The organism is Dehalococcoidales bacterium (assembly GCA_041656115.1).
In the GTDB taxonomy this organism is placed as follows: Bacteria; Chloroflexota; Dehalococcoidia; order Dehalococcoidales; family UBA5627; genus UBA5627.
In genome coordinates this window covers 1-89,637 of record JBBAED010000005.1, presented here as the reverse complement: position 1 = coordinate 89,637, position 89,637 = coordinate 1, and the positions used below count along the sequence as shown (strand labels likewise).

Annotated in this window: 88 protein-coding genes, 3 tRNA genes, 1 rRNA gene, 1 pseudogene and 1 riboswitch; of the genes and pseudogenes, 51 read left to right on the top strand and 42 right to left on the bottom strand. The window is 45.2% G+C overall.

Annotated features, from left to right (window positions below; translation table 11 throughout):
* The first annotated feature begins 108 nt into the window (after positions 1-108).
* The 6 genes from rrf to WC958_04500 all read left to right on the top strand — a co-directional run bounded on the left by rrf (position 109) and on the right by WC958_04500 (position 7,512).
* Positions 109-226, top strand: a 5S ribosomal RNA gene (rrf, locus tag WC958_04525).
* A gap of 173 nt (positions 227-399) precedes the next feature.
* Entirely contained in the window at positions 400-2,922 is a 2,523-nt protein-coding gene (locus WC958_04520) for an ATP-dependent Clp protease ATP-binding subunit (GenBank protein ID MFA5629494.1), read from the top strand.
* Positions 2,923-3,020: 98 nt separating this feature from the next.
* Entirely contained in the window at positions 3,021-3,284 is a 264-nt protein-coding gene (locus WC958_04515; protein ID MFA5629493.1) for an OadG family protein, read from the top strand.
* A 15-nt stretch (positions 3,285-3,299) separates the two neighbouring features.
* Entirely contained in the window at positions 3,300-4,454 is a 1,155-nt protein-coding gene (locus WC958_04510; GenBank protein MFA5629492.1) for a sodium ion-translocating decarboxylase subunit beta, read from the top strand.
* Positions 4,455-4,588: 134 nt separating this feature from the next.
* A complete protein-coding gene (locus WC958_04505) occupies positions 4,589-5,977 on the top strand; it encodes a hypothetical protein (GenBank protein MFA5629491.1) in 1,389 nt (462 codons plus the stop codon).
* 17 nt (positions 5,978-5,994) lie between these two features.
* Positions 5,995-7,512 carry an acyl-CoA reductase gene (locus WC958_04500; protein MFA5629490.1) on the top strand — a complete coding sequence of 506 codons (1,518 nt, stop codon included), beginning with the start codon at positions 5,995-5,997 and terminating at the stop codon, positions 7,510-7,512.
* Positions 7,513-7,556: 44 nt separating this feature from the next.
* Here WC958_04500 and WC958_04495 read toward each other — a convergent pair whose 3' ends face one another.
* Positions 7,557-8,534: a diaminopimelate dehydrogenase gene (locus WC958_04495; protein MFA5629489.1), complete on the bottom strand. Its 978-nt coding sequence runs from the start codon at positions 8,532-8,534 to the stop codon at positions 7,557-7,559.
* 205 nt (positions 8,535-8,739) lie between these two features.
* On the opposite strand from WC958_04495, the gene radA reads away from it, so the two are divergent.
* The 9 genes from radA (at position 8,740) to WC958_04450 (ending at position 21,028) form a co-directional block, all read left to right on the top strand.
* Complete coding sequence (gene radA / locus WC958_04490) at positions 8,740-10,131, top strand: DNA repair protein RadA (protein MFA5629488.1); 1,392 nt, start codon at positions 8,740-8,742, stop codon at positions 10,129-10,131.
* 20 nt (positions 10,132-10,151) lie between these two features.
* A complete protein-coding gene (gene ispD / locus WC958_04485) occupies positions 10,152-10,829 on the top strand; it encodes a 2-C-methyl-D-erythritol 4-phosphate cytidylyltransferase (GenBank protein ID MFA5629487.1) in 678 nt (225 codons plus the stop codon).
* Between the two features lies 1 nt (position 10,830).
* Positions 10,831-11,310: a 2-C-methyl-D-erythritol 2,4-cyclodiphosphate synthase gene (gene ispF, locus WC958_04480; GenBank protein ID MFA5629486.1), complete on the top strand. Its 480-nt coding sequence runs from the start codon at positions 10,831-10,833 to the stop codon at positions 11,308-11,310.
* Positions 11,307-12,674: a cysteine--tRNA ligase gene (gene cysS / locus WC958_04475; GenBank protein ID MFA5629485.1), complete on the top strand. Its 1,368-nt coding sequence runs from the start codon at positions 11,307-11,309 to the stop codon at positions 12,672-12,674. The genes ispF and cysS overlap by 4 nt, the downstream gene beginning before the upstream one ends.
* 126 nt (positions 12,675-12,800) lie before the next feature.
* A tRNA-Ala gene (locus WC958_04470) sits at positions 12,801-12,876 on the top strand.
* A 144-nt stretch (positions 12,877-13,020) separates the two neighbouring features.
* The gene (locus WC958_04465; protein ID MFA5629484.1) at positions 13,021-13,251 is read left to right on the top strand and encodes a hypothetical protein; all 231 of its coding nucleotides are present in this window, start codon (positions 13,021-13,023) and stop codon (positions 13,249-13,251) included.
* A gap of 198 nt (positions 13,252-13,449) precedes the next feature.
* Positions 13,450-14,415 carry a transcriptional regulator gene (locus WC958_04460; protein MFA5629483.1) on the top strand — a complete coding sequence of 322 codons (966 nt, stop codon included), beginning with the start codon at positions 13,450-13,452 and terminating at the stop codon, positions 14,413-14,415.
* 125 nt (positions 14,416-14,540) lie between these two features.
* On the top strand, positions 14,541-17,915 hold the full coding sequence (locus WC958_04455) for a helicase-related protein (GenBank protein ID MFA5629482.1): 3,375 nt from the start codon (positions 14,541-14,543) through the stop codon (positions 17,913-17,915).
* A complete protein-coding gene (locus WC958_04450) occupies positions 17,912-21,028 on the top strand; it encodes an N-6 DNA methylase (GenBank protein ID MFA5629481.1) in 3,117 nt (1,038 codons plus the stop codon). Before WC958_04455 ends, WC958_04450 begins: the two co-directional genes overlap by 4 nt.
* Positions 21,029-21,066: 38 nt before the next feature.
* Here WC958_04450 and zupT read toward each other — a convergent pair whose 3' ends face one another.
* The 7 genes from zupT to WC958_04415 form a co-directional block, all read right to left on the bottom strand.
* Positions 21,067-21,864: a zinc transporter ZupT gene (gene zupT / locus WC958_04445; GenBank protein MFA5629480.1), complete on the bottom strand. Its 798-nt coding sequence runs from the start codon at positions 21,862-21,864 to the stop codon at positions 21,067-21,069.
* Positions 21,865-21,915: 51 nt separating this feature from the next.
* Positions 21,916-22,164: a FeoC-like transcriptional regulator gene (locus tag WC958_04440; protein ID MFA5629479.1), complete on the bottom strand. Its 249-nt coding sequence runs from the start codon at positions 22,162-22,164 to the stop codon at positions 21,916-21,918.
* 53 nt (positions 22,165-22,217) lie between these two features.
* Positions 22,218-23,555 (bottom strand): ferrous iron transport protein B, encoded by a 1,338-nt coding sequence (feoB, locus tag WC958_04435; GenBank protein ID MFA5629478.1) that lies wholly within the window; start codon positions 23,553-23,555, stop codon positions 22,218-22,220.
* Positions 23,545-24,234, bottom strand: coding sequence for a FeoB small GTPase domain-containing protein (locus tag WC958_04430; GenBank protein MFA5629477.1), 690 nt, complete (start codon positions 24,232-24,234; stop codon positions 23,545-23,547). Before WC958_04430 ends, feoB begins: the two co-directional genes overlap by 11 nt.
* 63 nt (positions 24,235-24,297) lie before the next feature.
* The gene (locus WC958_04425) at positions 24,298-24,597 is read right to left on the bottom strand and encodes a FeoA family protein (GenBank protein MFA5629476.1); all 300 of its coding nucleotides are present in this window, start codon (positions 24,595-24,597) and stop codon (positions 24,298-24,300) included.
* Positions 24,587-24,832 (bottom strand): ferrous iron transport protein A, encoded by a 246-nt coding sequence (locus WC958_04420; GenBank protein ID MFA5629475.1) that lies wholly within the window; start codon positions 24,830-24,832, stop codon positions 24,587-24,589. Before WC958_04420 ends, WC958_04425 begins: the two co-directional genes overlap by 11 nt.
* Positions 24,833-25,000: 168 nt before the next feature.
* Positions 25,001-25,489, bottom strand: coding sequence for a metal-dependent transcriptional regulator (locus tag WC958_04415; GenBank protein ID MFA5629474.1), 489 nt, complete (start codon positions 25,487-25,489; stop codon positions 25,001-25,003).
* Positions 25,490-25,692: 203 nt separating this feature from the next.
* Between WC958_04415 and WC958_04410 the strand changes: the two genes are divergently transcribed.
* Complete coding sequence (locus WC958_04410) at positions 25,693-26,571, top strand: SPFH domain-containing protein (protein MFA5629473.1); 879 nt, start codon at positions 25,693-25,695, stop codon at positions 26,569-26,571.
* Between the two features lie 18 nt (positions 26,572-26,589).
* The gene (locus WC958_04405; GenBank protein ID MFA5629472.1) at positions 26,590-26,769 is read left to right on the top strand and encodes a DNA-binding protein; all 180 of its coding nucleotides are present in this window, start codon (positions 26,590-26,592) and stop codon (positions 26,767-26,769) included.
* Between the two features lie 153 nt (positions 26,770-26,922).
* On the opposite strand, the gene WC958_04400 is transcribed toward WC958_04405, so the two are convergent.
* From WC958_04400 to WC958_04390, 3 genes are all read right to left on the bottom strand, one after another.
* Positions 26,923-27,693: an ABC transporter permease gene (locus WC958_04400; protein MFA5629471.1), complete on the bottom strand. Its 771-nt coding sequence runs from the start codon at positions 27,691-27,693 to the stop codon at positions 26,923-26,925.
* Positions 27,690-28,694: an ATP-binding cassette domain-containing protein gene (locus WC958_04395; protein MFA5629470.1), complete on the bottom strand. Its 1,005-nt coding sequence runs from the start codon at positions 28,692-28,694 to the stop codon at positions 27,690-27,692. Before WC958_04395 ends, WC958_04400 begins: the two co-directional genes overlap by 4 nt.
* A 146-nt stretch (positions 28,695-28,840) precedes the next feature.
* Positions 28,841-30,163: a LemA family protein gene (locus WC958_04390; protein MFA5629469.1), complete on the bottom strand. Its 1,323-nt coding sequence runs from the start codon at positions 30,161-30,163 to the stop codon at positions 28,841-28,843.
* Between the two features lie 107 nt (positions 30,164-30,270).
* On the opposite strand from WC958_04390, the gene WC958_04385 reads away from it, so the two are divergent.
* Complete coding sequence (locus WC958_04385; GenBank protein ID MFA5629468.1) at positions 30,271-30,699, top strand: small multi-drug export protein; 429 nt, start codon at positions 30,271-30,273, stop codon at positions 30,697-30,699.
* A gap of 25 nt (positions 30,700-30,724) precedes the next feature.
* On the opposite strand, the gene WC958_04380 is transcribed toward WC958_04385, so the two are convergent.
* A complete protein-coding gene (locus WC958_04380) occupies positions 30,725-31,486 on the bottom strand; it encodes an RNA methyltransferase (protein ID MFA5629467.1) in 762 nt (253 codons plus the stop codon).
* 90 nt (positions 31,487-31,576) lie between these two features.
* Entirely contained in the window at positions 31,577-32,221 is a 645-nt protein-coding gene (locus WC958_04375; GenBank protein MFA5629466.1) for a hemolysin III family protein, read from the bottom strand.
* 378 nt (positions 32,222-32,599) lie between these two features.
* Here WC958_04375 and WC958_04370 point away from each other — a divergent pair, with 378 nt between their 5' ends.
* Together WC958_04370 and WC958_04365 are read left to right on the top strand one after the other, a co-directional pair.
* A complete protein-coding gene (locus WC958_04370) occupies positions 32,600-32,872 on the top strand; it encodes a hypothetical protein (protein ID MFA5629465.1) in 273 nt (90 codons plus the stop codon).
* A gap of 29 nt (positions 32,873-32,901) precedes the next feature.
* Complete coding sequence (locus tag WC958_04365) at positions 32,902-33,747, top strand: hypothetical protein (protein ID MFA5629464.1); 846 nt, start codon at positions 32,902-32,904, stop codon at positions 33,745-33,747.
* On the opposite strand, the gene WC958_04360 is transcribed toward WC958_04365, so the two are convergent.
* The gene (locus WC958_04360; protein MFA5629463.1) at positions 33,744-35,099 is read right to left on the bottom strand and encodes a folylpolyglutamate synthase/dihydrofolate synthase family protein; all 1,356 of its coding nucleotides are present in this window, start codon (positions 35,097-35,099) and stop codon (positions 33,744-33,746) included. The two genes, WC958_04365 and WC958_04360, sit on opposite strands and share 4 nt — an antisense overlap.
* Positions 35,100-35,263: 164 nt before the next feature.
* On the opposite strand from WC958_04360, the gene pyrF reads away from it, so the two are divergent.
* Genes pyrF through WC958_04345 form a run of 3 tightly spaced genes read left to right on the top strand, consistent with a single transcriptional unit; the run spans position 35,264 to position 37,478 of the window.
* A complete protein-coding gene (gene pyrF / locus WC958_04355) occupies positions 35,264-36,067 on the top strand; it encodes an orotidine-5'-phosphate decarboxylase (protein MFA5629462.1) in 804 nt (267 codons plus the stop codon).
* An 11-nt stretch (positions 36,068-36,078) separates the two neighbouring features.
* Positions 36,079-36,273 carry a DUF951 domain-containing protein gene (locus tag WC958_04350; GenBank protein MFA5629461.1) on the top strand — a complete coding sequence of 65 codons (195 nt, stop codon included), beginning with the start codon at positions 36,079-36,081 and terminating at the stop codon, positions 36,271-36,273.
* Between the two features lie 26 nt (positions 36,274-36,299).
* The gene (locus WC958_04345; GenBank protein ID MFA5629460.1) at positions 36,300-37,478 is read left to right on the top strand and encodes a mechanosensitive ion channel domain-containing protein; all 1,179 of its coding nucleotides are present in this window, start codon (positions 36,300-36,302) and stop codon (positions 37,476-37,478) included.
* A 52-nt stretch (positions 37,479-37,530) separates the two neighbouring features.
* Here WC958_04345 and WC958_04340 read toward each other — a convergent pair whose 3' ends face one another.
* Entirely contained in the window at positions 37,531-38,367 is an 837-nt protein-coding gene (locus WC958_04340) for an MBL fold metallo-hydrolase (GenBank protein ID MFA5629459.1), read from the bottom strand.
* A gap of 218 nt (positions 38,368-38,585) precedes the next feature.
* Positions 38,586-38,716, top strand: a riboswitch (molybdenum cofactor riboswitch).
* Here WC958_04340 and modA point away from each other — a divergent pair.
* From modA to WC958_04320, 4 genes are all read left to right on the top strand, one after another.
* Positions 38,706-39,542, top strand: coding sequence for a molybdate ABC transporter substrate-binding protein (modA, locus tag WC958_04335; GenBank protein ID MFA5629458.1), 837 nt, complete (start codon positions 38,706-38,708; stop codon positions 39,540-39,542). It overlaps the preceding riboswitch by 11 nt.
* Before the next feature lie 5 nt (positions 39,543-39,547).
* Positions 39,548-40,405, top strand: coding sequence for an ABC transporter permease subunit (locus WC958_04330; protein MFA5629457.1), 858 nt, complete (start codon positions 39,548-39,550; stop codon positions 40,403-40,405).
* Entirely contained in the window at positions 40,402-41,514 is a 1,113-nt protein-coding gene (locus WC958_04325; protein ID MFA5629456.1) for an ABC transporter ATP-binding protein, read from the top strand. The genes WC958_04330 and WC958_04325 overlap by 4 nt, the downstream gene beginning before the upstream one ends.
* A gap of 51 nt (positions 41,515-41,565) precedes the next feature.
* On the top strand, positions 41,566-42,324 hold the full coding sequence (locus tag WC958_04320; protein ID MFA5629455.1) for a DUF364 domain-containing protein: 759 nt from the start codon (positions 41,566-41,568) through the stop codon (positions 42,322-42,324).
* A 5-nt stretch (positions 42,325-42,329) separates the two neighbouring features.
* On the opposite strand, the gene WC958_04315 is transcribed toward WC958_04320, so the two are convergent.
* The 11 genes and pseudogenes from WC958_04315 to WC958_04265 form a co-directional block, all read right to left on the bottom strand.
* Entirely contained in the window at positions 42,330-42,776 is a 447-nt protein-coding gene (locus WC958_04315; GenBank protein ID MFA5629454.1) for an iron-sulfur cluster assembly scaffold protein, read from the bottom strand.
* 12 nt (positions 42,777-42,788) lie between these two features.
* Positions 42,789-43,574, bottom strand: a complete 786-nt coding sequence (locus tag WC958_04310; GenBank protein MFA5629453.1) for a sulfite exporter TauE/SafE family protein — start codon at positions 43,572-43,574, stop codon at positions 42,789-42,791.
* Between the two features lie 25 nt (positions 43,575-43,599).
* Positions 43,600-43,986 carry a NifB/NifX family molybdenum-iron cluster-binding protein gene (locus WC958_04305; GenBank protein MFA5629452.1) on the bottom strand — a complete coding sequence of 129 codons (387 nt, stop codon included), beginning with the start codon at positions 43,984-43,986 and terminating at the stop codon, positions 43,600-43,602.
* 37 nt (positions 43,987-44,023) lie between these two features.
* A complete protein-coding gene (locus WC958_04300; protein MFA5629451.1) occupies positions 44,024-44,401 on the bottom strand; it encodes a CoA-binding protein in 378 nt (125 codons plus the stop codon).
* A 116-nt stretch (positions 44,402-44,517) separates the two neighbouring features.
* Positions 44,518-45,381, bottom strand: coding sequence for a 4Fe-4S binding protein (locus WC958_04295; protein MFA5629450.1), 864 nt, complete (start codon positions 45,379-45,381; stop codon positions 44,518-44,520).
* Positions 45,378-46,220, bottom strand: coding sequence for an ATP-binding protein (locus WC958_04290; protein MFA5629449.1), 843 nt, complete (start codon positions 46,218-46,220; stop codon positions 45,378-45,380). The genes WC958_04295 and WC958_04290 overlap by 4 nt, the downstream gene beginning before the upstream one ends.
* Position 46,221: 1 nt before the next feature.
* Positions 46,222-46,416, bottom strand: a complete 195-nt coding sequence (locus WC958_04285; protein MFA5629448.1) for a hypothetical protein — start codon at positions 46,414-46,416, stop codon at positions 46,222-46,224.
* Positions 46,417-46,733: 317 nt separating this feature from the next.
* The gene (locus WC958_04280; protein ID MFA5629447.1) at positions 46,734-47,099 is read right to left on the bottom strand and encodes a NifB/NifX family molybdenum-iron cluster-binding protein; all 366 of its coding nucleotides are present in this window, start codon (positions 47,097-47,099) and stop codon (positions 46,734-46,736) included.
* A gap of 26 nt (positions 47,100-47,125) precedes the next feature.
* Positions 47,126-47,380 carry a DUF5320 domain-containing protein gene (locus WC958_04275; protein ID MFA5629446.1) on the bottom strand — a complete coding sequence of 85 codons (255 nt, stop codon included), beginning with the start codon at positions 47,378-47,380 and terminating at the stop codon, positions 47,126-47,128.
* A 40-nt stretch (positions 47,381-47,420) separates the two neighbouring features.
* Positions 47,421-47,693, bottom strand: coding sequence for a DUF5320 domain-containing protein (locus WC958_04270; GenBank protein MFA5629445.1), 273 nt, complete (start codon positions 47,691-47,693; stop codon positions 47,421-47,423).
* A 184-nt stretch (positions 47,694-47,877) separates the two neighbouring features.
* A pseudogene (locus tag WC958_04265) lies at positions 47,878-48,195 on the bottom strand (DUF134 domain-containing protein).
* Positions 48,196-48,323: 128 nt separating this feature from the next.
* Between WC958_04265 and WC958_04260 the strand changes: the two are divergent.
* From WC958_04260 to WC958_04240, 5 genes are all read left to right on the top strand, one after another.
* On the top strand, positions 48,324-49,013 hold the full coding sequence (locus WC958_04260) for a class I SAM-dependent methyltransferase (protein ID MFA5629444.1): 690 nt from the start codon (positions 48,324-48,326) through the stop codon (positions 49,011-49,013).
* Positions 49,014-49,034: 21 nt separating this feature from the next.
* Positions 49,035-49,325 carry a J domain-containing protein gene (locus WC958_04255; GenBank protein ID MFA5629443.1) on the top strand — a complete coding sequence of 97 codons (291 nt, stop codon included), beginning with the start codon at positions 49,035-49,037 and terminating at the stop codon, positions 49,323-49,325.
* Between the two features lie 43 nt (positions 49,326-49,368).
* Positions 49,369-49,722 (top strand): DsrE family protein, encoded by a 354-nt coding sequence (locus tag WC958_04250; GenBank protein ID MFA5629442.1) that lies wholly within the window; start codon positions 49,369-49,371, stop codon positions 49,720-49,722.
* Between the two features lie 112 nt (positions 49,723-49,834).
* Positions 49,835-50,746, top strand: a complete 912-nt coding sequence (locus tag WC958_04245; GenBank protein MFA5629441.1) for a branched-chain amino acid transaminase — start codon at positions 49,835-49,837, stop codon at positions 50,744-50,746.
* A 34-nt stretch (positions 50,747-50,780) separates the two neighbouring features.
* Positions 50,781-51,428, top strand: a complete 648-nt coding sequence (locus tag WC958_04240) for a glycerol-3-phosphate acyltransferase (protein ID MFA5629440.1) — start codon at positions 50,781-50,783, stop codon at positions 51,426-51,428.
* 247 nt (positions 51,429-51,675) lie between these two features.
* On the opposite strand, the gene lexA is transcribed toward WC958_04240, so the two are convergent.
* The 3 genes from lexA to WC958_04225 form a co-directional block, all read right to left on the bottom strand.
* Positions 51,676-52,323 carry a transcriptional repressor LexA gene (gene lexA / locus WC958_04235; protein MFA5629439.1) on the bottom strand — a complete coding sequence of 216 codons (648 nt, stop codon included), beginning with the start codon at positions 52,321-52,323 and terminating at the stop codon, positions 51,676-51,678.
* Between the two features lie 138 nt (positions 52,324-52,461).
* Positions 52,462-52,740 (bottom strand): 30S ribosomal protein S20, encoded by a 279-nt coding sequence (gene rpsT / locus WC958_04230; protein MFA5629438.1) that lies wholly within the window; start codon positions 52,738-52,740, stop codon positions 52,462-52,464.
* A 103-nt stretch (positions 52,741-52,843) separates the two neighbouring features.
* Positions 52,844-55,015 carry a bifunctional (p)ppGpp synthetase/guanosine-3',5'-bis(diphosphate) 3'-pyrophosphohydrolase gene (locus tag WC958_04225; GenBank protein ID MFA5629437.1) on the bottom strand — a complete coding sequence of 724 codons (2,172 nt, stop codon included), beginning with the start codon at positions 55,013-55,015 and terminating at the stop codon, positions 52,844-52,846.
* A 117-nt stretch (positions 55,016-55,132) separates the two neighbouring features.
* On the opposite strand from WC958_04225, the gene hisS reads away from it, so the two are divergent.
* The 3 genes from hisS to WC958_04210 all read left to right on the top strand — a co-directional run bounded on the left by hisS (position 55,133) and on the right by WC958_04210 (position 58,431).
* Positions 55,133-56,401 carry a histidine--tRNA ligase gene (gene hisS, locus WC958_04220; protein ID MFA5629436.1) on the top strand — a complete coding sequence of 423 codons (1,269 nt, stop codon included), beginning with the start codon at positions 55,133-55,135 and terminating at the stop codon, positions 56,399-56,401.
* 402 nt (positions 56,402-56,803) lie between these two features.
* The gene (locus WC958_04215; protein MFA5629435.1) at positions 56,804-57,298 is read left to right on the top strand and encodes an AmiS/UreI family transporter; all 495 of its coding nucleotides are present in this window, start codon (positions 56,804-56,806) and stop codon (positions 57,296-57,298) included.
* Between the two features lie 101 nt (positions 57,299-57,399).
* Positions 57,400-58,431 carry an aliphatic amidase gene (locus WC958_04210; protein MFA5629434.1) on the top strand — a complete coding sequence of 344 codons (1,032 nt, stop codon included), beginning with the start codon at positions 57,400-57,402 and terminating at the stop codon, positions 58,429-58,431.
* A gap of 107 nt (positions 58,432-58,538) precedes the next feature.
* Here WC958_04210 and WC958_04205 read toward each other — a convergent pair whose 3' ends face one another.
* On the bottom strand, positions 58,539-59,012 hold the full coding sequence (locus WC958_04205) for an HIT domain-containing protein (GenBank protein ID MFA5629433.1): 474 nt from the start codon (positions 59,010-59,012) through the stop codon (positions 58,539-58,541).
* Positions 59,013-59,244: 232 nt separating this feature from the next.
* Between WC958_04205 and WC958_04200 the strand changes: the two genes are divergently transcribed.
* The 3 genes from WC958_04200 (at position 59,245) to WC958_04190 (ending at position 63,220) form a co-directional block, all read left to right on the top strand.
* On the top strand, positions 59,245-61,089 hold the full coding sequence (locus WC958_04200) for a TIGR03960 family B12-binding radical SAM protein (GenBank protein MFA5629432.1): 1,845 nt from the start codon (positions 59,245-59,247) through the stop codon (positions 61,087-61,089).
* Positions 61,090-61,210: 121 nt separating this feature from the next.
* Positions 61,211-61,783, top strand: a complete 573-nt coding sequence (locus tag WC958_04195) for an RNA polymerase sigma factor (protein ID MFA5629431.1) — start codon at positions 61,211-61,213, stop codon at positions 61,781-61,783.
* Between the two features lie 33 nt (positions 61,784-61,816).
* Complete coding sequence (locus tag WC958_04190) at positions 61,817-63,220, top strand: hypothetical protein (GenBank protein ID MFA5629430.1); 1,404 nt, start codon at positions 61,817-61,819, stop codon at positions 63,218-63,220.
* Between the two features lie 91 nt (positions 63,221-63,311).
* Here the strand turns inward: WC958_04190 and gyrA are convergent, their stop codons facing one another.
* The 5 genes from gyrA to folP form a co-directional block, all read right to left on the bottom strand.
* Positions 63,312-65,762 (bottom strand): DNA gyrase subunit A, encoded by a 2,451-nt coding sequence (gene gyrA / locus WC958_04185; GenBank protein ID MFA5629429.1) that lies wholly within the window; start codon positions 65,760-65,762, stop codon positions 63,312-63,314.
* A 15-nt stretch (positions 65,763-65,777) separates the two neighbouring features.
* Positions 65,778-66,605: a tetratricopeptide repeat protein gene (locus tag WC958_04180; GenBank protein ID MFA5629428.1), complete on the bottom strand. Its 828-nt coding sequence runs from the start codon at positions 66,603-66,605 to the stop codon at positions 65,778-65,780.
* A gap of 743 nt (positions 66,606-67,348) precedes the next feature.
* Entirely contained in the window at positions 67,349-67,720 is a 372-nt protein-coding gene (queD, locus tag WC958_04175; GenBank protein MFA5629427.1) for a 6-carboxytetrahydropterin synthase QueD, read from the bottom strand.
* A gap of 11 nt (positions 67,721-67,731) precedes the next feature.
* Entirely contained in the window at positions 67,732-68,229 is a 498-nt protein-coding gene (folK, locus tag WC958_04170; protein ID MFA5629426.1) for a 2-amino-4-hydroxy-6-hydroxymethyldihydropteridine diphosphokinase, read from the bottom strand.
* Between the two features lie 8 nt (positions 68,230-68,237).
* Entirely contained in the window at positions 68,238-69,077 is an 840-nt protein-coding gene (gene folP / locus WC958_04165; protein ID MFA5629425.1) for a dihydropteroate synthase, read from the bottom strand.
* Between the two features lie 185 nt (positions 69,078-69,262).
* On the opposite strand from folP, the gene WC958_04160 reads away from it, so the two are divergent.
* A tRNA-Glu gene (locus tag WC958_04160) sits at positions 69,263-69,338 on the top strand.
* Positions 69,339-69,589: 251 nt separating this feature from the next.
* Entirely contained in the window at positions 69,590-71,518 is a 1,929-nt protein-coding gene (gene gyrB, locus WC958_04155) for a DNA topoisomerase (ATP-hydrolyzing) subunit B (protein ID MFA5629424.1), read from the top strand.
* Between the two features lie 1,052 nt (positions 71,519-72,570).
* Here gyrB and nadD read toward each other — a convergent pair.
* Positions 72,571-73,170, bottom strand: a complete 600-nt coding sequence (nadD, locus tag WC958_04150) for a nicotinate-nucleotide adenylyltransferase (protein ID MFA5629423.1) — start codon at positions 73,168-73,170, stop codon at positions 72,571-72,573.
* 4 nt (positions 73,171-73,174) lie between these two features.
* Positions 73,175-74,446: a GTPase ObgE gene (obgE, locus tag WC958_04145; protein ID MFA5629422.1), complete on the bottom strand. Its 1,272-nt coding sequence runs from the start codon at positions 74,444-74,446 to the stop codon at positions 73,175-73,177.
* A 262-nt stretch (positions 74,447-74,708) separates the two neighbouring features.
* Here obgE and WC958_04140 point away from each other — a divergent pair, with 262 nt between their 5' ends.
* Positions 74,709-75,005: a hypothetical protein gene (locus WC958_04140; GenBank protein MFA5629421.1), complete on the top strand. Its 297-nt coding sequence runs from the start codon at positions 74,709-74,711 to the stop codon at positions 75,003-75,005.
* A 454-nt stretch (positions 75,006-75,459) separates the two neighbouring features.
* Here the strand turns inward: WC958_04140 and dnaA are convergent, their stop codons facing one another.
* Positions 75,460-76,797 (bottom strand): chromosomal replication initiator protein DnaA, encoded by a 1,338-nt coding sequence (gene dnaA, locus WC958_04135; protein MFA5629420.1) that lies wholly within the window; start codon positions 76,795-76,797, stop codon positions 75,460-75,462.
* A 418-nt stretch (positions 76,798-77,215) separates the two neighbouring features.
* Here dnaA and fmt point away from each other — a divergent pair, with 418 nt between their 5' ends.
* Positions 77,216-78,148: a methionyl-tRNA formyltransferase gene (fmt, locus tag WC958_04130; protein ID MFA5629419.1), complete on the top strand. Its 933-nt coding sequence runs from the start codon at positions 77,216-77,218 to the stop codon at positions 78,146-78,148.
* Between the two features lie 97 nt (positions 78,149-78,245).
* Positions 78,246-79,028 (top strand): nucleoside triphosphate pyrophosphohydrolase, encoded by a 783-nt coding sequence (mazG, locus tag WC958_04125; protein MFA5629418.1) that lies wholly within the window; start codon positions 78,246-78,248, stop codon positions 79,026-79,028.
* 27 nt (positions 79,029-79,055) lie between these two features.
* Here mazG and WC958_04120 read toward each other — a convergent pair whose 3' ends face one another.
* Together WC958_04120 and WC958_04115 are read right to left on the bottom strand one after the other, a co-directional pair.
* Positions 79,056-79,838, bottom strand: a complete 783-nt coding sequence (locus tag WC958_04120) for an alpha/beta hydrolase (protein MFA5629417.1) — start codon at positions 79,836-79,838, stop codon at positions 79,056-79,058.
* 62 nt (positions 79,839-79,900) lie between these two features.
* A tRNA-Pro gene (locus tag WC958_04115) sits at positions 79,901-79,976 on the bottom strand.
* Between the two features lie 192 nt (positions 79,977-80,168).
* Here WC958_04115 and WC958_04110 point away from each other — a divergent pair.
* The 3 genes from WC958_04110 to WC958_04100 all read left to right on the top strand — a co-directional run bounded on the left by WC958_04110 (position 80,169) and on the right by WC958_04100 (position 83,480).
* Positions 80,169-81,353, top strand: coding sequence for a cofactor-independent phosphoglycerate mutase (locus WC958_04110; GenBank protein MFA5629416.1), 1,185 nt, complete (start codon positions 80,169-80,171; stop codon positions 81,351-81,353).
* A 13-nt stretch (positions 81,354-81,366) separates the two neighbouring features.
* Positions 81,367-82,167: a hypothetical protein gene (locus WC958_04105; GenBank protein ID MFA5629415.1), complete on the top strand. Its 801-nt coding sequence runs from the start codon at positions 81,367-81,369 to the stop codon at positions 82,165-82,167.
* A gap of 86 nt (positions 82,168-82,253) precedes the next feature.
* Positions 82,254-83,480: an aspartate kinase gene (locus tag WC958_04100; GenBank protein MFA5629414.1), complete on the top strand. Its 1,227-nt coding sequence runs from the start codon at positions 82,254-82,256 to the stop codon at positions 83,478-83,480.
* A gap of 67 nt (positions 83,481-83,547) precedes the next feature.
* On the opposite strand, the gene WC958_04095 is transcribed toward WC958_04100, so the two are convergent.
* Both WC958_04095 and WC958_04090 read right to left on the bottom strand, forming a co-directional pair.
* On the bottom strand, positions 83,548-83,772 hold the full coding sequence (locus tag WC958_04095; GenBank protein ID MFA5629413.1) for a NifU family protein: 225 nt from the start codon (positions 83,770-83,772) through the stop codon (positions 83,548-83,550).
* Positions 83,773-83,806: 34 nt separating this feature from the next.
* Positions 83,807-83,962 (bottom strand): hypothetical protein, encoded by a 156-nt coding sequence (locus tag WC958_04090; GenBank protein ID MFA5629412.1) that lies wholly within the window; start codon positions 83,960-83,962, stop codon positions 83,807-83,809.
* A gap of 391 nt (positions 83,963-84,353) precedes the next feature.
* Here WC958_04090 and recA point away from each other — a divergent pair, with 391 nt between their 5' ends.
* The 5 genes from recA (at position 84,354) to WC958_04065 (ending at position 89,489) form a co-directional block, all read left to right on the top strand.
* Positions 84,354-85,367, top strand: coding sequence for a recombinase RecA (gene recA, locus WC958_04085; GenBank protein ID MFA5629411.1), 1,014 nt, complete (start codon positions 84,354-84,356; stop codon positions 85,365-85,367).
* A 102-nt stretch (positions 85,368-85,469) separates the two neighbouring features.
* Positions 85,470-86,129: a RecX family transcriptional regulator gene (locus WC958_04080; protein MFA5629410.1), complete on the top strand. Its 660-nt coding sequence runs from the start codon at positions 85,470-85,472 to the stop codon at positions 86,127-86,129.
* Positions 86,130-86,192: 63 nt separating this feature from the next.
* Positions 86,193-87,731, top strand: a complete 1,539-nt coding sequence (gene rny / locus WC958_04075; protein MFA5629409.1) for a ribonuclease Y — start codon at positions 86,193-86,195, stop codon at positions 87,729-87,731.
* Positions 87,732-87,876: 145 nt separating this feature from the next.
* Positions 87,877-88,647, top strand: coding sequence for a TIGR00282 family metallophosphoesterase (locus WC958_04070; protein ID MFA5629408.1), 771 nt, complete (start codon positions 87,877-87,879; stop codon positions 88,645-88,647).
* On the top strand, positions 88,647-89,489 hold the full coding sequence (locus WC958_04065) for a PHP domain-containing protein (GenBank protein MFA5629407.1): 843 nt from the start codon (positions 88,647-88,649) through the stop codon (positions 89,487-89,489). Before WC958_04070 ends, WC958_04065 begins: the two co-directional genes overlap by 1 nt.
* Positions 89,490-89,637 lie beyond the last annotated feature (148 nt).

Below are 89,637 nucleotides of genomic sequence, written 5' to 3'. Positions count from 1 at the left end.
CGATTTGACAGCCAAAAGCCTTCCTGATATACTATCTCGGTAATTGCTCGTAATGAGCAGCATTTTAAAAATCTAAATAACTAAAACTAGGCTTGGATTATGTTCCTTCCTGGTGGTTTAAGCGAAGTGGTACCACCCGTTCCCATCCCGAACACGGTCGTGAAACGCTTCAGCACAGACGATACTGAGGGGGTGACTCCTTGTGGAAAATATGCCACTGCCAGGGGGACTATACAAGCCTTTTTCTTTTTTTACAAAAATCCGCATAATCGTTGAAATAACGAAACCTCACATAGTATTATAGAAAGAACACATACCGTTTTTTGACCTGAGCTATTTGTTGCACTATAATTATATAGACTTAAATATTCGTAAAAAAGGCTTTGTTAGGAGATTGAAATGGCCAGCCGATTCGACAAATTTTCTGAAAGAGCTCGCAGGGTTCTCACCCTTGCACAGGATGAGGCGCAGCGTCTGAATCATAACTATATCGGCACCGAGCATATTCTTCTCGGACTGGTAAAGGAAGAGGACGGCGTAGCGGCACGCGTTCTGGTGGGGATGGGCCTTAATCTGGGGAAAATATCCCAGGCAGTCGAGTATATTATAGGACCGGGCGATAAAGCTAACGTCAACACGACCGGTCTTACCACCAAAGCAAAGAGAGTGCTGGAACTGGCAATAGATGAAGCGCGCCAGTTGGGGCACACCTATATAGGAACAGAGCACCTGCTGCTCGGTTTACTGCGTGAAGGCGAAGGGGTTGCTTCCAAGGTTTTGGACAGCTTCGGCGTAACGCTTGAAAAAGCACGCGGCGAAGTTACCAGGCTGGCTGCCCAGAGCTCGGCAAAAAGCCGCATGGTACGCCGGACAAACACCAGCCGAACCCCTACCCTTGACCAAGTCAGCCATGATTTAACGGCAGCCGCCCGTGCCGGCAAACTTGACCCCGTTATCGGGCGCGAAAAAGAAATTGAACGTTTAATCCAGATATTAAGCCGCCGCACCAAAAATAACCCGGCTTTAATCGGGGAACCCGGCGTCGGCAAAACCGCCATTGTTGAAGGGCTTGCCCACCGTATTGTAGAGGGCGATGTTCCCGAAACGCTGGAAAAAAAGAGGGTGGTGGCACTGGATATTGCTTCAGTGGTTGCCGGAACCAAATATCGCGGCGAATTCGAAGAACGTTTAAAGAAGGTTATCGAGGAAGTTAAAAACGCCGGTAACTGTGTTCTTTTTATTGATGAATTTCATACCATGATGGGCGCAGGGGCCGCCGAAGGCGCCGTAGATGCCGCCAATATCTTAAAGCCCTCGCTGGCAAGAGGCGAACTGCAATGCATCGGCGCCACAACTTTGGACGATTACCGCAAACATATTGAGCGTGATTCGGCGCTGGAACGCCGATTCCAGCCGATTCTGGTTGAAGAACCCTCCGAAGAGGAAACGATCGAAATACTGCGCGGAATTAAAACACGCTACGAAGAGCACCATCAGCTTATTATCAGCGATGATGCCATAAAATCAGCGGTAAAATTTGCCACCAGATATATCCCGGACCGCTTCCTGCCGGATAAGGCTATTGATTTAATTGACGAAGCTTCTTCGCGCGTCAGAATAAAATACTATGCCAAGCCGGCCGAGCTAAAAAAACTCAGGCAGGAAGAGGAACAATTTAATAAAAGCAAAGAAGAGGCTTTAGAGGCCCAAGAATACGATACCGCCGCCGAGATGCGACAACAAGCAATTGAAATCGGCGACAAAATCAAAGAACTGGAAGAGCTTACGGCAGAAAAGCAACAGCTTGAAAAACCGACAGTCAATTCCGAAAATATCGCCGAAGTGGTTGCTATGTGGACAGGCATTCCGGTAATGCAAATTGCCGAAGATGAAACCGAACGGCTCCTCAACATGGAAGAGGAATTGCACAAGCGCATCATCGGACAGGATGAGGCGATTACCACCATTTCCAAGGCCGTCAGACGTGCCAGAGCCGGCCTCAAGAACCCGCGCCGTCCAATCGGTAACTTTATCTTCTTAGGACCGACCGGCGTCGGCAAAACCGAACTGGCAAAGGCATTGGCTGAGTTTATGTTCGGTAAAGAAGATACCTTAATACGGATTGATATGTCCGAATTTATGGAAAAATTCTCCGTATCGAGATTGGTCGGGGCACCCCCCGGATATGTCGGTTACGAAGAAGGCGGACAGCTTACCGAAGCGGTAAGAAGAAAGTCTTACTGTTGCATACTGTTAGATGAAATTGAAAAAGCACACGAAGATGTCTTTAATATACTGCTGCAAATCTTTGATGACGGACACTTAACCGATGCCAAAGGCAGAAAGGTAGATTTCCGCAACTGTATTATAATTATGACCAGTAATATCGGCGCGGAGCTGATACGCAAGGGACCCGCAATAGGGTTTGCCTCAAGGAGCGACAAGGCTAAAGAACAGCAGCAATCCTATACCGATATGAAAGATAAACTGATGGATGAGGTAAAAAAGAAATTCAAACCGGAATTCTTAAACCGTATCGATTCGGTAATCGTCTTCCATCCGTTAGATAAAGAACAGATCAGGGAAATAGTTGATTTGATGCTGGGCAACGTTACCAAACAGCTGGCAGAAAAAGAAATCAAACTTAAAGTATCTGAAGAAGCCAAGGACTTCCTCGGCATGAAAGGCTACGATGAGGTATACGGTGCTCGCCCGCTACGCCGTGTGATTCAGGATATGTTGGAGGACAGAATATCCGAAGATATCCTGCGCGGTAATTTTAAGGCCGGCGATACTATTCGTGTCGAAATGGAAGAGGGATCTATTGCAATTTATGCTTCTCCACCCGAGGAGGAATTACCGGAACTACCGACACCGGTTGGCGCTTTACCCGGCGACAGCAGTTCGGATATAGTCAATTAGTAGTTCTGTTATGTTAGTTTAGAAAAATAAAAGGGGCGTTGGAATCATACAAGATAATCAACTGCCCCTTTTTTATATCGGAAATACCTGGAAGGGATTTGGACACTATGGATGTTGATTGGAATCAGGCGCTGCAAGTCGGCATGATAGGATTTGCGCTTGTCTTTTTAGTATTAGTAATACTTGCCCTTGTGATGCAGTTTACCGGATGGTTTTTTAATAAATCAGTCGGTTTTAGTTTTAAGAACTTTTTCAAAAAAGGCGAGGGAGACGAGGCTGTCACCGATTTGAAAATCGAGTCGGAAGAAGAACCCGAATACGACCCCGACTTGCAAATCAGTAACGGCAATAATCAAAATTAGAAAGAAAAGTGAAATATGTTATTTGATGTATTAGAAACAGGTCTGCCGGGTATAACTTGGGGTGCGATTGCCATGCTTATCGGCGGTGCCTTACTCCTTTATCTCGGCATTGTTAAAAAAATGGAACCGTTGCTGCTGGTGCCGATTGGGTTCGGTGTTATCCTGGTCAATATGCCTTTCGGCGGGTTAATGGATACGGTAGTTGACGGCGTACTCTATCACTACTACGTTGTCGGAGGGGAACCGGTCGGCTTACTTTCAAGGTTATTCTATTACGGCCTTGATTGGGAAATTATCCCGCTCTTTATTTTCTTGGGGCTCGGTGCAATGACCGATTTTGGCCCCATTATCGCCAACCCGAAAACATTACTGTTAGGCGCCGGCGCCCAATTCGGAGTCTATTTTGCCTTTTTTGCGGCGCTGCTGCTCGGTTTCAGTATTCATGAAGCCGCTTCAATCGGTATTATCGGCGGGGCAGACGGCCCTACCACTATCTATCTTACCAACCGACTGGCACCGACCTTTATCGGCTCAACCGCTGTAGCCGCTTATACCTATATGGCGCTTGTTCCGATTATCCAGCCCCCAATTATTAAACTGCTTACCTCTAAAAAAGAACGTCAAATCTATATGAAACCGCAACTGAGGGAAGTTTCACGCAAAGAAAAAGTTATTTTCCCCGTTATTGCGGCGATAATTATCATCCTTTTGGTACCGGCAGCCGCACCTTTAATCGGTATGTTTATGCTCGGTAACTTACTGCGTGAAAGCGGCGTTACCGAAAGATTAGCCGATACGGCATCGAACGCAATGATGAATATCCTAACGGTTTGTCTTGGCCTGTGTGTCGGTGCCTTTATGACAGCGGAAAACTTCTTAAGATTTGAAAGCCTCTTGGTTTTCTGCTTAGGAATTGTTGCTTTTGCCGCCGCCACTGCCGGCGGGATTCTCCTTGCCAAACTGATGAACTTATTTATAAAAGAGAAAATCAATCCGATGATTGGTGCCGCAGGTGTTTCGGCGGTTCCGATGGCGGCTCGCGTAGTCCAGAAAATCGGGCAAGAGGAAAACCCTCAAAACTTCCTTTTAATGCAGGCAATGGGGCCTAATATTGCCGGCGTTATCGGCACAGCTACCGCTGCCGGTTTGTTTATCGGCATGTTGCAGTAAAACTGTTTATTATCAATGGTTTGACATCAACCCCTTCTTCCCCAGCGGAGGAAGGGGTTTCTTTTTAGGGCAAATGATTGCTAAGGTCGAATGATGCGTGTATCATAATGCTAAGTAGCTTGCACGAGAATAATATGGACAATATCGCAAAAATTCAAGACCGCCTGATTAAAGCCTCAGAGCGTTGGGCCTTAGGCAAAGGCTTTGACCTCCAAGATGCCGCAAAACTGCGTCTTAAAGCTATTTTATTAAATCATCGCCACTATTACGATAACATCCCTTTGTATCGTCAAATAGCCGCAGAAGAAGGCTGCGGTAAAAATTGTGATTTTAAAGATATTAAAGAAAAAATGATGCTTTCAACCGATATCTTCAAAAGCTACCGTCAAAGCTGGATAGATAATAACGATTACAAGCAAATGAATAACTGGGTCAGCTCAGTCTTTCATCGAAAAATAGATATTGATACAAAAGGTATTCAAACAATCGATGAGTGGATTAACGCGCTCGACCAAGCCGGAATTTATATTACTTACAGCTCCGGAACTTCGGGCGCTTTTTCGTTTGTCCCCAGAGAAAAAGCGGATTGGGAATTATCAAGGAGGGCTAATATCACCTACCTAACTCCCCTGCTGACAAAATTAATTACAGATAATGGCCTTTCAAATCCCCTTATTAAAGCCGCCTCGGTTTTAAGGCTGTCGGAGGCCGCAAAAAGAAAATTTTTACTTAATTACGATGCCGCCTTCCTTGCTTTCGAAAGCGGCCGGATGGGAAATCAAGCTTTGATAGAAGAACTGGCCCCGCTGTTTAAAAAATCCTACTTCCTCTACACCGGTAAAATCAGCGGAAGCGCCCTGCGTCAATTGCAACGCGAACCTAACACCGAAAAAGAACGCGAAGCTCTGGAATCGTTAAAGGATAAAGTAACCGGTAAGAGCAAAGAAAATTATTTAAAACTTGCGGGAAATATCGAAAAATCAACCCAAAACGGGCAAAAACTATTCCTTTTCGGTGCCCCTTATCAGTTTAAGGAGTTATGTGAAGTTTTAGCGGATAACAACCGGCAGTTAAGCTTACATCCGCAAAGTGTGGCGATGCTTGGCGGCGGTTGGAAAGCGTTTACGGGGAATGTTATTGATCGCAATACCCTAATCGGGATAATTAAAAAAGCATTGGGGATTGATTCTGCAATGATATCGGAAGGCTATTCAATGACGGAAAGCAGCATTCTTACGATTCGTTGCAGAGAAGGAAGCTTTCATATCCCGCCAACGATTGAGCCGCTTGTTTTTGATGCCGCCTTAAAACCGTTGGAAGGTAATGACGTGAGAGGGGCATTCGGATTCATGGACACGCTGGCAACATCTCATCCGGGTTTTTTAATCAGTAACGATTACGTGCATATGGTTAATTCAGAATGTCCGTGCGGATTAAACGGCCCGGCAATCCTTGAAATAGGACGTTTAGCAGGCAGCGAAGTAAAGGGGTGCGGGGGCATTATGGGCTCATTTTCCGCATAAAAGAGGAGGGGGAAACTATGGATAAGAGCAATCTTTTCGTTTTAGAGGAAAACGTTATAGGAATCCCCTTTTTAGTAAAAGGAAAACTTATTCAGCCTCCGTCTATCAAATACCAAGATCTAAAAGAGGCATTCGAAGGGACGGATATCGGCGCCGATTATTTAAAAATTAATGAAGCTCAAGTTATCAGAGAGCCGATTACTGGTAACCAAACAACAGAATGCACCGACGGATATATCTACCAAGTGATGCCGATTATTAAGGCGGAAGACTTGATTGAAAATGACATCGATAACCTTGTAAAAACCCTTTATTCCCTTTCCGTAGCTGAAATTTTGGATTATTTGGATAACATCGGCAATTATTTATGTAAAAATAAAAATCTACTGTCGCAAGCAGCCAAAATCTACGGCCTGACTGCTAAATACCCGGATAATATTATAAATGCACAACTTTCCGCGATTTCAAAAACCTTAAACGGTAAAACGGCAAAAGATATCATTGATGCGGAACTGTCTTATAACGGAAAACCCGGCAGCGCTTTCTTAAACGGCTGGGTAAAGGTCAACAATAAAGGTGTTGCCGTTCGTGCGATGCCAACCCGCCAGCTTCATATTACCGCCGGAAACGCTTTTGAGGTTCCGATTATTTCCGCACTGCGCGCGGTGCTTACAAAATCGGCGGCGGTTATAAAAATGCCTCGCGAAGCGCTTATTTCCGGGGCGCTGCTTGCCGTTGCCGCATACAACACAGCGCCAAATCATCCGATTACACAAAACATGTCGCTTGTGTATTGGCGGGGAGGCGATTATGAAATTGAAAAGGATTTATTTAAACCGAAGGCTTTTGACAGGATTATAGTTTGGGGTGGTGCAAATGCCGTAACGGCAATCCAAAATCAAAACCCTTTTGTAAGGGTAATCTCGTTTAATCCCAAATACGGTATCAGTTTAATTGGCAAAAAATGCTTTAGCGCTAACCTCAAAGAAACAGTTGCTAAAGCGCTTAAAGATGTTCTGATAAATAATCAAAATTCCTGTAACGCTTCGCTTGTGCACTACGTTGAAGGAACAAAGGAACAAGTAAACGAATATGCGCTGCTTATACAGCAAGGATTAAAAAACTACGATAGAATCGCCCCTAATTTCGTAATACCGGATGCCGCCGGACAAATTAAACGAATGAAACGCGGTAAATATGCCGGAGAAAAATGGTATCTCAACTATACAAACGAAAATTACGTTTCGGGGGCGACGGTAATTAACGGGGAGTTTGATATTCTTGATCACCCGTTATCACGATTAGTGGTTATCAGGCCGGTAGACAAAGCGGAAGATGCCCTCAAATACATCCATCAAAGCGTTTCAACCGTAGGAATATTCCCCGAGAAACTTCGACTGGAATTAAAAGAGCAAATACTTGGCCGCGGCGCATCAACTGTTTTGCCGCTGGGACAATGCGATACCGTTTTTGGCGGAATGCCCCATGACGGAATGATAGTTTTAAGCCAACTTGTCGATTGGAAAACGGGATAAGACCGTAACCCTATCCCGTTAAGCAAGACTTTTTAAGTAGCTATCTAAACAAATCTTTGTCTTAACTCGCCGCCCGACAGCGGGCTGTAAAACGCCGGAGGTATATCAAGCATCGTAAAAGCACCGGCGTGCCCTTTTTGCTTCATTCGATAAGCCGCTCTGGCACAGGCAACCAAAATACTGCCCGTAAACTCGGGGTTGTTATCGAGTTGCAAGCGGTACTCTATGATTTGTTTATGGTTATCACCGGTAACGGCCGAAGTCAGGACAAAGCCCCCGTGGGGTAAATTCGAATGCTTGCACTTCATTTCTTCTTCGGTAATAAAAATTACTTCGGTTTCGTAATCGGCATAATAATCGGGCATTTCGGTTATTTCTTTTCTGATTCTGTCGTGTTCATGTAAGTTTTCGGCGACCACGTAAACCAAACGCTTGTGCATTTCCCTTTTTAAAAGCTCGGGAACATTTCCGTTTCTGATTTCTTCAATCGCGCTTTCTATCGGAACGGTATATTGACGCGCATCAATAACGCCTGCTACTTTACGAGCGGCATCGGAATGTCCTTGGCTAACGCCCCTACCCCAAAAAGTATATGCGGTACTTTGCGGGAAAAAGGAGTGCCCTAACATTCTTTCAATCGAAAAAATGCCGGGGTCCCAGCCGGTGGAAATAATCGATACGTTCCCCATCTGACGGGCAATCATATTCATTTTTTGGTAGTACTCCGGCACATTGGCATGCGCATCATAGCTGTCAACGGTGCTGAAATTCTTGGCAAACAAAGGGCCCTGCACGGGGGTATCCTCTTTTGAGCCGCCGCAAAGAATCATCACATCTATTTTCAGCCCCTTGGGAAGGGTGAACCCTTCACTGTTAAATACCGGAATATCTCCCAGCTCTTTTTGGATAATTTCGGGGCGCCTTGATAAAACAGCACAAAGTTCCATATCGGGGCTTCTTTCAATCGCTGCCTGAACCCCCCTGCCTAAATTACCATATCCGACAATACCGAGATTTAACATCCGCAGATCCTCCTCGGGCAATGTAATTTATATTACATTAGCATAAAAAAATCCCGCCCGCAAAAAAATTATTTTAAATCGATACACCGTGGCAATATGTTAAAATAAGCGCATACTTCTGTTATCAAAACAATCCATACTGTATAATGGGGATAAGACTTATTGGACACGATTACAGTTTCAAATTGGATTAGAGGAATAACTGATGGCTGCAAATAAAACACGCACTATGTTTGTTTGCCGTGAATGCGGCAGGGAAAATTATCGCTGGGAAGGGAAATGCCCGGGATGCGGGGAATGGAACACGCTGGTTGAAAAAGTTGTGTCTGCATCCGCTTCAAAGAAAAGGCCTATTGACCGCGAGAACCGTCCGCAAAAGCTCTCACAAGTTGATACACCGCCCGAAGCGCGCACCCCGCTGGCGCTGGGCGAGTTTAACCGTGTATTGGGGGGAGGATTGGTATCGGGCTCGTTAATTCTTTTGGGCGGAGAACCGGGTATCGGAAAATCCACGCTTTTGTTGCAAGCCTGTGCCTGTTTAGCCAAAGAAAACAGCGAGGTTGTTTACGTTTCGGGTGAAGAAACGCCGCGCCAAACTAAATTAAGAGCGGCAAGGCTCGGAATTAACAGCGACCATCTTTATGTTCTTTCGGAAAATGACCTCGAAGCTGTTTTGGAACATTTGGATCAAATCAAACCAAGCCTGGCGGTAATTGATTCGATACAAGCGGTATCTCTTACCGGAATTGAATCAACCACCGGCAGTATCGTACAAGTGCGCGAGTGCACTACACATTTAATGCACTGGGCCAAAACAAACCAAATCCCCGTTATTATTACGGGGCATGTCACCAAAGAAGGCACTATTGCCGGCCCCAAGGTGTTGGAACATATCGTAGACTGTGTTTTGTATCTTGAAGGGGAACAGTTCAGCTCCTACAGGCTGCTGCGCTCGATAAAAAACAGGTTCGGGTCAACCAATGAAGTCGGCATTTTTGAAATGAAAAACGAAGGGATGACGGAAGTAACCAACCCTTCGCAAGTATTTCTTTCACAGAGATTGGAACAAGCAGTCGGCTCGGCGGTTGTACCGACACTTGAAGGCAGCCGCCCGCTATTGGTTGAGATTCAGGCCTTAACCAATACCACGTCGTTCGGATTACCGCGCCGAACGGCTAACGGCGTAGATTTCGGCAGGTTATTAATGATTACGGCGGTGCTTAGCCGTCGTGCCTATTTAAAGCTCGGTAATCAGGATATTATCGTTAATGCAACCGGAGGAATCCAGATTAAAGAACCGGCAGCCGATTTGGCGATTGCGCTGGCAATTGCATCAAGCTTTAAGGATAAGGGCATTAACCCCGAAATGGCAGCCCTCGGTGAAATCGGCCTCAGCGGCGAACTCAGAGGGATTTCGCAGCCGGAAAGACGGGTTACCGAAGCGGCCAGATTGGGCTTTAAAAAATGTATCATCCCGCAGGCCAGTATGAAGCATATCAAAACAAAGGATATTCAGCTTTTACCCGCATCAACGCTCAGGGAAGCAATCAGAATCGGGCTTACCGAAGAGCAAAGCGGGGATAGAGCCGAAGAATAAAAGATGGGTGACTAATTAAAATGTGCGCTAAGGTAGGAGCCATAATCGTAGCCGCCGGCAAAGGCGAACGGATGAAGGGGATTGATAAAATCTTTGTACCCCTTAACGGAAAACCTTTACTGGCATGGACGGTCGAAGTATTCGAGAAATGCTCCGCAATCGACCAAATTGTAATTGTCCTCGGGGAGCATAATATCGAAACAGGCAAAAAATTGGCAGCCGATTACGGTTGGCAAAAGGTAACCGCTATTTGCACCGGCGGCAAAGAGCGCCAGCAATCGGTTTCTAACGGGCTTCAACTGCTGGAAGATTGTGAGTGGATTGTAATTCACGACGGGGCACGCCCCTTTGTTAAGGAATCGCTGATTAAAATCGGGATTAGCGAGGCGAAGGAAACGGGAGCGGCTGTAGCTGCCGTACCGGTAACCGATACAATTAAAATGGCCTCCGACGACAATTTCATTATCGGAACCCCGCCGCGTGAAAAATTGTGGGCGGTACAAACACCGCAAGTTTTTAAATCTGATATAATAAGAGAGGCGCACGCTAAGGCTTGCAAAAACGCAACCGACGATGCGGCGCTAGCAGAGAGCTTGGGGTATACCGTAAAACTATATCCCGGTTCGTATAACAATATTAAAGTTACCACACCCCTGGATTTGTCACTGGCAGAAATTCTGGTAAAAGGAGGCACATAAAATGCGTGTCGGAATTGGCTATGATGTACACCGCTTGGCACCGGATTTAAAGCTGGTTTTAGGAGGGGTTGAGATACCCTCCCGGCAAGGTCTTATCGGCTGGAGCGATGCCGATGTACTGACCCATGCCGTAATGGATGCCCTGTTGGGAGCGGCCGCCTTAGGGGATATCGGGCAGCACTTTCCGCCCGGAGACCCGAGTTTAAAAGGGATTTCAAGCCTTATCTTACTGGAAAGGGTCTTGGAACTTCTTAAAACAAACAGGTACCGCGTCGGAAACATTGATGCGGTTATCGTCGCCGAGCAGCCTAAACTAATGGAACATATTCAAAATATCAGAAAGAAACTTGCAGATACCATGAAAGTGGATATCGGCGCCGTCAGCGTCAAAGCGAACACCTCGGAACAACTCGGGTTTGCCGGCAGAGAAGAAGGCATGGTCGCTTGGGCGGTAGCCACAATTGAAGAGGAGAACGGATGAAGATTTTCAGCACCCTGTCTGCTAAAAAAGAGGAATTTGTACCGCACGGCGATGAGGTAACAATGTATGTCTGCGGAGTTACCCCCTACTCCGATGCCCATATCGGGCATGCGATGAGCTATATTATTTTTGATGTTATCAGGCGTTACATCAAATTCAGCGGGTATAAACTCAAGTTTGTGCAAAACTTTACCGATATCGATGATAAAATTATTAATCGCGCAAATGAAAGAGGAATTTCCGCTTCTGCGCTTGCGGAGCAATATTCCGATAGTTTTTTGGAAGATATGGATGCTCTAAATGTTGTCAGAGCCGATTTTTACCCCCGAGCTACCGGTGAAATTGATAAAATCATCGAAGTTGTTGAGGGGCTAATCGATAACGGATTTGCCTACGAAGCCGACGGCAGTGTCTATTTTAGGGTCACTAAGATTAAAGATTACGGCAAACTGGCACACCGTACATTGGATTCAATGATGGCCGGTGCAAGAATTGAAATTGAACAGGATAAAGAGAACCCGATGGATTTTACCCTCTGGAAGGCTTCAAAGCCGGGAGAACCGTCCTGGACAAGCCCTTGGGGAGAAGGAAGACCCGGCTGGCATATCGAATGCAGTGCGATGTCTTTAAAGTATCTCGGGGATAAAATCGATATTCACGGCGGCGGGAGCGACCTTATATTCCCGCATCACGAAAACGAAATCGTGCAGTCGGAAAGTTTTACCGGGCAGAAGCCGTTTGCCAAATATTGGCTGCATAACGGGTTGTTGCAGTTCGGCGAAGATAAAATGAGTAAATCTTTAGGGAACCTAATTACGATTAAAGATGCCTTAAAAGATTACGGCGCCGATACGATTCGCATCTTTGTTTTGAACTCGCATTACCGCAGCCCTTTAAAGTTTTCAACGGAAGCTTTTCAGGCGGCGGATAGCGGTGCCGACCGTTTAAGACGCACCGTTGAGAGAGAAGATACCGCTAACGCTAACGGTAACGCGGTTGATCCGGAACCATATCGCAAGATGTTTATCGAAGCAATGGATGACGATTTTAATACACCGCAGGCACTGGCGGCTTTATTTGATCTTGCCCGAGCAATCAACCAAGGGGCGGATTCCGGGGCAAATATTTCCGAAGCCAAAAAGACCCTGCTGGATTTAGGGCAGAATGTCCTCGGGCTGAGATTAAACCCCGTAAGTTTTGAAGATAACCCTGAAATCCAAGACTTAATAGAACAGCGTCGGATTTTCAGAGAGGGAAAAAACTGGAAAGAAGCCGACGCCGTACGTGAAAAGCTGGCGGCTTTGGGGGTTGCGGTTGAGGATACACCGAACGGCGTAAAAATCACCCCGCTAAAGAAAAAGTAGCTCTCATTAAAACTTGCAAGGCGGGATAAAACACTTTGGTAAACGGGATTGAAACCTTGTTGTAACGGATACCAACGTCCGCCCTTGATAAGAGACCCTCATTTATGCTAAATTAAGTAATCATTTGGGCCCATAGTTCAGTTGGGAGAACGTTTGACTGGCAGTCAAAAGGTCGAGAGTTCGAGCCTCTCTGGGTCCACCAAAATATCATCCTCGCCGCGTTATTTTGCTCCCTTTATTCGTTATGAATAGCTTGCTTTATTCAAAGATTATTCTCCTCTAAAAACTCGTCTGAAACTGTTTAAAGTAGTGTCGGACGGAGGAGGTCGGCAAGCAGACGCATAGCTTGGCCGCAAAAACGCAAACAGTTAAGCCCTTGCGTTTTAACAAGGGCTTCTTAAATTCAGGCTATCCCCGTCTTCAATTTTTGTTTGCGGTTGTAACCGCCGTAATCGGTTCTTATTTTATGACCAATGAATTCTTCCGCCGCCCCGCCCGTAATGGAACCGGCGTACCGCAAGCTTTAGAAATATCGACCTGTCCTGCGGTAAGGACGGCTTCATTAAGCAGTCCATAGCGGTCAGCAAGTCGGACAACAAAAAAGCGGTTATTGTCATTTTTTATATCCCTCCTTATTATTAACATCCCAATATACATCATTTTATTGACAGCATTTTGTCAAAATATTAGAAGAAATGGGCAAATTTTTAGTTTTTTTTGACTTTTTATTGGAGTAATTGCATAATGCGGGAAAATAAGCTAAAGGGGGAAGGGGATGGAGAGAATTAAAAAAACAGAGCGAATGATAAAAATCTGGTTTCTAATCTACCAAAACCCTCTGCGCTTTTCGACTAAAGACCTCGCCAAAAGGTTTGGCGTCAATGTCCGCACAATCTACCGTGATATCGACAGCCTCGGAACCGATTTAATGGTTCCGATATATGAAGAAAAGGCCAAATGGGCAATCGATGAGAGTTATTTCCTGCCTCCCGTCCGTTTTTCGTTAAAAGAGGCCCTTAATATCTTTTTGGCGGCACGCCTTATGTTAAATTACAGCAACCGCTACGATCCTAACATTGCCACCACCTTCAATTTTTTGGCATCGGTAATGCCGCCGCCGCTGGCAAAACAAGTCTTAAATACAATTGATTGGATGGAAAAACTGCCCCGCAACGAACGTTTTATATTTACGCTTCCCAAACTCGCCGAAGCTTGGACTTCTCAACGCAAAGTCAAAATAACTTACCGCTCCCTGCCGGCCGAAAAAGCCACCGAGCGCATTATTGAACCCTATTTTATTGAACCGGCGGCGCCGGGGCATTCCAGCTATGTTCTCGCCCATTGCTGCCGTGCAGGTGAAATGCGAGTCTTCAAAACCGAGCGAATTGAGTCAATCGAGCTGACCGATGAAAAATACACCATCCCCCAAGATTTTGATGCCAATAAATACTTCTCAAGCGCCTGGGGAATCATTGTTGACGGAGAAGAACAAACCGTAAAGCTCAAATTCATCCCGCAAATTGCCCGCTTTGCCGAGGAAACCGTCTGGCACCCGTCGCAGAAATTGGAAAAGCAGCCCGACGGATCGGTAATTATGACGATAAAAGTCTTTTACACCAGTGAACTGCTGAATTGGATAACGGGCTGGGGTGAAAAAGTGGAGGTTTTGGAACCGCCCCAACTGCGCCAAGAGGTGTTGCAAATAGCGAAGGATATGGTTAAAGTTTATCGTAAGAAGTAGGATTTTGACATAGCGCTGTCAAAGAGATGCGCAAGAATAGAGAACCGACGAATATTTTGACACAAATAATTGAATCTTGTGATAACATAGAGTACCATGTTGGTAAAATTTGATTGAGATGCCGTATGAGTACAAACACCACATTTATAACTAACGAAGGCGAGAAAAACCTCAAAAACAGAATCTCTGAGCTAATCGAACACAGCAAGGAACTGAAATTCTTGGTTGGTTTTTTCTATTTCTCCGGAATAAAGGAACTCTACGAATCACTAAAAAAGAACCCCGAAATACAGCTTGATATTCTTGTCGGCTTAGAATCAGATAATACCATATACGGCCTAATCGAATACGACAATCAACAAAAGGGGCTGACAGACAGAGAAAAGTTTGAAAATTTCCTAAGTTCGATTACAAAGTCAATTAACTCCGATGATTTTGATAATCAGGAATTTTACACACAAGCGCACTTCTTTATAGAAGCGATTCAAAACGACAAAATCAGAATCCGTAAAACTTATGAGCCCAATCACGCCAAATTATATGTATTTAAAATGAAGGAATCGCTGGAAAGCCTCCAAAGTTCGCTTTTTATTACCGGCAGCAGCAATCTCACCAAAGCCGGGCTTTCACGTCAAAACGAACTGAACGTTGAAATTAAGGATTACGGTGTCAATGAAGCCGAGGAATATTTTGACAGGCTCTGGGCGGAAGCCGTCAAAATAACCGAAAATCCCGAATATAAAACCAAACTGATTAAAACCATCAAGGACGGAACCTTAATTACCAACGTTACCCCCTACGAGGCATTCGCCCTGATACTAAAAACTTATATTGAACTCCAAGAAAGTAAACAAATCCGGCCAAGTCTGCTGGACTTGTTAAAGAAAAAAGGCTACATAGCATACAAATATCAAACCGATGCCGTCGCCCACGCCCTGTCAATTATTGAGCAGCATCGCGGCGTAATTATTGCCGATGTCGTCGGTTTAGGAAAAAGTATTATTGCGGGTATGATCGCCCACAGTTTAAGGAAGCGCGGCATTATTCTTTGTCCGCCGGGATTGGTCGGCGACGATAATGCTACCACTGGTTGGAAAAAGTATCGCGAAGATTTTGGGTTGTACGATTGGGAAGTCCGTTCTTCGGGGCTGGAAAACCTAAAACGGGTCCATGATTTAGTTCAATCCAACCCCGATTTTGAAGTGGTAATAATTGATGAGGCGCACCGTTTTCGTAACCAGAGCACCGAGGCCTATCATTTACTAAGCAATATCTGCCGCGACAGAATTGTGATACTGCTTACTGCCACCCCCTTCAACAACACCCCCGCCGATTTGCTTTCGATGATTAAATTATTTATTGTTCCCGGGAAACCATCCATAACGCTATCCGGCGACCTTAGCGCCAAATTCAGGTCTTATTCGCATGCTTTCCGGCGCCTTTCCTATATCCGAAAGAATTTCAACTCCAATAACCAGCAAAAGAAAAGCCAGGCGATTACCTATTATGAAACGATGTTCGGTTCAAAAACAATCGATTTGAGTAAAGTCAAAGAGCGAACAAGGCAACTTTCCAAGAATATTCGTAATACTATCTCGCAGGTTACAATCAGACGTAATCGGATAGACCTTAAAAAAGACCCCGAATATTCTAAGGAAATCTATGAGCTTTCCGATGTTAAAGACCCTTGTGAAATATTTTTTGAGCTCACCCCCAAGCAATCCGCATTCTACGATAAAGTCATTAAGGATTATTTTGGGGAATCGGGGCGTTTTACCGGCGCCATCTATCAGCCGTTCCTTTACGATTCCGGCCAGCTTGAAATAGATGAAGAGGATTTAGATAAAGAAGAAAACCGCGAATCCTTAATACAAAGGAACTTGTACGACTTTATGAGAAGGTTGCTGATTAAGCGCTTCGAAAGCTCGTTCGGCTCGTTCCGCCAGAGTATTATCAACTTTAAATCCATCACCGAAAAAATACAGCAGTTTATCGACAACTCCGGCGGAAAGTATATCCTCGACCGTAAACTAATCGACCAAATTTGCGAAGCGGATATTGATGAAATCGAAGAGGAACTGGCTGCCTTTGAAGAACGGCTCAGCCGCGGCAATTTCCCCAAAACCGATAAAGTTTACAAAATTAACGAATTTAAATTAAAAGACCGCTTTTTAAACGATATTAAATCCGATATTAAGCTGTTTAACGATATTTTAGAGGAAATCGAATCCCTTGAGCTGGTTAAAAACGATCCGAAACTGGAAAAACTGGCGCTGGAGATAAAAGCAATCGGCAAAAAGAAAGACGACTCCGGCGACCCCGAACGAAAAATCGTTATTTTTACCGAATATACCGATACCGCCAAATATCTGGAAACCTATTTAAATCAGGAGTTCCCCGACAGTTGTATTACCGTCAAGGGTGATTTAAGCAAAAGCAAAATAGAAGAAATTCTAAAAAACTTCGATGCCACCCACAAAAAACCGAAAAACGATTACAGAATTCTAATTACCACCGACAAAATGTCGGAAGGTTTCAACCTTAACCGTGCGGGGGCGGTAATAAACTATGATATCCCTTGGAATCCGACCCGGGTTATCCAGCGGGTGGGGCGCATTAACCGCATCAGCAAACGTGTTTTTAAAAACCTCTATATTTACAACTTTTTCCCCACTTTACAGGGTTCCACATACGTTAAAAGCCGTGAAATCGCCACCGAAAAGATGTTTTTAATCCATAATGCCCTCGGTGAAGATGCCAAGATATTTGAGCCCGAAGAAGAGCCGAGCGCCTCAAACCTTTTTACGCGCATAATGCGAAACCCCGACGACTTGGAACAGGAAAGCTTCCAAACCAAAGTCAGGCAGCTTTATGCCGAAATTGCCGCTTCATCACCGGAAGTGATTGAAAAAATATCCGCATTGCCCTCGCGAATCAAGGTTGCCAAAGGCTATACCGATAATAATCTAATCGTTTATATCCGAAAAGGTTTGGGGCTTTTTACACGTGCAATTTTAGATAATGCAGATAAGCCCGAAGAGCTTGATTTTGAAGATACCCTTGATTACATCATGTGTGCCAAAGAAGAAAAGGCCTTGGATTTCAGCAAATCGTTTTGGGGTAATTACATGGCCGCCAAAGAGTACAAAGAAACCTCAAGAACGCCTGCCAGCGAGTTAAGCATCGAAAAGAAAGCCTTAAACAACGTCAAGACCCTCTTAAACGGCGGTAATCCGGCATTTGACAGCCTCCTGCCTTTCTTAAGAAACCTGTACGATGATATCTTGGAATACAAAACCCTTTCCGATTACACACTGCGTAAAATCGCCAACCTGCATTCGCAATCCAAAGACGAAGCGAAAACAGAAAAAACAGTCGCCGAAATCAAAATTCTGCAAAAAGAACTCGGCGCCGATTATCTGGATAAAATAAAACTAAGAATAGGGCAAACACAGAAAGAGGTTATTATCGCAATCGAAAACATTAAGGAGCAGGCATGAATACGGAACCTTTAACGCGGATGATTCAAAGCTTCAACTCAAAAAACCTCACCCTCTTTTTACGCAGTAAAACCGATAAATTTGCCGAACTTGCGGAAAATTTAGCAGAGTACAACGATGAGCGGTTTAGCAATTTTGAACGGTTGGGGGAAATCCGCTTTGATAACGGCAACCGGCTGGCAGTCATCACCGCCAAAGTAACAGGCGATCTCAGCGAACGTTCGGGGAAAAAGGCGCAGTACGAAAAGGCCAAGAAAATCCTCAAAGAATTCGAGGTTTATAATGCCGGCTTCTTTGTTTTTTACGATAATCGCGGTAATTTCCGCTTTAGCTTGGTTTACGAACAGGCGGAAGGCATCCGCAAGAAATGGAGCAATTTCCGCCGCTTTACCTATTTCGTTACCAAAGAACAAACCAACAAAACCTTCCGCATCAGAATCGGTGAAAGCAGTTTTGCCGATTTAAACGTTATTAAAGAGGCTTTCTCGGTTGAAAAGGTCAACAAAGAATTTTACCAAGAAATCGCCAAATATTATTATCGGTTAACCGGCAGAAGCAACTGCCAAAAAGAACTGGCATTGCCGTTTGTTTCCGATGATGACAGCCGTAAATACGAGGAATTTGCGGTTCGGCTGATTGGGCGCATTATATTTTGCTGGTTTTTAAAACACAAAAAATCCGCCGCCGGAAAATCGTTAGTCCCCAACGGAATACTATCGACTGACGCCGTTAATTCCAACAGCGATTATTATCATTCAATCCTTGAAAAACTGTTCTTTGAAGCGCTAAATACACCCACGAAGGAAAGAAAAAAGGACATTTTACCGAATGAAGAGGATATCCCTTTCCTAAACGGCGGCTTATTCGAACCGCACGCGAACGATTATTATGCCAATAATCCCAACTACGGGCTCAAAATACCCAATAGCTGGTTTCTTGATTTTTTCTCGACTCTTGAGCAATACAACTTCACCATTGATGAAAACAGCACCGTCGATGCCGAGGTTTCGGTTGACCCCGAAATGCTGGGCAGGGTTTTTGAAAACCTTTTGGCGGAGGTAGTACCCGAAACCGGCGAAACCGCCCGCAAAGCCACCGGCAGTTATTACACACCGCGTGCGATTGTCGATTATATGGTTGAGCAATCGCTAAAACAGTATTTAATCACCAAAACAGAGATTGCCGACGAAAAGCTGGCGGATTTACTTTCGTATGAAGATATTACAACCGATTTTACGGATGCCGAAAAAAACAGCATTGTTACGGCTTTGGACGAAATCAAGATTATCGACCCTGCTTGCGGTTCCGGCGCATTTCCGATGGGGATATTGCACCGCATGTTGCTTACATTGGAAAAGATAGACCCCCAACTTGAGATATGGCAACGGCTTTATATCGGCAATTTAGACCCCGTAGTGCGTAAGACCGTTGAAAAGAATATCAAAAAAGAAAACTGGGCATATATCCGTAAGTTAATGATAATACGGGATTGTATTTACGGTGTTGATATCCAACCGATAGCGGTAGAGATTGCCAAATTACGTTGCTTCCTCTCGCTTGTGGTAGATGAAATTGTAATTGATAACGAGGAAAACCGTGGGATTGAACCTTTGCCCAACTTAGAGTTTAAATTTGTGTCGGCGAATGCCCTTATCGGTCTGCCGGAAGTTGCACAGCAAAGTGCATTCGGGGTTACATCAGCAATCGAAAAGTTAAAAAAATTACGCGCAAATTATTTACGCAGTTACGGTGCCGAAAAATTACAAATCGAAAAAGAATTTCGTGCTACTCAACAAAAGCTTTTTGAAGAAAACGTGCAATGGGCGGTGGCAGATACGCTGGTTAAACAGCTAACCGAATGGAACCCGTTCTCTTATGAAGCCAACTCTTGGTTTGACCCGATATGGATGTTTGGTGTTGAAGATGGATTTGATGTGGTGATAGCCAATCCACCGTATATTGATTCAGAGGGCATGATAAATAGTGGACAAGGCGTATTTCGTGAAATGATTCAACGTTCTTATGAAATGACTAAAGGAAATTGGGACATTTATGTAGCTTTTTTTGAGTTTAGTTTTAAAATGATGTGTACTAACGGAATGCTTGCTTTTATAACGCCAGATAAATGGATATCTAAGCCATTTGGAGATACTCTCAGGATTAGGACTTTTAATAATATCTTTACTGTTTTGAAAGCCGGCCGAGAAGTATTTGAAAATTCAAATGTAGATTCGATAGTATCCTTTTTTTCACAAAAATCAAAAAATACATTAAAAATATATGAGTTTAAAAACAAAGAAATCATTTTCAGCAAAGAAGTTAGTAAAGAACTAGTTGAATCACCTTTTGCATTTGATTTTCTTTTTTCCAATCACATTGATATTCTAACTAAAATCGCATCTTTCCCACAAAAAATATCTGATTGGGGCAATTGTGAAAATGCTTGCGGCACTTCTGATGCATATAAACTAGTTCCTTTAATAAACGATTCCTTAACTGATTATAATCCAAACACGCATCTAAAAATAGTAAATACAGGAACAATAGGGAAATATTTCCCTAAGTGGGGGATACGTGAAATGACCTACTTGGGATGTAAATACCTCCATCCAATTGTCAATAGAGATTTGTTCTTAGATACTTTTAATAACTCTTATGGGAAGAAGTCTGTTAAACCAAAAATAATAATTAAAGGCCTTAATTTACTTGATGCTTGTTTAGATAAAGACGGTTACATTATACCTGGCAAGACAACCTTGATAGTAACCAATTGTAGTGTTTTGGTATTAAAATTGATCTTAGCCTTGATTAATAGTAAATTAGCTTTCTTTTATATTAAAGAGAAATATCCATCCGCTAGTTATAACCAAGGTACTTCATTTACTACTACAATGATTAATAACTTTCCCGTGTGCAAAATATCAGATAAAGTGCGAATCATATTAATTAACCTTGTCGACCAAATTCTTACCATCACCAAAGATACTGATTATTCATCTAATCCTACCAAGCAAGCTAAAGTAAAGGAATTAGAAAGGGAAATCGATGAGTTGGTTTACCAGCTTTATGAACTGACACCGGAAGAAATCGCAATTATTGAAGGCGAAAAGTGAGGGAATTCTCGTAAATTTCTAAACCGCCTAAAACCCAATCACCCCAAAATAAATAAGCTAAGCGCCATAACCGCCATTCCCGCCACAACCCCAATTATTACCAAATGCTCCCGTCCGTAATGATGCGCCATCGGCAATATCTCATCTAAGCTGATATAAATCATAATCCCTGCCACAAATGCCAGCGTCATCGAAAGCACTTCGGGGGTTAGGAAAGGCATAAGCACCAAAAAAGCGATTACAGCCCCTACCGGCTCGGCAAGCCCCGACAAAAAAGAGTAGCCAAAGGCCTTTTTACGGCTGCCGGTAGCAACGAGAATGGGAACCGATACGGCAATGCCTTCGGGAATATTATGCAACGCCACCGCCGCGGCAATAATAACGCCAAGGGTTACATCGCCGGTGGCTGCCGCCGAAAAGGTAACAATGCCCTCGGGGAAGTTATGGATTGCAATCCCTGCGGCAATAAATATCCCGCTTCTTTTTAACGCCGCCATTGAGTTTGATTTCTCTTTGGTTGAATTTTCAATCCCCAAACAGTGATCCGAGGCACATTCCTCTTTGTAGGAGTGCGGAACCAGAATATCAATCAGCGCAAAAAAGATAATGCCGACAAAAAAGGCGAGGTTGGCTTTGGCAAAGCCGATATCGGCAATCGCCGTGCCTAAAAGCTCGGTAAAGGAGATATAAATCATTACGCCGGCGGAAAGACCCAAAAGAACGGCAAGTGTTGAGGGATTAGGTTTACGAATAAAGAAGGCAATCAGGCTGCCGATGCCGGTGGATAGACCGGCAAGCGTGGTAAGAAGTAATGCAAACCCGACATTGATATCCATTTTCTGAGTGCTTTAAATATAGCAGATTCTGCGGCTGTAAGTACACCCCTGTTAGAGAACCAGTTCGTAAGACTTGCCGATATTGGCTGACATATTCGAAGCGCAGCCACCGCAAGAACTGCCGTGACAGCCTCCGCAGCCGGAGGGGGCAGCGGAAATTTCTTTTAACTTACCCTGCCGCACCAGCGTTTCCAGCATCCCTTCAAGAGCGCTTCTTTCAACACCGAGCTTGCGGCTTAAAGCATCAAGGCTAACAGCCCCGCCCGATTTTCTAAATTCATTTAAAACTTGATAAAGCATTAGTAAACTCCTTAAGGGGGAGCCATTTAAGGCCCCCCCAATTGAGATTTTAATCAAACAAACAGACTGCCGATTTGGAAAACAAGCACAGCCATAATCCAGGCGATGGCAGTGGTATACACCGCGGTAAAGATGGTCCACTTCCACGATTTTGTTTCACTGCGGATGGCGCCCAGCGCCGCAACACAGGGAACATACAACAGACTAAATACCATGAAAGACAGCGCGATAAGCGGGGTCCAGCCGAGCTGTGTCATCAGTACATCGCCCAGAAGCCCCTCTTCGACGGCAAACATGGTACCCAGAGCCCCGATAACCACTTCTTTGGCCAGGAAACCGAATATCAGGCTCGCTGATGCCTGCCACTGATCAAATCCGGCCCAGGCAAATACAGGCGCGAAGAAGCTGCCGATTTGACCTACCCAGCTATCGGCGCTGGCATATTCAACACCCCAAGGCATGCTTGAGAGGAACCAGACGACAATCACAGCTATCATAATCAGCGTTCCGGCCTTGCGCAGGAACATCTTGCCCCTCTCCCACATATGGGTAATAACACCGACAAAGGTCGGAACACGATAGGGAGGCAGCTCCATCACGAAATGACCGCTCTCGCCCTTTAATATTGTCTTACGGAATATCCATGCCATTAAAATAGCGATTAAGATACCCAGAAAATACATTGAAAACATTACTACGCCTTGGTTAGACGGGAAGAAGGCGCCAATCAGCAGAACAAATATGGGAAGACGAGCGCCGCAGAGCATAAAAGGATTGATAAGTATGGTGGTTAGCCTGTCTTTCGGGTTTTCGATGGTTCGGCAGGCCATAATGCCGGGGATATTGCAGCCGAAACCGAGCAGCATCGGGATAAACGAACGCCCGTGCAAACCGATTTTATGCATCAAGCGGTCCATCACAAAGGCAGCGCGCGCCATATACCCGGAGTCTTCCAATATCGAGATGGCGATAAAGAGAAGGAATATATTCGGCAGGAAAACGAGTACCGAACCGACGCCTCCGATGATGCCGTCGGCGATTAGCGAACCCAGCCAATCGGGGCTGATATTTGCGGCATAACCTGCCAGCCAGCCGAAGAAAGATTCTATCCAGCCCATAAAAGGCTCGGCTACGGTAAAAACGAACTGGAAAACGAGAAACATTAATGCCATAAAAACAGGGATACCCAACCAGCGGTTGATAATTATTTTATCAATTCTGTCGGAGATACTGAGAGGCTCGACCGAGGGTTTCTCCAGCACATCTTTGAGCAGCCCGCTGATAAACCCGTAGCGCGCATCGGCAATAACCATATCGGCATCGCTGCCGTAAACATTTTGCAATTTAGCCGCTGCTTCACGGCGCAGCTTCAAAATTTCTTCATTTGACATTGGGCACCCCTTCGAATTTCTTGATTATCTCCTCATCACCCTCAAGCAGCTTAATTGCCAGCCAGTGCGGTGAATATTTACCGGCATGAGGGCTTTCGGACAATGCCTTCTCAAGCACCCCTATCTGCTTTTCGACATCCCGACCGTATTCGATTTTAACGCCGGTGCGCGGGTTTTTATCTTCAACGATTTTTACAACCGCCGCCAGCAAATCGGCAACCCCTTTACTTTTATTGGCGACCATCGGTACAACGGGAAGCCCCATTCCTTCAGATAATTTTTTGATATCGATTTTGTGGTTTCGATTTTCCGCTTCATCCATCATATTCAAGGCCAGCAGTACGGGAACATCAAGTTCCATTAACTGCACCGAAAGATAGAGATTTCTTTCCAAATTGGAAGCATCTACAATGTCTACGACTACATCCGGTTTTTCCTCGATAATAAATTTTCTGGCAATCACTTCATCCGGCGAATAAGCTGTCAGGCTGTAAACACCGGGCAAATCAACCACCTTGATTTCATATTCGCCCGAAGAGCAGGTGCCCTCTTTTTTCTCAACCGTTACGCCCGGCCAGTTCCCGACATGCTGCGTTGAACCGGTCAGGCTGTTAAACAGAGTCGTCTTTCCCGAGTTGGGATTACCGACCAAAGCGACGGTGATTCGCTTTTTATTCATGTTGTGATGTCTCCTGATTCATAAATTTTATTTACATTTATCCGATTTTCAGTACCGATTAAATCAATCGATAACGGCAGGCTCTTTGGAAGTCTGCTCGTTACCGCAGCCTGTATCTTGTTCATCGGCAATATTACGCACCAATATTTTGTGTGCAACACCGCAGCCCAACCCCAGCCGCGAACCCCTAACATCAAGTACAAGCGGCCCGCGGCAGCTCCCCCCGATTATCGAAACTGGGGAACCGACGGTCAATCCCATATCCGCAAGCCTCTGAGTCATACCGAAACCGCCGACAAATCCGGTAATCATTAATTTTTTCCCGGCGTCCGCAAAAATCAGCGGGAATTCCTTATTCGTCATTTTGTTGAACCTCCACCGTAATCCAATTAGCCTCAGACTTGCGCAAGCTGAGATTGTAACCTTTAATTTTAATTTCAATCGGGTCTCCGAGCGGAGCCACGCCCATCATTTCCACCTCTGCCCCTTTGACAACACCAAGGTCCAATAACCTTCGAAAAAAGCTGCCGTTACCGGTAATTTTGGTTATTTTTCCCTTTTCACCATTCTTTAATTCGTCCAACTTCTTTTCAGTCATCCGATTTTCTCCTGTAACTTTCCTTCTATTTTGCGCAGGCTCCGTTTGAACCTCGATAATATTGATAATTATGTTATTTATCCGTGTTTTGATTGTTCCAAGCCTCAAAAATATCTCTGTTGAGGCAGATTGTTAGATTAGGCTAACAATTAGGCGTAAAAAAATACACTAGCAGTAATCTGCAAACCTATCTTTGATATGCCGATCATCTTTGCCATGTTTAATATAGCGATTAAAAACATCCCCCCAGTCCGATTGACCCGGATGGCAGGCAAGAACGAAATCCATGAATTTCTCAAGGTGTTTGATGGTTTCTCGGCTCATTACATGTTCCATCTTGCAGGCATCCTCGGCAGCCGTTTCCGGATTAACCCTAAGGATATCAACCAGAAAGCTGATTAGCGTTTTGTGACGGCGATATATCTCATCGGCAACTCTGGCGCCTTCGGGTGTCAAATCGATATCCCCGTAAGGCTCATGGATAACATATCCGGCATCGGAGAGCTTCTTTAGTGCCCAGTTTACGCTCGGCTTCTTTACCCCTATTATTTCGCTGATGGCTGTCACGGTAGAATCCCGGCCCTCCTCTTTCAGCATCGCAATAGCTTCGAGGTAATCCTCCATACTGGCAGTCGTTTTTCTCTTCGTGTTTTCCATTTTATATCATTGCTTCCATTTGTTAGTCTTGTCTAACTTAATACAGAAGTATACAGCAACAAAATATACTCTGTCAAGCGCCCGGAAAATATTTTTTAAAAACTTTGGGAAAATTCAATATGCTACCGGCTCCAACCTATTGATTTCTCTCCCTGATAGTGATATTATTATGATATCACAATGATATGAAAAAGGAGGTTATAATGAAAGAAAAAGTTACCAAAACGTACAACGGCTTTTTAATGCTGGCGGTTGCCATTATTTTGGCAGTGGCGGCAATCGTGCTGTTTGTTTTAAGCGCCGACGGGTCGCCGGTGTGGATGATTGTTCTGGCAAGTATCATAACAGCCGTCGATGTGATTTTGGTTCTTCCTGGGCTCTTTATTGTTAACCCCAACGAAACCAAGGTTACCATTCTTTTCGGTAAATATGCCGGAACGGTCAGAGAAAACGGATTCTTCTGGGCTAACCCGTTTTTTGCCAAGAAGAAGATGAGTTTGCGCGCGCGCAATTTAAGCGGTCAGAAACTAAAGGTTAACGATAAAGTCGGTAACCCGATTGAGATTGCCGCCGTTATTGTCTGGAAGGTTGAAGACACCTTTAAAGCCAGTTTTGATGTCGATAACTACGAGCAGTATGTAATTATCCAAAGTGAGGCCTCTGTGCGTCACCTGGCGCAATCCTACCCCTATGATTCATTTGAGGATACCAACGAGGAGCAATTGACTCTGCGTGCCAGCACCGAAAAAATCAACCAAATGCTGGAAGCCGAATTACAGGAAAGGCTGGGCAGGGCCGGTGTTACGGTCATTGAAGCAAGGCTGAGCCATTTAGCTTATGCGCCGGAAATCGCCGAAGCGATGCTGCGCCGTCAACAGGCATCGGCAGTGGTTGCCGCCCGAAGCCAAATTGTAAACGGTGCCGTCAGTATGGTGGAAATGGCGCTTTCACAGCTTGCCGAAAAGCACTTAGTCGATTTGGACGAAGAGAAAAAGGCGGCTATGGTCAGTAATCTTTTGGTCGTTCTGTGCAGCGAATCATCAACTTCACCGGTAATTAACACCGGCACGCTTTACCAGTAAAAACGAGAAAGGTTTTAAATGAAAAAGGGAGAACGGAAAAGCTACCTCCTCCGCATTAACGGAGAACTATGGGATAGCCTCAACGAGTGGGCGGCTCAGGAGTTCCGCAGTGTTAACGGACAAATCGAGCTGATTCTGCAAAATGCCGTAAACGACCGCAAAAAGAAGGCCAAAAAAGAAGCCAAAGAAAACGATTAAAAAGATTACAAACTAAGCAAAGAAGGCCCCCGCTAAAAATCAGCGAGGGCTTTTTGGTTTTTGTTCTTAAACGGATAAATTAAATGTTTCGGGGATGATACGTTTGTGTGAAAAGATTTTTATAATAATTCGGATAGAACCGGCTTAAAGGCGTTAGACCAAAAGCCTTTTAAAACCGATACTGGCAAGCACCAACAGCACCGCTGCCGAAATAACGATAATAAGAATATCCGTTCCCAGTCCGGAAAGGTCGCCGGTAACCAGAAGCGATCTTAAAGCATCGACAATATAGCTTAAGGGGTTAACAATGGCAATCGCCTGAAGCCAGCCGGGCATAATCGATATCGGATAGATAGCGCTGGAAGCAAAAAAGAGCGGCATTGTAAGCGCCTGCCCAACCCCCATCATCCGCTCCCGCGTACGAAAAACCGATGCCAAAGCCATACTCATTGCCGAAAAACATATTCCGCACAAAATTATGATTAAAAGCATTCCCAGGATGCTCAGCGGGGTAAGGATTAAATCGATACCGATTACAAGCGCAATTACCAGTATGCCGAGCGCCTGAAACGAACCGCGCAAACCGCCCGCAAGTGATTTACCGATTACAATTGATGAACGCGGCGCCGGTGTCGATAACAGCTTATTTAAGATGCCTAAGTCGCGCTCCCAGACAACATTAATGCCAAAGAAGATGGCGGCAAAAATAACCGACTGCGCCAATATGCCCGGGGTTAAGAATTGCAAGTAGGTGTAATCACCGGTGGGAATAACACGAATATTGCTAAATGTTACCCCAAAAATAGTCAGCCACAATATCGGCTGGATTAAGCGCATCAAAATCTGGGTTTGATCGTGCCTGATTTTACGCATTTCCAATTCGGTAATCGCCAGCATCGTAGTGGCATAACGCGCAAACTTCATTTTGCCATCCTTCCGTAGGCCGCCCGAATCTTTTTGGTCTGCGCCCAGCCGGCACCGTCATCGATACGCGAACCGGTGTACTTTAAAAAGACATCGTCCAAAGACGGTTTTTTAAGATAGATTGATTCAAGATCAATGCCCTGCTCTTTAAACCCGCTAACAATACGCGGAATAGCGTTTTCACCGTTTTCAACCAGTAAATCGGCATTGCCGTTAGTCGCTTCGCCGATTGTTTTATAGCCCAGCTTTTGAATCGCTTCGCCAAGCGCAGCGTTTTTTGCACTCACCGTCACCACATCACCGCCGACAGTCGCTTTTAAGTAAGCGGGTGTTCCGATTACTACCAGTTTACCCTTATCCATAATGCCGATTCTGTCACAGAGGGCATCCGCTTCAACCATATCATGCGTGGTCAGGAAAACGGTGGTGCCGAGTTCTTGCCTGAGGCTGCGCACCATTTCCCACATTGCGTTGCGGGAGTTGGGGTCAAGGCCGATACTCGGTTCGTCAAGAAAGAGGATTTGAGGTCTGTTAATTAAGGATTGAGCAAGTTCCAAGCGGCGCATCATCCCGCCCGAATAGGTTTTAACCATATCGTTTGCGCGATCCGCCAAACCGATATACTCCAGCACTTCGCTGATGCGCTTTTTTCTTTGTGAGGACGGAACACCGTAAAGTTTGGAATAAATTAAAAGGTTTTCGTAGGCCGTAATCTCACCGTCAACCGAAATCCCTTGCGGCACATAACCGGCAAGCTGGCGGATTTTATCGGCCTCTTTTTTTACATCCAAGCCCAAAACACTTACTTTGCCCGCCGTCGGCTGTATTAACGTTAAAAGAATACGAATGGTAGTAGTTTTACCGGCGCCGTTCGGCCCTAAAAACCCGAAGACTTCCCCGCGCTCAACGCGAAAGAAAATACCGTCAACCGCTTTTATTTTACGATAACTTTTCTCCAGATTTTCAACAATAACCGCTGCTTCTCGGTTCATTTCAGCCATAACTTTCTTAACGCCTTATCGCGGGGTTTTTAAGCCCTCTTTTTGGTAAATTATCTTCCCGATATTTTAGGCATGCTGAAATTTTTTGTCAAAAACGAAACGTGTTTTTCGGATTATTGCTTAAAATTTTATAAGTAAAAAACATCTCACTCCGCCAGCTTAACCTGCACCGGTGCACGTTCAAAATCAGCAGCGTCCGTCAGAGTGCGCGGACGCAATCCCGCTATAAAAGCCACAAATCTGTCGGGGATAACTTCCAAGCGCGTATTGTAATACGTGGCAATTTCATTGTAGTAGTCGCGTGCCAAAGCAATTCGCTGTTCGGTTGAGGAGAGCTCTTTTTGTAAGTGCAAGAAGTTTTGAGAGGCTTTAAGCTCCGGATAACACTCGATAATTATGTTAAACAGCGGGGCAACGCCTTTAAAATCCGCGCTATCTTCTTCGGAGGCGGGCGCTCGCCCTTGAGTGCGTAACTCGCCAAGCAAGCACTGGATATCGGCTTCATAGCCGCGGTAGCCTTCCACGGCACTCACTAAGTTGGGGATTAAATCATGGCGGCGTTTTAACTGAATATCAACCTGCGACCAGCCCTGTTTAACGCGGTTATGCAAGTTAATCAGGCTGTTGTAAACATTAAAAACCCAACTAAGAACAAATACCAAAAAATAGATTGCGGCGGTAATTGCAAACGGTTCCCAAAGGAACGTTGAATTCTCTGTGCCGATATATGTCAAGGCAGCGGCAACACCGAGAGCCGTTAACAACCCTCCGATAAACCACAGCCAAAACCCCCACAAATAGGAAGTGCTTAGCTGCTTTTCGGTGCGTGTCGATATTAAAAACATTGGGGCATTTTTATTATAGGCGATTTCGGCGGCAACAATGTCTTCCCTTTCGCGCGCTTGCCCGATAATATAAAGCTGGCTGTGCAGCGGAATCGCCGATTCGTAAAACCTCCGGCGGTGGGTTGTATCGGCAATTTCGCCGACCGGACATTTACCGAAATACAAAATGTCTTTGGGTGTGCAAGTTTCTTCAAATACCTTAATATTTTCGATTTTAGCTTTCTCCGGAACAATGCGAATTAAGCCGGTTTCATCTTTTAAATAAAAAGGGGCGCTTACTTCTTTGCCGGCAATCTTTTTCCAACCGCTCTCGGTACGTGTTCTGGATTGCGTGCGCCCTTCTGAATCAATATAGGTTTCATGAACTATCCGCGACCAATGTTCATCAACCTGCCATTCATACTGCACGCATGCCTTGCCGGAAAGATAAGCGGTAAAAGGGGTCTCGCTTTCGGCAGTGCCCTTCAGTTCCGTAAGCCCGATAAAAACGCCTCGCGTTTTGGATGTCGGGCAATCGTCAATTGTACGTTTGCACTTAAACGCACGAAAGGCCGCAAAAATGCAACCGATGGCCAAAAGCCCGATCACAGCGGCGATAATAATTGATAGGGTTTGGGGCGACATGCATCAATTTTAGAACAGCCTGAGGGGAAGGTCAATTGCGGCCAAAACCGTTTTTGTCGGAAACGATCTCCGTGCTATAATTAATCTTACTTTAAACGAAAAACCATATGATAGCGATTAATTTTTTACTTGTTGCGGCGCTGGCCGTTTTAGAGCTGTGGGCGGCTGTTCCGCTCGGCTTTGTGATGGGTTTACACCCCCTGGCAATTTCTGTTGCCACCGCAACCGGGGCAATAATCTGTGTCTTTATTGTAATCTTTGCCGGGAAGCATTTACGCAGTTTCCTGTTAAAATTCTATGAACAACAAGACAGCGACAAGAAACCGGGTTTAGTGCAAAGGATTTGGCAAAAATACGGCGTTATCGGGCTGGGATTGCTTTCACCCTTTCTTACCGGCGTCCTTTTCGGGGCGGCAATCGGCGTTGCATCGGGCATCCCCGGTAAAAAGCTTGTTTTTTGGATGACAATCGGAATAATCCTTTGGACGGCAATATTGGTGCTGTTGGGGGTGGCGGGAATCAAGATTTTCTCGTAGGATAACCGTAAAAACAGAGAAACTCCTAGCGGCAAAGGTACATACAAATCGCCCCGCAAGCAGCCACGTTCAAAGATTCGGCCTTATCTTCAATCGGAATTTTTATTCTGAAATCAGCCGCCTTTAAAACTTCTTCGGATAAGCCGGAGGCTTCGTTACCCAGCGCCAGTATTAATTTCTCCGTCTTTTGCAAAGGAGATGTGTCATCTTCCCCGTCCAAAGCGGTCGCAATAACGGAGTAGCCTTCTGTTTTTAACGCGTTGATGACATTAAGATAGTTATTTGTTCTTCTTATCCACAAAGAAAGCAGTGTGCCGGCCGTTGACTGCACCGCTTTCGGCGCAAGCGGGTCGGCGCATTTTTCGCTCATAACAATCCCTGTAAAACCAAAAGCAACCGCCGTGCGAATAAGCGTGCCCAGGTTTCCGGGGTCTTGGATATCTTCCAAAAGAAGGATTTTTGCACCGGGGTTAGCCGGGATTTTATTGCTGTAAATATCGGCGGGAATCTTAACAACGGCAACAATTCCTTGGGGGGTGGTTGCGGAGGTTATCAAGCGCAGCTGCCCCGCTGTGATACGCCTGTAAGGGTATGTATCGCCAAAAGAGGGCGCTTCATCCGTTAACAATAGCTCTCTAATGGCTTCGGGGTTATTAAGGGCAATTTGCGCTACCGCCCGCTCCCCTTCCGCCAAAAAGAAACCGGCTTCAATCCTCTTTTTCTTATCGCCCAGCTCTTTATACCACTTAAGCGGTTTAAGAGGCTCTCTTTCAGGTTCGTATGTCATAGTAAACCTTCAAAAATTACTTGCGCCTATAATATAGCACGTTAGGCAGAGAATTAGAACGGTTATCAAAATTACGGATTAGGTTTGCAATCAGAGCGTAACGGCAATATAAACCATAAAATAATGGAATATTGCTCCCAATAAAATAAAGACATGGAATATTTCGTGAAAACCGAACACCCCTCGAACCGGATTTGGTTTTTTAAGGGCATAGATTATCGCGCCGATACTGTAAGCAACCCCTCCGCCAATCAGCAGCAAAAAGGATAAACCGGACATATTATGCCAGAGGATATTCATCGGGATTACCGCCATCCAGCCCATTAAAAGATAAAGAATCGGCGAAATTACACGCGGAGCGCGCATATAAAAGAATTTAAAGAATATCCCCGCCAAAACACAGCCCCATTGCACGCCGATAATACTCCAAAACCATGCCCCGCCGAGATAGGCATAGCACATCGGGGTATAGGTACCGGCAATCATAATAAAGATGGCAATATGATCCAGTTTCCGCCAAATATTTACCGCATTTTCTTCTTGTTTTTGCGCATGGTAAATTCCGCTGGCCAGAAATAGGCAAAGCGCTCCCAGCCCGTAAACAAGCGATAAAATAAAGTAATCCCACCTGCCCCAAGTTACCGCAAGTAAAATCACAAGCCCCGCCAGCGCAAGAACCGCCCCCGCCAGATGGGTATATGCCGATACTTTTTCCGAATGTCTGATATTAATCACACTGCCTCCGAATATTCGCTAATTATACACCAATTAAGTTTTTGTGTTTTCGGATTGTCTTAATCGGTACGATGTGAAATGAACTTAAGACAGCTTGGCAATCGTCCGAAACTCTGTATTTTATGAAAAGACAGGAGGAATAAAACCCATCCCTGTATTTATTTTAATATTCCGCAATTAAAGAAAAAGAGCCCCCAAAGATATTGCATTGCGCCGGTTTATGGGGTAGAATGAGGGTACGGTTACGGGAGAAATAGATGAGATGATACTTCTGATTTTCTATGGAGAGGCCCTTGGGGGTGAACAAAAATAAAAGCGCTGACTGGTTGCAGTTCAGTGCTTTTTTAATTAAAAATATTCAGTTTAAGGGAGGGCAAAATGCAATCGAGTTTGATAGGAAAGATAGAAAAAGCCAATAGGTACGCTCAAGAGAAAGATCGAGTAACTTTTACTGAATTTTCAGTCGATTTCCGTGGGGAAAACCACACCCACGTTACCAAATACGGAAGTGAAGGTTGGAGTTGCACCTGCGACTTCTTCTCACACTGGGGGCTGTGCTGCCATACGATGGCAATGGGCAAGATTTTAGAAGAAATGCTGCCCAAGGAAGCCGTATCAACACAGGTTGACAACCCCACCGCAATGCAATAGTATTGTAAACAGAATAGCGAAAATAAAATATGAAGATTTCAAGAAAAATTTTCAAGCCGGTTTGTTTATCCCTTTTGGCAGGGCTGTTTTTAATAGCCTCGCTTGCGGTTGGCTGTGACGGGACTCCGGGTACAAAGACCACCGATAAAACCAAGATAATCCCTTTTACTTTAAATGTCTGGCCGCTGCATATGAGCGATGCCATTGAGGGTTACAGCTGCGTTTTTCTGGTAACCGTTGATTACGGAACGATAGAACCGACAACAACCCAGACCTCAAAAATAACTTCCACCGACGAGGAATCCAAAACAACGCAAGTAATTGATCCGAGCTTAGCCAAAATTTCGGCTACGGCTGAAAATGCCTATGTCTCCGTCGGACCCAAAGGCATCGGTGAGGGATATGTTGCCGAGATTGTTGTTGTTCCTAACGAAGGAACCGCCGGCAATATTCTTAAAGTAAGGGTCAAAGCCGAATGGCAAGGTTTTTCGGACACCGAAACAGTGACTCTGAAGGTGCGCGAGAAGCCCGAAACAATGGATGATTTGGCTGCCGAAGCGCGAACAATCAGAAATATGTTTATCTCTTGGGTTTCCACCAATAACCCCGATTTGGGCATTTCTTTGGATGAAGATTGGTACGGAACAATGGTTTACCCCGATACCGGCGCCGTAAAGTATTTCCTGTTCTTCTCCGAAAATTGGGAGGCGGGAATCCGTTGGAATACATCAACCAATTCGGTTGATTGGGGGCAAATGTATCTGAGGTTACGAACCGTTCAGTTTGAGCCTTTCCGATCGTTTGAAATTGATTCTTTGACCGCCACCAACAAGAACATCTACGAAATAAGCCCGCACAGCATGGTCTGGCGTTAGCAGACCTTTAAATGTAACAAGGCATCACCGGCAACAAAAAGCGAGCCGGTGATACACAACAGCGAATCGTTTAGAGCTTGCTTTTTAGCAAGCTCTATTGCTTCGGCAACATTTTCGGTTGATATAACCCTTATCCCCGGTTTGTTAAACTTTTTTGCCAGTTCCGCCGTTTCCATTGAACGCGGATGCGACGAGCGGGTAACAATTACCTCGTTAAAAAGCGGCAGCAGTTCGGCAATTATCCCGTCCACATCTTTATCGGCGGAAGCCCCAAAAACAAGAATCCCGGAAGACTTTTCATTTGTTTTATCAGCCGAAAAATAATCTTTGCCGTAATGGAGAAGCGATTTTTTAAGTTCGCGTGCGGAAAGAACGTTATGCGCCCCGTCTATAATAATTAAAGGATTTCCGGGTACTACCTGAAAACGCCCCGGCCATTTTACGCTGCTAAAGCCTTCTTGGATTGCCGTAAGCGGAATATTAAACCCCTTTTCTTTTAAAGCTTCCAAGGCACCCACCGCTGTTAGCGCATTCTCCGCCTGACAAAAACCAAGCAGCGGAAGCGATACCTCGTAATCACCCAAACGCCCTTTAATTGAAATATGCGAGCCCTTATCGCTAAGGTCAACATTTTGCGCCAAAATATCAGCCCCCGCTTTTATAAGGCGGCAATTCTTCTCGAAACACTTTTGTTCGATAACGCGCATGGCTTCATCCGTCTGCGGGGCGGTAACAACAACCGCTCCTTCTTTAATAATTCCAGCCTTTTCCAAAGCAATTTTAGGGATTGTATCGCCTAAAACATCGGTATGGTCCAAATTAATGGGGGTAATTATGCAAACCTCGGGTCTTATTATATTGGTGGCATCCAACCTGCCCCCCAACCCAACCTCAACCACCCCGAAATCTACTTTGCGGCGCGCAAAAAAGATAAAACAAACGGCAGTCATTATTTCAAAGGTGGTGAGTGTTCCGTAAACTTTTTGAGCGTTTACCGTTTCTACCGCCGGTTTTAGCATGCTGATAATATCGGCAAACTCCGTTTCGGAAATCATTTCTCCGTCAATCCGAAAGCGCTCTCTGATATCGATTAAATGGGGCGAAGTATACAAACCCGTTTTGTATCCGGAAGAGCTTAGGACGGAACTAACCATCGCCGCCACGCTGCCCTTGCCTTTTGTGCCGGCAATATGAATAGTTTTTATTTTAAGATGCGGGTTATCAAAGAGCGCCGCCAGCTCAAAAACCCGCCGCAAGTCGTAGCTTGTCGAATCATGCAGTTTATGTGTGGTTTCATAATCCGAAAAGCTGTAAATGTATTCCAAAGACTGCCGGTAATCCAAGTTTTGCATCGTAACTCCGTATTAAATCCTGTTTTTGTTATAAATTCCGATTATATGCTTAAATATTATGGCATATTTTAAGATAAATCGATATTTAATAAATATTTGAGGGATTTTTACTTGACGCCCTCGCATAACGACTGTTAATATCAAGAAACCTTAGGGGGTACAAATTGAATTTTAGCGAAAAATTAAATAACGCCGTTTCGAAAAATAACAGTTTGCTCTGCATTGGGCTGGACCCCGCCCCGGACTTTTTCCCCGATGCCGAAAGCATAGTTGAGTTTAATAAGGCCATTATTGAAGCCACCGCCGACCTTGTTTGCGCTTACAAACCCAACTTCGCCTTTTACGAAGCCTTCGGAGCGCAGGGTTTTAATGCCTTAAAAGAAACCGCCGCTTTTATTCCCAAAGATATCCCCGTGATTGCCGATGCCAAGCGCGGGGATATCGGAAATACAGCTAAAGCCTATGCCCGCTCGGTCTTTGATACATTAAATTTTGACGCCATAACGGTAAACCCCTATATGGGCTCCGATTCGGTTTTACCTTTTATCGATTACCGCAGCAAGGGTGTTTTTATCCTTTGCCGCACCTCCAACAGCGGCTCGGGGAATTTTCAATCGTTAAATTGTGGAACAGACGATAATAAAATTCCGCTTTTTCAAGCGGTAGCCGCTAAAGCCGGCGAGTGGAACGAGTTCGGCAACGTCGGGCTGGTGGTGGGAGCCACCTATCCGGATGAGTTGCAAACTTTACGTAAACTCCACCCCGAAATGCTTTTTTTAATCCCCGGTATCGGCGCGCAGGGTGGAGACTTGGAAACAACTGTCCGTAACGGCATTGATACCAACGGCAGGGGAGCCATTATAAATTCGGCCAGGCAAATTATTTACGCATCTCGCGGCAATGATTTTGCGACCGCCGCCCGCAAAGCGGCAATGGAACTGCGCGATAAAATCAACCTTTATCGCTAGGAATTTGCGATATGACGGCAGAAATAAAAGTAGGCGCTATTGTACAGCTCAGAAAAAAGCACCCCTGCGGCAATGACCGCTGGCAGGTGGTTAGAATCGGCGCCGATATCGGTATTATCTGTTTAGGGTGTAAGCACAAGGTGATGTTGGAGCGCGGCACTTTTGAAAAGAGGGTTAAAGCCGTTATTGCAAAAGACACCCCGTAGCTTATCAAAATAGAGAGGCTTAAATTATGTGGGATTGGTTTACAATAAACAGCATCTGGTTTCTGACCGGTACCTCCGTTCTGTTTATTTTTGTTGTTATTTACCGCAACAGGCTCAGAGATCGGCTGCTTAAGCTCAAATCCGACCAAAAAGAATTCAAAGGCAACAAAGCCTTCTTGCGAATACTGCTGTTTTTAATCTATATTTTTGCCGCCGTGATTTTGCTTTCTACCGTTGCTATCATCCTTTCCGAAGATGAGATTTTTGCATCCGTAAATTTCGCGAGCATTCAGGAATGGTTATTATCGCACGGCATTATTATATTGGTTTATATTATCGTGGCCTATTTTTTGTATCGGGCAACCAAAGCCCTTGTTCCCAAGATGGTTACCGGCTATGTCAAGAATGCCGGCAGAGGCAAGCACTCCAAATCGTGGTTTGAAAGAAGAGCAAAAACCCTGACTGTCCTTGTAAAGTGGATAGTCGTAATTGTTATCGGAACGGCAACCTTTTTCCTAATTCTTGAAGAAATCGGAATGGATATCACCCCCTTACTTGCCAGCGCCGGTATTGTAGGAGTGGCTCTGGCATTGGGGGCGCAAACTATTATCAAAGATTTTTTGGCCGGATTATTTATTCTCTTGGAAGACCAATACAATAAAGGCGATGTGATTAAAATTGCCGAAATCTCCGGCGAGGTTGTCGAAGTGAATCTGCGCCGCACCGTTTTACGGGATCTCGACGGCATTGTTCACACCATCCCCAACAGTGCCATTACCACAGCTTCAAATTATACCAGAGATTTATCTCGTGTTAATGTCGATATCCCCGTAACGTACGGGGAAGACCTGGATAAAGTTTTTACCGTAATCAATAGAATCGGCAAAGAAATGGCGGTAGACCCGCGCCTTGCTAAGCTTATTAAAACCCCGCCGCAGGTATTAAGGGTAAGTAATTTTGCCGATTCGGCAATTCAAATCAGGATTTTGGGAGATGTGCAGCCCGGTATGCAATGGGAAGTTACCGGTGAATTGCGAAAAAGAATTAAGAACGCTTTTGATAAAGAAGGGATTGAAATGCCCTGGCCGCATATTAAGGTGTTTCAGGGTAAAGAGAAAAAGCAAAACGTTATTTTATGCAAAAACTGCTCCTTTGCTAACCTCGAAACCGCAAAATATTGCGGAGAATGCGGGGAAAATCTGTAAGCGGATAGTAAATATTACCGCGGATTAGAATGCAGACTTAAAACTAATGCCATCAGGGTAAACTGAATTTGTTTCCGGCGTTATTTAGGAAAAACTCTTGCGGAAAGGCCTCGGCAATTTTGGCCGCAGCCTGAAAACCGGTGCAATGGCAAAGCCCCAGCTTCTTAACCCCAACCGCCTTAAGTTCGGCAATTGTCTTTCGGATGCGTTCCTCGGAGGCTCTGTATAAATGAATCCCGCCGACAACGGCATAAACGGAAGTGATACCGGTAATTTTTTGCGCATGTTTGATAATGTTAATAATCCCGCGGTGGGCACACCCTGCAATTATAATCAGCCCGAATTCGCTGTTAATAATTAAAGAAAGGTCGTCGGCAATTTCATCTTGGATAGCTATCTCCCCGTTTTTAACCGATAAATTGCTCTCGACACCCTCGTATTCGCTTAGCATCGGAATTTGACCGGTAGTTAAAATGTTTGGGGTAATAAAGACCGATTCTTCGGAAAGCGTAAAGATTGCGCCGCAGTTTTCAAGTTCTTCTTTGGAGTAAGGCATCCCGATTGATTTTTCCTCTGTTTGACCGTCGCGCAAGGTATATCTGGGGCTAAAAACGGCGGGATGAGCAATAACCTCAACTTTTTTATTGATTTTAGACAGGATTTCTTTTAACCCTCCAGTATGGTCGAGATGGCCGTGGCTAAGAACAATGTAATCGATTTTAGTTAAATCCACCCCCATAATTTGGGCGTTATGATAAGCGGAAAAACTTAAACCCGTATCAAACAGAATCTGTTTCCCGTCAGCTTGAATAAAAAGGCTAAGCCCGTATTCCCCGATATAACCGTGAAGGGCAGTGTTTTCACTAAGCGTACTAATTTTTATTTTCATTGCCGTTTTATAAGATATTTAAGGTTACAGATAGTTTATACCTTTTATTCGAGTTTTGCTAGTATCAATATATCCAAACTATTATAGATAATATTTTGAGTATTTAGGCATCGCTAAAATCACAAAGTATAAATTAAGGTAAATAACAATATTTTTTAAAAAATACTTGTTAATAATGAGTTCGCTATATTGACATTGTTATATTGCATATGTTATAAATGGGTTGATTTCTCCGGAGCTGTATTGCCTAAAGAGCTATCCATGGCAAACAGCCGTTGGACAAAATCCAGACAGCACCACCGGAAACGGTCTTGCTTCCCAAAGGAAAAGGAGGATATATGAAAAAGTTTATCTCGGTCGTTATTGTCATTATCGGTTTAGCAGTTCTTTGCGGATGTGACGTCTCAGATCCCAAAACCAAATCCACAACCCAAGCCGACACCTACGCAAGCGAACTGCTTGTTTTCGCCGCTACCGGCACTAAAGCGCCGATGGATGCCGCGGCTGCCGCATTCGAAGAAAAATATGGAACCAAAATTGTCCTAAATTACGGCGGCGGCGGGGAAGTTCTTTCGAATATGATTCTTAGCAAACAAGGAGACGTTTATGTCTCTCCCGAACAGCGTTTTATGAACAGCGCCAAACAACAAGGAGCTGTTGGCATTGATACCGCACCCTCTTCTTTAGCGTATATGATACCGGTTCTCGCGGTGCAAAAGGGTAACCCGCTAAATATACAAAACTTAGCGGATTTATCCGCCTCCGGCGTAAAAATAGCAATCGGTAACCCCGATACAACACTGCTTGGAGAAGCCGCTCCGGAAATCCTGCAAAAAGCCGGGCTTTATGAATCGGTAAAAGGAAATATCGTCGCCAATGTCCCTCAGGTCAACGCCATTGTAACCTATTTAAAAACCAAACAAATTGATGCCGGATTTGCCTGGCATTATTTCGGAGTTACAAATCCCGATGATATCGATATTATTTGGATTCCGGCGGAATATGTCACCGCTATCGGTGAATTACAGGCTGCGGTTGCAACTTACAGCAAAGAGGCATGGACCGCCCAACAGTTTATCAAGTTCCTGTCTTCATCGGACGGACAAGCTATATTTAAGCAATACGGTTACATTGTCGACCAAACAGAGGCCAATCAATACAGGAAAGGTAACTAACAAAATTGCCGGAAGCAACGGGAAATTACGACAGTGCGAATAAAACGGGAATCCTAACCGGTTGGCGGAAGTTTTTTTCCGCTAACAGGCTATTTAATACCACTACCGTAGGCGTCCTGGTTGTATTACTGTTGTTTTTAGCGGCTATATTTATCTCACTGTTAACATATACGAAATGGGATACCCTTCTCGCGGCTGTCGGATCTTCGGAAATACTTTTCGCCATCGGGCTTAGCTTAGTTACGGCAACCGTTTCTACCGTACTTGCAATAATAATAGCCGTCCCGATAGCTTATACGATATCTAAAAATGAGTTTTTCGGTAAAAGCCTGATTGATACACTGCTTGATTTGCCGATTGTAATTTCTCCGGTAGCAATCGGCGCGGCCTTACTGGTTTTTTTTAGCACCCCTCTCGGCTCAGCCATTAACAATAATTTAATAAATTTTGTTTTTAGCGTGCCGGGTATTATTTTGGCACAGTTTACGGTGGTAAGCGCTTTGGCTATCCGCCTTTTAAAATCCACCTTTGACAGTATCGATTTACGCTACGAGCAAGTCGGCAGAACATTGGGCTGCAGCAAGCCCCAGGCGTTTATCCGTATAATACTGCCGCTGGCAAGAAACGGACTGATTGCCGCCGCCATCCTAACTTGGGCCAGAGCCATCGGTGAATACGGGGCTTCGGTCACATTGGCCGGTGCAATCGGTATGAAAACCGAAACCCTGCCGATCGCAATATCTCTTAACTTACTGAACGCAGACATTGAAAAAGCCATCGCCATTATCTTTATACTGGTAATTATCGCCGTTTTTAACTTATTTATTCTAAGAATTGTTGCCAAACAGAGCTATAGACTATGATAGAGATAAAGGATTTATCAATCACGCTGGGGAAGTTTTTCCTAAAAGATATCAACCTGTCCATTAGCGACAGGGAATATTTTGTTGTGTTGGGGCCGACCGGAGCCGGTAAAACCATCCTGCTGGAGTGTATTGCCGGACTAAGGCGCACAAAACACGGCGAAATATGGCTTGGCGGCAATAACGTCAACAAATTGCCGCCGGAACAAAGAAACATCGGCTATGTGCCTCAAGACTACGTTTTATTCCCTTTTTTAAATGTCTTAAATAACATTACGTTTGGCTTAAAACAAACCACCGACAACAAAAACAAAATCAAAGAAAAAGCGCACGAAATTGCCGATTTAATCGGTATTTCCCATTTACTTGAAAGAGATACCGTTTCTTTAAGCGGCGGAGAGAAACAACGTGTGGCACTGGCACGCGCATTGGCCTCTTCACCCAAAATATTGCTGCTCGACGAACCTCTAAGCGCCCTGGATTTACAAACAGCGCGCTATTTAAGGTTTGAACTCAAAAAAATCCACCGCGATCTCGGGATTACCACCGTTCATATAACCCATAACCAAATGGAAGCGGAAGAAATGGCCGACCGGGTGGCTATTTTGAATAAAGGCGAAATAAACCAAGTCGGAACTGCCGAGGAAATCTTTTTCCACCCCACCAATGCCGCCGTTATGAATTACCTCGGAAGACCCAATATTTTAGATTGTGAAGATTGCCGCATTATCGGACAAGGGATAATGGAAGCCGACTGCCGCGGGTTAAAAATAATTGTTCCTCATGACGGAAAGCCTTTTAAGCGCATTATAATTTATCCGCGCGACGTTTATGTTGATAAATTAAACCCGGGATGTAACAAAGTAAACTGTTTTAAAGGGATTATCACCGATATTAAAACCTCGGCGAATACTGTTCGTTTAAGATTTAAAGTCGGCGAAAATATGATTCGCTCCGAACTACCCTATCACGTATTTGATGAAATGGGGTTATCGGAGGGAATGGAAGCCTTTGTTCAGCTTAGTCTCAGGCGAATAAAAATTTTTGAGCGTTCCAATCGCAATGAGCCTTCGGCGGGAAATAATCAAAGCAGTAAAGACCGCATTTAAAATATTAATTAATGATACTATATTAAGGCAAGTAAAAAGAGGAGAGAAATTATGTCGGCGCTAACGTCAATTGAAATTGTCAGAAACAAACTGGTGGAACTGGTCAAAGAAAGAAAAGCGGAGGGAGAAGCTGTAATTGTTACCGTCGGCGCTCTATCGCCTTTAGAGGCCATCGGAAATACCGAAAGGAAGGATTATGCCATCCTGGAAGGTAAAGAAGTAATGATTCAGGCACAATTTGGCGGCGGCTACGGACAGGCTTTTACCGATAGCCCCAGAGAGTTTAAAGGCACGATAGAAGACGTGCTTTCTTTTGATTTGAGTACCAACGGTAACCGGGCGATTATGGTTGCAACCCTCAACGCCATTGCTTCTCACCTCGGGATTGCCTCAGGCGTAATCCATTGCCGCAATGAAGAACCGGCCAAATGCGGGGGAATTATTGCTGAGGAAATTAAGAAAAAGTACGGCAATATCAAAATAGGAATGATCGGATTACAACCGGCCATTCTGGAAAGCCTTGTAAACAGATTCGGCGCCGATAATGTAAATTGCACCGATATGAATCCCAATAATATCGGACAAAACAAAGCCGGAATAATCATCCGGGACGGAAAAACCGAAACAGGGGAAATGATTAAATGGGCTGACCTTATTCTTGCCACTGGCAGCACCGTTGCCAACGGTTCGTTTGATGAAATCAATAAACTGGTTCAAAAAGCCGGTAAAAAGTTGGTGCTTTTTGGTATTACGGGGGCATCGGTGTGCGCCATAACGGGGATAGAACGTATCTGCCCGTACGGCCACTAAACCGATTATTTACGATAGGCTTTTTTCCAAGGCTCCTTGCGGATATCGATATATTCACGGATTGCCGCTTTTAAGGTGTTTGACGACAGCAACGCGCAGTGTTTGCTTTCTTCCGGCATCCCGTCCAGCGCGTCAAGAACGTTCTGCTGGCTGATTATCATCGCCTCGGTTATTTTTTTACCGGTTGCCAGCTCCGTTGTCATACTGCCCGCGGCAATACTTGTTCCGCACCCGTCAGTCATAAATGTAGCCTTAGAGATAGTATCGTTATCAACTTTAAGCCATATTTCCATCGTATCCCCGCAGGGGCCGGTAATTGTGGCGTACGCATCCGCATTTTCCATCGGGCCGACATTACGCGGATTTGTTGCGTGGTTAATCGCCTTTTCCGAATAATTTTTACGTTCTTCCGTTTCAATCATTTTTTTAAAATCATCTAAATTATCAGCCATTTAGCACACCTCTCAGATAGTTATCCCGAAGTAATTAAGGATATATTTTAGCGCCGTATACAGAAAAATAAACCCAAAGATTGTTTTTAGCGTAGCGGGTTTGAAATAGATTATTAAGCGCGCCCCAAGCAGAGCCCCGACAACCGCCCCCGCCCCCATCGCAAGCGCCGCCGGAATATCACACAAACCTTGCGATATTTTAATGATACCCCCCACAAAAGCAAAGCCGGCAAAAGAGGCCATTGAAGCCCCAATTGCCATTTTAACCGGTGAGCGTAAAACGTAAACAAACGTCGGCACCATTATAAAACCGCCCCCAAGGCCGGATATACCGGTAAAAATACCGACACCCCCGCCAATTCCGAGTTTCAGCGGAATATTCTCCCTGGGCGGGCCTCCGAAAATATCGGGCCTCTTTCTTAAAAAGAACCCTTCGTATATCATGCTTATCGCAATCGGGGTAAAAACAATTCCCAAAATTAAATCGAGGATTTCATGGTAATCTTTAACCAGATAAAACAAAAAAGACCCAATAGCAACCCCCACCACCCCGGCCGAAGCGACATATTTAACGATATTCCAGTCCACATGCCCCATCTTCCAATGCTGAAAAGCACCGGCGACCGCCGTAAAAATAACGGCTGTAAGCGTCGTTCCGACGGCAATAGACGGCGGGAAATCAAACCCAAAACGAATAATGGGTAACATGATAGCCCCGCCGCCGATTCCCAGCAAACCGCCGAACCCGCCTGCTAAAATCCCCACGAGAATAAGCAGTAATACGGTTAAAAAGCTCAAAATTTAATCCTTTTTTGGTTACAAGTTAATTGGAATCGTGGTGATGGTGATGACCGTGCCCGCCGCATTCGGTGTCACCATGTCCGCAAACGTTATCACCCCTCTCCAAGCGGTGATAAAGATATTTTACAACGGCAGTTTCGGGATCTGTTTCGGTAACCCCCATTACAACTTCCACGCCGTTATTTTCAAAAACCGAACGCGGGCCCATTCCCATACCGCCGGCAAGCACTACATTTACCCCTTTTTGGGCAATCGCCATCGGTGTTCCTTGGCAATCGTGCTCAGTTACGGTCATAGTTTCTTTACCGATAATTTGTTTGTTGTCGCCAACTTCGATAATCAAAAAATCGGATGCTTGCCCCCAGTGCGATGAGAGTAAGCCGTTTACTACCGGAATTGCAAACTTCATGTTTATTTTTTCTCCTCTGTGAAAATTTTATTTTCAGTTAATTTATTAAAACACATGCATTATGAACAATTTTTAAGCCCTTTTGATAGCAGTAATTGATTGCAACGGTGCTTTCCGAACCGGGTTGCAGCCAAATACGCTGAATGCCAAGCTCAAAACATTCCTTTAAGACCTCTTCGGTTACGGCGGGCGGAACAACAAAATCAACCACATCTATTGCAACGGGAATATCGGCAAGGCGCTTGTAACAAACCAACCCCTCAACCTCTTTAAGGCGCGGATTTACCGGAAAAACGGCGTAACCGCGAGCCTTTAAATTTTTAACGATCCTGTTCCCGAATTTTAGCGGGTTATCGGACGCACCGACTATCGCAAATTTCTTTTGCTGCATGAACTCTTTAATTAATTCTTGCATTTTTTAATCCCGCATACGTTACCAAAAGATATCGCATATTATAATACTCATACACAAGATAGGCAAAGTTAAAATGTGTCTGTTAAAGTTTTCTGTCGATTACAGCTGTTTTTAGGTTAGTTTTCGTTTAACGATTTTAAAACATTTTGCCAAAGATTTTTGATTTCTTGCGAAACCTTGTTATCGGAAAACTCAACCACCGGAACCCCTTGAATCATTGCTTCCGTAACTACGTTATCAAAGGGGATTTTACCCATAATTTTAACATTTTGTTCATTGCAGTAATTTTCGATTTTGGCTGTGTTCTCTTCGTTAATATCAAATTTATTGATGCAAACAAGCGCCGGAACCTTAAAATGGCGGCAAACATCGAGCACCCTTCCCATATCATGTATCCCTGAAAGGGTCGGCTCGACTACCAGCAAAGCCATATTGGCGCCCGAAAGCGAAGATACTACCGGACACCCCATTCCCGGGGGGCCGTCGCAAATAATATATTCGGCGTCCGTTGCGGTTGCTATTTTTTTGGCTTCTTGACGCACTCTGGCAACCAGTTTGCCCGAGTTCTCCTGCGCTATTCCCAGCTTGGCATGTGCCAACGTCCCGTATTTTGTATCCGAAACAAATAAATAACCGGCCATATTATCTTGCATCGTAATCGCTTCGGTCGGGCAAACATGGGAACAGAAACCGCAACCTTCACAAGCAATCGGATCGACTTCAAAATTATGAATTGCATCAAAACGGCATAAATCTACACATACGCCGCAATGATTACACTTTTTAGCATCGATAAAAGCCGTCTGTCCGCTCCAAAATTCTTCTTTTTGCCTAACCTGAGGGCTCAAAAGCAAATGCAAATCAGCGGCATCAACATCACAATCGGCCATGACCTTATTTTCGGCAAGCACCGCAAGCGAGCCGACGATACTTGTTTTACCTGTTCCGCCTTTACCGCTTAAGATAATCAGTTCTTTCATCGCGCTAACTCCTTTATGGCTTGATAAAGTTGAACAAAGCGGTTTTTCCACTGCGGCATCGCATCAACCAAGGCAACTCCTTTTGAATATGTTTTGGCAATTTCGGTATCGAGCGGAATCCTCATTAGGACGGGTATCTTTTCTTTTTGGCAATAATCTTCAACCCCCGCATCACCGGCCCCCACCCTGTTAATAACCACCCCAAACGGGATATTTAATTCCCTTACCGTTTCCACCGCTAAAATCAGATCGTTTAGGCCGAACGGTGTCGGCTCAGTCAGTAATAGGCAAAAATCACTGTCTTTAACGGTTTCAACCACCGGGCAGGAAGTCCCCGGAGGGGCATCCCTGATAATAATTTCGCCTTCACGGGAACGCTCTTTAACCTGGCGGATAACAGGCGGTGACATAGCTTCGCCTACAGTAAGCGTTCCGCTAACAAACTTAATTTTATCGGCATCGCCCCATTCAACTTCTCCGATCTGCCGGGGCTGCTCCGTAATAGCGTCCTCGGGACAAAGATAACTGCATGCCCCGCACCCGTGGCACATTTGCGGAAAGGTCATCACACGGCTGCCAAAAACAGCAATCGCATTAAAGGCGCATACATCGGCGCATATCCCGCAAAAAGTGCATTTTTCCGTTTCCACAACCGGCACCGGGTTATTAACACTTTCCTTGCCTTGAATTAAGGGCTTTAAGAAAATATGGGCATTCGGCCCCTCCACATCGCAATCGGCGACTGTAACGTCGTAATCATCTTTTAAAGAAAGAGCGAGACCGGTAGACACAAGCGTCTTGCCGGTTCCGCCCTTTCCGCTGGCTACGGCTATTATCATCTTATTCCCTTACCATCCCGTTACCGCACTTGGGGCATTTTACATTGTAACAGGGGACCCCTCTCTCGTGGCTGACTTTGGTTCCGCAGCCCGGGCAAACACAATTGCCGCCGGCTCCTGCGCCGGCTCGCGAACCGCCCATCCTTCCGCTCCCTGATGATGCACCCCTGGGCCCCGTACCATCTCCTCTCGGCATAATTCTACCTCCTGATTATCCTACTGATAACTAAAAATTTTTTAACCCAAACACATCCAATGTTTGGAAACCAACAGTTAAGATTTAATTTTGATTAACGGCACAATCGGAATAAATCTTTTTCCTATTTTGCAAAGCCTCTCCGGTATCGGATTTTTCCGTAATAAACGGCAGATTGGATTCAAAAACGGTGTCGAGTTCCAAATGCCTGCGATTAATACCGCTCCGATACCTGAAAACGACTCTCGTATTCTCATACCGCTTCGGTGATGATGATTATCCCTCGTTTTTGCCGACTTGTGACCGCCGGTAACTGTCTAACTTTTACCGTGGTGAGCGGAAACATCAGCCTGAGCGCTTTCTTTGTAGCGCCCTTCTTTATAATCTTCGATTACATCCGCAATTCTGCCGGCAACACCGCTGTATATCTTCACTCCGGCCGGGGCTAAAACGTTATAGGCATTGGGTCCGCAGCTTCCGGTAAGAACGGCGCTAACCCCCTTTTCAAGCATCAAACGAGCGGCGGCGATACCTGCGCCACCCCCCGACTGTGCGGCGGTATTTTCGAGAAATTCGTACTCCATCGTATCGGGATCAATAATAATAAAATAAGAACAACGCCCAAACCTTGCGTCAACATTGTTCTCAAGGGTGGTTCCCGATGCGGTAATTGCTATTTTCATAACTATTTTTTTATAATCCTTTCCGATTATTTTTCAACCAGTTTTTCAATTTGAGATCCGATTTTAGCCAAAGTATCCTTAAGCTCTTTCACCTCGTTTTTGAGGGCGTCTATTTCCGCTCTTTGTTCATATGTTGACGATAACTCGTCGGCATAGTCCACGCCGCGTTCTTTGTTAGGCGGGCTGTCTGTTGTCTCCGATTCCGTCATTACACAAAAACCCCGGCCGCCGCCTGTCATCGGCCCCGTTCCACGGGGTCCTGTCCCGTCAAATCCCGGCATATTACACCTCCTTTATCGGTAACAATCGTTTCCGATAAAACTATTTAATTTCGTTAAGTTGGGATTCAATCCTGTTTAACGTGTCTTTAAGCGATTGCATTTCACTTTTTAGACTATCCAGCTCTTGGTGATAACCGGAAAAAGCGGGAGTTGCGTAACCGAAGCCGGCTCCTCGTCCGCGTCCTCGTCCGTATCCGTAACCATACCCGTAAGGGCGTTCCATTGCCATTGCCGCGGGTGCATTACAAAATCCTCTTCTTCCGCCTGTCATCGGCCCCATTCCGCGGGGTCCTGTTCCGTCAAATCTTGGCATAACTTTTGCCTCCTTATATTATTTAAATTTCTTATTTTCTAAATTATTCGCCTTGGCGGTGCCTGCCATGGCCTCTTCCGGCTCCGCCGTGATGCCTGCCGGGCACCACATGCCTGATATCGGTATCGTTGCAGCGCGGGCAAGCCATTGGGGGTCCGGATATATTTTCCGCATCCCATTCATGCCTGCGACGGCATCTGTAACGATTCCTTGCCAGTTCATAATTACCGCCGTCAATACGAATTGCCTTGCCGTTTAACAGCGCATCGGCAACTTTAAATCTGGCCGACGCCAGCACTCGTTGAAAAGTCGGGCGTGAAATATTCATTTTTTGAGCCCCCCGTTCCTGTTCCAACCCCTCCAGCTCTTTAAGGCGCAAAGCCTCCGCTTCTTCAAGCGACAGCACTATTTCATCTAAATCGTCAAGCGGAATTCCGGCCGGCTTAAAATGGGTTACCTCGGGAACATTGGCTATTCTTCGGCATTTAAACGGTCTTGACAAATCTTATTCTCCGGTTTATTATGAGCATATGCTCATAACTATATTAACAAAGAGCTAAAAGCTTGTCAAATTCGGCCATATCGGGTTAATATATCCCCGCCTTATAAATATCTTTTACGGATAATAAGATGCTATTTGAAGAGATTTCCGGACAGGATTCGGATGCTACCGATATTGATTGCTGCGCCGCCTTTAACAAATACGCCGCAGAATACGACAATTGGTTTAACCAAAAAGGGCGCGTCGCATTTGCCACAGAGGTTAACGCCTTTAAAGCAATCCTGCCAGAACTATCGAAACCGTGGCTGGAAATAGGAGCCGGCAGCGGCCGTTTTAGCCTGGCGCTGGGGATTGAAACCGGTATTGAACCTTCTGCCAAAATGGCTGAGATTGCCAGAAGCAGAGGGGTTCAGGTTTTTGTTACCCAAGGAGAACACACACCTTTTGAAGCTAACTCTTTCGGGGCGGTTTTTTTAATTGTTACGCTCTGTTTTTTGGATTCACCCTTAATTGTTCTCAAAGAAATTAACCGCATTTTAGTCCCCGACGGCAAATTGGTGCTTGGGCTTGTTTTAAAAGAAAGCCCGTGGGGTAAGTTTTACATACAAAAGAAAAAAGAGGGGCATCGCTTTTACAAATATGCCACTTTCTACAGTTTTGACGAGATAAAAGAGTTGCTTCTAAAAAGCGGATTTGTAACTGATTCCGTCGTTTCGACGCTTTTTCAGGCGCCCGAAAATTTAAATACCATCGAAGAGCCTCAAACAGGTTATCACCCCGCAGCCGGTTTTACGATAATTACCGCTAAGAAGATCTGAAAAACGCAAAAGGAGCGCGTTATGAATTTCATTGATATCGATAAAGCAAGAAAGACCTTAAATCTGGGAGAACTGGCAACCATTAAAGAAATTAAAGCCAACTATCGCAAGCTTGCCGTTCGCCACCATCCCGATAAAAAAGGGGCTGAAGAAAGCGACGAGATGATGAAAGAGCTTAACCAAGCCTATAAGGTTCTGCTTGATTATTGTGCCGCCTACAAATACAGTTTCAAGGAAGATGCGGTTGCCAATGTTTATCCTTACGAAGAACAAATGCGAAAATGGAAAGATAACTGGTTCGACAGTATTTAAAAGCAAATCGATTTAAATCAACCGGTTTGAGCAGGAGTTTAAAATGAAAATATTGCTTATTTTGAATAAAACCCCTTATGACGGAACCGATGTTACCTGGAATGCGCTTAGGCTCGCCGAAAAGTTAGCCGAAAAAGGTACGGATTTAAGAATATTCTTGATGAACGATTCAATTGATTTAGCTAAAGAAGGGCTGCCGGTTCCCGAAGGTTATTTTAATTTAACGGAAATGCTTGCCGCCCTGATTGCTAAAGGAATAGCAGTAAAAGTTTGCGGTTCCTGCATCGCCCGTTGCGGGATATACAAAGATAAACCGCTCATAAACGGAGCAATCCAATCAACAATGCCCGAACTTGCCGAATGGGTAATTGAATCCGATCGGGTTATTTCGTTTTAAGCGCAAAAATTTGTTATTTAAAACAAACGCAATCAAATCAAACTGATTTGCCTATTCATACCCATAGCGTTATAATTTTGGCTGTAAACCAATAATAATTAAGGAGAGTATTATGCCGTCAATCGCTTTTTTAAACAATGAATTTATCCCGCTGGAAGATGCCAAAGTCGGCATTATGACCCATGCTCTCCATTACGGAACCGCGGTGTTCGAGGGCATCCGCGGTAACTGGAACGAAGACAAAAAGCAGGTTTTTATTTTCCGCCTCAAAGAACATTACGAACGCTTAGCCGAGGGCAGCGCCTTTCTAAAAATGAAAATACCCTACTCCACCGAAGAATTATGCCAAATAACCGTCGATATCGTCCAAAAAAGCGGCTTTAAAGAAGATATTTATATTCGCCCCCTCTCCTACAAAAGCACACAGGCGATGGGCGTGCGTTTGCATGACTTGGAAAACGACTTTTTTGTTTTTGCAATTCCGTGGGGCAGATATCTTGAAACAGATGCTTGCCGCTGCTGCATTTCATCTTGGAGAAGACCTGCCGATAACGTTATCCCGCCCAGTGCCAAAATAACCGGTTTATACGTAAATAATGCCCTTACAAAATCGGAGGCTGTATCGAGGGGGTTTGATGAGGGGATTATGCTCACTCATGACGGATTTGTATCCGAAGGCAGCGGTGAAAATATCTTTGTTATCAAAGACGGTAAAATCTTTACACCGACTACCAAAGACAGCATCTTAAAGGGGATTACCCGCGATACCGTTATGATTTTAGCCAAAAACGAGCTTGGAATCGACACGATTGAAAAGAAAATCAGCCTCGATGAGCTGTATAACGCCGATGAGTGCTTCTTAACCGGCACCGCCGCCCATCTGACCCCGGTAACCGAAATAGAGGATAAAAAAATGGGTAACGGGCATGCGGGAGAAATTACCCTAAAGCTGCAAAAGCTTTATTTTGACGTTATCAAAGGCAAAAATGAAAAGTACATCGAATGGTGTACTCCCGTTTATTAAACTAAAATTTTAACAAATAACCGGGGTGATTCCGATGTCTGAAGCTCTGGCTGTTATTATTGGCTACCTGTTGGGGACAATTCCCACTGCCTATATCGTTACCCGTCTTTGGGTCGGCAAGGATATCCGCACGCTCGGCGGCGGAAATGTCGGCTTTATGAATGTCTTTCGCGAGGTTGGGATTGCACCTGCGCTGATTGTCGTCACCACCGATATCGCTAAGGGCGTTATTGCCGTTGTTATCGCCAAATACGGGCTTAATGCCGCAGATTCCTTTGTTTTAATTAGCGGATTGGCATCTGTTATCGGCCATAATTGGATGCCTTGGCTGCGATTTACCGGCGGCAAAGGAATGGCAACCGCTATCGGTATTATTATCGCCTCACTGATAGCGTACGGCTATCCGCTTCAACTGGGAATCTTTTTTGTTATCATCATTATTCCCTTGGCAATCACCAAAAATGTACCGCTTGCAATGGCTTTGGCTCTTATTGCCCTTCCGTTTATGGTATGGATCAGTACACAATCGGCCCTTGCGACAACTATGGCCGCCCTTTTATTTTTAATCAGTTTTATTAAGTTTTTACCGACCGCTGTCTTGGCAATCAAAAATACTAAGCGCAAAAGGGATTTGATTTTCGACACAATTAAAGCTAAATCCAAAGAAGAAAAACCGAAGTAGGATTGGAATTTTAATTATCTTTCCACGCCGAACACCTGGAGTATGTTCCAATAGATATTGGGACTCCCCTTACCTTTTTAAAAGCATATTAATATCGGCCAACAAAATAATAAAGAATTGACACCGTAATAAGCTTGTAGGCGATTAAAGAGAAGATAATCCAAGATGCACAGCGGATTGGTGTTTCGGTTTCACAGTCCGCAGATTCTTAAACCGCACAGGCTTAAATTGCGATAAACAAGTAAAGCTAATCCATACGCCGGATAACGGCAATCACTTTACCTTGAATCTCAACGTTTGCGGAGTCGGTATAAATCGGGCTCATTTGGCTGTTTGCCGGTTGGAGGCGAATTCTGCCCGAGGGTTCCCGGTAAAAATGTTTAAGGGTTGCTTCTTTTTCGGATTTTAACCAGATAGCGGCGGTTTCTCCGTTTTCAACGACGTTAACCGATTGTAAAAGAACAAGATCGCCATCGTTAATCAGGTCTTCAATCATTGAATTACCCTTTACCTTTAGAGCATAAACCCCCTCTTTGCCGCGGATAATATCACGGGTAACTTCTATCGTATCCGCATTTGAGGTAATATCCCACGCATCGTTATCGGGGACCGGTATCGGCTCGCCGGCAGCAATATGCCCGATAATGGGAACATTCAGGCTTTCGCTTAAACTAGGCAGGGAAAGTAACTCTATCCCGCGCGAAACTTCTTTACGGCAGCGGATTAGGTTCTTTTTTTCAAGAATTTTGAGGTTGTAGTCAGCAACCGAGGTGGAGCTTAAACCGCACCCGGCAACAATATCACGCACGCTGGGAGGGTAACTGTAATCTTTCCGGAATTTATAGATAAATTCAAGAATACGTTGCTGCCTGCCCGACAAGCCTTCGGTTTTCAATGTTGCAACCTCATAAGAACAATTGTTCTGTAATTCTAAGGGAACAACAAGGCATTGTCAACAAACAAATGCAAAAGGGGATAAACAAGCAGCTGCCGTTTTGCGGCAGCTTACTGATACTACTGAACTTGATGCTAACTATTCGGCAGAAGCGGCTTTAGCTTTGTTAAGCCCTTTTTCCAACCTGGACTTATGACGAGAAGCATTGTTGGAGTGGACAACACCCTTACCTACTGCTCTATCCAAAGCGCTTGCGGCAGCTTTAACATCCTGTTCGGCTTTTTGCAAATCGCCGGAGGCAATTGATGCTTCCGCTATTTTCAAAGCGGTTCTGGTTTTACTAACGTTAGTTTTGTTGACAGTCTTTCTTTTCAGCGATTTTCTCTGCTGTTTTTTAGCTGATTCAATATTAGGCAAATTATTCCTCCTGAAACTGTTTCACATTATACAATAAAAATTATTTTAAGACAAAGGGGGGAATGCGGATATTTCCAAAACCGCAACTTTAACCGGTTTGCGGTTAAACGCGGTTAATACTTAGTACACCCTTGACCCCGCCGATTCTGCCAAGAACACGGCTCAGATGCACCAACCCCTTAGTTTCGAGCGTAAGCGTAATTGTTGTAATCCGATCTTCGTTTTCGGTGACTGTCATATTGAAGATATTCACTTTTTCTTCGGCAATTACGGTAGAGACATCCCGTACCAAACCGACCCTATCCCAAGCGTTAACCTGAACACTAACCGGATATTGCGCCTCGGTTTGTCCCCACTCTACCTCAATCAGTCTTTCTTTTTCATCCTCGTTGATTACGTTATAACAATCACGGCGATGAATCGTTATGCCGCGGCTGCGCGTTACATACCCGACAATATCATCGCCGGGAACCGGGTTGCAGCATTGGGCAATATTCGTTAGAAGCTCGCCGACACCCAGTACCTGCACTTCGGACTTAATTTTTTTAGGCTGGACCGTTTCCGGAATCAGGCGCGGCTGTTCCTGATGTGAAGCCAATTTTAAAGCAATGCTCTCAATATTGACACCGCCGTACCCTATAGCAGCCAGGAATTCGTCCACGCTTGAGTATTTAAACGATTTGGCAATTGATTCGCGGTCGGTGTCTCTCATTCCCAACTGTTTAAGTTCTTTATCCAAAAGAATGCGACCCTGCTCAATGTTTTCTTCGCGCTCTTGTCGCTTAAACCATTGGCGGATTTTTTCGCGGGCATGCGAAGTATGAACATAGCCTAAGTGCGGATTCATCCAGTCCCTGCTGGGGCCCTTATCACGTTTTGTGGTTATAATTTCCACCACATCCCCGTTACTAAGGCGTGAGCTTAACGACACTAATCGTCCGTTTACTTTTGCGCCGACACATCGATGCCCAAGTTCGGTATGAATCCGATAAGCAAAATCTAAGGGTGTCGCCCCTTTCGGAAGGTCTTTAACCTCGCCTTTAGGGGTAAAAACGAAGACCTGATCAATGAAAATATCGGTTTTAACCGATTCAAGGAATTCTTCGGTACCGCTTAATTCCCGGTGCCAATCAATAAGCTGTCTTAACCATCCGATTCTTTCCTCATAGGGCGAGGATTCCTTTTTGCCCTCTTTATAGCGCCAATGGGCAGCAATTCCGTATTCATCAGTATAGTGCATATCGTGTGTGCGTATCTGAATTTCAATCGGGGTGGTACCAAACGACAGAACCACGGTATGCAGCGATTGATAACCGTTCGGTTTAGGATTGGCGATATAGTCGTCAAAGGCCCCCGGAACGGGATGCCACATACTGTGCACTATGCCGACCGCGTTGTAGCAATCTTGCACCGTATCAACCAAGACCCTTAACGCAAAGAGGTCATAAATATCGTTAAACTGTTTATTCTGTGCCTCATACTTCTGGATTTTCTGATTAATGCTGTATAAATGCTTCGGGCGGCCGGTTATTTCGGCCTTAAATCCGACCCGCGCAAATTCTTCTTTAACGATTTCGATGACCTTTTTAATAAACGCTTCGCGTTCGTCACGTTTACCGGCAACCATTTTTGATAATTGTTCGTATCTTTTGGGTTCAAGATAGCGGAATGAAAGGTCTTCCAATTCCCATTTTAATTCCCATATCCCCAAACGATGTGCTAATGGGGCATAGATATCCATTGTTTCACGGGCAACACGGCGTTGTTTTTCCGGCGGCAAAGCATCAAGGGTGCGCATATTATGTAAGCGGTCTGCGAGCTTAATAAAAACAACCCGCAAATCCTCCGCCATCGCAACCAGCATTTTACGGAGGCTTTCGGCTTGCTGTTGACCGTCAGCCGTACTGCTTTTAAGCACCACTTCCTCGGGTAAATGCAACGAAAGCTGCGATAACTTGGTCACCCCGTCAACTAACTTGGCAACCTCAGTCCCAAACTCTCCTTCAATCTCAGAAAGAGGCACACCGCAATCTTCGCAAACATCATGCATCAGGGACGCTGCCAAAGTACCGGCATCCAGTTGCAAATCGGCCAACATAATTGCCACTTGCAGCGGATGTTCGAGGTAAGGTTCCCCCGATTCACGGAACTGCCCTTCGTGCGCCTTTTCGGCAAACTTATAGGCGCGCTCCACCAAAGCCACCTTTTCAGGCGGCAAATAAGCAGCGGCTTTTTCCAATAATTTATTGACCGTTACGTTTTTTTGTTTTAACATAAGAACTGTACTTTGCCGGGATATTAATTATAAGTATAGAGGAACATTAGCAGGTTGGCAAAGTGCTAAGTTGTTTTTAGTTTACTCGGTATCCGAGCCAAACGAACAGGAGATAAAGTGTATCAGGCACCTCGAGGCACAGCGGATATTTTACCCGCAGAACAGGCTTATCGCCGATATATCGAGCAGAAAGCCTCTTTGATCTGCGGTTTGTACGGTTATGAGCGAATAGATACCCCTACGTTTGAAAACACAAAGCTTTTTACCCGCAGTATCGGGGACGGAACGGATATCGTCGAAAAAGAAATGTATTCTTTTCAGGATAAAGGCGGTAACGATATTACGTTAAGACCTGAAGGAACCGCCTCGGTTTGCCGCGCTTATATCGAACACGGGATGGCAAACTTGCCGCAACCGGTAAAGCTGTTTTATTTAACTTCAATCTACCGCTACGAAAGGCCGCAAGCCGGTCGTTTAAGGGAGTTCCATCAATTCGGCTACGAGGCAATCGGAGATGCCGACCCCGTAATTGATGCCGAAGTAATTGAAATGGCATGGCGATTCTATGAATCACTCGGCCTTAAAAAATTGTCGCTAATCGTTAACAGTATCGGCTGTTCCGAATGCCGCCCGAATTATCTGCAAAAATTACGCGATTATTATGACAACTGCGGCGAGCAGCTTTGTAAAGACTGCCAAACCAGAAGGGAACGCAACACTTTAAGGCTTTTGGATTGCAAACAACCCGGCTGTCAAAAACTGATTGATAACGCTCCCAAAAGCGCCGATTATTTATGTGATAGCTGTGCCGAACATTTTAATTTATTAAAAAAATACCTTGATGATATCGGCTTGCCGTATTCAATAAGCCATCGGCTGGTTCGAGGGCTGGATTACTATACGAGAACAGTTTTTGAAATCCAGCCGGAAACAGAAGGCGCACAAAACACCCTCGGCGGCGGAGGACGCTACGATAACCTAATAGCGGAACTGGGCGGTAAACCCACTGCGGCAATCGGATTTGCCGCCGGAATTGAAAGGATTATTCTCAACCTTAAAAGGGAGGATGTTCAGATTCCGGTAATCAGTAAACCGGCGGTCTTTTTGGCAAACATGGGCGAAAATGCCAAGCTGGCAGCGGTAAAATTGGCATCCGATTTAAGGCATGCCGGCATCGGCATAATTCAATCAACGGGAACAAAGAGTTTAAAGGCACAATTAAGGCAAGCCAATAATCTTAATATGCGCTTTGCAATTATTATCGGCGACGAGGAAGTGGCCTCGCAAACCGTTGTTTTAAAAGATATGGCCGCCGCCGGACAAGAAAATTTATCCTGGGACTGTTTAATCCCCAAACTAAAAGAAATTTTAACCGCAAGCACTTAAATTTTATCCTTGGAAATCTTAAAAATCAGCCTCCAAAACCGATACTTTTTTGAGTATATTCCTTATCAAGATATTCTTACAGCTATCGTATAGCTAATCCTACCCATCGTGTCGCAAATACGTTTAAATTCAGCCGTTTACAACTTTTAGAATTTTACAAAAATTTACCCCAAAACCCCTTGTTTTTAAGAAAGCGGTATGGTAGTCTTCTTACGCTGGGGAGTGTTTTTTCCAAAATACTCTTTTTACCCCTCCAAGGACAATGCCCCTTACAAACCCCCTGTTAAGACCAATATCGGGAGGTAGTGTGTATGGCAGAATTGCTGTGTTACCAGTTCAAAAAACATTTGTAACATTCATATTCTCCGAGCTTAACAAAAACGCTTAAAGGGGGGCAAGTCGTTGTTAGGACTAGGTCTATGGTATGTCGGTTTTGTCCTGTTTATTAACGCGCTTTGGATGATGGGAAAAATGTCTAACAAAGCGGTTATCCCCATGAATATCTTCGTTGCCGTCGTTCAAATTACAGGCGTAATCGTTGTAATCGCCACCGCCAAAGAAACCGCCGATTTCTACGGCGCCGCTTTGACCTTATTGTTTGCATTCACATATCTCTACGTAGCCGCAACCCAAATATGGAATCTGGACGGCAAAGGGCTGGGTTGGTATTGTCTGCCCGTTGCACTGATTGCCGTTCCGACCGGATTTTTAAACCTCGCCACTCCGGGGCTGGCTTTACTCTGGTTTATGTGGGCAACTTTATGGTTCATGTTCTTCCTGTTGCTCGGTTTGGGCAAAAACATCAACAAAGCAACAGCCTATTGGACGATGGTAAACGCAATTGTGACCTTCATCGGGGCTTACTTTACGCTGACCGGAATATGGCCCTGGTGGTAATTCCGTAATTCCGATTTAAGGAGGTGGGCTTATAGAACAATGAAACATCAAATACCTGCATCGGATTTTAGCGAAGAATAAAATTATACGGAGGATTATAAATGAGACACGGTGATATTTCTTCAAGCGCCGACAATGTCGGTGTTGCGGTTGTAAACTACCCGATTCCCAGCCTGCATTCAAAAAAAGATATCCTTGATAACTGCCATAAAATTGCCAAATATGCCGAAGGAATCAAAACGGGATTTCCGGGCATGGACCTGATAATTTTCCCCGAATACAGCACGGAAGGCATCCTTTATGACCCTCAAGAATTCATGGATCTTTCCACTACCGTCCCCGGCGAGGAAACAGAAATCTTTTCCGAGTGCTGCCGCAAAAACAATATTTGGATGGTAAACTCGATTACCGGTGAATTCCACGAGGACCACCCCAACAAAGTCCCCTACAATACATTGATACTAATCAATAATAAGGGTGAGATTGTTCAAAAATACCGCAAGATTATGCCTTGGTGTCCTATTGAAGGCTGGTATCCCGCAAGCGGCACCTTTGTTTCCGAAGGCCCCAAGGGCTTGAAAGTCAGCCTGATTATTTGCGATGACGGTAACTACCCCGAAATCTGGCGTGATTGCGCTATGAAAGGCGCCGAATTAATTGTCCGCTGCCAAGGTTACATGTACCCTTCCAGAGAACAGCAGAGAAATATGGCAACAACAATGGCATGGGCAAATACCAGCTATGTTGCGGTAGCTAACGGCACCGGTTTTGACGGCGTTTATTCGTTCTTTGGGCATTCGGCTATTGTCGGCTTTGACGGCAGGATTTTGGGTGAATGCGGTACGGAACAAATGGGGGTTCAATATGCCGAACTTTCGGTTAGTGCCATCAGGGATGCCAGAGCGAATTGGCAATCACAGAACCACCTCTTCAAATTGCTCCACAGAGGCTACACCGCCAAACTCAATTCGGAAGAAGAAGAGCTCGGCGATGCTACCTGCCCGTACGATTTCTATCGCACTTGGGTTCTTGACCCTAAAAAGGCACAGGCTCAAGTTGAATCGTTTACCAGAAAGACGGTTAGCACAAAAGACTGTCCGGTGGCTTTCCAGCCCAAAATTGAGGGGCATTAATTTCAATTCGGGAAATACCGATCATTATCTAAACTAAAAAAAGGAGTTGGGTGATTTGCCCAACTCCTTTAATAAAATAATCGGTTTGAAACTTTAAAGGTAACGGGTTAAAAACAATCCTTTAGTTTTTGATAGGAAGCCCCCAACGACTCGTTAACCACACGGATATCGGCCACCACCGGCATAAAATTGTTATCTCCGCTCCAACGGGGGACAATATGAGTGTGGATGTGCTTGTCGATACCGGCTCCGGCAACCCTCCCCAAGTTCATGCCGACATTGAAACCATCGGGATTGGAAGCCTTTTTTAAAGCGGTAATGCACCTGCTCACCAACTCGTAATGTTCTGTCATTTCTTCGGTTGTGAGGTCTTCAAGCGCACATAAGTGACGGAATGGAACCACCATCAGGTGCCCGGGGTTATAGGGGTAACAATTTAGGATTACAAAGTTGTGTTTTCCGCGATGCAATATGTAATTTTTAACATCGCAATCTTCCGGGGGCATTGTACAAAAAACGCAGTCTTGCGTATCTACTTTTTTAATATATTCCATGCGCCACGGCGCCCATAAGTTTTCCATATTGTCCTCCTTAAAGGTGCTATTGTTATTGTAAATCTGTTTTTAATAAAGGTCAAAATAAAAAGGGGCTGTTGGCAGCGACGCCCTTTAGCAGGTATACGGATGAAGGAAATCACGATGAAAAGAGGTAACCTAGAGTTCTGTCACTATTTGGAGTATTATCGACTATCCCTACTGCAAGATTGCACCTTACCTCGGATTCCACGTATAATAAGTGCTTTGGAGGATTGTTTTGGCTTATCCCGACAATATTTTATACAACGTTTCCAAACCTGCCCGCTATACCGGCGGCGAATGGAACAGTATCGTTAAAGATTGGCTTAATACGGATATTAAGATCGTTTTAAGTTATCCCGATATCTACGAAATCGGAATGTCGAACATGGCCGTACCGATTCTCTACGATATTTTAAACGCCTATCCGGATGTGCTTGCCGAAAGGGTCTTTACTCCGTGGGTTGATATGGCAAACGCCCTCAAAACAGCCGACATCCCCTTACAAAGCCTCGAAAGCGGCCGTGCTTTAAACGAATTTGATTTAATCGGCTTTTCGCTTGGTTATGAGCTATCGTACACCAATATTCTGGATATGCTTAGCCTTGCCGATATTCCTGTAATGACTTGTGACAGAAAAGATGAACATCCGCTGGTGGTTGGCGGCGGGAACTGTGCACTAAACCCCGAACCGCTGGCTGATTTTTTTGATTTTTTTGTTATCGGCGACGCCGAAGATGTTCTTCCGACATTGGTGGATTGTTTAAGGGAGTTTAAATCTCTCAAAAATAATCTGTCGCGAACCGATAAATTAAAGCGGTTGGCAACCATCCCCGGCGTATACGTTCCGAGTTTGTATGTTATCGAGTATGACGACAGCGGGATGTTTAAATCTATCACCCCCACAACACCCGAAGCCGCACCGATAATAAAAAGACAAATCGTCTCAAAATTACCGCCGACGGGAACGCGCCCGATAGTTCCTTTTATTGCCGCCACCCACGACCGCTGTGCGATAGAAATCAGCCGCGGCTGCACCCGCGGTTGTCGTTTTTGTCATGCCGGAATGACCTATCGGCCGGTACGCCAGCGCTCGCATGACGAAGTTATAGCCGCTGCCGGAGAAATTATCGATAACACAGGCTATGATGAAATCTCTCTTGTGTCTTTAAGCACCAGCGATTATCACGGCATTGATGAACTGGTAAGTAAAATTGTTGCCGAGTACGGACAAAAAAATATCTCCTTATCGCTTCCCAGCCTCAGAATGATGGTTGATTCGGTAAAGTTAATTGATTCGCTACCCACCGAAAGGAAATCGGGGCTCACCTTTGCCCCCGAAGCCGGCAGCCAGAGATTGCAACGCGTAATTAATAAATGCATCCCCGAACAACAAATTTTTGATACGGTTACCGCCGCTTTCGAAAAGGGTTGGAAAAGCCTAAAGCTCTACTTTATGCTGGGGTTACCGACTGAAACAGACGAGGATATTAACGGCATTATTGAAATGGTCGAAAAAATCCGCGCAATCGGCAAAAACATTCCCGGCAGAAAACCGCACGTTCGGCTCAGTTTATCGACTTTTGTGCCCAAACCGCACACCCCTTTTCAGTGGATTGCCATGGACAGTGAAGAAAACATCAGGCACAAGCAAAACATTTTAAGAAACAATTTACAAAGAAAAGACGTAACCCCCTCTTGGCAGGATTACTCTCGCAGCTTTCTTGAAGCGATTATCTCGCGCGGGGACCGCAGGCTGGGGAAAGTAATTTATAGCGCTTGGCAAATGGGGGCTTGTTTTGATGGGTGGGGGGAACACTTTAAATTTGATGTTTGGATGGACGCCTTCCGTAAAGAGGGAATCGATCCGTATTTTTATACGCACAGGGAACGTTTGCCGGACGAACCTTTACCCTGGGGACATATCGATACCGGCGTTTCGCTTAATTTCTTGAAACGCGAATATAAACGAGCAATTGAAGAAAAAGAAACGGCGGATTGCCGTGACCATGCTTGTAATATCTGCGGGATAGAAAAAGCGACTGTCTTATGCGACCATAAATTCAACCGCAAGAACAATTAACCACGTTTATGGATTCCTCAAACCACAAAACCGGTTAATATCTTTTTTTAAAAATTCCCCGATTTTTCGTCAAATTCATGCAACCTTTTACCAAAAAATGGGTTATCCTATGTAGAGGCATATGGATTTAGAGCGGGAAAAAGAACTGGTAAACAGGGCAAAAACCGATGTTAATGCATTTGGCTTGCTTTATGACGAGTATTATCCCAAAATCCTCGGTTATGTGATTCTACGAACAGCTAATATCGAAATAGCCAAGGATATAACCTCCGAGGTATTCCTCAAAGCCCTTCATACCATTAAACGCTTCCAATGGCGTAATATCCCCTTCTCCGCATATCTGTACCGCATTGCCGAAAATAAAATCATTAACGGCTATAACCATAACAAGCAACTTAATTTGCTTAAAAAAGAAATGGAGGTTTTGGCAATTGCAACAGGGGCAAACGATAACGATGAGATAACACGCATTGAAGCCGATATGCAAAAACATGAGGACTATCTTTTATTGCATCGCTGTATAGTCAAACTGCCCCATATTTACCAAGAAGTTATTGTTCTAAGGTATTTTGAGAAAAAGTCTGTTGCTGAAATTTGCTTGATACTGGGAAAACGCGAGGGAACGGTAAAGTCGCTCTTACACAGGGGTTTGGACAAACTTAAAAAATTATTGGAGGACAATGCAACCTTTTAGGGAAATAACGGTTATCCTTTACAGAGGTGGATGATGAAAAATGAGGATTTAATAAAAAAGTTAGAGAGCGCCCGGCTTCCGGAGGCCGAACTGCATACTCACCAAAGGCTCTTGAAAGCAGCTTTATTGGAAAAATTCGAATCCCCCTCGAATAAAACGGCGAAGGCCGTAAAAAGGAGAAGGATACCGATAATGGATAACATTAAGGGGATTAACGGGAATAAATGGCTGCGTCCTGTCGTATTATCGCTTTCGGTTGTGGCTATAGTAGCCATGTTGTTTGTATTGCAGCCGTGGACGGGAAACAACGGCTACACCACTGTTCTTGCCAAGGCAAAGGAAGCCGCGGAGAATGTGCAGACTTACCGTGTCAGTAGTTCTGCCACAACAATAGATATCGACAATCCCAACATTGAACAGGCTGTTACAGAGAATATATTTGAGTTTGTCTTGCCAGACCTTGCGCATCTGACTTACAGCCATTCTTACAATTCCACTAATAATGGTGTCGTAACTCGTGTTGAAAGGAACTTTGAAATCTATTACGACGGGGAATACAGGTATTATCAATCTGAAGACAAAAATTTGCTATTGCAGAGTAGCGGAGACATGGACTATTTGTATTACAGAAATAGTGGAACCATGAGTCAGCGACATGCCGTGGCAATGCTGGAGTTTATAGATAAACCGGAACAACTGGGTGATGAAGTTATAGACGGGGTAATCTGCTTGCATTACAAAGGAACCGCCAAACTTCTAGATACTGAAATCGAAATATGGATAGGTAAAGACGATTATTTCATACATCAGACAAAGCAGATTCTTCAGAGTAATAAATATATTTCGACATATGTAACTCATTTCTATAATTTCAATGAGGATATTACAATAGACACTCCACTTGATAAATCAGGCAACCTGCTGGCGGGATGGGAAAAGGAAATCTATGAATTAGGCTTCAATATTATCCCCGTGGAAGACGCCATTGCTTCCATTACCGGTGACAAGAACTGGAGCGACCCTGCTGTAATTAGAGAGCTTTTGGATTTATTCAGCTATTCATCCGACCCGATAATTTTCTTTAACGCTTTACCGAAAGAGGGTCAGCAGGCTATTAAAAACTATTTAGAGAATTTTAATTCCAACATTACTGTCGTAACATCGATTAATGTTATCAGTTATAGCTTTGACGATGGAGTGTTATATTACACCAATACCGGTAAAGGCCTTGATGTTTGTGTCGATACCAGAGGGATAAGCGGGGAAGGAATTGTGGTGGAAGATGTTGACGGAGCTTTATTCAGATGGCTCTATACCATCGAAGCTGCCGAACCACAGGCATATTTTGATGATTTCGCCGAAGAAATCAAACAAGAAATGGTAAGCGCTTTGTCTATAGAGGGATTTTCTTCTACATTGATGTCTATGCTGAGGTAGATGTTGGGATTCCTTTGTTTTATATGTTAAATCACAAAGGGGTCGGCGATTTGCCGACCCCTTTTCGTATCCTTATTTAGCGGACTGAAGCTTATTCTCTGCCTTCTCCGTCAAAGGCGGCAATCGCAACCACGCTATCACCCGCTTCCAATTTCATCAGCCGTACGCCTTGTGTGCTGCGTCCTTGGATGGTAATCCCCAAACGCGGATCTTTTTCCCTAACGGGCGTTAGCGTAATAATACCTTTAGCGGAAATTATCATCACCTGCTGATCCGGTTTTACCGCTTTGGCTGCCGCAACATCTCCGGTTTTATCCACTATCCTAAAGGTAATCACCCCGCTTCCGGCGCGGCGCTGTAACGGATAATCGTCAATCGGGGTTAGTTTTCCGTGTCCGCCGGAAGTAACGGTAAGTACGAAAGAACCCTCTTCGGCCACATCCATACTAACCACTTGATCGTCTTTTCCTAATTTAATTCCGTAAACCCCGCCGCTGGCTCTTAGGCTGGTTCTTAATTCCGAAATATGGAATCTGATTGATTGTCCCTTCCGGGTTATCATCAATACGTCGTCTGTTTCAGCGCCCTGACAAACAGCGATAAGATTATCGTCCGAATCCACATCCATTGCAATCAGCCCGCTTGAACGTACCGAAGCGAAACTGCTCATTGCAATCTTTTTAACTTCACCCTTAGATGTGGCAAGTAAAATAAAGTTATCTTCTTTAAATTCGCTAACCTCAACTACCGCAGTGACCCTTTCGCCTTGCGGAATCGGGAACAGGTTAATTACGGCCGTCCCCTTTGAGATGCGCGATACATCCAACGGAACCTCGTAGCACTTAGTGGAAAAGACCTTGCCCCTATCCGTAAAGAAGAGCAGCGTGTCGTGAGTATCGCCAACCACCAGGAATCTGACAGCATCACGTTCGCGGGTTACCATTCCGATAATGCCCTTGCCGCCGCGGTGCTGCAGGGTAAAGGATTTGGAAGGAACCCTTTTTACAAAACCGCGCTCGCTTAAAGTAACCACCATTCTCTGATGCGGAATTAAGTCTTCTTCGCTAAAATCCAAAGCCTCCTGAACGCTAATAGCAGTTTTACGAGGATTGGCTGATTTGGTTTTCAACTCGCCAAGCTCGTCTTTTACAAGAAGCAGAATCTTACGCGGATTCTCAAGCAAGTCCTGAAGATAGGCAATTGTCTTTAAGAGCCCTTCATATTCATCTATTATTTTTTGTCTTTCAAGGCTTGCCAAGCGTCTGAGTTGCATATCGAGGATCGCTTGCGCCTGAATTTGTGTCAGTTCAAAATTAAGCATTAAATCTTTACGGGCATCTTCCGCCGACTTGGATTCGCGGATGGTTTTAATAACCGCATCAATAAAATCGAGGGCTTTCTTTAAACCTTCAAGGATATGCGCCCTGTCTTGAGCCCCTTTTAATTCGAATTGGGTACGCCGGGTAATAACTTCCTGACGGAAATCCAGGAAATATTGTAAAGCCTCTTTAAGACCGATTACTCTCGGCTGTCCGTTAACAAGCGCCAGCATATTGGCAAAGAAAGAAGATTGCATCGCCGTAAACTTATAAAGGGCATTTAATACCTGGCGGGATTGCGCTTCTTTTTTGAGTTCGATAACGATACGCATCCCGTCACGATCCGATTCATCGCGCAGGTCGCTGATACCGGTAATCTTTTTATCCTTAACCAGCTCGGCAATTTTTTCAACCAAAGCCGCCTTGTTTGTTTGGTACGGTAATTCCGTTACAATTATTTGCTGGCGCCCCGAAGTTGATTCTTCATAATAAGCCTTTGCCCTAACCAAAATTTTACCGTGGCCGGTAGCATAAGCACTAACGATTCCGTCTCTGCCTAAAATAATACCCCCGGTGGGGAAATCGGGGCCTTTAACAAATTTCATTAACTCTTCAACCCCGGCTTCGGGGTTTTCAATCAGATAAGCTAACGCATCGCATACCTCGCCCAGATTGTGCGGCGGGATATTGGTTGCCATACCGACGGCAATACCGGAACTTCCGTTAACCAAAAGGTTGGGGATACGGCTGGGAAGAACCACCGGTTCTTGAAGACTGTCGTCAAAGTTAGGCATAAAATCAACGGTGTCTTTGTCCAAATCAGACAACATGTTTTCGGCAATGGCTTCCAAGCGAACCTCGGTGTACCTCATTGCCGCCGGCGGATCGTTATCAACACTGCCGAAGTTACCTTGCCCATCAACTAAGGGGTGTCTCATTGAGAAAGGCTGCGCCATACGTACCATAGCGTCGTAAACGGAAGTATCGCCGTGGGGATGGTATTTACCGAGCACCTCACCGACAACACGAGCACTTTTTCGATGCGGACCGGAGCGGTAAAGCCCCAACCCTTGCATTGCAAAAAGAATACGACGATGCACCGGCTTTAGCCCGTCCCTGACATCCGGTAAAGCCCTCGAAACGATTACGCTCATAGCATAATCGAGGTAAGAGCTTTTAACCTCCTCGTCGATTTTTATATCTTTAATGTTACCCGCACTCATATCTAATTAAACCTCCTATTCGTCTTCCTCAACAAGATCATCACTTTCCACGCTGTCTTCTGTAATTTCTTCGGATAACAGATCTGCGTCTTCACCGGAATCATCAATATATTCCAAATCTATTAATGAATCACCGTAATCTAACTTGCGCTTTAATATTTTATCACTTACATACGGTTTGATACTACTGCCGCTGCTTTTTGACGGGAACGAGAGCTGCCCAAACTGAGAGGGATGCTGGTAAGTTTCTCTGATTATTACCGCCAAATTATCATCGGAAACGCTGATTACCGTTGCCGAATAGCGATTGCCGCCGTCAATCAGCCTGATTAAGCGCTGGCTGTAACGCGGTTCAACCAATCCAAGGTACTCGTTGGCGCTGTTTTCCACTACCAAGTTGGATTCAACTGTTTTCAACTGAACCTTATCACCGGCATCAACTTTAGCCAAAACCTTTTCCGGCGCCAGTTGAATCAGTTTTACAATTCCTGCTTTACCGATTTCCTCAATAAATACGTTCGGTTCTACCTTCGAAGTGTTTTCTTCCGGCTTGGCACCGATTTCGATTAAGTGAGCAATCCTGTGCAGATTCTTCTCGGCAATAAGATTGTGAGGGTCCAATTGCTTGGCACGGCTATAGGCTTCACTGGCGGCATTATATTCCCCCAGCTCAACATAGGCCCGCCCCAGACGGTTAAAGGAATCAACGTCTTCGGGGAACGTTTCGATAATCGCTTTGTTGGCATCTACAGCCTCACGCCAACGCCCCTCCATCGCCAAAGCTATCGCCTTTTTGCTTTGCTGCCTCATCAATCTTGCTTTTTCTTCGTTTTCGTATGACATGTTTGCTCTTATTTAAAACCTCAAAAATTATCTTTTATAAACAGGTTCCGTAACTTAACCTGCTAACAACCGGAAATTGAATTCTAACAATAATAATCCTATTTAACAACAAATTACAAGTAATATTTAAAAAATTTTAGATATTATGCTGAATTAACTCTTTTTTTACAAGTTAGCCGCTCTCAACTTTATTTAAACGAATAAAAAGCTCTAAAAGTTAGTTCGGGGGAAATGGCTTGAATTCAAAGAGAAGAGGACATTTACCCAATCCGCATGGGGTTGCCGCGTCACTTGTCGCATAAAGGCATTTTAAATCCCGTTCGCCCTGAGCCTGTCGAAGGACAGGAACGGCTGGGATAAACAACCTGTCTTTGCGAGACCATTCCCGTAAGGGAAGGCGAAGCAATCTCTAATAAATCGAAAGGCATACGTACTATTCGCAAAAGATTGCCACGTCACCCGCCTAACGGCTCGTTCCTCGCAAAGGCGTTTCTACTATTGTCATTCTGAGCACAGCGAAGAATCTAGGAGTTAGCGGATAGTCTGTCGTCCGATAACGGATTTTAGAGGGGGACGATTCCTCTTTTTTGATTCTGAGGATACCTCATAGCCTATATCTCCCGTCCTCTTAGATCCTTCGTTTCACTCAGGATGACAAGAGCGGGATTGCCGTGTCACTTACCGGAGGCTCGCTCTCAGCAAAGACAGTAATATTAACGACTCAAAGTGAGAATTTCCGACGGTTAACCTTCCGAGTATTCGACAGCGCTTTCCGGAGATTCCCAGACCTTAACCGCCGCCAATTTAACCGGCGCATCTTGCAATTCAACCTTCATTTGCTCAAATACCGTGCGCGCAATATTTTCTGATGAGGGGTTAATAGTATCAAACGGCGGCGTTTCATTAAGGTTGGCATGATCAATCCGCGAAAGGACTTCCTTTAATATCCTTTTTAATTCGGTAAAATCAAACGCCAAGCCAATACCATCCAGCTCGTTGGCAATAACCGATACTTGCACTTGAAAGCGATGCCCATGCAAATTTTCGCACTTCCCTTTGTAGCCCCTGAGGGCATGGGCGGCATCAAAATGTTGTTCCACCGATATTTTATACATCTTTTTGTCCTTTAAGTCGGGCAATTTATTTTCATGACGCCTTGCACCCCGTCTTTGAGCTGTTCCAGCATAGTGCTCATTGTTTGCTTGGTTACCGGATGCACTAAATTGGGCGCAATCTCAGCCATCGGTACCAGTACAAAAGCACGATTATCCAAAGAGGCATGCGGAACAGTCAGTTCGGGCGTTTCAATTACCTCATCATCATAAAAAAGGATATCGATATCAATCGGGCGCGGGGCGTTATGCGAATTCGGCATCCGTCCCATTTTGCGTTCAATTGATTTTGCAAGTACCAGAAGGTCTTGGGGCTTAAAAATTGTTTGAACCTGGCAAACCATATTTAAAAAGTGCGGCTGTTCACGATTTTCCATCGCCTCGGTATCATATACGGAAGATTTAGCCGTTATGCGTATTCTTTGGGACAAATAATCAATTGCTTTATCCAAATTGTCCTTGCGTTCTCCCAAATTAGAACCAAGCCCCAAATATACTGTTTTATATTCCATTGTCAATATTATCCCTTTCTTCTTATTATAGCATCAGTCATACGGCATAGCCGCACCATCTGCTCAACATCATGCACCCTAACGATATCCGCACCGTTAGCAATGCCGATTGCCACTGTCGCCGCCGTCCCTTCAAACCTCTGATTTTCCGGTAAATCCAATACCTTGCCGATAAACGATTTCCTGGAACTCCCCAACAGAAGCGCTTTTTTTAAAGATTTGAGCTCGGTAAGTCTTCTGATAATCTCAAGATTTTGCTCCGGTGTTTTCCCGAAACCAATCCCCGGGTCAACAATTATGTTCTCCGGAGAAATACCGCCGGATTCGGCCATCTTAATTTTAGCTTTTAAATCGAGAATCACCGCCGCCATAATATCCTCAGCCTGATTATCACGCTGATTACTGGTTATAATGAGGGGCACACCGGCCTCCGCCGCGATTTTTACCAGCTCCGGCGATTTACGCAGCCCCCAAACGTCGTTTATCATGCTTGCACCGGCTTGAACGGCACAGCGGGCAACCTCCGCTTTAGAGGTATCAATACTGATCGGTATCTCTATATTACCTACTAATGCCTCAATTAGCGGAACGACCCTCGCGATTTCCTCTTCTATTGATACCGGCAGATAATCGGGTTTAGTGGACTCACCGCCGATATCAATAATATCGGCGCCTTGTTTGGCAAAGAGTTTCGCCTGATAAATTGCGGACTCAAAATCGGAGACCCCGTCTCCCGAAAATGAATCGGGGCTGACATTAACAATCCCCATTACATATGTGCGCTCTCCCCAGTAAAACACCCTATTTCCGCAGCGCATAGGAGCAGGCACGCAATCTTTTATATCCACACTAATAACCCTTAAAATCTCAACAAAAACTCGTTTTTATATTATCATCGATTTATCCCCTCGAATCAAATAAGTAAAAAATATTACCAATTAAAATATAGCGAAAAAGAGCAATAAAGCCGCGTTTTAAAGCTGTTTAGGCCGATGTTGAAAACAAAACCAACCTTTGGTATACTTATTCGAGTGCCCCCATCGTCTAGAGGCCTAGGACACTGGCCTTTCACGCCGGCAACAGCGGTTCGAATCCGCTTGGGGGTACCAAATTCCTCTTTTTTAATTCTCGGCGCTTATCGTTTTAGGTTCCGCTTTTACTTTCCGCCGCTATTGATTGCGTCTAACTTTTTCGATAGTATCAATTTAAGCAAAATAAACGCATTTTAGCTTTAAAAGTTTTACCGACGCTCTATAATTATGATATAATAAAATATGTGATTCGAAAGAGGCAGCAAAATCAGACTGCCTCTTTTCATACACACGCCGTAACTATTTCAATTTATTAATAAAGAGTTTAAATGATACACAAGAATCAAGATCCGAACAGAAGCAAAGATTATTCAGCCACAGATATCCAGGTGCTGGGTGGACGCGAAGCTGTCCGCCGCCGCCCCGGTATGTATATCGGTTCCACCGACCAGCGCGGTATGCATCATTTAGTCTATGAAATAGTCCACAACAGCGTTGATGAAGCCATGGCCGGCTTCTGTACACAAATTAAAATTAATATCAGCAAAGAAAATGTTGTAACGGTTATCGATAACGGCCGCGGTATTCCGGTCGATATCCATGCTACCACCAAGATATCCGCATTGGAAACGGTTATGACCGTTCTGCATGCCGGAGCCAAATTCGGCGGTAAAACCTACCAGGTTTCGGGCGGTTTGCACGGCGTCGGTTCCTCGGTGGTTAATGCCCTTTCGGAGCGCATGGAAGTTTTTGTCAGCCGCGACGGCAAAAAATACTACCAAGAGTATAAAAAAGGCCTCCCTCAAAAAAGGGTGGAGGCAATCGGCGAGACCGATGAAACGGGAACTACAATCTCGTTTGTCGCCGACAGAGAAATTTTTACCGATGACAAGTACGATTTTGATACGCTAAACAACCGTTTCCGTGAAATTGCCTACCTTAACAAGGGGTTGGAAATCTCTTTTTACGACGAAAACTCAAACAGAGAGCAAACCTTTTATTTTGAGGGCGGTATCATCGGCTTTGTCCGGCACTTAAATCGCAACCGCACGGTTCTGCATAAGCCGCCGATTCATATCACCAAACAAGAAGGCAGTACCATTATCGAGACGGCCATCCAGTACAACGATGGTTATACCGATAACACTATCAGCTTTGCCAACTGTGTCAATACGGTAGACGGCGGAACACACCTGACCGGATTCCGTTCGGCGCTGACTCGTGTACTAAACGATTATGCCCATAAAAACAAGATTTTAAAAGACAGTGATCCCAACCTTGTCGGTGATGATTCCCGAGAGGGGCTTACCGCCGTTATCAGCGTTAAATTAGCGGAACCCCAGTTTGAAGGTCAAACCAAAGGTAAATTGGGAAATATCGAAATTAAAGGCATAACGGAAAGCGCCGTTGCCGAAGGTTTGGCGCTCTATCTGGAAGAAAATCCGGATGTTGCCAAAAGAATAATTGAAAAATGTATTACCTCTGCCAGAGCCAGAGAAGCCGCCCGCAAGGCGCGCGACCTGGTTATCCGCAAAAACAGCCTTGAATCCGGCACCCTGCCCGGGAAACTTGCCGATTGTTCCGAGAAAGACCCTTCCCTTTGCGAGCTGTTTTTAGTGGAAGGCCAATCCGCCGGAGGTTCCGCCAAAGAGGGGCGCAATCGGCGTTTCCAAGCCATCCTGCCCTTAAGAGGTAAAATTCTTAACGTTGAAAAGGCCACCATGGAGCGTATCCTTTCCAGCGAAGAGATTCGCAATATGATTACCGTTCTCGGCAGCGGAATCGACGATTCAATGGACCTTTCGAAACTGCGCTACCATCGCGTTGTGCTGATGGCTGACGCCGACGTTGACGGTGCTCATATTCGAACGTTACTTTTGACCTTTTTCTTTAGGCATATGCCTGAATTAATCCATAACGGACATTTGTATATTGCGCAGCCGCCGCTTTACAAAATAAAGTCCGGCAAGACTTCACAGTGGGTTTATAACGACCAAGATAAAGACCTTATTCTGCAAAGATTCAAGAAAGAATCCAAAAAAGCAGAGGTTCAGAGGTATAAAGGTCTTGGTGAAATGAGCGCCGAGCAGTTATGGGAAACCACAATGAATCCGGAAACTCGTACGATGTTACGTGTTAATATCGAAGATGCTTCTAAATCGGATGAGGTTTTCAATATGCTGATGGGCGGCGAAGTTCCACCGCGTAAAGCCTTTATTCAAGCACATGCTAAAAGCGTTAAAAACCTGGATATCTAGGTTCGAGGTTGCCCTACTGCCTTACCCTTTGCCGTTCAAGATGACAATATAATGCTCGTTCGCCCTGAGCCTGTCGAAGGGTCTTACGAACGAGTAAGCCAGAGAAATTACAACCCGACTGCCGTTATGGTTCGACAGGCTCACCATGAACGGCTGAGGAAGGTCTTGTCTTTGCGAGCGCAGCGAAGCAATCTCGTATAGATTAAATTCCTTAGAGATTGCCACGTCGCTCGCCTAAAGGCTCACTCCTCGCAAAGGCGTTTCTATTATTGTCATTCTGAGCCTGCCGAAGAATCTGGGAGTTAACGGATAGTCTCCCGTCCGGTAACGGATTTTATAGTAGGACGATACCTCTTTTTTGTTTCCGAGGTCACCTCATAGCCTGTATTTAAATCCCCTTAGATCCTTCATTTCATTCAGGATGACAAACCTATCGTTCGCCCTGAGCTTGTCGAAGGGTCTTACGAACGAGGGGGCAAAGGACTCACTATTCGTCCGCCGTTATGGTTCGACAGGCTCACCATGAACGGCTGGGGAAGACCTTGTCTTTGCGAGCGCAGCGAAGCAATCTCTAACAAATCGTGAGACATACGTACTTATTCGTAAAAGATTGCCACGTCGTTCGCCTAAAGGCTCGCTCCTCGCAAAGACGTTTCTACTATTGTCATTCTGAGCATAGCGAAGAATCTAGGAGTTAGTGGATAGTGCACCGTCCGGCTACGGATTTTTTAGCAGGACGATGCCTCTTTTTTGATGCCGAAGCAACCTCATAACCTATACTTCCCGTCCTCTTAGATCCTTCGTTTCACTCAGGATGACAAGAGTGGGGAACAAGATGACAATATAATACTCGTTCGCCCTGAGCTTGTCGAAGGGTATTACGAACGAGGAAGCCGGAAATTACAATCCGACCGCCGTTATGGTTCGACAGGCTCACCATGAACGGCTGGGGGCTGCCTCTACGTCTTTGCGAGCACAGCGAAGAATCTAAGAGTTAGCGGACAGTCCACCATCCGGTAACGGATTTTATGGCAAAGTGCTGGCAATAAGAGTTATTGGTACAATCTATTTTCGGCAATATACGCAGCAACAGAATCGGGTACCAGCCCTTGAATATCCGCACCGTTTTTAATCCTACCCCTGATATCCGATGAAGAAAGCTCGACAAGAGGTTCATCAAGCATAATAGTTTGTTTAGCAAGCCCGGGTATTTTTCGGTCCAACTCCGCTAAATCAGGCTTGGGTAACCCCTGCCGCGGTACAACAACCAATTTAGAAAGCGAAATTATTTCGGAAGGTTTATGCCATAACGGAAACTCCGCCAGGCTGCCCCACCCCATTACAAAGAAAAGCTCGCTCTGCGCCCCCAGTTTGTCTTTTAACTCCCTCAAGGTATCAACGGTATAGGTTATCCCTCTCCGCTCTACTTCCATTGCAGAAACTCGAAACAGGGGCTTGCCAGCGGCTGCCAGCTCAACCATCTTGAGGCGATGACAAGCATCGGTAACCGCCCCGCCATTTTTAAAACGCGGATTACCGGCGGGTATTAAAAGCACTTCCGCAAGGTCTAAACGGGAAAGAACCGTTTCCGCTATTAAGATATGCCCGTTATGGATCGGATCGAAGGTTCCCCCCAAGATACCCAGTTTCATTTTATCACCAACGCCACTCAAAACTGCCGCAGCGTATTCTGTCACCCGGCTGCACGCCGGCTCTTTCCAATATTCTTTTCATATGAGGGCGAGTCAAAAGGCCGATTAACTGACGCTTGGCTTCTGTTTTTGAGACATCCGTTCCCTCTATGATACGCTCAAGGCTGTTATTTTCGATAACAAATACATCCCCGTCTCGGATAACTTTTGTATCGCTCCCCCTCGGCTGCGGGCGGAAGACGGCAAACGATTCTTCATCTTCATCCGAGGTTACCTCCGGCGGCGTAATGTTATCAACTTCCTTTAAAACCTCAGCCATCAGCGCACTGACACCTTCTCCCGTGGCCGCCGAAATAAAGTGTACTTTGATTCCGATTTCATTAAAAACAGATTGAATCTCGGAGATTCTTTCTCTTACTTCGGGGATATCGATTTTATTAACAACCACAATTTGCGGTTTCTTGCCCAGAGCGGCGTCAAAAACGCTAAGCTCGTTGTTAACCTGAATCATATCATCAACCGGCGACGGCGAATCACCGTTTAAAAGGTGCACCAGTAACTTCGTTCTGACGACGTGCTTTAAAAAATCGTGACCTAAACCCCTGCCCAAACCGGCTCCTTCAATTAAACCCGGTATCTCGGCTAAAACAAAGGCATGATGACCGACGACAACTGTTCCGAGAACCGGTTCCAGCGTCGTAAAAGGATAGTCGGCAATTTTCGGGGTGGCCGCCGAAGCTACCGCCACTAGCGAAGATTTTCCGACATTGGGATAACCGACGATTCCGGCATCGGCAATCAACTTTAATTCGAGGATAACTGTTTTTTGTTCCCCCTCTTCCCCTTTTTGGGCAAGCACCGGCGCCTGGTTAATTGAAGATGAAAAATGGCTGTTTCCCAATCCGCCGTTACCGCCGGCAGCCGCTACCACCTCCTGACCCTTTTCCTTTAAATCGGCAAGGATTACCCCCTCGCCGTCTTCTGTTTTTTCGGTAACTATTGTGCCCGACGGAACTTTCAGAATAAGATCAGCGCCGCTACGACCCGATTTACGCTGGCTTGAACCGTTTTTACCGGTATTGGCGCCATAGACCCGATTTTGACGAAAATATCTAAGGTCGCTGACATCGTCATCGGCGCGGATAATAACACTGCCTCCCCGCCCGCCGTCACCGCCATCGGGGCCGCCAAAAGGAACAAACTTTTCACGGCGGAAACTGGCAGCACCGTCGCCGCCGTTACCCGCTTTTACAATTATCTCTACTTTATCAAACATCACTTATTCCCTATAAAACCTTAAAAAACAGTACCAATCTGCCAAAATTAAGTTGCGGCCGAAAATACTTATGAAACAGCCGCTTGTTATTATTATATCATAAGTAAATACACTACCTATTGTCTTATTTTAGATAAGAATATCAGTAATATGTGCGTTACGTTTAAACGGTGCTGTTTTTGAGAAAGCGTGTGAAATTTAGCTTTGGGTTATTTTGAGTTATCGAAAAGTCAGTCAAGTTATCGAAAAAAAGAGGGGAGTTATGAAAAAAGAGGGGCGATATTTTGGCTTGGTTATGCTAAAAATAGAAAAGTTATCAAATGGCGGCATTCCCTTATTATTTACCCCGTCCTCTCTCTTTAAACTATCCGCTACCTATAATAATGTCTTTGCAAGAGGGGGTCCTTTGGTGAGCGACGTGGCAATCTCCAAGGAATTTGATTTATATGAGATTGCTTCGCTGCGCTCGCAAAGACAAGGTGTTTTCCAGCCGTTCGTGGTGAGCCTGTCGAACCATAACGGCAGACGAATAGTGAGTCCTTTGCTCTCTCGTTCGTAAGACCCTTCGACAAGCTCAGGGCGAACGAGTATTATATTGCCATCCTGTTCCCCTATTGTGTCATCCTGAATGAAATGAAGGATCTAAGAGGACGGGAAATGTAGGCTATGAGGTTGCTTCGGAGGCAAAAAAGAGGTCTCCGTTCTACCGTAAATCCGTTACCGAACGGTGCTCTATCCATTAACTCCCAGATTCTTCGCTGTGCTCAGAATGACAAAAAGAGTCCTCGGAATGACACAAAAGGGGGCGCTCAGAATTACTCCACCGTCTTTGCGAGGAGGGAGCCGTTAGGCGAGTGACGTGGCAATCTTTTACGAATAGTATGTATGTCTTACGATTTATATGAGATTGCTTCGCTTACGCTCGCAAAGACAGAGGAGGATTGCTCCGCCTCCATATCGGGAATGACCTCACCCTTCCTATCGTGCAATGGTCTCGCAAAGACAATGAGAGGTTATTCGGAATCGGTTTTCAGAGAAGATTCGATTTCCAAAACACGCCGCTTTAAAATCGGGTTGTTTGTGATATCTTGTTCCATCTTTTTACAAGCGTAGCTAACCGTTGAAGGGGTTCTGCCGCCGATTAATTCACCGATTTCGTTTAAGGAGAATTTATCCTGCTGTTTTAAAAGATACATCAATAACTGTCTGGCAAGGGCTACATCTTTATCTCTGCACGGACCAAGTATATCTTCCGGGGTCAGACTGAAGTTTTCGGCAACGGTGGTAAGCAGTTTGGTATGCGAAACTTGACCGTTGGTTTCCCGGTTTCCGTTGATATTGGCCAAGGCCTTGGTGGCAACCTCTTTGGTAATCTGTGAACGCAGTAGCTTGGCATAGGCTATAATGCGGTTGAGGCTGCCTTCGAGCTCCCTGATATTCCGTCGCGCCTGTTGGGCAACCATTTCCAAAACATCAATCGCAATTTCGGTATCGGCCTGTTCGGCTTTTGTTTGCAGTATGGCCAAACGCGTTTCCAAATCGGGCGGCTGAATATCAACCGTTAGCCCCCACACAAAGCGGGAACGTAAACGTTCTTCCATCCCCGGCATCGATTGGGGAAGCTTATCGCTGGTTACGATAATTTGGCGGTTAGAGTTATGAAGTTCGTTAAAGGTATGAAAGAAGCTTTCTTCCGTTTGTTCCTTGCCGCTAATAAACTGGATATCATCTACCATTAGAGCGTCAACACTGCGGTATTTTTCACGGAATTCATCGGTTCTTTTGTGACGAATGGCTTCAATAAACTCGTTGGTAAATTGCTCGCCGCTGACATACAAAACGGTTGCGTTGCGTGCTTGTAGGGTATGCCCGATAGCTTGGAGCAAATGCGTTTTCCCAAGCCCCGATTCGCCGTAAATAAAAAGCGGATTGTAGCTTTTGCCGGGGTCTTGCGCTGCTGCCTGTGCCGCTGCGTAGGCTAACTGGTTAGAGCTTCCGACAACAAAGCTTTCAAATGTATATTTGGCATTAAAATCCGAGATTTGCGAATCGATAGCCTGCGGTGTTTCGCAGTAGGCATACCCGTCGGTCGGTTCAGGTTGGATTGAGCTAACCTGAAAATGGACGGCTACTTTACTTTTGACAAGCCCGATTAAGGTTTTTTCAATCAATGAACGCTGGCTTTTTTCGAGATATTCGGCGACAAAGGCATTGGGGGTGCTGATATAGAAATGCCCGTCCGTAAATTCCAATCCCTCGGTTCCCTGGAACCATGTTTGATAGTTCGGTTTGTTTATTTGCAACTGTAATTCGCCCAGTGCGGCTTCCCAAATTTCTTGTGCCGATCTCATTATAAAAATCAGTTTCTCCGTTGTTATTCTTCTATTTCATAATGTGGCACAGCGAAGCCACAAAGATGTGTTAAAACTAAAAAATGCGTTCTAAACAAAAAAACAGATAATACCTAAAAACCCGGTAATCCCGAGATAGTATTTGATTGTATTCGGTTTCTTGTAAAAGAAGATTGCTGTTAAAAAACCTTATACAGGTTATCAGGGGAGAATCGGCGTTGGCAAGGCATTTTATGATAATTGCCGGTAAAAAACAGGTGATGTGATTTGTTATTAAGTCCTTTTTTCTCCGTTTTTTGCCGAAATACTAACTTTTAGCTATAAGCAAAAAACCGCCCAAAAATATTCTGTCGTTAAGTAAAATATTAGTTGTTAGTATCTTCGGGGGGTGCTAGAATCTATGCGACGGAGGAAAAAAGTGCGAATTGTTTTTATGGGAACCCCTTCATTTGCGGGGCCGGCATTAAGGCTACTTAAATCCAACGGCTATGAAATTGCGGCGGTTTACACGCAACCGGACAGGCCCGCCGGGCGCGGTTGCAAGGTATCTTTTTCTCCCGTAAAACAAATTGCCCTTGAGCTCGGTTTGAAGGTGGTTCAACCGGTTAGTTTAAAAAAAGAAGAAGCTTTCGAGGAGCTCAAATCCTTTGCGCCGGATGCGATTGTTGTTGCCGCTTTCGGCCAGATATTAAACCGAGCCGTGTTGGATTTACCGCGATACGGCTGCGTTAATATTCACCCGTCAATGCTCCCCAAATACAGGGGGGCGGTGCCGGTAGCGGCGTCGCTGCTTAACGGGGATAGTTTTACCGGTGTCAGTATTATGCTTATGGACGAGGGGTTGGATACCGGTCCGGTGCTCTCACAGGCGCAAATCCCGATTCAAAAATACGATAATATGGGAGTTCTCACCGATAAACTGGCTTTTATCGGGGCGTGCATGCTTTTGGAAACGCTGCCGGATTGGGCTAAAGGGCGGATTTTAGCGCGTCCCCAGGACGAAGCGGCTGCCAGTTATTTTCGCACAATTACCAGAGAATCGGGGATAATCGATTGGTCCGAAGACGCCGTTCTGATTTGGAATAAGGTTCGTGCCTATTATCCGTGGCCGGGTTGTTATACGCGCTGGCAAGGTAAAAACATAAAGATTATCGAGGCCGCCCCCGTAGCATGGCAGGGAAATGCCGCAATTGGAGAGGTGATTGCCCTACCGCACGGTGGTGCCGGTGTGGTAACCGGTAGAGGTGTTTTAAATATCGTTACACTGCAACCGGAAGGTAAAAAGCCGATGCCGTCTGCCGAGTTTTTAAGGGGCCAGCGGCAATTTATCGGTTCGGTGTTACCGTCTTAGAAGCGGTCGCAGCCGATTTTTTATAAGCCGGGTTTCTTATCAAGTATTTTCGATAAGTTTTTGATAACTTTTTAATAATTTCGACAGGGAGGTTAAAGTGCCCGAACCGCAGAACTTAGATAATTTTCAAACCTTAGCGGATATCATTGCGCTTCTGCGCGGTCCCGACGGTTGCCCTTGGGACAGAAAACAGACCCACCAATCGCTCCGCAAAAATCTGCTGGAAGAAGCTTACGAAGTATTGGAAGCAATGGATGAAAATAATCCCGCTAAGCTTGCCGAAGAGCTTGGGGATTTATTATTGCAAATTGTTTTGCACAGCCAAATTGCTGCCGATAACAATAAGTTTACCATCGCTGACGTAATCAAAAAAATAAATCAAAAACTGATTTACAGGCATCCGCACGTTTTTAGCGACACCGAGGTTAATAATGCCGAAGAGGTGACCGTAAATTGGGAGGCGCTTAAAAAGAAGGAGCGTCAAAAAGAGGTATCGATGCTTGCCGGGGTTCCCGTTAATATGCCGGCGCTTGCTTACAGCCAGGCGATTCAGGGGCGCGTGGCGCGGGTCGGTTTTGATTGGCAAGAAGATAGCGGTGTTTTGGATAAAATAACGGAAGAAGTAAGCGAGTTTAAGTCCGCCGAGAGCGCGGAAAAAAAGGAAGCTGAGTTTGGCGATATCCTTTTTACACTGGCTAACTTTGCCCGCAGACAGGGGATTGATCTTGAAGCGGCTTTACGCCAAACCAACCGCCGTTTTTATGAGCGCTTTTCTAAAATGGAGGGTTATTGCCGCGAGCGAGGGCTTGATTTATCCAGTCTTGATTTTAATAAACAGAACGATCTTTGGGAAGAGGCAAAGAGGGAATTGGAGGGGTAAACCGTTATTTCCGGCTGTCGGGGCTTCTTACTTGTTACACTTTTTAATAAATTCAAGCATCAGCCTGTTAAACCCTTCGGGGTTATCCATATTGACAACGTGGGCGGCCCCGGCGATAATTTCTGTCCTGCAGCCCTTGTAATATTGTGGCCAATCTTTCAGATGCTGTTTAACGGTTCCCGTTTTTTCAAATTCACCGCAACCAACAAGCAGCGGTGCATCAAACTTAACATCTCTTTCGTTAAGGCATGTCGCAATTCCGTTCCAAGATGCAACAAATTCTTTTTTAGTCATTTCGCTAAACATGGCATAAAGTGATTTACGGGCATCTGTATTCAGCGCACTTGCTTTTGCCATTTGTTTTTTGAGCGTTTCCCACGGATAGATATTAAAGAGAGCGGCGGAATATTTTAAGGCTGTTTTCTCCCATTTGGGATAAGGAATAAAGATTGGGGTGGCGCCGATAACCATATAACCCTTGGCTTTACCGTAATCGGCGGCGTATTCCTGGACGATATAGCCTCCCATCGAAAGCCCGACCAGAACGGCATCTTTGCAATTTTCCGCGCTAAGAATGGCAAAGAGGTCTGCGGCAGCCTTCTTAACCGTAAAGTCGGGGCAAGGGCGTGATAAACCATGTCCCCTTACATCGATATTAATCACCCGGTAATCTTGGAGCGCACTTAGTTGGGGCTGCCACATTTTGCGGTTTACACCGTACCCGTGAATCAGAACAACAGCGGAGGCATGGTTTGCCCCTGTTAAGTCGTAAGAAACGTTGCAACCGTCAATTTCCAAATATTTCTGCATAAGCGCCTCGCTATTTAGTGTTCCGGAACTTATTTTTTGGATTTAAACGGGTTTTTTATCAATGGTCGGGGCGAGAGGATTTGAACCTCCGACCTCAGCGTCCCGAACGCTGCGCGCTGCCGTCTGCGCTACGCCCCGAAAAGATATGCGGATTTTTGATGCTAACGATAAATAGTACAGGTAATATTATAACATTATTGGGAATTTCTCAACACCGAACTTAAAAACAAGCGATAAGTGGCAACAATCAGCAAAGTGTATTACAATAAATGCTTAATTGACACGGATTGCACTCACCTTTTTGTTTTCGCCGTGTTGGGGAGGTAAGTTTTGAAATATTGTGTTTTGATTGTTGACGGAGCTGCCGATTGGCCTGTAAAAGAGCACGCCGGGCAGACTTGCCTGGAGGCTGCGGTTACCCCTAATCTTGATAAGCTTGCCAAAAAGGGAACAATGGGGCTTGTCAAAACGGTTCCCGAAGGAATGGAGCCTTCAAGCGCAATTGCATGTATGTCCCTGCTGGGCTACGACCCGCAGGTCTATTATCGCGGGCGGGCTGCCATCGAGGCGGTTAGTGCGGGGGTTCCGATTGGTGAGGACGAAGTTATTTTCCGCTGCAACCTTGTTAACATCCAAGACGGGAAAATGAACAGTTACTGCTCCGGTCATATCTCCGATGAAGAAGCGGCAAAGCTTATCGATGCCCTTAATGAATCGTTGGGAAGCGAAAATGTGCGCTTTTTCCCGGGGGTCGGTTATCGCCACCTCTTAAAAATCAAAGGGCATGAGGAAACCGTTAATGCGTTATGCACCCCGGCTCACGACATTTCCGATAAAAATATTAGCGATTATTTGCCGCAGGGAAACGGCAGTGAATTTTTAAGAAAACTGATGCAGGATTCTGTTGACGTGCTTGAAAATCACAGCGTCAATAATGACAGACGCACCTGGAATGAGCTTCCGGCAAATATGATTTGGCTTTTTTGGGGCAGCGGCAAGATTCCGCAAATGCCGCCTTTTAGTAAGGTTTACGGCAAATCGGCGGCAATTACGTCTGCCGTTGACCTTTTAAAGGGGCTCGGGAAAATGATGGATATGCAAATCTTGGAAATCCCCGGGGTTACAGATAATATCGATAACGATTTTATTGCACAGGTAAACGGCGGTATTAGGGCCCTCGACGACCACGATTTGGTGGTTATCCATATCGAAGCCCCCGATGAAGCCGGGCATGCCGGTTCGTTTGAAGATAAGGTTAAATCAATTGAAATAATAGATGAGCAAGTTGTAAGCCGTATCATGGCCTATAAAAACGACGATTTGCGGGTTCTTGTAATGCCCGATCACTTCACCCCTGTTGCCATTAAAACCCATGTTGGGGAGCCGGTGCCGTTTTTACTTTTAGGGCCGGGTTTTAACGCCAACGGCGCGCGCAGGTTTACCGAAGCCGAAGCCAAGCGCACGGGGTTTGTAATTGAAGAGGGATATAATATAATGACCACGTTTGTGGAATAAGGTTTTTATTTCAATGCATGACCGAGAAGAAGAAATAGTAACCAGCAGAATTACATCGTACTGCAAAGAGCACGATCGTTATTATCGTGCCGATACGGGCTGTGTTTTGTGTAATGCGGCAAGGGGCGCACTAAGCCCAATCGCCGTCAACAAAGAGATAACCCCCGCGCCTCCCGTTGTAACGGCTGATATATGCCACTATTGCGGGGGAGAGTCTTTGGTTTGGAAGCCCGGTATAAATATGTACGAATGTCATAACCCTGTATGCAAACGCAGGGTATCTCAATTTACCCAAACGGGGTTGGGCGAACTCTTAAACGAAGAGTCACCCTCGAGGGAAATTCCTTCCGTAACGGAACATGACGCTCGGGTATTTACTCGAAACTTTGCGGTCGGTGTCAAAAAACCCGTACGATTTGTTGAAGAAAACGATATCGATAACGATATTGCGATGCCTTATGATGCCGAAATTGCCGGTTATTCCCAGGCTGTTAGACGCGTTCCGAATAAAAAACTGGCCAATCTAAAAAGTATTCTTATCTTTTTGGCGTTTGTATGCCTCGCTTTGGCGGTGTGGGCCGGCTATTTACTGGTAACGGCAGGGGTTGACCAAGGTTTGGGAACGATTTTACTTGTTATTATATGCGCCATACTGGTTTGGAGTGTCTACGGGATTATGTCATTTAAGAAAATCGGGGTCGGATTTGCAATGCTTTTGTTTTGCATGGTTGCGGCCGCAATCTCGCTTTCGGCTGTTGCCGGCATTGAACCGATTTCAAGTGTTATCGACGATATTATCTGGTCAATGTCATAACACTGATTGCCCCGTTTTTCTCTGCTTTCGCAATGTGATACAATTTCCCTTGTTAGGGAAAAATTTACGGTTTTAGGAAACGGTATATGCCGATTATAGTCCAAAAGTACGGCGGCTCTTCGGTCGCCGATGTGAAAAAAATTAAAAGAGTTGCCGAGCGTATCTCAAAAGCCAAAGATGAAGGCAATCAAATCGTGGTTGTCGTTTCAGCGATGGGCGATACCACCGACGACCTGATATCTCTGGCAAAACAGGTAATCGCAAACCCTGCCGGCCGCGAATACGATTTGCTGCTTTCAACAGGCGAACTGATATCTTGTACGCTGCTGGCAATGGCGCTTAATTCTATCGGTTGCCGGGCGGTCAGTTTAAGCGGGGCGCAAGCCGGCATTAAGACCGATGCGGAGCATAACCGGGCGCATATTCTCGGGGTTAATCCGAAAAGGATAGTGGAAGAGCTAAACAAAGGCAACGTTGTTGTTGTCGCCGGTTTTCAGGGGGTCAACAAAGATAAAGATGTAACGACACTTGGCAGGGGCGGTTCCGATACAACGGCGGTTGCTTTGGCAATCGGTTTAAAAGCCCAGGCCTGTCATATTTACACCGATGTTGACGGTGTTTTTACCGCCGACCCGCGCCTTGTTCCCGAAGCGCGTACTATTTCCGAAATCGGTTACGAGGAAATGCTGGAAATGGCCACTTACGGAGCCAGAGTCATGCACCCGAGAGCGGTGGAGTTGGGGCAAATTCACAATATGCCGATATTGGTTGCCTGCACCTTTGATAATAATCCGGGCACGCTGATACATGGGGAGGAATCTATGGAAGTAAAAAATAAAGTAACCGGAATTGCTAACGATATGGATGTAGCAAAAATAATGATTGTCGGTGTCCCCGACCGACCCGGTATCGCTTCGTCTATTTTCGAACCGCTGGCTAAGGCCGGTATCAGTGTCGATACCATTGTTCAGAATGCCAGTATCGATAACATTACCGACCTGACATTTACGGTACACGAGTCCGATGTTGAAAATGCGATGAAGGTTGTAATGCCGATTGCCGAATCCATTAACGCCCGCGAGTGCATCAGTAACACTAAGCTCGGGCAAATCAGTATTATCGGTACCGGTATGCAAAATACGCCGGGGTATGCCGCTAAAATGTTTTCCGCGTTAAGTGAGAAAAATATCAATATTCACCTGATTACCACTTCGGAGATTCGAATCACTTGTATTGTTGATGAAGACAGAACCGTTGAGGCGATTAAAGCCTTGCACCGCGCTTTTGAATTGGAAAAACCGGAAATTAAATAACGATACTTAATCGTAAATAAAAAAGGGGCTGAATTTTCAGCCCCTTTTTGTTTTGCCTTGTTATTTTTTAGTAAACCTGAACGACTTCTTTAACTTCGGGGATTTCCTGTTTTAAGATTCGCTCAATCCCGTTTTTTAATGTTATGGTCGACATCGGGCAGCCGGCACACTGACCGGTCAGTCTAACTTCGACGATTCCGTCCTCGGATACGTCTACCAGCTCAACATCGCCGCCGTCGGCTTGTAAGCTGGGGCGGATCATTTCCAGAACTTCCTGGACTTTTTCCTTCATTTATAACCTCTCAGTTTTATTTTGAAACCAGTTACTATTTTTTCTCTTCGTGAGTATGAGTATGTTCTTCTTCACCGTCCTCGTGGGTGTGAACGTGAATATGCTCAACGGTGGCACATTCGTGAGTGTGGGTATGAGGGTGTGAATGCTCTGTTTTTTTAGGTTTGCTGCACCCGCAATTTTTACACATATCAATCCTCCTCAAAATAGGATATTTTGTTTAAAACAACTGAGAAAAAGCGTATCACAGGAGCTATGTGTTGTCAACGTTACACACGAGAATTTTATGTCAAAGATTCGGCTAATTAATTCCCAGGACTTCTCTTGTGCCGATTGTGATGATTTCCGGCGTTCTCCCCAGGCTTCGATAATTCTCAAAAACAGGCCTAAATCGCTCTTTTACCTTTTGCCAAACTCCGTCTGCAAACCTTATTTAATAACATATACAGTTTCCCGTCGAAAAGGTTCATTTTATTATCGATATATCTTTGTTAATCAAAAATTGTGCCTGCGGTTTGCTCTTGGCGCAAAATCTTCTTGTTAAGTATTTATTATTATGTTATCATTGGCTTAGGCGAATTATGGTCACAGAAAAAGATAAAGCACTGGATTTGGCTATCGGCCAGATAGAAAAGCAATTTGGCAAGGGCTCAATTATGAGGCTCGGCGATGCTTTTGGCGGTCCGACAGTCGAGGCTATTCCCAGTGGAGCGTTGGCCCTAGATATAGCTTTAGGTATAGGCGGAGTCCCGAAAGGCAGAGTTACGGAAATATTCGGCCCTGAGGGATCGGGAAAAACCACACTGGGGCAGCATATAATTGCCCAGGCCCAACAACGCGGTGGGGTCGTTGCATATATTGATGTCGAGCATGCGCTCGACCGTTCTTATGCGGCCAGATGCGGGGTGAACCCGGATACGCTTTGGATTTCACAGCCCGGTACCGGTGAAGAAGCTCTTGAGATTGCCGAAGCACTGGTAAGAAGCGGAGGCATCGAGGTAATTGTTATCGATAGTGTTGCCGCTTTGGTTCCGAGGGCGGAAATCGAAGGTGATATGGGTGATGCCCATGTCGGTTTGCAAGCCAGGTTAATGTCGCAAGCCCTGCGAAAATTGACTTCGGCAATCAGCAGGTCCGGCACGGCCGTTATTTTTATTAACCAGCTGCGCGAAAAAGTGGGCATTATATTTGGGAATCCGGAAGTGACACCGGGCGGGCGTGCCTTAAAATTCTACAGTTCCGTAAGGATAGAATTAAGAAGGATTGAAACCATTAAACAGGGTAACAATGCCGTAGGCACGCGTGTTAGAGCTAAAGTGGTCAAAAACAAAGTTGCTCCCCCCTTTAAGGTTGCCGAATTCGATATTATGTTCGATTCGGGAATCAGTACGGAGGGTAATATTCTTGACCTGGGTGTTACGGCGGAAATAGTCAAAAAAGCCGGGGCTTTTTACTCGTATGGTGACATTCGTCTGGGACAAGGTAGAGAGAGTGCCAAAAAATATCTGAAGGACAATCCGGAACTGGCTTCCGAGATTGAACAGAAGATAAGGGCCTCGGCCGTCACCGGACTTAGTGTTTCTGACGATGATTGACTCGTTATAAAATAATGAGTTAATAGAAATTAAGATAACTGTAAGTGATAGAGCTGAGGCAGGTTGCCTTGGCTCTGTTTGTTTATAAGGGGTAACCCGCAAATGATTAAGATAACAAATTTGGTTAGAAGCGCCGGCCGCGGTAAAACGGTAAGGCTTTTTTTGGATGGCAGGTTTGCCTTTAATTTACTGGAAGAGGTTGTTTTAAAAGAGAAACTTGCAGTGGGCATGGAACTTTCGGAAGCGCAAATTGCTTCTTTGCAGGAAGCAAATCGCTGTCAGAAGTGTCTTAGTGCCGCTTTGCAGATATTAAATTACAGACCGCGCAGTGAACGTGAACTGCGCATGCGTTTACAGCGGCGCAATTTTAATGAAAACGAAATCCACCCGGCAATCCAAAATCTAAAAAGGATGGGTTTTATCGATGATGAAAGCTTTGCCCGCTTTTGGACAGAAAACAGGCAATCTTTCAGCCCGCGCAGTCGTAAAATGACAGAAATGGAACTTCGCCAAAAAGGGGTTCCGCTCGATGTTATCGAGCAAGAGGTAAGTACTATGGATGATACCTCAAATGCTTACCGTGCGGGGCAAAAATATGCCCACAATTTAAAAGTTGATGATTATTCGAGTTTTCGCCGCCGTCTGGGTGAATACCTTAAGCGGCGAGGCTTCGGTTATGAAGTTATAAACAATACCGTTACATGTTTATGGAACGAAAAAGAGGGTGGCGATACGGACGATTTTGCCGATTTTGAATCTTAAATCGGAAAGGTCGATTGTTTATCGCACCGATAGACTAAAAATAAGATAGGGGGAATAAAATAAATGGGTGCTGTAGAGATATTGGCTGTATTTTTCAGCTTTGTTATCGGCGTCATTTTCGGCGGAATGGCTATGTTTCTCTCAAGAAGTATGATTGCAAATCACCAGATTCGCATCGCTCAAAGAAAAGCGGCCAAAATACTGGCAGAGTCCAGATCCGAAGCAAAAGAGATTTTGGATGAAAATAAGAAAGAAATAGATAAGCTAAAATTGATGAACGAGGCCGAGTACAGAGAAAGAAGAGCCGAAATACAAAGACAAGAGAATCGGCTGACACAGAAGGAAACATCGCTTGAACACAAACTGGAAGATGCCGTTCAACGCGAACGTAACTTAATGGGCAAAGAAAAAGAGCTGGAAGCCATTAAGGATAACTTAGCGGAAGTTAAGGAAAATCAACTAAAACAACTTGAACTGATTTCAAATTTAACCAGCGACGAAGCCAAGCAAATGCTTTTGGAAAAAATCGAAATCGAAATCCAAGAGGAAGCGGCGCGGCGTTTACGCGATTGGGAAGCTAAAATCAAGGAAGAGGCGGACGAAAAGGCGCGCGGTATATTATCGCACGTTATACAGCGTAGTGCATCGGAAATTGTTTCCGAAACGACTGCCAGCGTTGTAAATATTCCCAGCGATGAAATGAAAGGCAGGCTTATCGGGAGAGAAGGGCGTAACATCCGTGCGTTGGAACAGGCTACCGGTGTTGACCTGATTATCGACGATACTCCCGAAGCGGTAACCATTTCCAGCTTCGATCCGGTTCGTCGCGAGATTGCTTATCAAGCGCTTAGTAAACTGATTTTGGATGGGCGCATCCATCCGGCGCGTATCGAAGAAATTGTTGCCAAAACCAAAGAAGAAGTTGAGACGGCAATGGTACAGGCCGGTGAACAGGCCGCTTTACAAGTTGGTATTACCAGATTACATCCGGAGCTGATTAAGCTTCTGGGCAGGCTGAAATACCGTACCAGCTACGGCCAGAACGTGTTGGCGCACAGTATTGAGGTTGCACATTTTTCAGGTATGATTGCCTCTGAATTGGGAGTTAACGTTGCGCTGGCAAAACGCGCCGGATTATTGCACGATATCGGAAAAGCGGTTGACCGCGAAATAGAAGGTACGCATGCTTCAATCGGCGCCGATTTGGTAAGGCAATGGGATAAATCCAAAGAAGTGGTCAGAGGCGTAGCCGAACACCATATGGAAACGGGAGACACCAGTATTTGGGGCTTTATAGTTTCGGCGGCGGATGCAATTTCAAGTGCCAGGCCGGGTGCCAGACGCGAGTCGTTGGAAAACTACTTGAAACGTCTCAAATCACTTGAAGAGATTGCCGACGGGTTTAAGGGAGTCGATAAATCCTATGCCATTCAGGCAGGGCGTGAGGTTCGCATACTGGTTAAACCGGAAGAAGTCGATGATTTGGCGGCGATGAGGCTTGCGCGTGATATCGTTAAGAAAATCGAAGAAAGCCTTGAATATCCGGGGCAAATCCGTGTCATTGTTCTGCGCGAAACCAGAGCCGTTGATTTTGCGAAATAGAAGTTTAAGAATTGTTTTTCCCGTTCGGTTGGGTTTATTATAAGCTTAGGACGGGAAAAACAGCTTAAATAAAAATATTCTGATTTTTATAAATATTGGGGAGGATTTGGTGAGGAGCATCCGGTGCTCTTGCCAAAACTGATAAATGTTAACATTAACTATCGGAGATATAGTCGGCAGGCCGGGCAGGCTGGCAATTGAGAAAGTGCTGCCGGAGTTTAAGAAACGCTATAAGCCGGATTTAGTGATTGCCAACGGCGAAAACGTTGCCGGCGGGGTCGGTTTAACAAAGCTGACCGCCGAAGATTTATTAAAAGCCGGGGTGGATGTAATTACCTCCGGCAATCATATTTGGGCACAAAAAGATATTATCCCCTGCCTTGATAGCGATATGCCGATAATTCGGCCGTTAAATTACCCGCCGGGGCTCCCCGGTAACGGTTATACGGTCTTTAAAAACAAGGCGGTGGTTGCCAATATTATCGGCAGAACCTATATCGGCAATTTTGATTGCCCTTTCCGCGCCATGGACGATTTGCTGGAAAAACTCGGCGGACAATATAAAACGATAATCGTTGATTTTCATGCCGAGGCTACCTCGGAAAAAATAGCGCTCGGCAGATATTTGGACGGGCGTGTCAGTGCGGTATTCGGGACGCATACCCATGTCGGCACAATCGATGCTCAAATCTTGCCGCAGGGAACGGCTTATGTGACCGATATCGGAATGACCGGGCCGGTTGATTCGGTTATCGGGGTTGAAGCCGATGCCGTTATAGAACGTTTCTTAACCATGATTCCCAAACGTTTCTCGGTCGGTAAAGGCAAAGTTTCGGTAACGGCGATTTTAGCCGAAATAGATGATGCCACCGGTAAGGCCGTAAGCATTGAACGCATAACTGAGGAGGTGGAATAATGGGCTTAGCCGACTTACATGTCCATACCTCTGTTTCCGACGGGAAATATACTCCCGAGGAAATTGTAAAAAAGGCCGCCGCCCTCGGTTTAAAATATCTTGCAATTTGCGACCACGATACCGTGGACGGCATTGCGCCGGCAATTGAGGCCTCGAAAAAGTATCCGGGGTTAACAATTATTCCCGGAGTCGAGATAAGCACACTGGCTGTTGGCAGCGAAGTGCATATGCTGGGCTATTTTGTGGATTATACCGATGTTAACTTTCGTGAAATACTTGCCGAAGTAAGCGGTTCGCGTGTGGACAGAGCAATGGCGATGGTTGAGAAGCTAAACGAAATGGGCATTAATATCAAGTGGGAGCGTGTTCAGGAACTGGCCGGTGACGGCACTATCGGCCGACCGCATATTGCCAACGCAATGCTTGAAAAAGGCTATATTGCGACATTTAAAGAGGCTTTTGAAAAATATATTGCCCAAGGCGGTCCGGCATATATTGAACGCAGTAAAATCACACCGGTTGAAGCGGTTAAAATGATTTTAAAAGTCGGCGGGATACCGGTTTTGGCGCACCCCCTAACCGTTAATAATCCGGAAGAACTCATCAAAGAATTAAAAGAAATCGGTTTGGCGGGAATGGAAGTCCATTACGCTAACTACTCGCCCGATGAAAGAAAAACGCTTAAAAAATTGGCAGCCAAATATGAGCTGGCGGCGCTCGGCGGCAGTGATTACCATGGGTTAGACGATGCCGTTGAAACAATGCTCGGAGAATCAGGGATTCCTTTGGAAGCGGTGGAGGAACTGATTTTACTTGCCGCCAAGAACACCAAAAATTCCTAAGCAATTAAATAATCCTCTCTGAAAAATTATTGGAGTACAAATGATTTTTGCATATATTGCACTGCTTTTAGCGGGTTATCTTTTAGGCTCAATACATGCCGGATATCTGTTGCCGAAGTGGCTTTTCCGAATCGATATCCGCGAGCAC

Coding starts and splice junctions, on each gene's coding strand:
- WC958_04520 (MFA5629494.1), top strand. CDS start 400: ATGGCCAGCCGATTCGACAAATTTTCTGAAAGAGCTCGCAGGGTTCTC.
- WC958_04510 (MFA5629492.1), top strand. CDS start 3,300: ATGTTATTTGATGTATTAGAAACAGGTCTGCCGGGTATAACTTGGGGT.
- WC958_04505 (MFA5629491.1), top strand. CDS start 4,589: ATGGACAATATCGCAAAAATTCAAGACCGCCTGATTAAAGCCTCAGAG.
- WC958_04500 (MFA5629490.1), top strand. CDS start 5,995: ATGGATAAGAGCAATCTTTTCGTTTTAGAGGAAAACGTTATAGGAATC.
- WC958_04495 (MFA5629489.1), bottom strand. CDS start 8,534: ATGTTAAATCTCGGTATTGTCGGATATGGTAATTTAGGCAGGGGGGTT.
- radA (MFA5629488.1), top strand. CDS start 8,740: ATGGCTGCAAATAAAACACGCACTATGTTTGTTTGCCGTGAATGCGGC.
- ispD (MFA5629487.1), top strand. CDS start 10,152: ATGTGCGCTAAGGTAGGAGCCATAATCGTAGCCGCCGGCAAAGGCGAA.
- ispF (MFA5629486.1), top strand. CDS start 10,831: ATGCGTGTCGGAATTGGCTATGATGTACACCGCTTGGCACCGGATTTA.
- cysS (MFA5629485.1), top strand. CDS start 11,307: ATGAAGATTTTCAGCACCCTGTCTGCTAAAAAAGAGGAATTTGTACCG.
- WC958_04460 (MFA5629483.1), top strand. CDS start 13,450: ATGGAGAGAATTAAAAAAACAGAGCGAATGATAAAAATCTGGTTTCTA.
- WC958_04455 (MFA5629482.1), top strand. CDS start 14,541: ATGAGTACAAACACCACATTTATAACTAACGAAGGCGAGAAAAACCTC.
- WC958_04450 (MFA5629481.1), top strand. CDS start 17,912: ATGAATACGGAACCTTTAACGCGGATGATTCAAAGCTTCAACTCAAAA.
- zupT (MFA5629480.1), bottom strand. CDS start 21,864: ATGGATATCAATGTCGGGTTTGCATTACTTCTTACCACGCTTGCCGGT.
- WC958_04440 (MFA5629479.1), bottom strand. CDS start 22,164: ATGCTTTATCAAGTTTTAAATGAATTTAGAAAATCGGGCGGGGCTGTT.
- feoB (MFA5629478.1), bottom strand. CDS start 23,555: ATGTCAAATGAAGAAATTTTGAAGCTGCGCCGTGAAGCAGCGGCTAAA.
- WC958_04430 (MFA5629477.1), bottom strand. CDS start 24,234: ATGAATAAAAAGCGAATCACCGTCGCTTTGGTCGGTAATCCCAACTCG.
- WC958_04425 (MFA5629476.1), bottom strand. CDS start 24,597: ATGACGAATAAGGAATTCCCGCTGATTTTTGCGGACGCCGGGAAAAAA.
- WC958_04420 (MFA5629475.1), bottom strand. CDS start 24,832: ATGACTGAAAAGAAGTTGGACGAATTAAAGAATGGTGAAAAGGGAAAA.
- WC958_04415 (MFA5629474.1), bottom strand. CDS start 25,489: ATGGAAAACACGAAGAGAAAAACGACTGCCAGTATGGAGGATTACCTC.
- WC958_04410 (MFA5629473.1), top strand. CDS start 25,693: ATGAAAGAAAAAGTTACCAAAACGTACAACGGCTTTTTAATGCTGGCG.
- WC958_04405 (MFA5629472.1), top strand. CDS start 26,590: ATGAAAAAGGGAGAACGGAAAAGCTACCTCCTCCGCATTAACGGAGAA.
- WC958_04400 (MFA5629471.1), bottom strand. CDS start 27,693: ATGAAGTTTGCGCGTTATGCCACTACGATGCTGGCGATTACCGAATTG.
- WC958_04395 (MFA5629470.1), bottom strand. CDS start 28,694: ATGGCTGAAATGAACCGAGAAGCAGCGGTTATTGTTGAAAATCTGGAG.
- WC958_04390 (MFA5629469.1), bottom strand. CDS start 30,163: ATGTCGCCCCAAACCCTATCAATTATTATCGCCGCTGTGATCGGGCTT.
- WC958_04385 (MFA5629468.1), top strand. CDS start 30,271: ATGATAGCGATTAATTTTTTACTTGTTGCGGCGCTGGCCGTTTTAGAG.
- WC958_04380 (MFA5629467.1), bottom strand. CDS start 31,486: ATGACATACGAACCTGAAAGAGAGCCTCTTAAACCGCTTAAGTGGTAT.
- WC958_04370 (MFA5629465.1), top strand. CDS start 32,600: ATGCAATCGAGTTTGATAGGAAAGATAGAAAAAGCCAATAGGTACGCT.
- WC958_04365 (MFA5629464.1), top strand. CDS start 32,902: ATGAAGATTTCAAGAAAAATTTTCAAGCCGGTTTGTTTATCCCTTTTG.
- WC958_04360 (MFA5629463.1), bottom strand. CDS start 35,099: ATGCAAAACTTGGATTACCGGCAGTCTTTGGAATACATTTACAGCTTT.
- WC958_04350 (MFA5629461.1), top strand. CDS start 36,079: ATGACGGCAGAAATAAAAGTAGGCGCTATTGTACAGCTCAGAAAAAAG.
- WC958_04345 (MFA5629460.1), top strand. CDS start 36,300: ATGTGGGATTGGTTTACAATAAACAGCATCTGGTTTCTGACCGGTACC.
- WC958_04340 (MFA5629459.1), bottom strand. CDS start 38,367: ATGAAAATAAAAATTAGTACGCTTAGTGAAAACACTGCCCTTCACGGT.
- modA (MFA5629458.1), top strand. CDS start 38,706: ATGAAAAAGTTTATCTCGGTCGTTATTGTCATTATCGGTTTAGCAGTT.
- WC958_04325 (MFA5629456.1), top strand. CDS start 40,402: ATGATAGAGATAAAGGATTTATCAATCACGCTGGGGAAGTTTTTCCTA.
- WC958_04320 (MFA5629455.1), top strand. CDS start 41,566: ATGTCGGCGCTAACGTCAATTGAAATTGTCAGAAACAAACTGGTGGAA.
- WC958_04315 (MFA5629454.1), bottom strand. CDS start 42,776: ATGGCTGATAATTTAGATGATTTTAAAAAAATGATTGAAACGGAAGAA.
- WC958_04305 (MFA5629452.1), bottom strand. CDS start 43,986: ATGAAGTTTGCAATTCCGGTAGTAAACGGCTTACTCTCATCGCACTGG.
- WC958_04300 (MFA5629451.1), bottom strand. CDS start 44,401: ATGCAAGAATTAATTAAAGAGTTCATGCAGCAAAAGAAATTTGCGATA.
- WC958_04295 (MFA5629450.1), bottom strand. CDS start 45,381: ATGAAAGAACTGATTATCTTAAGCGGTAAAGGCGGAACAGGTAAAACA.
- WC958_04290 (MFA5629449.1), bottom strand. CDS start 46,220: ATGATAATAGCCGTAGCCAGCGGAAAGGGCGGAACCGGCAAGACGCTT.
- WC958_04285 (MFA5629448.1), bottom strand. CDS start 46,416: ATGCCGAGAGGAGATGGTACGGGGCCCAGGGGTGCATCATCAGGGAGC.
- WC958_04280 (MFA5629447.1), bottom strand. CDS start 47,099: ATGAAAATAGCAATTACCGCATCGGGAACCACCCTTGAGAACAATGTT.
- WC958_04275 (MFA5629446.1), bottom strand. CDS start 47,380: ATGCCGGGATTTGACGGGACAGGACCCCGTGGAACGGGGCCGATGACA.
- WC958_04270 (MFA5629445.1), bottom strand. CDS start 47,693: ATGCCAAGATTTGACGGAACAGGACCCCGCGGAATGGGGCCGATGACA.
- WC958_04260 (MFA5629444.1), top strand. CDS start 48,324: ATGCTATTTGAAGAGATTTCCGGACAGGATTCGGATGCTACCGATATT.
- WC958_04255 (MFA5629443.1), top strand. CDS start 49,035: ATGAATTTCATTGATATCGATAAAGCAAGAAAGACCTTAAATCTGGGA.
- WC958_04250 (MFA5629442.1), top strand. CDS start 49,369: ATGAAAATATTGCTTATTTTGAATAAAACCCCTTATGACGGAACCGAT.
- WC958_04245 (MFA5629441.1), top strand. CDS start 49,835: ATGCCGTCAATCGCTTTTTTAAACAATGAATTTATCCCGCTGGAAGAT.
- WC958_04240 (MFA5629440.1), top strand. CDS start 50,781: ATGTCTGAAGCTCTGGCTGTTATTATTGGCTACCTGTTGGGGACAATT.
- WC958_04225 (MFA5629437.1), bottom strand. CDS start 55,015: ATGTTAAAACAAAAAAACGTAACGGTCAATAAATTATTGGAAAAAGCC.
- WC958_04210 (MFA5629434.1), top strand. CDS start 57,400: ATGAGACACGGTGATATTTCTTCAAGCGCCGACAATGTCGGTGTTGCG.
- WC958_04205 (MFA5629433.1), bottom strand. CDS start 59,012: ATGGAAAACTTATGGGCGCCGTGGCGCATGGAATATATTAAAAAAGTA.
- WC958_04195 (MFA5629431.1), top strand. CDS start 61,211: ATGGATTTAGAGCGGGAAAAAGAACTGGTAAACAGGGCAAAAACCGAT.
- WC958_04190 (MFA5629430.1), top strand. CDS start 61,817: ATGAAAAATGAGGATTTAATAAAAAAGTTAGAGAGCGCCCGGCTTCCG.
- gyrA (MFA5629429.1), bottom strand. CDS start 65,762: ATGAGTGCGGGTAACATTAAAGATATAAAAATCGACGAGGAGGTTAAA.
- WC958_04180 (MFA5629428.1), bottom strand. CDS start 66,605: ATGTCATACGAAAACGAAGAAAAAGCAAGATTGATGAGGCAGCAAAGC.
- queD (MFA5629427.1), bottom strand. CDS start 67,720: ATGTATAAAATATCGGTGGAACAACATTTTGATGCCGCCCATGCCCTC.
- folK (MFA5629426.1), bottom strand. CDS start 68,229: ATGGAATATAAAACAGTATATTTGGGGCTTGGTTCTAATTTGGGAGAA.
- gyrB (MFA5629424.1), top strand. CDS start 69,590: ATGATACACAAGAATCAAGATCCGAACAGAAGCAAAGATTATTCAGCC.
- nadD (MFA5629423.1), bottom strand. CDS start 73,170: ATGAAACTGGGTATCTTGGGGGGAACCTTCGATCCGATCCATAACGGG.
- obgE (MFA5629422.1), bottom strand. CDS start 74,446: ATGTTTGATAAAGTAGAGATAATTGTAAAAGCGGGTAACGGCGGCGAC.
- WC958_04140 (MFA5629421.1), top strand. CDS start 74,709: ATGAAAAAAGAGGGGCGATATTTTGGCTTGGTTATGCTAAAAATAGAA.
- dnaA (MFA5629420.1), bottom strand. CDS start 76,797: ATGAGATCGGCACAAGAAATTTGGGAAGCCGCACTGGGCGAATTACAG.
- WC958_04120 (MFA5629417.1), bottom strand. CDS start 79,838: ATGCAGAAATATTTGGAAATTGACGGTTGCAACGTTTCTTACGACTTA.
- WC958_04105 (MFA5629415.1), top strand. CDS start 81,367: ATGCATGACCGAGAAGAAGAAATAGTAACCAGCAGAATTACATCGTAC.
- WC958_04100 (MFA5629414.1), top strand. CDS start 82,254: ATGCCGATTATAGTCCAAAAGTACGGCGGCTCTTCGGTCGCCGATGTG.
- WC958_04095 (MFA5629413.1), bottom strand. CDS start 83,772: ATGAAGGAAAAAGTCCAGGAAGTTCTGGAAATGATCCGCCCCAGCTTA.
- WC958_04090 (MFA5629412.1), bottom strand. CDS start 83,962: ATGTGTAAAAATTGCGGGTGCAGCAAACCTAAAAAAACAGAGCATTCA.
- recA (MFA5629411.1), top strand. CDS start 84,354: ATGGTCACAGAAAAAGATAAAGCACTGGATTTGGCTATCGGCCAGATA.
- WC958_04080 (MFA5629410.1), top strand. CDS start 85,470: ATGATTAAGATAACAAATTTGGTTAGAAGCGCCGGCCGCGGTAAAACG.
- rny (MFA5629409.1), top strand. CDS start 86,193: ATGGGTGCTGTAGAGATATTGGCTGTATTTTTCAGCTTTGTTATCGGC.
- WC958_04070 (MFA5629408.1), top strand. CDS start 87,877: ATGTTAACATTAACTATCGGAGATATAGTCGGCAGGCCGGGCAGGCTG.
- WC958_04065 (MFA5629407.1), top strand. CDS start 88,647: ATGGGCTTAGCCGACTTACATGTCCATACCTCTGTTTCCGACGGGAAA.